This window comes from Nocardia thraciensis, from assembly GCF_054782435.1.
The window spans coordinates 229,094-341,732 of the sequence record NZ_BAAGSM010000010.1 but is presented as its reverse complement, the minus strand read 5'-3'; the positions used below and the strand labels follow the sequence as shown (position 1 = coordinate 341,732).

The 112,639-nt window shown below is 67.4% G+C and carries 106 protein-coding genes, 3 tRNA genes and 2 pseudogenes (2 of these 111 cut by a window edge); 53 read left to right on the top strand and 58 right to left on the bottom strand.

The annotated features are described in order from the left end of the window. Positions 1 to 975 carry the 5' portion of an ABC transporter ATP-binding protein gene (locus ACYVLQ_RS04715; RefSeq protein WP_460696116.1) on the bottom strand. It extends 864 nt beyond the left edge of the window, so only the first 975 of its 1,839 coding nucleotides appear in the window; its start codon is at positions 973 to 975; its stop codon lies off the left edge, out of view. Between the two features lie 149 nt (positions 976 to 1,124). Between ACYVLQ_RS04715 and ACYVLQ_RS04710 the strand changes: the two genes are divergently transcribed. Continuing rightward, on the top strand, positions 1,125 to 1,421 hold the full coding sequence (locus ACYVLQ_RS04710; protein WP_460696115.1) for a hypothetical protein: 297 nt from the start codon (positions 1,125 to 1,127) through the stop codon (positions 1,419 to 1,421). Here ACYVLQ_RS04710 and ACYVLQ_RS04705 read toward each other — a convergent pair. Beyond that, entirely contained in the window at positions 1,418 to 2,242 is an 825-nt protein-coding gene (locus ACYVLQ_RS04705) for a hypothetical protein (protein WP_460696114.1), read from the bottom strand. The genes ACYVLQ_RS04710 and ACYVLQ_RS04705 overlap by 4 nt on opposite strands. 63 nt (positions 2,243 to 2,305) lie before the next feature. Continuing rightward, the gene (locus ACYVLQ_RS04700) at positions 2,306 to 4,000 is read right to left on the bottom strand and encodes a serine/threonine-protein kinase (protein ID WP_460696113.1); all 1,695 of its coding nucleotides are present in this window, start codon (positions 3,998 to 4,000) and stop codon (positions 2,306 to 2,308) included. Positions 4,001 to 4,228: 228 nt separating this feature from the next. Between ACYVLQ_RS04700 and ACYVLQ_RS04695 the strand changes: the two genes are divergently transcribed. Continuing rightward, positions 4,229 to 5,299: a glycosyltransferase gene (locus ACYVLQ_RS04695; RefSeq protein ID WP_460696112.1), complete on the top strand. Its 1,071-nt coding sequence runs from the start codon at positions 4,229 to 4,231 to the stop codon at positions 5,297 to 5,299. A 297-nt stretch (positions 5,300 to 5,596) separates the two neighbouring features. Here the strand turns inward: ACYVLQ_RS04695 and ACYVLQ_RS04690 are convergent. From ACYVLQ_RS04690 to ACYVLQ_RS04660, 7 genes are all read right to left on the bottom strand, one after another. After that, positions 5,597 to 5,670 (bottom strand) — tRNA-Leu (locus ACYVLQ_RS04690). Positions 5,671 to 5,725: 55 nt separating this feature from the next. Beyond that, positions 5,726 to 7,192: a peptide MFS transporter gene (locus ACYVLQ_RS04685; protein WP_460696111.1), complete on the bottom strand. Its 1,467-nt coding sequence runs from the start codon at positions 7,190 to 7,192 to the stop codon at positions 5,726 to 5,728. A 443-nt stretch (positions 7,193 to 7,635) separates the two neighbouring features. Next, complete coding sequence (locus ACYVLQ_RS04680; protein WP_460696110.1) at positions 7,636 to 8,583, bottom strand: Ppx/GppA phosphatase family protein; 948 nt, start codon at positions 8,581 to 8,583, stop codon at positions 7,636 to 7,638. Continuing rightward, complete coding sequence (locus ACYVLQ_RS04675; RefSeq protein ID WP_460696109.1) at positions 8,576 to 9,121, bottom strand: DUF501 domain-containing protein; 546 nt, start codon at positions 9,119 to 9,121, stop codon at positions 8,576 to 8,578. The genes ACYVLQ_RS04680 and ACYVLQ_RS04675 overlap by 8 nt, the downstream gene beginning before the upstream one ends. Further along, a complete protein-coding gene (locus ACYVLQ_RS04670) occupies positions 9,118 to 9,771 on the bottom strand; it encodes an FtsB family cell division protein (protein WP_460696108.1) in 654 nt (217 codons plus the stop codon). Before ACYVLQ_RS04670 ends, ACYVLQ_RS04675 begins: the two co-directional genes overlap by 4 nt. Before the next feature lie 78 nt (positions 9,772 to 9,849). After that, positions 9,850 to 11,139: a phosphopyruvate hydratase gene (gene eno / locus ACYVLQ_RS04665; RefSeq protein ID WP_460696107.1), complete on the bottom strand. Its 1,290-nt coding sequence runs from the start codon at positions 11,137 to 11,139 to the stop codon at positions 9,850 to 9,852. Between the two features lie 134 nt (positions 11,140 to 11,273). Continuing rightward, entirely contained in the window at positions 11,274 to 12,029 is a 756-nt protein-coding gene (locus ACYVLQ_RS04660; protein ID WP_460696106.1) for a lytic transglycosylase domain-containing protein, read from the bottom strand. 93 nt (positions 12,030 to 12,122) lie between these two features. Here ACYVLQ_RS04660 and ACYVLQ_RS04655 point away from each other — a divergent pair, with 93 nt between their 5' ends. Beyond that, positions 12,123 to 13,112, top strand: coding sequence for an AurF N-oxygenase family protein (locus ACYVLQ_RS04655; RefSeq protein WP_460696105.1), 990 nt, complete (start codon positions 12,123 to 12,125; stop codon positions 13,110 to 13,112). Between the two features lie 4 nt (positions 13,113 to 13,116). Here the strand turns inward: ACYVLQ_RS04655 and ACYVLQ_RS04650 are convergent, their stop codons facing one another. The 3 genes from ACYVLQ_RS04650 to ACYVLQ_RS04640 all read right to left on the bottom strand — a co-directional run bounded on the left by ACYVLQ_RS04650 (position 13,117) and on the right by ACYVLQ_RS04640 (position 14,667). Beyond that, positions 13,117 to 13,845: a TetR/AcrR family transcriptional regulator gene (locus ACYVLQ_RS04650; protein ID WP_460696104.1), complete on the bottom strand. Its 729-nt coding sequence runs from the start codon at positions 13,843 to 13,845 to the stop codon at positions 13,117 to 13,119. Between the two features lie 304 nt (positions 13,846 to 14,149). Then, on the bottom strand, positions 14,150 to 14,491 hold the full coding sequence (locus ACYVLQ_RS04645) for a hypothetical protein (RefSeq protein WP_460696103.1): 342 nt from the start codon (positions 14,489 to 14,491) through the stop codon (positions 14,150 to 14,152). Continuing rightward, on the bottom strand, positions 14,488 to 14,667 hold the full coding sequence (locus ACYVLQ_RS04640; protein ID WP_460696102.1) for a hypothetical protein: 180 nt from the start codon (positions 14,665 to 14,667) through the stop codon (positions 14,488 to 14,490). The genes ACYVLQ_RS04645 and ACYVLQ_RS04640 overlap by 4 nt, the downstream gene beginning before the upstream one ends. Positions 14,668 to 14,936: 269 nt before the next feature. Here ACYVLQ_RS04640 and ACYVLQ_RS04635 point away from each other — a divergent pair, with 269 nt between their 5' ends. The 3 genes from ACYVLQ_RS04635 to ACYVLQ_RS04625 all read left to right on the top strand — a co-directional run bounded on the left by ACYVLQ_RS04635 (position 14,937) and on the right by ACYVLQ_RS04625 (position 16,388). After that, the gene (locus ACYVLQ_RS04635) at positions 14,937 to 15,836 is read left to right on the top strand and encodes a helix-turn-helix domain-containing protein (protein WP_460696101.1); all 900 of its coding nucleotides are present in this window, start codon (positions 14,937 to 14,939) and stop codon (positions 15,834 to 15,836) included. Continuing rightward, complete coding sequence (locus ACYVLQ_RS04630; RefSeq protein WP_460696100.1) at positions 15,833 to 16,045, top strand: DUF397 domain-containing protein; 213 nt, start codon at positions 15,833 to 15,835, stop codon at positions 16,043 to 16,045. The genes ACYVLQ_RS04635 and ACYVLQ_RS04630 overlap by 4 nt, the downstream gene beginning before the upstream one ends. A 130-nt stretch (positions 16,046 to 16,175) precedes the next feature. Further along, positions 16,176 to 16,388 carry a DUF397 domain-containing protein gene (locus ACYVLQ_RS04625; RefSeq protein WP_460696099.1) on the top strand — a complete coding sequence of 71 codons (213 nt, stop codon included), beginning with the start codon at positions 16,176 to 16,178 and terminating at the stop codon, positions 16,386 to 16,388. Positions 16,389 to 17,429: 1,041 nt separating this feature from the next. On the opposite strand, the gene ACYVLQ_RS04620 is transcribed toward ACYVLQ_RS04625, so the two are convergent. From ACYVLQ_RS04620 to ACYVLQ_RS04605, 4 genes are all read right to left on the bottom strand, one after another. After that, positions 17,430 to 19,142, bottom strand: coding sequence for an ABC transporter ATP-binding protein (locus tag ACYVLQ_RS04620; protein ID WP_460696098.1), 1,713 nt, complete (start codon positions 19,140 to 19,142; stop codon positions 17,430 to 17,432). Continuing rightward, entirely contained in the window at positions 19,139 to 19,933 is a 795-nt protein-coding gene (locus tag ACYVLQ_RS04615) for an ABC transporter permease (RefSeq protein ID WP_460696097.1), read from the bottom strand. Before ACYVLQ_RS04615 ends, ACYVLQ_RS04620 begins: the two co-directional genes overlap by 4 nt. Before the next feature lie 82 nt (positions 19,934 to 20,015). After that, a complete protein-coding gene (locus ACYVLQ_RS04610) occupies positions 20,016 to 21,002 on the bottom strand; it encodes an ABC transporter permease (RefSeq protein WP_460696096.1) in 987 nt (328 codons plus the stop codon). Next, positions 20,999 to 22,501: an ABC transporter substrate-binding protein gene (locus ACYVLQ_RS04605; protein ID WP_460696095.1), complete on the bottom strand. Its 1,503-nt coding sequence runs from the start codon at positions 22,499 to 22,501 to the stop codon at positions 20,999 to 21,001. Before ACYVLQ_RS04605 ends, ACYVLQ_RS04610 begins: the two co-directional genes overlap by 4 nt. Positions 22,502 to 22,782: 281 nt before the next feature. On the opposite strand from ACYVLQ_RS04605, the gene ACYVLQ_RS04600 reads away from it, so the two are divergent. The 6 genes from ACYVLQ_RS04600 (at position 22,783) to ACYVLQ_RS04575 (ending at position 30,032) form a co-directional block, all read left to right on the top strand. Next, entirely contained in the window at positions 22,783 to 23,892 is a 1,110-nt protein-coding gene (locus tag ACYVLQ_RS04600; protein ID WP_460696094.1) for a TauD/TfdA family dioxygenase, read from the top strand. Between the two features lie 55 nt (positions 23,893 to 23,947). Next, on the top strand, positions 23,948 to 24,910 hold the full coding sequence (locus ACYVLQ_RS04595) for an ornithine cyclodeaminase family protein (protein ID WP_460696189.1): 963 nt from the start codon (positions 23,948 to 23,950) through the stop codon (positions 24,908 to 24,910). Beyond that, positions 24,901 to 26,364, top strand: a complete 1,464-nt coding sequence (locus ACYVLQ_RS04590) for a type III PLP-dependent enzyme domain-containing protein (protein WP_460696093.1) — start codon at positions 24,901 to 24,903, stop codon at positions 26,362 to 26,364. Before ACYVLQ_RS04595 ends, ACYVLQ_RS04590 begins: the two co-directional genes overlap by 10 nt. A gap of 52 nt (positions 26,365 to 26,416) precedes the next feature. Beyond that, entirely contained in the window at positions 26,417 to 27,445 is a 1,029-nt protein-coding gene (locus ACYVLQ_RS04585) for a PLP-dependent cysteine synthase family protein (protein ID WP_460696092.1), read from the top strand. Positions 27,446 to 27,551: 106 nt separating this feature from the next. Continuing rightward, the gene (locus ACYVLQ_RS04580) at positions 27,552 to 28,955 is read left to right on the top strand and encodes an MATE family efflux transporter (RefSeq protein ID WP_460696091.1); all 1,404 of its coding nucleotides are present in this window, start codon (positions 27,552 to 27,554) and stop codon (positions 28,953 to 28,955) included. Positions 28,956 to 29,078: 123 nt separating this feature from the next. Then, positions 29,079 to 30,032, top strand: a complete 954-nt coding sequence (locus tag ACYVLQ_RS04575; protein ID WP_460696090.1) for a phosphodiesterase — start codon at positions 29,079 to 29,081, stop codon at positions 30,030 to 30,032. A gap of 274 nt (positions 30,033 to 30,306) precedes the next feature. Here ACYVLQ_RS04575 and ACYVLQ_RS04570 read toward each other — a convergent pair whose 3' ends face one another. Beyond that, positions 30,307 to 31,740 (bottom strand): stealth family protein, encoded by a 1,434-nt coding sequence (locus ACYVLQ_RS04570; RefSeq protein WP_460696188.1) that lies wholly within the window; start codon positions 31,738 to 31,740, stop codon positions 30,307 to 30,309. 709 nt (positions 31,741 to 32,449) lie between these two features. Here ACYVLQ_RS04570 and ACYVLQ_RS04565 point away from each other — a divergent pair. The 3 genes from ACYVLQ_RS04565 (at position 32,450) to ACYVLQ_RS04555 (ending at position 33,815) form a co-directional block, all read left to right on the top strand. Continuing rightward, positions 32,450 to 32,905 (top strand): flavodoxin domain-containing protein, encoded by a 456-nt coding sequence (locus ACYVLQ_RS04565; RefSeq protein WP_460696089.1) that lies wholly within the window; start codon positions 32,450 to 32,452, stop codon positions 32,903 to 32,905. A gap of 132 nt (positions 32,906 to 33,037) precedes the next feature. Continuing rightward, complete coding sequence (locus ACYVLQ_RS04560) at positions 33,038 to 33,514, top strand: pyridoxamine 5'-phosphate oxidase family protein (protein ID WP_460696088.1); 477 nt, start codon at positions 33,038 to 33,040, stop codon at positions 33,512 to 33,514. Positions 33,515 to 33,518: 4 nt separating this feature from the next. Continuing rightward, a complete protein-coding gene (locus tag ACYVLQ_RS04555; RefSeq protein ID WP_460696087.1) occupies positions 33,519 to 33,815 on the top strand; it encodes an MTH1187 family thiamine-binding protein in 297 nt (98 codons plus the stop codon). Positions 33,816 to 34,079: 264 nt separating this feature from the next. Here the strand turns inward: ACYVLQ_RS04555 and ACYVLQ_RS04550 are convergent, their stop codons facing one another. Next, on the bottom strand, positions 34,080 to 34,574 hold the full coding sequence (locus tag ACYVLQ_RS04550; RefSeq protein ID WP_460696086.1) for an SgcJ/EcaC family oxidoreductase: 495 nt from the start codon (positions 34,572 to 34,574) through the stop codon (positions 34,080 to 34,082). Between the two features lie 61 nt (positions 34,575 to 34,635). On the opposite strand from ACYVLQ_RS04550, the gene ACYVLQ_RS04545 reads away from it, so the two are divergent. Further along, entirely contained in the window at positions 34,636 to 35,274 is a 639-nt protein-coding gene (locus ACYVLQ_RS04545; protein ID WP_460696085.1) for a TetR/AcrR family transcriptional regulator, read from the top strand. A gap of 47 nt (positions 35,275 to 35,321) precedes the next feature. On the opposite strand, the gene ACYVLQ_RS04540 is transcribed toward ACYVLQ_RS04545, so the two are convergent. From ACYVLQ_RS04540 to ACYVLQ_RS04515, 6 genes are all read right to left on the bottom strand, one after another. Then, the gene (locus tag ACYVLQ_RS04540; protein WP_460696084.1) at positions 35,322 to 36,035 is read right to left on the bottom strand and encodes a nucleoside triphosphate pyrophosphohydrolase; all 714 of its coding nucleotides are present in this window, start codon (positions 36,033 to 36,035) and stop codon (positions 35,322 to 35,324) included. Then, the gene (gene mfd, locus ACYVLQ_RS04535) at positions 36,032 to 39,649 is read right to left on the bottom strand and encodes a transcription-repair coupling factor (RefSeq protein WP_460696083.1); all 3,618 of its coding nucleotides are present in this window, start codon (positions 39,647 to 39,649) and stop codon (positions 36,032 to 36,034) included. The genes ACYVLQ_RS04540 and mfd overlap by 4 nt, the downstream gene beginning before the upstream one ends. A 116-nt stretch (positions 39,650 to 39,765) precedes the next feature. Further along, complete coding sequence (locus tag ACYVLQ_RS04530) at positions 39,766 to 40,029, bottom strand: Txe/YoeB family addiction module toxin (protein ID WP_460696082.1); 264 nt, start codon at positions 40,027 to 40,029, stop codon at positions 39,766 to 39,768. Beyond that, positions 40,026 to 40,298, bottom strand: a complete 273-nt coding sequence (locus ACYVLQ_RS04525; RefSeq protein WP_460696081.1) for a type II toxin-antitoxin system Phd/YefM family antitoxin — start codon at positions 40,296 to 40,298, stop codon at positions 40,026 to 40,028. Before ACYVLQ_RS04525 ends, ACYVLQ_RS04530 begins: the two co-directional genes overlap by 4 nt. Positions 40,299 to 40,376: 78 nt before the next feature. Next, positions 40,377 to 41,024 (bottom strand): TetR family transcriptional regulator, encoded by a 648-nt coding sequence (locus ACYVLQ_RS04520; protein WP_460696080.1) that lies wholly within the window; start codon positions 41,022 to 41,024, stop codon positions 40,377 to 40,379. A gap of 228 nt (positions 41,025 to 41,252) precedes the next feature. Continuing rightward, positions 41,253 to 41,867, bottom strand: a complete 615-nt coding sequence (locus ACYVLQ_RS04515) for a TetR/AcrR family transcriptional regulator (RefSeq protein WP_460696079.1) — start codon at positions 41,865 to 41,867, stop codon at positions 41,253 to 41,255. Between the two features lie 234 nt (positions 41,868 to 42,101). Between ACYVLQ_RS04515 and ACYVLQ_RS04510 the strand changes: the two genes are divergently transcribed. From ACYVLQ_RS04510 to ACYVLQ_RS04490, 5 genes are all read left to right on the top strand, one after another. Continuing rightward, a tRNA-Gln gene (locus ACYVLQ_RS04510) sits at positions 42,102 to 42,172 on the top strand. Between the two features lie 125 nt (positions 42,173 to 42,297). Next, positions 42,298 to 43,788 carry a bifunctional UDP-N-acetylglucosamine diphosphorylase/glucosamine-1-phosphate N-acetyltransferase GlmU gene (gene glmU, locus ACYVLQ_RS04505; RefSeq protein WP_460696078.1) on the top strand — a complete coding sequence of 497 codons (1,491 nt, stop codon included), beginning with the start codon at positions 42,298 to 42,300 and terminating at the stop codon, positions 43,786 to 43,788. Continuing rightward, positions 43,785 to 44,765, top strand: coding sequence for a ribose-phosphate diphosphokinase (locus ACYVLQ_RS04500; RefSeq protein WP_460696077.1), 981 nt, complete (start codon positions 43,785 to 43,787; stop codon positions 44,763 to 44,765). The genes glmU and ACYVLQ_RS04500 overlap by 4 nt, the downstream gene beginning before the upstream one ends. Before the next feature lie 546 nt (positions 44,766 to 45,311). Then, positions 45,312 to 45,629 carry a hypothetical protein gene (locus tag ACYVLQ_RS04495; protein WP_460696076.1) on the top strand — a complete coding sequence of 106 codons (318 nt, stop codon included), beginning with the start codon at positions 45,312 to 45,314 and terminating at the stop codon, positions 45,627 to 45,629. Positions 45,630 to 45,731: 102 nt separating this feature from the next. Next, positions 45,732 to 46,376, top strand: coding sequence for a DUF2461 domain-containing protein (locus ACYVLQ_RS04490; RefSeq protein ID WP_460696075.1), 645 nt, complete (start codon positions 45,732 to 45,734; stop codon positions 46,374 to 46,376). 4 nt (positions 46,377 to 46,380) lie between these two features. Here ACYVLQ_RS04490 and egtD read toward each other — a convergent pair whose 3' ends face one another. The 4 genes from egtD to egtA form a co-directional block, all read right to left on the bottom strand. Further along, positions 46,381 to 47,352 carry an L-histidine N(alpha)-methyltransferase gene (gene egtD / locus ACYVLQ_RS04485; protein ID WP_460696074.1) on the bottom strand — a complete coding sequence of 324 codons (972 nt, stop codon included), beginning with the start codon at positions 47,350 to 47,352 and terminating at the stop codon, positions 46,381 to 46,383. Next, positions 47,349 to 48,377: a class II glutamine amidotransferase domain-containing protein gene (locus ACYVLQ_RS04480; protein WP_460696073.1), complete on the bottom strand. Its 1,029-nt coding sequence runs from the start codon at positions 48,375 to 48,377 to the stop codon at positions 47,349 to 47,351. The genes egtD and ACYVLQ_RS04480 overlap by 4 nt, the downstream gene beginning before the upstream one ends. Further along, a complete protein-coding gene (gene egtB / locus ACYVLQ_RS04475) occupies positions 48,377 to 49,717 on the bottom strand; it encodes an ergothioneine biosynthesis protein EgtB (RefSeq protein ID WP_460696072.1) in 1,341 nt (446 codons plus the stop codon). Before egtB ends, ACYVLQ_RS04480 begins: the two co-directional genes overlap by 1 nt. Before the next feature lie 139 nt (positions 49,718 to 49,856). Continuing rightward, entirely contained in the window at positions 49,857 to 51,134 is a 1,278-nt protein-coding gene (egtA, locus tag ACYVLQ_RS04470; protein ID WP_460696187.1) for an ergothioneine biosynthesis glutamate--cysteine ligase EgtA, read from the bottom strand. Between the two features lie 149 nt (positions 51,135 to 51,283). On the opposite strand from egtA, the gene ACYVLQ_RS04465 reads away from it, so the two are divergent. Then, the gene (locus ACYVLQ_RS04465) at positions 51,284 to 52,483 is read left to right on the top strand and encodes an aminotransferase class V-fold PLP-dependent enzyme (protein ID WP_460696071.1); all 1,200 of its coding nucleotides are present in this window, start codon (positions 51,284 to 51,286) and stop codon (positions 52,481 to 52,483) included. Positions 52,484 to 52,492: 9 nt separating this feature from the next. Here ACYVLQ_RS04465 and pth read toward each other — a convergent pair whose 3' ends face one another. Further along, entirely contained in the window at positions 52,493 to 53,074 is a 582-nt protein-coding gene (gene pth, locus ACYVLQ_RS04460; protein ID WP_460696070.1) for an aminoacyl-tRNA hydrolase, read from the bottom strand. A gap of 21 nt (positions 53,075 to 53,095) precedes the next feature. Then, the gene (locus ACYVLQ_RS04455; RefSeq protein ID WP_460696069.1) at positions 53,096 to 53,704 is read right to left on the bottom strand and encodes a 50S ribosomal protein L25/general stress protein Ctc; all 609 of its coding nucleotides are present in this window, start codon (positions 53,702 to 53,704) and stop codon (positions 53,096 to 53,098) included. A 317-nt stretch (positions 53,705 to 54,021) separates the two neighbouring features. Between ACYVLQ_RS04455 and ACYVLQ_RS04450 the strand changes: the two genes are divergently transcribed. Beyond that, on the top strand, positions 54,022 to 55,638 hold the full coding sequence (locus tag ACYVLQ_RS04450; protein ID WP_460696068.1) for a peptide chain release factor 3: 1,617 nt from the start codon (positions 54,022 to 54,024) through the stop codon (positions 55,636 to 55,638). Positions 55,639 to 55,782: 144 nt separating this feature from the next. Here ACYVLQ_RS04450 and ACYVLQ_RS04445 read toward each other — a convergent pair whose 3' ends face one another. Together ACYVLQ_RS04445 and ACYVLQ_RS04440 are read right to left on the bottom strand one after the other, a co-directional pair. Then, entirely contained in the window at positions 55,783 to 56,307 is a 525-nt protein-coding gene (locus tag ACYVLQ_RS04445; protein ID WP_460696067.1) for a nuclear transport factor 2 family protein, read from the bottom strand. A 73-nt stretch (positions 56,308 to 56,380) separates the two neighbouring features. Further along, positions 56,381 to 57,256, bottom strand: a complete 876-nt coding sequence (locus ACYVLQ_RS04440; RefSeq protein ID WP_460696066.1) for an Abi-alpha family protein — start codon at positions 57,254 to 57,256, stop codon at positions 56,381 to 56,383. A 259-nt stretch (positions 57,257 to 57,515) separates the two neighbouring features. On the opposite strand from ACYVLQ_RS04440, the gene ACYVLQ_RS04435 reads away from it, so the two are divergent. Together ACYVLQ_RS04435 and ACYVLQ_RS04430 are read left to right on the top strand one after the other, a co-directional pair. Then, complete coding sequence (locus ACYVLQ_RS04435) at positions 57,516 to 58,838, top strand: hypothetical protein (protein WP_460696065.1); 1,323 nt, start codon at positions 57,516 to 57,518, stop codon at positions 58,836 to 58,838. Continuing rightward, on the top strand, positions 58,835 to 59,671 hold the full coding sequence (locus ACYVLQ_RS04430; RefSeq protein ID WP_460696064.1) for an Abi-alpha family protein: 837 nt from the start codon (positions 58,835 to 58,837) through the stop codon (positions 59,669 to 59,671). The genes ACYVLQ_RS04435 and ACYVLQ_RS04430 overlap by 4 nt, the downstream gene beginning before the upstream one ends. A gap of 1 nt (position 59,672) precedes the next feature. On the opposite strand, the gene ACYVLQ_RS04425 is transcribed toward ACYVLQ_RS04430, so the two are convergent. Both ACYVLQ_RS04425 and ACYVLQ_RS04420 read right to left on the bottom strand, forming a co-directional pair. Continuing rightward, complete coding sequence (locus tag ACYVLQ_RS04425; protein WP_460696063.1) at positions 59,673 to 61,658, bottom strand: ABC-F family ATP-binding cassette domain-containing protein; 1,986 nt, start codon at positions 61,656 to 61,658, stop codon at positions 59,673 to 59,675. Between the two features lie 92 nt (positions 61,659 to 61,750). Next, complete coding sequence (locus tag ACYVLQ_RS04420) at positions 61,751 to 62,683, bottom strand: 4-(cytidine 5'-diphospho)-2-C-methyl-D-erythritol kinase (RefSeq protein WP_460696062.1); 933 nt, start codon at positions 62,681 to 62,683, stop codon at positions 61,751 to 61,753. Between the two features lie 163 nt (positions 62,684 to 62,846). Here ACYVLQ_RS04420 and ACYVLQ_RS04415 point away from each other — a divergent pair, with 163 nt between their 5' ends. The 4 genes from ACYVLQ_RS04415 (at position 62,847) to ACYVLQ_RS04400 (ending at position 66,903) form a co-directional block, all read left to right on the top strand. Next, complete coding sequence (locus tag ACYVLQ_RS04415; RefSeq protein WP_460696061.1) at positions 62,847 to 63,053, top strand: heavy-metal-associated domain-containing protein; 207 nt, start codon at positions 62,847 to 62,849, stop codon at positions 63,051 to 63,053. Beyond that, positions 63,053 to 63,940: a hypothetical protein gene (locus ACYVLQ_RS04410; RefSeq protein ID WP_460696060.1), complete on the top strand. Its 888-nt coding sequence runs from the start codon at positions 63,053 to 63,055 to the stop codon at positions 63,938 to 63,940. Before ACYVLQ_RS04415 ends, ACYVLQ_RS04410 begins: the two co-directional genes overlap by 1 nt. After that, positions 63,937 to 66,180, top strand: coding sequence for a heavy metal translocating P-type ATPase (locus ACYVLQ_RS04405; protein ID WP_460696059.1), 2,244 nt, complete (start codon positions 63,937 to 63,939; stop codon positions 66,178 to 66,180). Before ACYVLQ_RS04410 ends, ACYVLQ_RS04405 begins: the two co-directional genes overlap by 4 nt. A gap of 135 nt (positions 66,181 to 66,315) precedes the next feature. Then, positions 66,316 to 66,903: an LpqN/LpqT family lipoprotein gene (locus ACYVLQ_RS04400; protein WP_460696058.1), complete on the top strand. Its 588-nt coding sequence runs from the start codon at positions 66,316 to 66,318 to the stop codon at positions 66,901 to 66,903. A gap of 18 nt (positions 66,904 to 66,921) precedes the next feature. Here the strand turns inward: ACYVLQ_RS04400 and rsmA are convergent, their stop codons facing one another. Beyond that, the gene (gene rsmA, locus ACYVLQ_RS04395; protein ID WP_460696057.1) at positions 66,922 to 67,803 is read right to left on the bottom strand and encodes a 16S rRNA (adenine(1518)-N(6)/adenine(1519)-N(6))-dimethyltransferase RsmA; all 882 of its coding nucleotides are present in this window, start codon (positions 67,801 to 67,803) and stop codon (positions 66,922 to 66,924) included. 147 nt (positions 67,804 to 67,950) lie between these two features. Between rsmA and ACYVLQ_RS04390 the strand changes: the two genes are divergently transcribed. Continuing rightward, entirely contained in the window at positions 67,951 to 68,715 is a 765-nt protein-coding gene (locus ACYVLQ_RS04390) for an SDR family NAD(P)-dependent oxidoreductase (RefSeq protein WP_460696056.1), read from the top strand. 3 nt (positions 68,716 to 68,718) lie between these two features. Here ACYVLQ_RS04390 and ACYVLQ_RS04385 read toward each other — a convergent pair whose 3' ends face one another. Both ACYVLQ_RS04385 and ACYVLQ_RS04380 read right to left on the bottom strand, forming a co-directional pair. Then, on the bottom strand, positions 68,719 to 69,846 hold the full coding sequence (locus tag ACYVLQ_RS04385; protein ID WP_460696186.1) for a transglycosylase family protein: 1,128 nt from the start codon (positions 69,844 to 69,846) through the stop codon (positions 68,719 to 68,721). Between the two features lie 222 nt (positions 69,847 to 70,068). After that, positions 70,069 to 70,899 carry a TatD family hydrolase gene (locus ACYVLQ_RS04380; protein ID WP_460696055.1) on the bottom strand — a complete coding sequence of 277 codons (831 nt, stop codon included), beginning with the start codon at positions 70,897 to 70,899 and terminating at the stop codon, positions 70,069 to 70,071. Between the two features lie 109 nt (positions 70,900 to 71,008). On the opposite strand from ACYVLQ_RS04380, the pseudogene metG reads away from it, so the two are divergent. Then, positions 71,009 to 72,577: pseudogene (gene metG / locus ACYVLQ_RS04375) on the top strand (methionine--tRNA ligase); the annotation flags it as partial. A 7-nt stretch (positions 72,578 to 72,584) separates the two neighbouring features. Further along, the gene (locus tag ACYVLQ_RS04370; RefSeq protein ID WP_460696054.1) at positions 72,585 to 72,989 is read left to right on the top strand and encodes a PPOX class F420-dependent oxidoreductase; all 405 of its coding nucleotides are present in this window, start codon (positions 72,585 to 72,587) and stop codon (positions 72,987 to 72,989) included. 85 nt (positions 72,990 to 73,074) lie between these two features. Here ACYVLQ_RS04370 and rsmI read toward each other — a convergent pair whose 3' ends face one another. Then, entirely contained in the window at positions 73,075 to 73,941 is an 867-nt protein-coding gene (gene rsmI, locus ACYVLQ_RS04365; protein WP_460696053.1) for a 16S rRNA (cytidine(1402)-2'-O)-methyltransferase, read from the bottom strand. 214 nt (positions 73,942 to 74,155) lie between these two features. Here rsmI and ACYVLQ_RS04360 point away from each other — a divergent pair, with 214 nt between their 5' ends. Next, positions 74,156 to 75,739, top strand: a complete 1,584-nt coding sequence (locus ACYVLQ_RS04360) for a dolichyl-phosphate-mannose--protein mannosyltransferase (RefSeq protein WP_460696052.1) — start codon at positions 74,156 to 74,158, stop codon at positions 75,737 to 75,739. Positions 75,740 to 75,751: 12 nt separating this feature from the next. Here the strand turns inward: ACYVLQ_RS04360 and ACYVLQ_RS04355 are convergent, their stop codons facing one another. Next, positions 75,752 to 76,111 (bottom strand): GntR family transcriptional regulator, encoded by a 360-nt coding sequence (locus ACYVLQ_RS04355; RefSeq protein WP_280266529.1) that lies wholly within the window; start codon positions 76,109 to 76,111, stop codon positions 75,752 to 75,754. A 6-nt stretch (positions 76,112 to 76,117) separates the two neighbouring features. Further along, positions 76,118 to 77,347 (bottom strand): arginine deiminase, encoded by a 1,230-nt coding sequence (locus ACYVLQ_RS04350; protein WP_460696051.1) that lies wholly within the window; start codon positions 77,345 to 77,347, stop codon positions 76,118 to 76,120. Between the two features lie 140 nt (positions 77,348 to 77,487). Here ACYVLQ_RS04350 and soxR point away from each other — a divergent pair, with 140 nt between their 5' ends. Next, positions 77,488 to 78,021, top strand: coding sequence for a redox-sensitive transcriptional activator SoxR (gene soxR / locus ACYVLQ_RS04345; protein WP_460696050.1), 534 nt, complete (start codon positions 77,488 to 77,490; stop codon positions 78,019 to 78,021). A gap of 6 nt (positions 78,022 to 78,027) precedes the next feature. Here the strand turns inward: soxR and ACYVLQ_RS04340 are convergent, their stop codons facing one another. The 6 genes from ACYVLQ_RS04340 to ACYVLQ_RS04315 all read right to left on the bottom strand — a co-directional run bounded on the left by ACYVLQ_RS04340 (position 78,028) and on the right by ACYVLQ_RS04315 (position 84,658). Further along, positions 78,028 to 78,879: an SDR family oxidoreductase gene (locus tag ACYVLQ_RS04340; RefSeq protein WP_460696049.1), complete on the bottom strand. Its 852-nt coding sequence runs from the start codon at positions 78,877 to 78,879 to the stop codon at positions 78,028 to 78,030. Between the two features lie 123 nt (positions 78,880 to 79,002). Next, positions 79,003 to 80,127, bottom strand: a complete 1,125-nt coding sequence (locus ACYVLQ_RS04335) for a glycosyltransferase (RefSeq protein WP_460696048.1) — start codon at positions 80,125 to 80,127, stop codon at positions 79,003 to 79,005. A 68-nt stretch (positions 80,128 to 80,195) separates the two neighbouring features. Then, entirely contained in the window at positions 80,196 to 81,173 is a 978-nt protein-coding gene (locus ACYVLQ_RS04330; RefSeq protein ID WP_460696047.1) for a GAF domain-containing protein, read from the bottom strand. Positions 81,174 to 81,231: 58 nt separating this feature from the next. After that, positions 81,232 to 83,073: a putative bifunctional diguanylate cyclase/phosphodiesterase gene (locus ACYVLQ_RS04325; protein ID WP_460696046.1), complete on the bottom strand. Its 1,842-nt coding sequence runs from the start codon at positions 83,071 to 83,073 to the stop codon at positions 81,232 to 81,234. Positions 83,074 to 83,780: 707 nt separating this feature from the next. Beyond that, complete coding sequence (locus ACYVLQ_RS04320) at positions 83,781 to 84,215, bottom strand: effector binding domain-containing protein (RefSeq protein ID WP_460696045.1); 435 nt, start codon at positions 84,213 to 84,215, stop codon at positions 83,781 to 83,783. Next, entirely contained in the window at positions 84,212 to 84,658 is a 447-nt protein-coding gene (locus ACYVLQ_RS04315; protein ID WP_460696044.1) for a GyrI-like domain-containing protein, read from the bottom strand. The genes ACYVLQ_RS04320 and ACYVLQ_RS04315 overlap by 4 nt, the downstream gene beginning before the upstream one ends. 290 nt (positions 84,659 to 84,948) lie before the next feature. On the opposite strand from ACYVLQ_RS04315, the gene ACYVLQ_RS04310 reads away from it, so the two are divergent. Beyond that, positions 84,949 to 85,656: a uracil-DNA glycosylase gene (locus tag ACYVLQ_RS04310; RefSeq protein WP_460696043.1), complete on the top strand. Its 708-nt coding sequence runs from the start codon at positions 84,949 to 84,951 to the stop codon at positions 85,654 to 85,656. Positions 85,657 to 85,856: 200 nt separating this feature from the next. Here the strand turns inward: ACYVLQ_RS04310 and ACYVLQ_RS04305 are convergent, their stop codons facing one another. Beyond that, positions 85,857 to 86,774, bottom strand: coding sequence for an MSCRAMM family protein (locus ACYVLQ_RS04305; protein WP_460696185.1), 918 nt, complete (start codon positions 86,772 to 86,774; stop codon positions 85,857 to 85,859). Between the two features lie 189 nt (positions 86,775 to 86,963). Beyond that, positions 86,964 to 88,355, bottom strand: a pseudogene (locus ACYVLQ_RS04300) (MFS transporter); the annotation flags it as partial. A gap of 271 nt (positions 88,356 to 88,626) precedes the next feature. Here ACYVLQ_RS04300 and ACYVLQ_RS04295 point away from each other — a divergent pair. Then, the gene (locus tag ACYVLQ_RS04295; RefSeq protein WP_460696042.1) at positions 88,627 to 89,106 is read left to right on the top strand and encodes a nucleoside deaminase; all 480 of its coding nucleotides are present in this window, start codon (positions 88,627 to 88,629) and stop codon (positions 89,104 to 89,106) included. A 184-nt stretch (positions 89,107 to 89,290) separates the two neighbouring features. Beyond that, a tRNA-Ala gene (locus ACYVLQ_RS04290) sits at positions 89,291 to 89,363 on the top strand. 652 nt (positions 89,364 to 90,015) lie between these two features. Here ACYVLQ_RS04290 and ACYVLQ_RS04285 read toward each other — a convergent pair. Next, positions 90,016 to 90,228 (bottom strand): hypothetical protein, encoded by a 213-nt coding sequence (locus ACYVLQ_RS04285; RefSeq protein WP_460696041.1) that lies wholly within the window; start codon positions 90,226 to 90,228, stop codon positions 90,016 to 90,018. Between the two features lie 313 nt (positions 90,229 to 90,541). Between ACYVLQ_RS04285 and ACYVLQ_RS04280 the strand changes: the two genes are divergently transcribed. Both ACYVLQ_RS04280 and ACYVLQ_RS04275 read left to right on the top strand, forming a co-directional pair. Next, positions 90,542 to 91,009: an NUDIX hydrolase gene (locus ACYVLQ_RS04280; protein ID WP_460696040.1), complete on the top strand. Its 468-nt coding sequence runs from the start codon at positions 90,542 to 90,544 to the stop codon at positions 91,007 to 91,009. Between the two features lie 3 nt (positions 91,010 to 91,012). Next, positions 91,013 to 91,939, top strand: coding sequence for a carbohydrate kinase family protein (locus tag ACYVLQ_RS04275; RefSeq protein ID WP_460696039.1), 927 nt, complete (start codon positions 91,013 to 91,015; stop codon positions 91,937 to 91,939). Here ACYVLQ_RS04275 and ACYVLQ_RS04270 read toward each other — a convergent pair. The 3 genes from ACYVLQ_RS04270 to ACYVLQ_RS04260 are packed head-to-tail and all read right to left on the bottom strand — an operon-like array spanning position 91,936 to position 94,418. Continuing rightward, positions 91,936 to 92,580, bottom strand: a complete 645-nt coding sequence (locus tag ACYVLQ_RS04270) for a hypothetical protein (RefSeq protein ID WP_460696184.1) — start codon at positions 92,578 to 92,580, stop codon at positions 91,936 to 91,938. The genes ACYVLQ_RS04275 and ACYVLQ_RS04270 overlap by 4 nt on opposite strands. An 18-nt stretch (positions 92,581 to 92,598) precedes the next feature. Further along, positions 92,599 to 93,717: a radical SAM protein gene (locus ACYVLQ_RS04265; RefSeq protein ID WP_460696038.1), complete on the bottom strand. Its 1,119-nt coding sequence runs from the start codon at positions 93,715 to 93,717 to the stop codon at positions 92,599 to 92,601. Positions 93,718 to 93,734: 17 nt separating this feature from the next. Further along, complete coding sequence (locus tag ACYVLQ_RS04260; protein WP_460696037.1) at positions 93,735 to 94,418, bottom strand: adenylate kinase family protein; 684 nt, start codon at positions 94,416 to 94,418, stop codon at positions 93,735 to 93,737. 185 nt (positions 94,419 to 94,603) lie between these two features. On the opposite strand from ACYVLQ_RS04260, the gene ACYVLQ_RS04255 reads away from it, so the two are divergent. The 5 genes from ACYVLQ_RS04255 to ACYVLQ_RS04235 all read left to right on the top strand — a co-directional run bounded on the left by ACYVLQ_RS04255 (position 94,604) and on the right by ACYVLQ_RS04235 (position 100,779). Beyond that, a complete protein-coding gene (locus ACYVLQ_RS04255) occupies positions 94,604 to 96,040 on the top strand; it encodes a helix-turn-helix domain-containing protein (RefSeq protein WP_460696036.1) in 1,437 nt (478 codons plus the stop codon). Further along, positions 96,037 to 96,936, top strand: a complete 900-nt coding sequence (locus ACYVLQ_RS04250; protein ID WP_460696035.1) for a phosphotransferase — start codon at positions 96,037 to 96,039, stop codon at positions 96,934 to 96,936. Before ACYVLQ_RS04255 ends, ACYVLQ_RS04250 begins: the two co-directional genes overlap by 4 nt. A 74-nt stretch (positions 96,937 to 97,010) precedes the next feature. Then, entirely contained in the window at positions 97,011 to 97,628 is a 618-nt protein-coding gene (locus ACYVLQ_RS04245) for a hypothetical protein (RefSeq protein WP_460696034.1), read from the top strand. A gap of 204 nt (positions 97,629 to 97,832) precedes the next feature. Beyond that, the gene (locus ACYVLQ_RS04240; RefSeq protein WP_460696033.1) at positions 97,833 to 98,291 is read left to right on the top strand and encodes a hypothetical protein; all 459 of its coding nucleotides are present in this window, start codon (positions 97,833 to 97,835) and stop codon (positions 98,289 to 98,291) included. A 151-nt stretch (positions 98,292 to 98,442) separates the two neighbouring features. After that, positions 98,443 to 100,779 (top strand): hypothetical protein, encoded by a 2,337-nt coding sequence (locus tag ACYVLQ_RS04235; RefSeq protein WP_460696032.1) that lies wholly within the window; start codon positions 98,443 to 98,445, stop codon positions 100,777 to 100,779. Positions 100,780 to 101,747: 968 nt separating this feature from the next. Here ACYVLQ_RS04235 and ACYVLQ_RS04230 read toward each other — a convergent pair. After that, entirely contained in the window at positions 101,748 to 102,050 is a 303-nt protein-coding gene (locus ACYVLQ_RS04230) for a hypothetical protein (protein WP_460696031.1), read from the bottom strand. 334 nt (positions 102,051 to 102,384) lie between these two features. Here ACYVLQ_RS04230 and arr point away from each other — a divergent pair, with 334 nt between their 5' ends. Beyond that, positions 102,385 to 102,789 (top strand): NAD(+)--rifampin ADP-ribosyltransferase, encoded by a 405-nt coding sequence (gene arr, locus ACYVLQ_RS04225; protein ID WP_460696183.1) that lies wholly within the window; start codon positions 102,385 to 102,387, stop codon positions 102,787 to 102,789. A gap of 248 nt (positions 102,790 to 103,037) precedes the next feature. On the opposite strand, the gene ACYVLQ_RS04220 is transcribed toward arr, so the two are convergent. Further along, a complete protein-coding gene (locus ACYVLQ_RS04220) occupies positions 103,038 to 103,250 on the bottom strand; it encodes a YdcF family protein (protein WP_460696182.1) in 213 nt (70 codons plus the stop codon). 253 nt (positions 103,251 to 103,503) lie between these two features. Between ACYVLQ_RS04220 and ACYVLQ_RS04215 the strand changes: the two genes are divergently transcribed. After that, positions 103,504 to 103,665 (top strand): hypothetical protein, encoded by a 162-nt coding sequence (locus ACYVLQ_RS04215; protein ID WP_460696030.1) that lies wholly within the window; start codon positions 103,504 to 103,506, stop codon positions 103,663 to 103,665. Between the two features lie 4 nt (positions 103,666 to 103,669). Continuing rightward, the gene (locus ACYVLQ_RS04210) at positions 103,670 to 104,230 is read left to right on the top strand and encodes a dihydrofolate reductase family protein (RefSeq protein WP_460696029.1); all 561 of its coding nucleotides are present in this window, start codon (positions 103,670 to 103,672) and stop codon (positions 104,228 to 104,230) included. Positions 104,231 to 104,322: 92 nt separating this feature from the next. On the opposite strand, the gene ACYVLQ_RS04205 is transcribed toward ACYVLQ_RS04210, so the two are convergent. Beyond that, a complete protein-coding gene (locus ACYVLQ_RS04205) occupies positions 104,323 to 104,724 on the bottom strand; it encodes a nitroreductase family deazaflavin-dependent oxidoreductase (RefSeq protein WP_460696028.1) in 402 nt (133 codons plus the stop codon). Positions 104,725 to 105,273: 549 nt separating this feature from the next. On the opposite strand from ACYVLQ_RS04205, the gene ACYVLQ_RS04200 reads away from it, so the two are divergent. From ACYVLQ_RS04200 to ACYVLQ_RS04175, 6 genes are all read left to right on the top strand, one after another. Beyond that, positions 105,274 to 105,690 (top strand): CBS domain-containing protein, encoded by a 417-nt coding sequence (locus ACYVLQ_RS04200; RefSeq protein ID WP_460696027.1) that lies wholly within the window; start codon positions 105,274 to 105,276, stop codon positions 105,688 to 105,690. Positions 105,691 to 105,730: 40 nt separating this feature from the next. Continuing rightward, entirely contained in the window at positions 105,731 to 106,570 is an 840-nt protein-coding gene (locus ACYVLQ_RS04195; RefSeq protein ID WP_460696026.1) for a glucose 1-dehydrogenase, read from the top strand. Between the two features lie 654 nt (positions 106,571 to 107,224). Further along, positions 107,225 to 108,019 carry an RNA polymerase sigma factor gene (locus ACYVLQ_RS04190; protein WP_460696025.1) on the top strand — a complete coding sequence of 265 codons (795 nt, stop codon included), beginning with the start codon at positions 107,225 to 107,227 and terminating at the stop codon, positions 108,017 to 108,019. After that, positions 108,016 to 109,143 (top strand): DUF5753 domain-containing protein, encoded by a 1,128-nt coding sequence (locus tag ACYVLQ_RS04185; RefSeq protein WP_460696024.1) that lies wholly within the window; start codon positions 108,016 to 108,018, stop codon positions 109,141 to 109,143. Before ACYVLQ_RS04190 ends, ACYVLQ_RS04185 begins: the two co-directional genes overlap by 4 nt. A gap of 107 nt (positions 109,144 to 109,250) precedes the next feature. Beyond that, positions 109,251 to 109,913, top strand: a complete 663-nt coding sequence (locus tag ACYVLQ_RS04180) for a hypothetical protein (protein WP_460696023.1) — start codon at positions 109,251 to 109,253, stop codon at positions 109,911 to 109,913. 252 nt (positions 109,914 to 110,165) lie between these two features. Then, positions 110,166 to 111,083, top strand: coding sequence for a D-alanyl-D-alanine carboxypeptidase family protein (locus tag ACYVLQ_RS04175; RefSeq protein WP_460696022.1), 918 nt, complete (start codon positions 110,166 to 110,168; stop codon positions 111,081 to 111,083). A 25-nt stretch (positions 111,084 to 111,108) separates the two neighbouring features. Here the strand turns inward: ACYVLQ_RS04175 and ACYVLQ_RS04170 are convergent, their stop codons facing one another. Beyond that, positions 111,109 to 112,245: an erythromycin esterase family protein gene (locus ACYVLQ_RS04170; protein WP_460696021.1), complete on the bottom strand. Its 1,137-nt coding sequence runs from the start codon at positions 112,243 to 112,245 to the stop codon at positions 111,109 to 111,111. A 79-nt stretch (positions 112,246 to 112,324) separates the two neighbouring features. After that, positions 112,325 to 112,639, bottom strand: the final stretch of a protein-coding gene (locus ACYVLQ_RS04165; protein WP_460696020.1) for an RNA polymerase sigma factor. Its footprint extends 909 nt past the window's final position; 315 of the gene's 1,224 nt are visible here — the last part of the coding sequence; its start codon lies off the right edge, out of view — the gene reads right to left on this strand; it ends in the stop codon at positions 112,325 to 112,327.

Genomic DNA, 112,639 nt, shown 5'->3' with positions numbered 1-112,639 from the left:
CAGGTCGTCGAAGCCGTGGCCGAGCGCGGCGACCGGGGCCGTCAGCCCCAGCCCCAGCAGCAGGAAGGGCAGCAGGTCCGCCGGGGCCAGCGAGCCGTTCGTGATCAGCGCCGTCCCGCCGATCAGCACGACCACCAGCACGAACGGCGGCGACAGCATCAGCTGCATGGCCGCCGCGATCGGGGAGAGACCGACCGCCCAGCGGAGAAAGGAATCGGCGAAATCATCTGTGGCCGTGCGGAATTTCCCGTGCACGCGCTCGCCGCCACCGAACGCCTTGACCACCGCGATCCCCTGGACGAACTCGATGGCCGCATCGGCGATCCGGCCCATCCCGTCGTCGAAGTCCACCTGCTCGCGCTGTCGCTTCGGGGTCATCATCAGGGGCACCAGCGCGATCGCCAGCACCACCGGAACCATCGTGATCAGCGTCAGCCGCCAGTCCACGGTGCACAGGTACACCAGCGCGACCAGCGGCACCACGAACGCGGACACCAGTTCGCCGGGCGCGTGCGCGATGAGCGGATGCACGGCGCCGACGTCCTGCCCGACCACCTTCGCCAGCTCGCCGGTGCGTCGCCGCGAGAACCAGCCGATCGGCACCCGCCCCAGCCGCGCCGCCAGCTGACGGCGGAACGAGAGTTCCACCCGGCCGTCGAGCAGGTGCCCGATCCCCGAGGACGCGCCGGTGCACACCAGCCGCACGAACAGGCCGACGGCGCCGACGGTCACGACGAACCACACGTGACCGTGATCGATCGGGTCGGGCGACAACAGCGCCCGGCCCAGTTCCACGACCGCCAGCAGCGGCGCCAGACCCGCGACGGCGCCGATGATCTGCAGGATGACGACGGCGGCGAAACCCCGGGCGAACGGGCGCACGAGCCCCGCCACGCTCGGCCCCGACGCGAATTCGGCATCCGGCCGAGGCGGTGCGGACCGCTCCCCTACCTCGGCAACGTCGATGGTGGTCATCGCTCTCCCGTCATTTTCGTACGCGTACGAACAGCGTACCTCACTCCCTCGCGCCCGGACCGGTCCGGTGCGGCCACCGTTAACTTGGCCAGGCCGGGCGGCGCCGAGCACCGGAAACCGGCACACAGTCGTTCGAACAGGAGAAGACGATGTCCCACCGAAACATCCACGCGCGCAACGCACTCGCCGCCGCCGCGTTCGTCGCCACCGCCTTGTCGATGTCGTATCAGGCCGCACAGGCGCAACCGGTCCGAATCGGCCAAGGCGCCCAGATCCCTAGCGTCGCAACGTCGTACGACCCGTGCGGGGCGAACCAGTACGGCTGCTACTCCCCCTACGGGGCGTGCGACAACTACCAGCCGGGGTGCGCGGGCCCGTACGACAACGGGTACAAGCCCTACGACTACGACCAGAACAAGGATCAGTACGGCAGGCAGTACCGCTAGTCGAGCAGCAGCAGGTCGCGCGGCACGAGGGTGGTCGACTGGGTCAGCTCGTGGAGCAGGTTGTGATTGAGCATATTGCCGATGGGCTCGCCGACCTGTTCCCGAGTCAGTCCCTCGACGGGCTCTCGGCCGCAGCCGCGCGCATATCGCTTGTCCGACAGGCGCGCTCGGACCCGGCCCACCAGATCCGCGACATGCCGCTCGGTCCAGCCCGCCTCCGGTTGCAGCGCGGCGAGCAGGGCCGCGGTCTCCTTCCAGGTCCACGGCTGCGGCCAGCGCTCCTGATACAGATACCGCTGTCCGAGGGCGACCAGCGCGAGCTTCTCCTCCGGTTCCAGCGGCCACGGCCTGGGCGCATCGGTCACATGCTCGTGCCGGGGAGCGGGGAGGGCTCCGTCGACGCCGGTCACGTAGACCTCCAGCAGATGCTCCCGATTGTGGGATCCGCGAATGAACATCGGGGTGTAGCCGGTGCTCAGCGGGAACGGCTCCTCCCCCTCGAATACCATCCGCGCCTCGGGCAGCCGGATCGGCACGCTGCCGGTGTTGCTGAGCTGCCAGCAGCGCTCCCGGAATGCCAGGCTGCCGTGCACCCGGCTGATCCGCAGGTCGTCCTGGCCGACTCCGACGTCGACCTGCTCGATGTTGCGGCCGAATTCGATGACGTTGCCCTCGTCCGGCGTCCCGCACACGCCGCCCGCCGTCGACAACACCGAGATCGTGCCCGGTTCGGCGTCGCCGACCCCCCTGGCCAGCCCGTGTTGCGATACGGACAGCGCATACACGCCGCGACGTCCCGGCGCACCCGCTCTCTGCTGCACGACATCCTCCTTACGGTTCGGATCCGAGCCTCACACGCCGTGCGCCGGACCGGTCCGCGCGCGTCATCGGGTCAGGTTGGCCGCGACGGTCGCCGCCACATCGGTCACGGTCTCGCAGTGCCGCGCCGGCGGCCGCGCTCCCGAGAACTTGACCACAACGACCTCGGCCCGGTCGCCGCCGGAGGTCGCCCGGAAGCTCCGATACTGGATCTGCACGATGCAGTCGTCGTTCTCCTCCTCGCGGCGGAAACTGGGCAGACCGGCGAGGGTCAGCGGCTGGCCCGCCGCGGCGGTCTTCGGCGAATCGCGGTCGTAACGGACCGTGATGTGGCCGTTGATGGTGCTGTCCCAACGGCAGGACCACTTGCCGAACCCGGCGGACGGGTGCGTCGCGTCGACGCCCGCCACCTTGCCGAGGGTCGCCGCGTCGACCAGGGCACAGGCCTCGTGCCGGGCCAGCGATTCCGGCGGGAACGGACTGGGTCGGCGCGGAATCGGGCCGTGCCACAGCACATTTCGCGCGTATTCGACGGCGGCGTCGGCCAGCGCGCAGGGATCGGGCCCAGCGGACCCGTCGGGCCGCCGCTCGCCGGTGATCTCGACGTTTCCACCGCCCGAAAGCATCAACGTCCGAACGCATCTGGTGCCGCTGGCCGGTTCGGAGACGATGGTGACATTACCGGCGGGGGTGAGCGTGACGTGCGAGGTCTGCGCGGGCGCCTGCGTGGTGAGCGTCAGGCGGACCCGTCCGATATCCGGGTGGAAGTCGTCCCCCCACGCCCGCACCCGCAGATCACAGGTATCGAAGTTGCCTCCGTCGGTGGTCAGGTCGATCCGCCCGAACCGGGCCAGGGACCCCGGATCGACCAGTGCGCACGGGTCCGCCGACTGCGGGTCACCGAACAGGTCGGTCGCCGCGGTGACCGGCATCGCCACACCGGCCGCGACGATCAGGGCCACCGCGGCCAGTTCCGCGGCGCCGAGGGCGACGCGGCGCAGCACCGTGCGGTCCCACCCGCGCGGGGGCTGGTCGAGGGCTTCGAAGCGGGCCGCGGCCGCCGCGGCCGCCGGGCGGTGGTTCGGGCCCGTCAGCGTCAACTGGGTGAGCAGCGCGTCGAGCGGTCCGGGTCGCCGCCGCCGGGCCGTCACGGCGAGCAGCGAGGCGCCGAGCGCGTACACGTCCGACTTGGGGCTCGCGGGCCCGCCCCGCTCGACCTCGGGCGCCAGGTACTGCCACTTCCCGCGCGCCGCATCGGCTTTCGGTGTTTCGCCCGTCCCGGCGCTGCGCAGGTCCAGGGAACTTCCGAAGTCGGTCAGCAGGGCGTCGCCGTCGGCGGTGACGATGATGTTCTCCGGCGACACATCGCAGTGCAGGATGCCGCGCTCGTGGCAGTGCGCCAGCGCGCCCGCGATCTGCTCGCCGACCGAGGCGGCCTGCGGCGAGTCGAGTTTCCGCTCCCGGCGCGCGATCTCGGCCAGCGAGCGACCGTGGACATACTCCATGACCAGCCAGCAGACGCCCTCGTGCTCGAAGATGTTGTGCACGCCAACGATATTCGGATGTCGCAGGGCCGCCGCGTTGCGCGCCGCCGTGCGCAGCCGCGCCGCGCCCTCGGCATCGTCGGCACGCGGGCATTTGAGCACCACGTCCCGGTCCAGATCCTCGTCGGTTGCCCGCCAGACGATGCCCTCGCCGCCGCGAGTGAACAAGCCCCGCAGCACGTATCGGTCCGCGATCCTGTCGCCGACGCCAGTCATCCGCCCGTCCTCGTAGTCCGACCCCGAACCCGGCGAGGGCAGTTTAGCCGCTCATCGAGCCTCACGGACCGGTACGACTACAGGCGGGTTATCGGCCGGGTCCCGACGCGATCGCGAAGTACCCCTGCCCCGGCCACCGCTGCTGGCGATAGTCGTATCAGGCCGAGGCCGACGGCGAGTACCGTCCCGGAGGCGAAACAGCGCACCACGGAAAGCAAAAGTGATCGGATGAGATTCCACGTAGCCGCCCTCCCCCACACTCAGACCACCAAGTACTACTCGCCCTGCCCCTTCACGCAGAAGTTGCGCTTGTTCTGCGACATGATGTCGAGCCTCGGCCACGAGGTGTACCTGTACGCCGGGGAGGAGAACGAGGCCGCCTGCACGGAGTTGATCACCGTCGTCAGCAAGGACGATCAGCGCGAGTGGTTCGGCGAGCAACTCCTCGAGGACGGCTTCCCCTTCTCCTGGGACGCGGAGGACCGGCACTGGCTGATTACCAACGCGCGCATCATCACCGAGATCTCCAAGCGCAAGCGGCCGCGCGACTTCATCTGTGTCATCGGCGGCTCCTGCCAGCAGCCGATCGCTGCCGCCTTTCCCGAACTGCAGACCGTCGAATTCGGCATCGGATACAGCGGCGTGTTCGCCAAGTACCGGGTGTTCGAGAGCTATGCCTGGATGCACGCGGTGTACGGGGCGAGTACGACCATTCCGGGGATCATGTCCGAGCGAGGCCAATTCTACGATGCGGTGATCCCCGCCTACTTCGACGTCGGAGACTTCCCGTTCTCCGCCGAGAAGGACGATTACTTCCTGTTCATCGGGCGGTTGATCGAGGCCAAGGGGGTGCAGATCGCGATCGATACTTGCCGACGCCGGAATGCCAAGTTGGTCGTGGCGGGCGCGGGCACGCCGCCGAGCGGTGTCGAGTACGTCGGCGTGGTGGACGTGCGGCGGCGTGGGGAGCTGATGAGCCGGGCCCGCGCGGTGTTCGTGCCGTCGCTGTATCTGGAACCGTTCGGCGCCGTTCATGTCGAGGCCATGCTGTGCGGCACACCGGTAATCACCACGGATTGGGGCGCGTTCAGCGAGACGGTGCAGCAGGGCGTGCAGGGTTTCCGGTGCCGCACGCTGCGTGAGTTCTGCGACGCGGCCGAGGCGGTCGGAAAGCTCGACTACCAAGGTATTCGGGACTACGCGGTGGCCCGGTTCTCCACCGAGGTGGTCGCGAAGCAATACGACTACTACTTCCAGAGATTGCAAACCCTGTGGGGCGATGGCTTTTACACGCTGTAGTCGCCGTGGGCGCCGACGGTCCGGGAGCCCGGGATCGGCGTTGCCCGGTGATCGCTGGCTCGGCGTCGGGGCGTCGCGAGAGAGGGTGGAGTAGGGGGTGCGGCTAGTACACGCCACTGTCGTGATTGTGCCAACTGTGCGCCGCGGGGATGTGGGGGCGACGAGGAGGACGGTTCCGCAGGGGGCGGACGGTGGATGAGCCCAGGGGCGGCGGGGGTGCCGGAATCGGGTTGCGACGCGGGGGCGGGGGTGTGGTCGGACCACCCCGAAAACAGTGCGATACCTGCGATTCGACAGTGCCCCCGGTCGGGATCGAACCGACACTGGACGGATTTTAAGTCCGCTGCCTCTGCCAGTTGGGCTACGGGGGCGTCCGGTCAGCCTACCGAATTTGTACGGGCGTCTCGGAATTCTCCGGAGATTTGCTCAGTGGACGCCCTCCATATGTCGGCTGACCCAAGGGGCGAGGAATCGGACGACCACACCGACCGCGATGGTGATCAAACCGAGGGTGCCGAAGTAGGTGACCTCATGGCCGGGGTCGTAGTACTTCGACAGCACGCCGGACATCGAGGTGCCGATCGCGATGGCGAAGAAGTTCAGCGCCATCATCTGCGCGCGAAACGCTTCCGGCGCGAGCTGAGTCGTCACCGCCAGGCCGATCGGCGACAGCAGCAGTTCGGAGGCCGCGAACAGGCTCATGACGAAGAACACCAGCAGCACCGGCACCTGCTTGCCGTCGATCCCGGCCAGCGGCACGAACAGCAGGAAGGCCGCGCCCATGCCGATGACGCCGTAGGAGAACTTGCGCGGGGTGCTGGGCGCGCGGGTGCCCAGCCGCGCCCAGAGCAGCGCGAACAGCGGCGACAGGATGATGATCCACACGGGATCGATCGAACTGACCCAGCTCGGCGGCGCGTCCCACCCGAAGATCGACCAGTTCATCCGCTCGTCGGAGTACACCGTGAGCACCGTGAAGATCTGCTGGAACAGCGAGAAGAACACGGCGGTGGCGATGTACAGCGGAATGTAGGCGCGGACCCGGGTGCGTTCGGTCGGGTTCACCTTCGGACTGGTCAGCATGATCACGAAGTAGGCGAGCGAGACCACGGCGACCACACCGGTGATCACCCAGGGCAGGTTGTCCAGCGTGATCAGCCCCGTCACCATCGCCAGCACGGCCACCGCGAGCACCGCCGCGACGAAACCTACCGTCTTGCCGATCTCACTGGGCGGCAACGGGTTCGGCACCACCCGCCCGTGCTCGCCGAGATGGCGCCGGAACACGGCGTACTGCGTCAGACCCAGCGCCATGCCGATCGCGGCGGCCCCGAATCCGTAATGGAAGCCCAGGTGGTCCTTCAGCAGCCCGGTGATCATCGGGCCGATGAAACCGCCGAGATTGATGCCGAGGTAGAACAGCGTGAAGCCGGTGTCCAGCCGCGGGTCGTCCTTCTCGTAGAGAGTGCCCAGCAGCGAGGAGGCGTTGGCCTTGAGCGCGCCGCTGCCGAGCGCGACCAGCACCAGGCCGACGCCGACCCCGCTCAGGCCCGGCAGCAGTGCCAGCGCGATATGCCCCACCACCACGACGACGCCACCGTAGAACACGGTGCGCTCCATGCCCAGGAGCCGGTCGGCAACCCAGCCGCCGAGCACGGTCGCCAGGTAGACGAAGCCGCCGTAGGCACCGACGATGCCCGTAGCCGTGGACGTCTTCATCCCGAGGCCGCCGTCGGTCACCGAGTAGTACAGGTAGTAGCCGAGGATGGCGACCATGCCGTAGTAGGAGAAACGCTCCCACAGCTCGACCCCGAACAGGTTCGCCAAACCCATCGGCTGCCCGAACAGGGTCCGCTCGGCCGGTCGGCCGGACCGCTGCACTACTCCCGTCATGCGTACGACCTTTCCATGTCACGCAATTTTCCAGCAACCAGGGTGGCGGTCGCATCGTTTCGGTGCACCGGGTCTGGTCCACCGCCGCAGGGCAGAGTAACTGGACGCTTGTCTCCTTGAGGTGGATTCCCATCAGAATGTTCAGACAATGCGCAGATTGCACGCAATCTGCACAATTCGTCCCCCGGTAACTTGGCACGATGTAGGTCCTCGCCGTCGCGGCGTCGTCTCCACGTTGAGATCGTCGGACCGCATGCCCACCGGAGCGGTGTAGGGCGCTCGCACGAATACGGATACCGCCCCGGGGAGTCCGCGGACAAGCGGGTGTTCCCAAGGCCGGAGCGTTCGCTGCCGTTCGCGCCGCCGAGCCCATCAAGCGAACCGGCACCCGACGTGGTTTCACCACGCCCGCAACGCAATTCGAACCGCCGCTGCCGGGATCGTCAGGCGATGGACATGGCGATGCCGTCGAGGATGTCGTGCTCGCTGACGATCAGCTCGCCGATGCCCGCGCGCCGCGCCAGCTCGTCGGCTAACACCTCGGTGATCACCGCGCCGCCGCCGATCACATCCACCCGGCCCGGGTGCATCGGCCCGAGCGCGGCGCGTTCGTCATGGTCCATCTCGACCAGCCGATGACACACGGCCCGAACCTCTGCCAGGCTCAGCCGGGTGAGATGCACACGCTCCGAATCGTATTCGGGCAAATCGAGCGCAACCGCCGCGATCGTGGTCATGGTGCCCGCCACGCCGACCCAGGTGTGCGCCCGCTCGGCCGGGACCACGCCGAATGCCTGCGCCAGCCGCTGGGCGGCGAAAAACCGTGCGGAGACGACCTCTTCGGGCGTGGGCGGATTGCCGTGCAGGCACCGCTCGGTGATCCGGACGCAGCCGATGTCGGCGGAGTAGGCCGCCTCGACACCGTGGCTGTTGCCGAGCACCACCTCCGTGGAACCGCCGCCCAGATCGACGACGACGAACGGCCCTTCGGCACTGGACAATTCGCCGACCGCGCCGGAGAACGACAGCCGGGCCTCCTCGTCGCCGGTGATCACCTCGGCCTGGGCGCCCGGCGCCACGCGGCCCAATTCCGCTGCGGCCGCGGCGAAGAAGTCGTCGCGATTGCGGGCGTCACGGGTGGCGGAGGTGGCGACCATGCGCACCCGGGTCACTCCCGCGTCCAGCATCCGGTCCACGTAGTCGTGCAGCGCGGCCCGGGTGCGTTCGATCGCCTCCGGGTTCAGTTCGCCGGTGGCGTCCACGCCCTGGCCCAGGCGCACGATCCGCATCTCCCGGTGCACATCGGACAGTTGTTTGTCCGCACCGACATCCGCGATCAGCAGCCGGATCGAATTCGTACCGCAATCGACGGCGGCCACCCGGTCACTCATCGCTGTCCTTCCCCACCGGATCACGGTGGTACTGCTCGTATTTCGGCCAGTCCGCCGGAACAGCGGTGCCGCGCAGACCGTTATCGGCGGCCAGGGCCACCGCCTCGTCGCCGAGCTGATTCACGCCGGGCCCCTTCGCCAGCGCGTGTGCCATCAGCACGTGCAAGCATTTCACTCGTTCCGGCATGCCGCCACCGCTGAAATCGGTGTCCAGCGACTCGATTTCGTTCCGCTCGGCCAGATAGCTCTCGTGCGCGGCCCGGTACCCTGCGGCGAGTTCGGCGTCGGTGCGCAGCCGCTCGGACATCCCCCGCATCAGCCCGGCGGCCTCCTGCCTGCTCGCCTCCGCGGTGAGCCGCGGATCGGTCAGGTAGTACAGCGTCGGGAACGGCGTGCCGTCGGGCAGCCGCGGCGCGGTCTTCACCACCGCCGGTTGGCCGTCCGGGGTGCGGTAGGCGATGGCGAGCACGCCGCGCGGCGGACGACCCAACTGCCGGGCGACGATCTCCAGATCGGCGTCAGAGGCTGGCTCGGTCACCGGGGCGCTCCTTCGGGGTGCTGGGGCGGCGGGGCCGCACCATCGGGATTCGGCACGGCCGGATCGGACTCCGGCGCGGCCGCCGCCGGCTGCGGATTGGACATGCTGCGGAACAGCTCGGTGTACCAGGGGTCCGGGCGGCGCTCGCGGGTCGGCTGCGCGGGCACGGCGGGCTGCTCGATACCGGGCACCTGCACGATGTAGGCGGTCTCGCCGGGCATGACCAGCCGCAGCCGATCGCGCGCCTCGGACCTGATGTAGGCGGGGTCCTGCTGCTGCGCCCGGCGATCGCGCAGCCGGGCCAGATCGCTCTCCAGCTCCGTGCGCTCCTGCGCGAGCTGCGCGGATTCGCTGCGCTGGCTGAAATACGTCCGCATCGGCACGGCCAGGGTCAGCGCCAGCGCGCACAGCACGGCGGCCAGGATCACCGCGCGGCCGGTGGACAGGCCCAGGATCTTGCGTTCGTGCTTATCGCGCGCGGCCGCACGGGATTCCGTCTTGCTCACGCGACGCTGCGCCGCGCGCTTACCCGCGGCCGTGCGCGCCGTGGCTGCCGAACCCGCGGCCGGTTTCCGCGTGCGCGACCCGGCGGCCCGCGACGAGCGGCGGTCCCCGCGTCCTGCCGGACCGGCCCCGCGTCGCTCTGTCATCTCACACCTCGAAAGTCGGCTGAATTCGTGGCGGCGCCCGCGGAACGCGGGCGCCGCAACACGCCAGCTCCGACGGTACTATCCCGCGAACTCAAAGCGGGGGAACGCGACGTCCCCGGCGTAGCGAGCCGAATCACCCAGCGCGTCCTCGATGCGCAGCAGCTGGTTGTACTTGGCGACGCGCTCGCTGCGGGCCGGGGCGCCCGTCTTGATCTGGCCGCTGCCGACGGCCACCGCCAGGTCGGCGATGGTGGTGTCCTCGGTCTCGCCGGACCGGTGGCTCATCATCGACTTGTAGCCGTTGCGGTGCGCCAGCTCCACCGCGTCCAGCGTCTCGGTGAGCGTGCCGATCTGGTTGACCTTGACCAGCAGCGCGTTCGCGGCGCCCTTCTCGATGCCGTCCTCGAGGCGCTCCGGATTGGTGACGAATAGGTCGTCGCCGACCAGCTGCACCTTGTCGCCGATCTGGTCGGTGAGCGCGACCCAGCCGTCCCAGTCGTCCTCGGCCAGCGGGTCCTCGATCGAGACCAGCGGGTAGGCGGCCAGCAGCTCGCCGTAGAACTCGGTCATCTCCTCGGCCGAGCGGACGCTGCCCTCGAACTTGTAACCGCTACCGGCGGTGTAGAACTCGGTGGCCGCGACGTCCAGCGCCAGCGCCACATCGGTGCCGACCTTGTAGCCCGCCTTCTGGATGGAGGCGACGATCAGGTCCAAGGCCTCGCGGGTGCCGCCCGGCAGATCGGGGGCGAAGCCGCCCTCGTCGCCCAGGCCGGTGTTGAGGCCCTTGCTCTTCAGTTCGCCCTTCAGCGCGTGGTAGACCTCCGCACCCCAGCGCAGCGCCTCCCGGAAGGTGGGCGCGCCGATCGGGGCGATCATGAACTCCTGCACGTCGACGCTGGTATCCGCGTGCGCGCCGCCGTTGAGGATGTTCATCATCGGCACCGGCAGCACGTGCGCGTTCGGGCCGCCGAGGTAGCGGAACAGTTCCAGGCCCGACGATTCGGCGGCCGCGCGGGCCACCGCCAGCGACACGCCCAGCAGCGCGTTCGCGCCCAGGCGGGACTTGTCGGGGGTGCCGTCCAGATCCAGCAGGACCTGGTCGACGGTGCGCTGCTCGACCGCGTCCAGGCCGATCACGGCCGGTGCGATCTCGTCGAGGACACCCTCCACGGCCTTGCGCACGCCCTTGCCGCCGTAGCGCTCACCGCCGTCGCGCAGCTCCACGGCCTCGTGCTCGCCGGTGGAGGCGCCCGACGGCACGGCAGCCCTGGTCAGGGTGCCGTCGTCGAGAGCGATCTCGACCTCGACGGTGGGGTTGCCGCGCGAATCCAGGATCTCGCGCGCTCCGACCTGTTCGATGATGGCCACGAAAACGACACTCCTTCGGCTGCTGACTCGGTCCCGCCCACCGCCGTCCATGAGCAGGTCGCACGGCGAACCCGTGCTTACGCGAGCCTAACGTAGGGAGGGCTTCCGCATTCCGGCCACTTGCGCGCGTGTACTCAGACCCTGCGGCCGACGCTGTAGGCGGCGGCGTGGTTGCGGACCTTGTGCATGTACGCGGTGGAGTGGTTGTAGATGAACAGCGCCTGCTGCCAGCCCTCGGCGGAGGTCAGATTTCCGCCGCTGGCACACAGGTAGCGGGCGGCGGTGAGGGCCGCGTCGTCGATATTGTCCGGATCCGCCGTGCCGTCGCCGTTCGCGTCCGCGCCCCAGCGCTGCCAGGTCTCGGGGAGGAACTGGAATGGGCCCATCGCGCGCACGTAGACCGGCTCGGCGGGGTTCGAGGTCGCGGCCTCGTCGACGATCCGCTGTATGCCCGGGGATCCGTCCAGCGGTACGCCGCGGATCGGCGGGCTCACCTGGCCGTCCGCATCGACGCGCGACCCGCCGTGACTGCCGTGCTTGCTCTCGACCCGCGCGATTCCGGCGAGGGTGGTCCAGGCGACGCCGCAGTCCGGGCGCGAGCGCGCCATGATGGCCGCGGCGTACCCGTACGCCTCCAGCGCCACCACCGGAATGCCGAGGGCGTCGGACTGCTCCTCGGCCCAGCCGCGCAACTGCACGGCGGTGCGGCCGGGCGCGTCGAGATCGATCGCGGGGACGGGCGTGCCCGCGCCCGGCGGGATGCCCTCGGGTATCGGCGGCAGGTCCTCCCCCACACCGCATCCGGACAGCACGACGGCCGCCGCCACGACCGCCAGCACACCGGCGCGAATCTTGGATACGGCGCTAGCACCGGTTTTTCTCGGACGCACCCCTCCATCATCCAGATCCGCGCAAGAACACAGTTGTGTGAGACTCGGAGTCCCACGTATTCTCGATAGTGAGCCCGAGTTCAGGAGGCACCGATGACGTTGTCCGACACCATGCACACCGACCCGTTCCGTCCCGAGTACCGCGAGGCGCTGGCGACCCTGTCCGAGGGCTCGGTACACCGGCATTTCGACCCGTATCTCGATATCGATTGGGACAGTCCGGAACTCGCGATCGACCCGGACGATCCGCGGTGGGTGCTCGACCCGGAGATCGATCCGCTCGGGGCCACCCGGTGGTATCGGGAGTTGCCGCTGGAGCAGCAGATCGAGATCGGCAAGTGGCGAATCGCCAACGTCGTCAAGGTCGGAGCGGCGTTCGAGAGCATCCTGATCCGCGGGATGATGCAGTACATCATGAAGCTGCCGAACGGCTCCCCGGAGTTCCGGTACTGCCTGCACGAGATGACCGAAGAGTGCAACCACATCCAGATGTTCCAGGAGCTGGTGAACCGGATCGGCGTGGACGTGCCGGGGATGCGGCCCGCGTTCAAGCTGCTGTCGCCGCTGATCGGGGTGGCGGGCGGCTATTTCCACGTCATCCTGTTCATCGGCATCCTCGGCGGCGAGGAGCCCATCGACCGCTATCAGAAGGCGGTCATCCGCGCCGAGGCCAATATGCCGCCGATGGTGTTGCGCACCATGCAGATTCACGTCGCCGAGGAGGCGCGGCACATCTCCTTCGCGCACGAGTACCTGACCGCCCACCTGGAGAAGATGGGCGTGCCCGGAAAGGCGGTGTGCGCGCTGGCCTTCCCACTGGCGATGCGGTGGCTGGCCGGGGAGATCATGGCCCCGCCGCGCTCGTTCGGCCGCCGGTTCGACATTCCGCGCGAGGTCGTCAAGGAGGCGTTCTGGCGGGCCCCCGCCTCCCGGCGCATCCTCTCGAGCTACTTCGACGACGTACGCAAACTAGCCGACGACCTCGGCCTACTCCCCGCGCCGGCCCGAATGCTATGGCGCGCACTGAATATCGACGGCCCCACCTCCCGCTACCGCAGCGAGCCTGTACGCCGAGCAGCCTGACAAACTATCTGTCCTGAGCGGCCGCCAAGGCCTCGATCAACTGCAGCAGCGGCTGATCCCGGTCCAACACGAGACCGTGAGCGCGGGACACCCCGTCCAGAATGCTCCACGCGTAGCCCGCGACCTCGGAGATCAGCTCGACTCGGCTCAGCGCCGAATCCGGCTCGTGCGCCCACCGTGTCACGGTCGCCTCGGTCATGGAGACGATGGCGAAGGTCATGGTGTCCACGACCGGCGGATCGGCGACGCCGACGACACCGGCCAGCCCGGACACCAGCCCCTTCGCGCGGGCGGTGATGCTGATCATCAAGCCGCTCAGCGCATCCCGGTCCTCGGGCCCGTCCGCGGCGGGACCGGTGCGGAGGAACTCGTGCTGGCGCGGGTGGTCGCCGATCCAGTCCACGACCACCGCGACGGCGCGGGCCAGAATCTCCCCGATCGACCCGTCGCCGATATTCAGCGCGGCGTCCAGCGCATCGGTGAACCGCTCGGCGATCGTGGTCCGGACCCGGCGTTCCAGCTCTTCCAAGCCGGAAAACTGCCGGTACAGAACGGATTTCGCCAATCCGGCCCGCACCGCGATGTGCTGCGCCGAGAGGCCCGAACCCGGCGGGTTCTCCTCCAGCAGCTCGATCGCCGCCTCGACCAGGCGCATCCGCCGGGCGTCGTTGTGCGGCCGCCAGCGCGCCTGCCGACCACCGGTCGGCGCCGATGAGGTAGCTGCTCCCGACACCCGTCGAGTGTAAACGGCCGACCGCGCACCCCCGTCATTCATAATGGCCCGGCCTCGACCCCATTGCCCCGCGACCAATACGGCACCACGTGCGGATTGTGTACCGCCGTCACGAACCTCGCCGCCGACTCCGCATCGCCGAGGCTGTGGTACGGCCCCCATACTCCATTCGGGCACGGGCCGTCATGACTACCGCAGGCGCCACCTGTGGTCACGATGGCCCATCGCGCGAAAAGCCTTGGATTACTCGAGGCTACCGGACCGTTATTCATCCGAACCGACCTCCACGGATATTTTCCGGACATCACGACACCACCCTTCGCCGCCTTCGCTTATACGTACTTTCCGGATCAACCGTGATGACAGTCGCCAACTCGTGCAATTCCCGGGGAATTTCGGAGCCGTCGAGATGATGCAGGTTGGGAACGAAGACGGTCTCGATCCCCAGATGTTCGACCACATTGATCAGCCGCCGCATCGGCCGGTCGGTCCGGCTGCCGAACGCAATCGTCTTCACCAGGTTGTATCCCAGACGTTTCGCATGCGAACGTAGTCGTTCCTCGTCGGCCGCCTGCCGCGGTCCGGACACGTCCTTGTCCAGGTAGCTGATCGCCGCCGGACCTCGGAATACCTCCGCCCAGCTCACGACTCCTCCTCGGGATCCCACGCCCGCAAGCCGGTCAGCGTTCTCGACAGAAGCTCCCCCGTGATCTCGTCTACTTTCGGGAGCCGCAGTCCGGCAACCAGCGGAATGGACGAACCAAAAAGAATCATCCAACTGGCCGGGTCGCGTTGCGGCAGCGCGCCATGTGCATTGTTCATCGATTGACCCCCTGGTCTCCGATGCCGGGTGTAAGGTGTAGCCAACTCGCAGCGCCGAACCGGAGAGAACGTCGACCGCAGCCGGGTACACAACGGGGATCGAAGCACAGGCTGAGCGCTTCTGGATGATTCGATAAGTAATCCACGGGGATCTTCGCATTCTCCCAGCGAATGATCCAGGAGACGTCCGCTCTGTGATCCACAGCCTTCGGTACCCGTGATCCACCACCAGCACTCTGCGTGATCCACGACCGACGGAGGAACCACACATGAGCGAGACCAAGGGCGGCCCGGCGAATACGAAGCTGGCGATCGGTATACCGCGACGGCAATTGGGCCGCTACCTGCGTGATATGCGGCAGGCCTACGGCCTGTCGATCCGCAACGCGGCCAAGGCGATCGGCGTCGGCGACGGCACCCTGCAGCGCCTGGAAACCGGCGGGGCATCGGTGGTCCACGACGACCATCTCGCGGCCCTGTGTGAACTGTACGAACAGCGCGACATGCTGTCCGCGCTGAAAGCCCTTGCGGCACAGGGGCAGGTGCCCAACTGGTGGCACCAGTACGGCGACATCATCCCGGACAACTTCAACCTGTACATGAGTCTCGAAGCGGCAGCCGAAGAACTGCGGATCTACCGCCCGGACATAATCCCCGGCTTGTTCCAGACACCCGATTACGCCAAAGCGCTCGATGCGCGCTACTTCCCGGATGACACCATCCCCGAACTCGAACGGCGCGTTCGGGTCCGACGTGAACGACAGCACCTCATCATGCGGAAGAGGTCTCCCCTGTCGGTCGATCTGGTGATGGACGAAGGAGTTCTATACCGTGTCGTCGGCAGCCCGGAAGTCATGTCGAAGCAGCTCCGGCATCTTGCCGATATGCCCGCGAACGTGCGGGTTCGGATTCTGCCCAACTCAGCGGGCTTCCCGCTGGGCATCGCGACCGGCCCTTTCATTCTCCTGGACTTCGGAGTGGACAGTAGGGGCTACCCGCATGAGCCGCCCGTGGTCTACGTCGAGAGCTATACGGGAGACCTGTACCTTGAGCGAACCAAGAGCGTCCGCGATTATCGTAGAGCGTTCGACGCGATCCAACGGGTAGCGTTGGACATAGCAGATAGCAAACACCTGCTGAGGCGGGTAGCTAAGGAGTATGCGCAGTGAGCATCGATCTAACCGGCGCAAAGTGGTTCAAGAGCAGCCGAAGCGCGGGCGGCAAGGAGTGTGTGGAGGTCGCCCACCTCGACGCGGGCATGGTCGGCGTTCGCGACTCCAAGAACCCAACCGGCCCGGCCCTGGTCTTCACTCCTGGCGAGTGGGACGCCTTCACCACAGGCGTACGTGACGGCGAATTCACCAGGCCCGAAGCCTGACGACCAGCCGCCATCGCAAGCGCTGGGTGGCATTCTCGAAATCGCAAGGCGTTCAACGCGATCCACCATGTAACGTTGGAGCGCCCGACAACAAGCACCTGCTACGGCACAGAGCCGAGGAGTATGCGCAATGAACGTAGACATGACCGGCGCGAAATGGTTCAAGTCCAGCCGAAGCGCGGGCGGTAGTGATTGTGTGGAGGTTGCCCACCTCGACGCGGGCATGGTCGGCGTCCGCGACTCCAAAAACCCGACCGGCCCGGCCCTGGTCTTCACGCCGGGTGAATGGGATGCCTTCACCGCAGACGTCCGTGACGGCGAGTTCACCAACCCCGGAGCCTGACCACCCGTCCCTGTGGTCGCGGACGGGCGGCACACCTGATATCCACTGCAAGCCCAGCCTGGCCTGGCACAGCAACGTTGGCCGAGACCAACTTTGCTAGCTACCATCGTGGCAACGACCTACCTGATCCCCAGGGGAGTCACCGCGCGGCAGCGCGGATCTCGATCAGGAGGTCCTTGTCATGACACCACCGTTTTCCGATCTGTGGCGGGCACAAGGCGCGTCCGAGGCCCGTGTGCTCTGGGACATGGTCGACGGGCCGATGCCTCGTGGCCTCCTTGGTGTGAGCGATCCCGATGTCCACCACATCGAAGGCCAGTGGACGATGTTCGTTGGTGGTTTCGCGACGTCTTTTCGCAATCGTCTCTACCGTGCGACGCTCACCCCCGGCGCCGAACTGGCGAGCGGGACATGGAACATCGACGCCGACAGCCGGGGTCGGGTCGCGGGGAGCGTATCTACTACGCCGGTCGCGCGAACTCGAAGCATTACGGTCCGGGCAGCCGCTACGCGATCGGTGTGCTGGAGCGGCGGGGCAGCGAATGGGTGCGACGAGACGCTCCCGTCATCGTCGGCGACGTGCGCAGGCGGAGCGTCCTCGAACCTTCGGTGGTGTACGCCGATGGCTGCTTCCGGATGTGGTACCTGGCGACTCCCCGCGAGATCGGCCCCGGCGAACGGCCTGACTACGAGTTGCGTTACACGCAGAGCGAGGACGGCAGGGATTTTTCGACAACGCGGTCGCTCGGGGCTCCAACCTGCATGGCACCCCTGACTTCCCGGAACAGGGGCTGTGGTGGATGACCGCACGGTCCCCCTGCTCGGGCCGGTCCGGCTGGTCCGCACCCAGACGGTCTGCTCGACACGGCCGCGCCTGGCACACCGGAGTGGTTCGGCCGCGGAACCTATGTGCCCACGCTTGCTTTCGAGGACCCGACGTCCGCGCAAGCGACCTCCGGTACCGGCACCCTTCTTCCTGGCCACCGGCACCATCGAGGTCGACCTCGCCTGACATCAGCCTTTCGTGACGTTGCTATCCCGTCAGCCGAGAAGCGCAAGGGTCGCATCGTGTGTGGGGGCCGCCAGGATGCCAGGAACCGGGCCTGCCTCCACGATGCGTCCGGACTCGAGGACACTCATGTGGGTGCAGTAGCGCGCCACCACGTCCATATCGTGGGTGATCACCAGCAGGGCCAGATGGCGGTCGCGGCGGAGCCGGTCGAGCAGGGTCATGATCGCCGTGGCGGTGTCGTGGTCGAGCGCCGAGGTGATCTCGTCACAGACCAGCGCCGCCGGATCGAGGGTCAGGGCGCGCGCCAGCGCCACCCGCTGCCGCTGCCCCCCGGACAGCTCGTGCGGATAGCGTCGCGCCAGTTCGGGTTTCAACTCGACAGTGCGCAGCAGATCCGCGATCGACTCCGCCATAGCGGATCCCGGCACCCGGCGATGCCGCCGCAGCGGCCGGGACAGGGTCTGCGCCACCGTGCGGCGCGGATTCAGGCTGCCCGCACTGTCCTGCGGCACCAGGGCGATCCGCCCGTCGACGTGCACCGACCCCGCCACCGGACGCCGCAACCCGACCGCGGCCCGCGCGAGCGTGGATTTACCCGCTCCCGAGGGCCCGGCCACCGCCAGTGCCTCCCCCGGCGCCAATCTCAGGTCGATACTCGCGAGCACCCGCCGGCGGCCGATGGACACATCGGCGCCCGACATCGAAAGCACCTGTCCGACACCGCCGTTGCCACCGGCCCCTGCGTGCACCATGTCGTCTGCGTGCACCCCGTTCGAACCGGGCCGATCACTCACGGTCCCCGGCGACGCCCTGTCCGGCTCCTGATCGGATACGGCCGCAGCGCTTTCCCCGCCTCGCGGCCGACGGGATGCACCGGCACCCGCCGTGGCCGCGCGCGACACCACCTCGGATTCCGACGAGGCGCTGCCCGCCACGGTGAGATCCGCATCGGAACCACGCGTGCGCTCCGAGTCCCCGTTCGAGCTTGCGGCCGTCCTACCACCGGATCCGTCTGTCGCGGAATGTCGAGTGCGGTCCGCAGCGCCGTTGGCCCGCACCCCGCGCGGATGGTGGCCTACCGACCGTGATTCGACCCCGGGCAACAGCTCTCCGCCGACCATGACCTGATGCTCGGTGAGTTCGTGCAGGACGGCGGTGTTGTGGCCGGAGATCACGACCGTGGTGCCGTGGTCGTCGGAGAGGCGGCGCAGCAGCCGCACCACCGCCGTGCGCAACCGGCCGTGCAGGCCCGCCAGCGGCTCGTCCAGCACCAGCACCGGGGTGCGGCGGGCGAGCGCGCGGGCCAGGGCGATGCGTCGCTGCTCGCCGCCGGACAGTTCGGCGGCGCGGCGCCGCAGGTACGACTCCGGCAATTCGACCGCGGACAGCGCCTCCAACGACCGTGTGTGGTCGGCCAATTCGCCGAGCAGCGACCGCACGCGCATGGTCGGGTTCAGGGTCACGCCGGGGTCCTGGCCCACGAAGGCGATCTGCTCCCGCCGGAATCGCCGCAGCGCGGTGGGGTCCAGGGCCAGCACGTCCCGGCCGCCCACCTGCACCGTGCCCGCCGCCGTGGTCCCCGCCGGGACCTGGCCGAGCAGCGCCTTCATCAACGTCGATTTGCCGCAGCCGGACGGCCCGCGCAGCGCCGTGATGCCGCCCTCCGGCACCTTCAGCGAGATCGGCTCGAGTAGCGTCGCGCCATCCGGCACCGTCACCGAAAGGTCTTCCACCACAATCATGTCCGGCTCACCTCCCGTCGGCCCAGCGCGGCCGCCAACAGGTTCGCGCTGACCGCCACGACGCCGATGGCGAGGCTCGGCGCCACCACCGCCCACGGATTCAGCAGGATCCCGGAAGCGTTCTCCCGCACCATGACCGCCCAGTTCGACTGCCCGAGATCGGCGGGTAACCCGAGGAACGCCGCGGTCGACACGATGTACACACCCTCCACGAAGCGCAGTCCGAGCTGGGTGAAGACCAGCTCGCGCATATTGGGCAGCATCTCCCGCGTGATCAGAAAGGCCGGGGATTCCCCGCTGAGCCGAGCCGCCTCGACGTAACCGGTGGCCGCGACACCCGTGGCCGCCGCCGCGAAAACCCGTGCGGAGTACGGGGTTCCGAAGGCGATCGCCACCAGCATCACGCCGAAGGCGCCCGACTGCGGCCACGACACCACCACCAGCAACAGCGCCAGCACGGCCGGGAGCAGAATCGCCAGATCGGCCCCGCGCTCGATAACCACACCGAGCCGCGGCCACAGCGCGGCCACCGACCCCAGCACCGCCGCCAGCCCGGTCACAACCACCGCGATCACCGCCGCGAGCAGAATCAACCCCCACCCACCGTGCAGCAGCTGACTGAAGACGTCCCGCCCAAGCCGATCCCCGCCCAGCGGCGCCCCCGAATGCGGTCCGGCGAACGGGATTCCGACGGTGGCATCCACCTCCCGCGGCGCCACCCACGGCCCCACCACAGCCATGACCACCACGACAAGCGCGGGCAATGCCCGAACCATGAGTCCTCTGGTCATCGCCCCACTCCCGCCCCGGGAAACCGCCACATTCGACTTCCTGGCCGCGCCTTCGGCTTCCCGGCACGCTCGAGTGGTGCGTTCATCGCCGCCCCCGCATGGCCCAGGCGCGCAGGCCGTCCGCGGCCAGCAGCACGCACAGGATGATGGCCGCCGCTACGGCCGCCGTGGCCGCGGCCAGGGCCGTGTCGCGGTCGGCGACGGAACCGGCCAGCAAGGCCCCCAGCCCGGGGTAGTTGAACAGGCTCTCGACCACCAGCGCGCCGCCGAGCAGCATTCCGACCGTGGTCGCGTAGGAGGCGGCGATGGCGGGCAGCGCCACCGGGAAGACGTGGCGGAGCATCAGCTGTCGCGGGGAAATGCCTTCCAGCTCAGCGTTTTCCACGTGCGGGGCGCGGGCGGCGTCGGCCAGCGCACCGCGTATGACACGAGTGTTCCAGCCGGTCTGCGGCACCGCGAGCGCGAGCACGGGCAGCACCAGCATGTCCGCGGTGGCCGGAAATCCGGACCTGCCCGCCACCGTCACCGCGGGCAGCCATCCCGCGACGAACGAGAACACCATGATCAGCACCGCCGCGACCACGAACTCCGGCAGGGCGACCACCATCGCGGTCGCGGGCTGCAGCACCCGCGCCACCCAGCCGGACGGCCGTGCCGCCCACCACATCCCGAAGCCCAGCGAGGCGATCACGGTGAGCACGAACGCGAGACCGCCCAGCAGCAGTGTCTGCGGCGCCGAGGAGGCGAGCAGATCGGCGATCGACCGGCCGTGCACCGTGGTGCCGAAGTCGCCGGTCATCACACCGCTCAGCCACGACCAGAACCGTTGCGGCAGTGGGCGGTCCAGACCCAGTTCGTGTCGCTTGGCGGACACCGTCTCCGGGGTCGCGCCGCGGTCCAGCGCCGCCCGCGAGGCGTCGCCGGGCAGCAGCGCGATCGCGGCGAACACCAGCATGAGCAACGCGAACAGCAGCGCGAGGCGGCGCAGCACCAGTCCGGCGGCGGCCACCCACACACCGCCGCGCCGACCGGCATCGGCGACGATCACGCGTTCGCTGACGGTACTCACGTCAGCCAGACCCGCTCCAGCTGGACCCGCCCGAATCCGCCCAGCGTCGGCAGATCGCGCACCCGGCTGGACGCGATATCGATGCCGTCGGCCATGCCCCACACCAGGTATCCGCCCCGCTCGTGCTGGATCTGCTGCACCGTCCGGCTCGCCCGGGCATCGGCGGCCGGATCCGCCGAGCCCAGCGCCGTGGCGGTGGCGGCGTCGAATTCCCGGTCGGCGAAGGCGGTTTCGTTGCGGTTGCTGCCCGAGACCATCAGCTTCGAGGCGTAGAACAGCACCGAATCGTTGGTCCCCCAGTTCACGGTGTACAGCGGCGCGTGCAGCCAGGTGCGGTCGTAGAAGGTGCCCGACTCCTGCACCACGACCTCGAGATTCACCCCGATATCGCGCAGCTGGGTGGCGAACAGCTTGGCCGACTCCGTCTCGCCGGGCGCCTCCTCCTTGGTGAACAGCTGATACGTGGCACCGGTGTCGAATCGGGCCTCCGCCAGCAGCGCCCGCGCCCGGTCCAGATCCCGGCGGCGCTGCGGAATATCCTTGGCGTACTGCGGATCTCCGGTGCCGAGGATATCGTTCGCGACGGTGCCGAATCCCGAGAACGCCTGGGCGACAAGGGCGTCGCGGTCGGCCGCCAAGCGCAATGCCGTACGCACCCGCGGATCGGCGAACGGCCCGTCGGCGGTGCGCATGGCGATCGCGACCGCAGTGTCGTTGGGGCGGCGGATCATCTGGAGATCGCCGCGCCCGGCGGCCGTGCGCCCCGCGATGGCCCCGACATTGGACGCCAGATCGATCTGCCCGCCCAGCACCGCGTTCGACATCGCGTCGACGCTGTCGAACATGGTGACCTCGATGGCCTCCAGCCGCGGGCGCGGCCCGTGCCAGGCGTCGTTGCGCACCAGCCGCGCATTGCCCTGCCGGTAGGACTCCAGCCGGAACGGCCCGCTGCCGACGGCCGCGGCGAAGTCGGTGGCGCCCTGCTTGACCGTGAAGGTCATGAGCCGGACCAGCAGGGGGATCTGGGTATTCGGCGTGGCCGCGGTCACCACCACCCGCCCCGGCCCCTCGGCGGTGATGTCCTCCGGCCGCGCGACCGGCATCTTCGACTCCCCGCCGATCTCGCGCAGCCGCCGCAGCGACCAGACCACATCGTCGGCGGTGACCGGGCTGCCGTCGTGGAATTTCGCTCCCTCGGCGAGGGTGAACACCCATCGCCGCTGGTCCGGATCCGCCGCCCAGTCCGAGGCCAGCCGCGGGCGCACGGTCGGATCGGCGCCGGGCACCGTGAGCGGGTCGTAGATCAGCGATGTGATCAGGAAATCGCTCTCGTTGCTCAGGTTGGCGTGCGGATCTCGTTGCAGTGCTGATACTTTGCCCAGGGCGCCGACACGCAGGGTGCCGGTGTCGCCGGAATCGCGGCCGCAGGCACCCAGTGCCAGGGCCGCGCCCAGTCCGAGTCCGGCGCCCAGAATCCGCCGTCGTGTCATGATCGTCATCGCGGGGCCTCGTCCCTCATCCGAGTCTGCTATGAGCAGCCAAGGCTAACCTAATGATTCTGCGGCAGCGACCGGGCATTCGTCCATGTCCGACCCCGGACCGCCGACGCGCCGACGCGACTCGCGGCGGGTTACCCTGCTGACTGGTCTCGGCGATACCGATTCGCTATTCTTGTAGACGCACTTTAGGTAAGCCTTGCTTAAGTTCCTGCGAGGGACTAATTTCGCAGACCGAGTCTTCACCACCTGCTTCACCACCGTTGCGAAGAAGGGAATGCCTGGTGAAAAACGTTCTCTGCGAACGTAAGACACACCAACCCACCAAATCGGACGCGATCGAGCGCCGAGAGCTGCCCGCGGCCGCCGCACAGGCCGTTCGTGATACGGCGCGCGAGATAGCCGCCACAATCGACACCATGCCGGGATTGTCCGCGCGGGCCGCGGTCACCCTCACCGATCCGGCGCTGATCGAGCTGGTCGAGACCCACGCCGCTCGCTTACCCGAATCGGTGCGCACCGTGCTGCGCCCGCCGGAGTCCGCCGCCGGGGCCGCGGTCGTCGGAAGTCTGCCGCTGCGCGACGACGAACTGGGCCCGACCCCGCGCGATTGGCGGCAGGCCGCCGCCTGGAGCGGCGATCCGGACCGCAGGCACGCCTCGCTCCAGCTGGATATCACCATGCTGCTGCTGGCCCGCGGCGCCGGTGAGCCGTTCGGCTGGCAGGGGCAGCAGGACGGGCGGCTGGTCAACAACATCGTCCCCTCCCCAGGGCACGAGCACGAGCAGTCGGGGGCGTCGAGCGCCACCCTGCTCACCCCGCACACCGAGGACGCCTTCCACCCCCGTCGCGCGCACCTGCTCATGCTGGGCTGCCTGCGCAACCCCGACCGGGTGGGCACCACGGTGTCGTCGATCCGCGAGGTTCGAATGGACGAGAACCAGCGCCGTCGGCTGAGCGAGCCGAAGCTGCCGATCCTGCCGGATGTCTCCTACGGCACCGACTTTCACCAGTATCCGGCGGCCCCGGTGGCCACGATCGGCGACGACGAGGGGCGCCCGACGCTGCGCTACGACCCCGCCTACACCCCGCTCGACGACGCCGACGCCGAATTCCGCAGCGCCTACGCCCATCTCGGTGCGGAGCTGGAGCGGGTGTGCCGCACCCCCGTGCTGGCGCCGGGCGAGTTACTGCTGGTGGACAACGACGTGGTGGTGCACGGGCGGGTACCGTTCACCCCGCGGTACGACGGGACCGACCGCTGGCTCAAGCGGGTCAACATCCGCCTGCCCCGCCGCCGGGCGACCGAGGCGGGCGAGAGTGGCTACGGGCAGGCGACGGTCACCCCGTTCGGCACGAAATACGCTGAGACACCAGAAGTATCCCCAGGATGAACCCACCGCCGATGAACCGAGGAAGCCAGTGACTACCCGACCGATACCGCTGCGCGTGCTCAGCCGCAGCGATCTCGCCGACGTTCCGATCACTCCGGTCGACGTGGTGCGCGCCGTCGAGGAGGCATATCTGGCGCTGGCTTCCGGTGATTCGGACAATCCGCGCAAACTCAGCGTCGCCCATCCAGACGGTTGGTCGGTGGCCTACGCCATGCTCGGCCGCGACGGCCGCCGCCGGGTGGTGGCGATGAAGACGTCCTACAAGTTCGATCCCAGCCACGACCGCAGCACCAAGCGCTACTACACCACGATCACGCTGTACGACGACGCCACCGGCCTGCCCATCGCGATGATGGACTGCGCCCGGGTCGGCGCGCTGCGCACCCCGGCCGTCTCCGCGCTGCTGGTGCGCGAGACCGTCCGCGCCGACGCGCGCAGCGTGCTGCTGATCGGCACCGGCACGCAGGGCCGGAATGCGCTGCCGCACTTGCTCGCCGCCAATCCGCAGCTGAACCGGCTGATGCTGTACGGCACCCACCCAGACGGGCTGAAGGCGGTGCACGAGCAGCTGGCCGCCCATCACCCGCATACCGAGCTGGAGACGGTGTCGGATCCGTACGCGGCCGCGCGCGCGGCCGACGTGGTGCTGGCCACCGCGGGCCCCGGAACCAAGGTCGCCATCGAATCCGACGATCTGGCGCCGGGCGCCGTGGCGGTGCTGGTCGGCTACGGCCTGGCCCCGTCGGCGCTGACCGACGCCGACCGGGTGGTCGCGACCAACGCCGAGCAGATGTCGCTCACCGGCACCGACATGGCCGGTCCGGACGGCAGGCTACGCCCGGTCGACGCCGAGCTGCCGCAGATCCTCGGCCGCCGCACCGCCGGTCGCACGCGAGACGACCAGCGCATCTTCGTCTACAACAGCGGCCTGGTCCTCACCGACATCGCGGTCGCCCACGCCCTCGCCGAACGCGCCATCGCCGGCGGGAGGGGCACGGAGGTGCCCATATGGGACTGAACATTGGTGCGGCACAGTCGAATACGACCGAGCGGCGTGTAGCGGCGGACGAGACCGAGGAGTCGGAGGACGCACACCACCCGCGAGGCGACGCCGCCGCACCGCCGCACCGCACCCCGCAGCCGGACGCGACCGAACTCGGCGCTTTCATCGCCGCCGCGCTTCCGGCACACCGCGACGAATGGGAACAGCGGCTACTCGCGCACCCGGACCTGTTGGCGGACATCGCGTTCGCCGTCGGCGGGCCGTTTCACGTCATGTACCCGGCGCGGGTCGGGCGCAATGTCGACGCGTTCCGGAAGGTATTCGAGAGCGCCGGGGTCGAGGGCTCGATCTACTACGGCAAGAAGGCCAACAAGGCCGCGTGCGTGGTGCGCGCCTGCGCGGAGCACGAGGCCGGGGTGGACGTCGCGAGCGCTGGCGAGTTGAGTTCGGCGCTGGCACACGGGGTTCGGGGCGGGGATCTGATGGTGACCGGCCCCGCGAAGTCCGACGACCTGCTGTGGCTGGCGGCACGGCACGGCGCGCTGATCGCCATCGACGAGCACACCGAACTGGACCGCCTTGTCGCCCTCAGCATTCCGGTGCGAGTGCTGCTGCGGGTGCTCCCCGAGGGTTCCTCCAGCCGCTTCGGCATGACCCGCGACGAACTCGATATCGCCCTAGCCCGCACCGATCTCGACCCGGTGCGCATCGAGGGCTTCAGCTTCCATCTCTCCGGCTACGATCCGATCCCCCGGGCGGAGCTGGCGGCGGACCTGATCGCCCGCTGCCGCGAGGCACGCACCCTGGGCCATCCGGCGGCCACCATCTCGATCGGCGGCGGCTTCGCGGTCGACTACGTGCCCGAGCGGCACTGGGCCGATTTCACCGGAACCGCGGACCCGCGGTGGTTCCACTCCGGCAGGAACTTCGACTCCTATTACCCGTACCACAGCCCGGTCGCCGGTCCGGCCGCGCTGGCCGCCGTGCTCGACCACCGCGACCTGGCGAAACACCTGCGCGACAACGGGGTCCGCCTCGCCATCGAACCCGGCCGCGCCCTGCTGGACCGCGCCGGATCCACCGTCTTTCGCGTGCGGGGCGCGAAAACCCGCACCGCACAAGGACACCCGTATCAGCTGCTCACCGTCGACGGCAGCAGCCTGAGCCTGTCCGAGCAGTGGTTCGACAGCGAGTACCTGCCCGATCCGGTGCTGTGCCCCACCCGCCCCGGCGCCGTCACCCCCGCGAGCGTCGGCGCGGCCACCTGCCTCGAATCCGACATGCTCAGCTGGCGGCGCATCCCGCTGCCACGGCCCGCCGCACCCGGCGACCTGATCGTCTATCCGAACACCGCCGGTTACCAGATGGATTCCAACGAATCGGCATTCCACGAGTTGCCGATCCCGCCGAAGGTGGTGCTGCACGAGGCGCCCGGCGGCCGGTTGCGCTGGACGCTCGACGCCGGATAGCCGAACCACACCACACCCGCACACACGTTTTATCCCAGTCCGAGGAGACCTCATGGCGCTCGTCTCGCGCGTGACCGACCTGATCGGCAACACCCCGCTGTTCGAGCTCGCGACCACCGACACCGGCACCCGGCTGCTGCTCAAGCTCGAACAGTTCAACCCGACCGGCGCCGCCAAGATCCGCATGGCCCGCGAAATGGTGCTCGATGCGGAGCGTCGCGGTTTGCTGAGCGATGGCGGGCATATCATCGAGTCGACATCCGGCAACACCGGACTGGGACTGGCGGTAGTGGCGGCCGAACGCGGGTACCGCTTCACTGCGGTCGTCGACCACCACGCCTGCAAGGACAAGCTGCGCGCGATGCAAGCCATGGGAGCCGAACTCGTATACGTCGCCGACGACGGCGACGACAGTCTGGCCACCTCGGCGCGGGAGGACCTGGCCGAGGCGATGGCCGCTGCCCGGCCCGGCGCCTACTTCACCGAGCAGCACAACAACGACGCGAACGCGCTCGGCTACTACGCCGTCGCCGAGGAACTGCTGTCCGACCTGGGCCGCGTCGATATCCTGCTGTCGGCGGTGGGCACCGGCGGCTCGCTGTTCGGCACCGCCCGGCGGCTGCGTGAACTGGGCTGCCGCCCGCAGGTGATCGGCGTGGAACCGGTCGGCTCGATCGCCTTCGGCGGACCGGGCGGGCCGTACTGGCAGTCCGGTACCGGCACGCCGCCCGGGGCCACCGTCGGTACCGCCGTGGACTATTCGCTGCTCGACGAGGGCGTCAAGGTGTCGGATGTGGAAGCGTTCGCCGCGACCCGCGCGGTGGCGAAGAAGGTGGGGTTGCTGATCGGCGGCTCGGCGGGCGGCTCGGTGCACGCCGCACTGACCCGCCTCGAGGAGTTCCCGGCGGGCTCCACGGTCGTAACGATCGTGTGCGACGGCGGCGAAAAGTATCTGGACACCGTCTTCGACGACGACTGGATGAACGATCGCGATCTGCTGGACGAATCCGCCGAGACCACAGTGCTCGACCTGCTCGACCGCTACTCGCCCGCACACCGAGACCTGGTGGGCGTGCGGTGACATCGACGGGCGGATCGGAAATCGGATTCACGATTTTCGTGAACGACGTTTACATAAGTAAGGTACACCTAACTAACCTGATGATCATCCACCGCGAGGGGGTGCAATGACCGACCGACGAGCGCCGTCCGACTGGCGCAGCCTGACCACGCTGGCCACCCCCATCGCACTGACGCAGCTGGCGCAGGTCGCGGTGTCGACCACGAATATCGCGCTGATGGGTTCGCTCGGCATCACCCAGGTCGCCGCGGGCGGCCTCGCGATCACGCTGTTCAACCAGATTCGCACCATGTGCGTCGGGCTGATCACCGCCACCGGCAACCAGGTCGCCGCCGTGGCCGGTCGTGCCGAGAAGCGCAAGCAGAACGCCGACGGCGAGATCCGCGAGGTGGTGCGTTCCAGCTTCCTGATCGCGACCGCCGCGGGCCTGGTCGGCGGGCTGGTCCTCATCGTCCTGGGCTGGGCGCTGCAGTGGCTCGGGCAGGATGTCGCGGTGCTCGACGCCGCGCGACCGATGATGGTGGCGCTGGCGCCCGGCCTGCTGCCGTGCCTGTGGTTCCAGGTGATCCGCCAGTACACCGTCGGCATGCAGCAGCCGCAGGCCATGCTGTTGGTGACGCTCGGTTCGGTGGGCTTGAATCTCGTTCTGGCCCTGGCCTTCATGCACGGCTGGGCGGGCCTCCCGGCGATGGGACTGACCGGCATCGGCATCGCCACCTCGCTGGTCTTCCTGATCACCTTCGGGGTGTTCTGGGCGATGGTCCGCCGCGATGCCCGGCTCGGGGCGACGCTGCCGGTCCGGATATGGCCCGTGCAGTGGCGCACCATCACCGCGGAACTGCGGCTCGGCACCCCGATCGCGCTCACCTACGGTTCCGAGGCCGGGATGTTCTCCGTGCTCGCGCTGGTGATGGGCGCCATCGGCCCGGCCGCCCTGGCCGCGCACAATATCGTCTATCAGCTGGTCTACATCGTGTTCCAGATCGCGATCGGGCTCTCGCACGGGGTGTCCATCCTGGTCAGCAAGACCGTGGCGCGCGATGAGCACCATCGGGCGCACGGGCTGGCCTGGCTGGCGCTGAAGCAGGCCGCGGTGGTCGCGGCCCTGGTCGGCGTGCTGTACGTGGCGGCACCGGACGCGGTGCTGCGGCCGTTCCTCACCAGCCGCGACGGCGATACCGTCGAGATCGCGCACACCCTGCTGCTGATCGCGATCGTGCTGCAGTTCTTCGACGCGGCGCAGAACATCGGCAACGGGCTGCTGCGCGGGCTCGAGGACACCCGCGCGGGCTTCCGGCTGTCGCTCGTCGGCTACTGGGCTGTGGGATTGCCCACAGCCCTGCTGCTGGCCTACCCCGTCGGGCTGGGCGCCGCGGGCGTGTGGTGGGGGCTGACAGCGGGTCTGGCCGCTACCGCGGTGCTGATGCTGCGGCGCTACTTCTCCCTGCTGGACGTGCGCGAGCGGGCCGAGCCGCGGGTGCTGGCCGGTAGCTTCGGTACCTCCAGCTGACACGAAACCCTCACCTCCGCGTAAGCATGTCGTCATCGCGCGTGGGCACTGTGAGAGAAGCGGCTTCGCTATCCTCGACCGGGAATTCGAAGCCGAGGCAGCGCTACCGCCGGGAGGAAACCGGTGCCCATCAGCAGAGTCGCGGAGTACCCGCGTCCGGACCACGTTCTCTTTCACTTCAGCGACACCCACCTGATCGCCGGTGACGGCGGGCTCTACGGGTCGGTCGATGCCGAACACCGCCTGCGGCAGCTGCTGGCTCGGGCCGAGGCGAGCGGCATCACGCCGACCGCGATCGTGTTCACCGGCGACCTGACCGATCACGGCGAGCCGCTGGCCTACGGCAAGCTGCGCAGGCTGGTCGAGCCGTTCGCCGACCGGCTGGGTGCGCCGGTCGTCTGGGTCACCGGCAACCACGACGATCGGGCCGTGCTGCGCGAGCACCTGCTCGACGAGGACGGCTCGGCCGAACCGTTCGACCGGGTGCACATGTTCGACGGGCTGCGGATCGTGGTGCTCGACACGACCGTGCCCGGGCACCACTACGGCGAGCTGAGCGAGGCGCAATTGGCTTGGCTGCGTTCGGTATTGGCGGAGCCCGCGCCGTTCGGGACGATCCTGACCATGCACCATCCGCCGGTGCCGTGCATTCAGGATCTGGCGGTGACGGTGGAGCTGCGCGATCAGCGCCGCCTTGCCGACGTGCTCGACGGCACCGACGTGCGCAGCATCCTGGCCGGTCACCTACACTATTCGACCACCGCGACCTTCGCCGGAATCCCGGTGTCGGTGGCCACCTCGGCCTGCTACAGCCAGGATCTGGCCGTCGCCGAGGGCGGTCAGCGCGGGCGCGACGGCGCGCAGAGCTTCAACTACGTACACGTCTACCCCGACACGGTGGTGCACTCGGTGGTCCCGATCGACCACGGCCCAACCGTCGGCCAGCCCGCGACCCCGGACGAGGCCGCCGACCGATTGGCCAAGGCGGGCATAGTAATCCCGCCCGCCTCCCGAATCCCCCAGGTCATGCAGCGCCAAGCCGCAGCCCCGGAGTCCGACGACGAATCGGTCCGCTGAGGCCTGCCCGGCATCATCCACCACGCCCGCACTCCCGGCGCACACCACCCCGCACACCCGGCGCACACACCACCCCGCACAAGCGGCGCGCACAACCCCGCACACCCGACGCACACCACCCCGTATTCCCGACGCACACCACCCCGTATTCCCGACGCACACCACCCCGTATTCCCGACGCACACCACCCCGTATTCCCGGCGTGCTTTTGGCCGGGATCCCGTGCGGGATTCCGGCCAAAAGCATGCCGGAATGACGAGGGTCCGCGACGGACCTATGCCGCACCGGGTTCCAGGGCGGCCAAAGGGTCTTCGTCGGCGACCCGTTCCCACGGCGCGGGATCCGGGAAGTATCCCTGGAGGAATTCCGAGACCCTGCGCACGCGCTCGGCCTCCCCGATTTCGGGGAAGCTGCCGTCGTTGAGGCAGAAGAAGTCCACTCGGCGGTGCCGGGCCAGACCGTCCAGCAGAGCGAGACCGGTGTGGCTGGTGGTGTCGACGTAGCGGACCCGCGCCGTCTCCTGCGGCACCGCGCGGCCCGTGAGCAGCGCGTAGTAGTGATAGAGCGAGTTCGTGACCGAGATGTCGGTCGCCGCCCGGAACCGGCTACGCCGGGTGCGCGCGAAGTCGGCGCCGAATTCGCGCTCCATCTCCAGTAATACGCTGCGCCGCAACGGAACCGGGGTGTGCTCCAGGTGCCTGGTGATGACGTGCCCGAACCGCCCCGCCAGCAACTGCCGGTTCACCCGCGCGGCGTTCTCGAATCCGCTGCGCCGCTCGGTGTTCGCGCCCGGCCCGATGCGCGTATCCGCCTCGATGAACCGGCTGATCCCCGCCGGCGTGAAGAACATCGACGGCCGCACCGGGCGCGCGAAGAACATGTCGTCGTTGGAGTACAGGAAGTGCTCCGACAGGCCCTCGATGTACTGCAGCTGGCATTCCACCGCATGGGAATTGAAGACCGGCAGCCCGCTGGCATCCGGGAAGTGATCCACCGCGCGCACGATCGTCACCTTCGGATCGTCGGCGAGCCAATCGGGCACGCGCGAATCGGTGGCGATGAAGATGCGCCGGATCCACGGCGCGTTCTTGTGCACCGAGCGCAGCGCGTATTTCAGCTCGTCGATCTGACGGATGCGGGCGTCGGCGTCGTCACCCTCGCCGACGATCACCTGCGCCATCATTCCCGCACGGCGAGCACGGAATTCGGGATCGGAGCCGTCGACCCAGGAGTACACGATGTCGATATCGAAGTCGACGTCGCCGGGGTGCGGCGCGAACATGCCCGCCAGCGTCGGCCAGCCGGTGTCGAACAGCAGCACCCGCGCCGGTTCGATATCCGCGAGATCGAAGACGTTGCGGGTCAGGGCGTTCGGTCGCGGGCATTCGACGGTGTCGCCGTGGTACTCCCACAGCTCGAGGTCGATGTGGTGTGCCGGATCCAGGTCGCGGCCGAGCCGGAATACGTTGTGCCGCACCTCGTTGCAGCCGAAACCGGCCACCACCGCGGCACCCAGCACCCGGCGCAGCGCACCGCGGTGAGCGGCGTCGACCGCCAGCACCAGGCGATGATCGGAGTCACGCACCAGCAGGAACGGCACCTCCGCGCCCAGCAACTCGGCACGCAGGTACCGCAGATCGTCGACCACCGCCGTCGACACCGCCATATTCGCGACCGCGCCGCCCCCGGCCCGCCCGGTCGTACCCATCGCATCGAATTCCGCCATCACCATCTCCTGCCTTTACTCCGATCCGCGATCCCCCGAGCGGAACCGCGGGCACCATCGACCCATGAACAAAACGCACACCATCGCGCTCCACAGCCACGTGTATCGCCTGCGCAGGCGAGTGCGGGTGCCTCGGCACGCCCATGCACTCGTCTCCACAGGACCAGCCGTCGCGCCCTGCGACGCACATCTGATCTCTCCGAAAAGCCGCGCCCCGCGAACCCGCGCAGTCGCCCGCGCGTAGGCATTACCGCCCTCCGCCCGCGGCGGAGGGCTCACTGAACCGCTGAGCGCGTTACAAGAAGCCGCGCGAGGCGAGACTGTTCGGGAATGCCGCCCACAGTCGGTATCGGAATCCCATGTGCTCTCACCTCACTCGTGTCCGGACGCGCTGCGGCGTCGCATGAATGTTGCTGCGTTCGTCTGCACCGGGAATCGGTGAGCGACTCGCTTCACCGGGCGATCATCGGCCGGTTACGTGCGTGGCCCCGAGAGTTCGGGAACTGTTACGAATGATGAGGCCGTCTGGCCCGTTCGTCAAATGCCGAGGTGCAGGTCCCGCGTAATTTTTCCCATCCGTAACCGGGTCGGCGCCGAACCGCCGGGAAAGTACGGCCCGAGGTACGCCGCCAGGGCACAAGTTAGGATAGGCTCACCAATTGTTTCGGTGGAGACGATCTGAGGAGACAGCGTGCGGGTGGTGATTCTGTTCGGGACCGAGATGGGGACCGCGGAGCGGACGGCCGAGGCCGTCGCGGACGTGCTGGCGGCGAGTCACGATGTGGCGATCCACGACATGTCCGACTTCGATGCCGACGATCTGGACATCCGCAACTTCCACGTCGTCGTCTGCTCCACCTACGGCTCGGGCGACCTGCCCACCGGCGCCGAACCGTTCTTCGCCCAGCTCGACGACCGCCTGCCCGACCTCACCGGCCTGCGGTTCGCGGTCTTCGGCCTCGGCGACACCGTCTACGACGACACCTTCAACCGCGGCGGGGAGATCTGCGCGGAGAAGCTCACCGGCCTCGGCGCCACCCAGGTCGGCGAGCACGCCCGGTACGACGCCTCCACCGCTGTCCGGCCTCAGGATCAGGCGGTCGAATGGGCGCGCACATTGCCGATCGGCGCCCTGACCAGCGCCTGAGCCAGGCGTGGCGAGGCTAACCTTCGTCACTGTGTGTCGAATACACCCCAGCGGGCAAGCGGCGCAACGGTTTACACTGCAAGCAACGCGTGGTCCAGCCCGCCGCGCGAGCCGACCGTGAGGTGACACAACATGGTAGCCGGAGCCCGGGAACGTCAAGAGCCCTCGACGGAGCATCCCGAACTGGACGCTCTGCCCGAATGGCCACTCGACACGATCGCGGTGCTGGTGACGAGCGACCCGCTACCGCACGCCATTCCGGTGTCGTGGCCGGTGCGCGCCGGAGACCGCCGAATCCTGCTGAGCCTCAAGTCCGATCGTGGATCGCTGGCCCGGCTGCGCAAGCGGCCCGATGTCGCGCTGCTGATCCTCGGCGGCGGCAATGTGGCGCTGTGCGCCCGCGGGATCGCGCGCGTGGTGGCCGATCCGATGCCCGAGGCCGAGGATTACGTGGCGGTAGCCATCGATGTCGAGGTGATCGACGACCATCGCCAGTCCGCGTTCGAGGTCGCCGCCGGTATTCAACGCCAGGTGCTCGACGAGTCCGAACTGAAGTACCTCGAATCGCGTGTCGCGACGCTGCGCGCGATGGCCGAGAACCGGAATTAATCCCATGATTGCTGCTTTCTCGGTCGCCCCGCTCGGCACCGGTGAGGATGTCGGACGCGCCGTCGCCGAGGCCGTGCGCGTGGTGCGCGCGAGCGGCCTGCCCAACGAGACCACCGCCATGTTCACCTCGATCGAGGGCGAGTGGGACGAGGTGATGGCCGTGATCAAGCAGGCCACCGACGCCGTCATGGCGATATCCCCGCGCTGCAGCCTGGTGATCAAGGCCGACATCCGGCCGGGAGTGACCGACGGTCTCACCTCGAAGGTCGAGAGCGTAGAGCGCTATCTAGCCCAGGAGTGAGCTGGTATTCCCTCGAGAAGCAGTACGCCGATCTCCAACGCGGCCCCAACGATCCGCTCCCGCGACAATCGAGCAGGCCGCCCCTTCGTGCCACCCTCACTCACAATCAAGCAGTCTGTCACTCCACAACTGCCGCTCCACAGACCCGTCCGACGCACGCCGCATTCTGCTCGCGATCACCGCGCTCGGCGACGACCCGTACGCGCCGGACCTGGATGTAAAGAAACTCCCGGCGATGAGGGGCTGTACGGCCATCCGACCCGGCTACGCCGGTGGCGGGCCGATGCGGCCGTTGTGGAAGGCGGTGAACAGCCATTGGCCGTTCTGCTTGATCGCGGTGCGGGTTTGGATGGACAGGTCCTGCGGGCGGCAGTCGGTGGCGCCGGGGCGGAGTACGCATACGCCGCTCGAGATCACGATCGCCAGGTCGGATGACAGGAACCTGACGCGGCGGTCCTGGGCGGGCTGTATGCGGGTGCCCGCCATGAAGGTGTCGAATCCTTGCTGCATGCTCTCGGCGATCGCCTGACGGCCGTGGATGTGCTCACCGGTGACGGCGACGAAATCGGCGTCCTCGGTGAACGTGGCGGCGAAACCGGGCCCGTCGGCGCGCTCCCAGGCCTGCCATTGCCGCTGTTCGAGATCCGCGAGCGCCGCCTCGTCCGCCGAGCCCGCATCACCCGGGGCGCCTGCCGAACATGCCGCCACGGTCAGGGCCAATGCCGTCAGCGCGACAGCGATCTGCACGGTCTTCCGCATCACACGCTCCTAAAACTAGAGTTAGACTCTAGAGTTTATATCTAGAGGTAAGCTCTAGTCCATGGCGAGAAAGCAGAGCGCACGAGCGCGGCAGACCCGCCGCCGCATCCTCGACGCGGCGGCGGAGCTGTTCGTCCGCGACGGTTACGGCGCCACCACCCTGCAGGACATCGCCGACCGCGCCGGAGTGTCGGTCCAGTCCGTCTACTTCGTCTTCGGCAACAAGCGCGCGCTGCTCAAGGAGCTGGTACGAGCGACCGTGGCCGGTGACGACGAGAGCACGGCCGTGCGCGAGCAGGAATGGTTCGACAACGCCCTGACCGCCGCGACGGCCCGCGACCTACTGCGGACCGCGGTACGCGGCGGGCGGCTCATCCTCGACCGCGTCGCACCCATCGCCAAGGTGGTGGACACCGCGATCGCGGCCGACGCCGAGGTGAAGGAGGAACTGAATCAGGACGACAACAGCAGGTACGCGAATATCCACACGGTGGCCGAGGCCATGGCCCGCAAGCCGGGATTCGCCGCCGGACTCTCCGCCGCGGACGCCGCCGATGTGCTGTACTGCCTGCTCAGCCCCGAGCTCTACCTCTTGTTCGTCCGGGACCGCGGCTGGTCACCGGAGCGGTGGGAGACATGGACCTACCAGACCTTGTGCGCCCGACTGTGCGATCCGCCCGCACCGGACGAAAGCGGCTGAGCGCCTTGCTGATCCGCACCACCCGGGCGCCCGGAAGGGCCGATCGCTCAGCTCGGCCAATGGGTGTGCCAGTCTTCCTCGGTGAGTGCCGTGCGTTCGCCGCGAGCCGCTTCGGCCGCGTCTTCAGCCGCGCGAAGCCGCCCGGCGAACGCCACAGTCGCTTTGCGTAGACGCTCTTCGGCGCTGTCGTCGCCGCCGAGGTGCACTACGCGCAGGTCGTCGGGGATCAGGTCCTCGGGCAGGCCCGCCTTCAGGCTGCGAGTGCGGATCTTCTCGGCTAGGGCCAGGGCCGGTTGGGCCATGGCGATGCCGTCCAGGCAGGAGCGGCGGGCCTTCTCGCTGGCTTTCCGTTCCTCCCAGGCACTTTCCTGAGCGGCGATCTTCTCCTCGATGCTCGCACCGGGGTCGATCCCGCCGTCGAGCAGGTGGGGGCTGCGGTGCGTCAGCTTGGCCACCAGCGCGGCGGCCACGTCGTCGACGGTGAATTCGCCTGCGGCCTCGGCGATCCGGGAGTGGAACAGCACCTGCAGCAGCAGGTCGCCCAGTTCCTCCCGGATGGTGTCCACATCGCCGTGCTGGATGGCGTCGAGCAGCTCGTAGGTCTCCTCCAGCAGGTACGGCCGCAGCGAATCGTGGGTCTGGGTGACCTCCCAGCCGCCGAAACTCCACAGCCGGTCCATCACCTCGACCGCCTCGGCGAGGCCGTGCGCCAGTCGCGCCGAATCCGCCGCGGCGGGATCGGCGCCGTTACCCGCACTCATCGCGTTGCCATCACCTCGGTGGCGACGCGCAGATCCACCGTGCCCTGGGGCTTTCCGTCCAGCGCCAACAGCAGATCGGCGACGAACTGCAGCACCTGCACGTCCCGGACCCGGGCCGCGCCGACGCTGTCCTCCACGCGCGGCAGCGGCAGCTGCACGATCGAGGTGGTGGGCCGGTAGGTGGCGTTGGGGTACAAACGCTCGAGCCGCAACTGTTTCGAATCGGGCAGCTGGATCGGCGAGAGCTTCAGCGTGGTACCGCTGACGCCCACCTCGGTGATCCCGTACTCGCGGCACAGCAGCCGCAGCTTGGCCACCGACACGAGGCGCCCGACCTCCACCGGCAGCGGCCCGTAGCGGTCGACCAACTCCTCGACCACCCCGGCCAGGCCCGAATCGTCCTGTGCCGCGGCGAGTTTGCGATACGCCTCCAGCCGCAGCCGGTCGCTGGCGATGTAGTCCGGCGGGATGTGCGCGTCCACCGGCAGGTCGATGCGCACCTCCTTGATCTCCTCGTCGGTGCTGATCGGACGACCGTCGGCGGCGGCGCGGTACGCCTCCACGGCCTCGCCGACCAGCCGGACATAGAGATCGAAACCGACCCCGGCCACATGTCCGGACTGTTCGGCGCCGAGCACGTTGCCCGCGCCGCGAATCTCGAGGTCCTTCATCGCCACCGCCATACCCGCGCCCAGGTCGGAGTTCTGGGAGATGGTCGCCAGGCGGTCGTAGGCGGTCTCGGTGAGCGGCTTCTCCGGCGGATACAGGAAGTAGGAGTATCCGCGCTCGCGGCTGCGCCCCACGCGGCCGCGCAACTGGTGCAGCTGCGAGAGGCCCAGCGCGTCGGCGCGTTCCACGATCAGCGTATTGGCGTTGGAGATGTCGAGCCCGGTCTCGATGATCGTGGTGCACACCAGCACGTCGTATTCGCGCTCCCAGAAGCCCTGCACCGTCTTCTCCAACCGGTCCTCGTTCATCTGGCCGTGCGCCACCACCACCCGCGCCTCGGGCACCAGCTCGCGAATGTGCTTGGCGGCCTTGTCGATCGATGACACCCGATTGTGCACGTAGAACACCTGGCCGTCGCGCAGCAGCTCGCGCCGGATCGCGGCGGCGACCTGCTTGTCGTTGTAGGCGCCGACGTAGGTGAGCACGGGATGGCGCTCCTCGGGCGGGGTGAGGATGGTCGACATCTCGCGGATGCCCGCGAGGCTCATCTCCAGGGTGCGCGGAATCGGGGTGGCCGACATGGTCAGCACGTCGACGTGGGTGCGCAGCGCCTTGATGTGCTCCTTGTGCTCGACGCCGAACCGCTGCTCCTCGTCGATGACGACCAGGCCGAGTTCCTTCCACCGGATCCCGGTCTGCAGCAGGCGATGCGTGCCGACGACGATGTCGACCTCGCCGGAGGCCATGCCCTCCAGCACCTGTCGCGATTCGCCCGGATCGGTGAAACGCGACAGCCCCTTCACCGTCACGGGGAACCCCCCGACCCGCTCTTGAAAGGTCTGCAGATGCTGCTGCGCCAGCAGCGTCGTCGGCACCAGGACCGCGACCTGCTTGCCGTCCTGCACGGCCTTGAACGCCGCCCGCACCGCGATCTCGGTCTTGCCGTAGCCGACGTCACCGCAGATGACGCGGTCCATCGGGACCGCCTTCTCCATATCGGACTTCACCTCGGCGATGGCGGTCAGCTGGTCGACGGTCTCGGTGAAGGCGAACGCGTCCTCCATCTCCTGCTGCCACGGCGTGTCGGGGCCGAAGGCGTGGCCGGGGGCCGCCTGCCGGGCGGCGTACAGCTGCACCAGCTCGGTGGCGATCTCCCGAACCGCCTTGCGGGCCTTGCGTTTCGTATTCGCCCAGTCGGAACCGCCCAGCTTGGACAGGCCGGGCATCTCGCCGCCCACGTACCGCGACAGCTGATCCAGCGAATCCATCGGCACGTACAGCCGGTCCCCCGGTTGTCCGCGTTTACCGGGCGCGTACTCGATTACCAGGTACTCGCGGCGCGCCCCGCCGACGGTGCGCTCGATCATCTCCACGAACCGGCCGATGCCGTGCTGGTCGTGCACCACCAGATCGCCCGCGGACAGCGCCAGCGGGTCCACCTGGTTGCGGCGGCGCGCGGGCAGTTTCTTGCCCTCGGCGGGTGCGGTGACCCGGTTGCCGGTGAGGTCGGATTCGGCGACGACGACGAGCTGGGCGTCGTCGAACACGATGCCGTCGTGCAGCGATCCGCACAGCACCCCGACCAGCCCGGGAACCGGCTCGGCGCCCGGATCCAGCGACGCCGCGGGCACCTCGGCGTCGGCGAGGCGCTCCTGGATGCGTTGCGCCGTGCCGTGTCCGGCGACCACGATCACGGCGCGACCGCCGGTGGACACGTGGGCGCGCAGCGAGGCGAAGACCGTCGCCACCAGTTCCTCGGAGCCCCGGGCGGCGGGCGCGGCGAGCACCGGCAGCACCACCTCGGCGGGATCGTCGGCGGCCAGTGGGCTCAGTGTCCACCACGGCAGGTCGCGGGCGTCCGCGCTCGCGTGGATCACGTCCAGCCCGCGGTAGGACGAGGCCGCCAGGTCCAGACCGTGCGCCCCCAGCGGCGCCGCGCCGCCGAACGAGGCCGCGGTCCACGACGCCTCCAGGAACTCCTGCCCGGTGCGGACCAGGTCGGCGGCGCGGGTGCGGACCTTCTCCGGATCACACAGCAGCACATGGGTTCGCGGCGGCAGCACCTCGGTGAGCAGTTGCAGGCCCTGCGGCCGCAGCACCGGCAGCAGCGCCTCCATACCCTCGACCGGAATACCCTGGGAGAGCTTCTCCAGCATCTCGACCAGTGCCGCATCGGCCGGGTTCTCCGCGGCCACCTCGGCGGCCCGCAACCGCAGGTCGTCGGTCAGCAGCAGCTCCCGGCACGGTTGCGCCACAACGACATCCACCTCGACCTCGGGCAGCGACCGCTGGTCGGCCACCGAGAACGGGCGCAGCTCGGTGACCTCGTCGCCCCAGAACTCCACGCGCACCGGGTGGTCGGCGGTCGGCGGGAAGAGGTCGAGAATGCCGCCGCGCACGGCGAATTCGCCGCGCTTGCCCACCATGTCCACCCGCTCGTAGGCGAATTCGACCAGGCGGGTGGTCAAATCGTCGAAGTCGTACTCGGTGCCGACGCGCAGCGCGATCGGCTCGATATCGCCGAGCCCGGCCGCCATCGGCTGCATCAGCGAACGCACCGTGGTCACCACCACCCGTAGCGGCTCGGTCTGCACCGGGTCCTCGGGGTGCGCCAGGCGCCGCAGCACCTGCAGCCGCCGGCCCACCGTATCGGCGCTCGGCGACAGCCGCTCGTGCGGCAGCGTCTCCCAGGACGGGAACAGGGCCACGCCCGCGCCGAGCATCTCGCTCAGCTCGACCGTCAGATCGTCGGCCTCGCGCCCCGTCGCGGTCACCACCACCAGCGGAGCCTGCCCGGCGATGGTCGCGGCCACGAACGGCCGCACCGCCGACGGCGCCACCAACTGCACGGGCGAGCGCCCGATCAGGTTCTCTACCTGCGACAGCGCGGCATCGGCACCGGCCACCGCGGCCAGTCCCGCAAGAGGTGGACGATGGGTGGGCATGAGGCAGACTCCTGGCGCGAGCGGGCAATTGAGGACGGCCAATCGAGTCTAATCACCACCTCCGACATGCCTCGTCGTCCGGTGCGTTGCGCCCCCGCAGCGGCGGTCTCCGGCAGTCAGCGCCCGTAGTGGGATCTCATCTTCAGAACTCGAACTTCCGAATCATCGACCCCATAGACCAGCCGATGTTCGTCATCGATACGCCGTGACCAGTAGGCCTTCAACTGCCCCTTCAACGGCTCAGGCTTACCGATACCGGCGAAAGGATCGCGCTCGATCTCTGCGATGAGACGTCCGATCCGCTTGGCAAGCTTCACGTCGGCGCCGAGCCAGTGCAGCATGTCCTCCCAAGCACCGGGACTGAAGTGCACAGACCTCACTCATCACCCACCATGGCCTGCAGCTCCTCCATTGTTTTGACGACACCGGGCGCACCAGACTTATCCCATGCGATGGCCTCGAGAAGGCGCTTGGCGTCAGCTGGCGAGCGCAGCAAGTAAATGGTCTCCTGCCAGGAGTCATAGTCGTCAGCCGACATGAGCACGGCATCACCCCCCTTGGAGTTGATGCGCACCGGCACGTGGTCGTCGTTTACCTGCTGGATCAGCGGAAACAACCTGGTACGAGCTTCACTCGCGCTGATAGCCATCGAAAGACCTCCTCGTTCTGGTACCAAAAAATCGTACCACAGTCGTACGAACTTTCGGTACCACTCAAAGGGACGGCCTCAGGGTACGTAACGGCGTAATCGCCTGGCCGCGAACTCGCGGAAGTACGCCACCTTCTCGTCCGGGACGATCGATGGCAGCAGGAAGTACCAGACCCGCTCCATGCGGGTGGCCATCTGATCGATGGAGTCGGTGCCGACGGCGGTGATGTGCACGCCGGAGGACATCTCCTGCAGTAGCAGGCCGATGGTGTCGGGCTCCAGGTCCGGTTTCAGGTCGCCCTGGGCGATGGCCCGCTCGGCCAGCAACCGGTGCGTCTCGCCCCAGGTCTTGGCGATGTTCTCGCCGCTGGCCCCGCGGTAGTCGCCGATCTGGTGGGTGAGCTTGAGCATGGCGCCCACCATCGGATCGTTCATGGAGAGGTCGGCGACCACGTATGTGATGCCGATGCTGGCCTCGAGCGCGGGCACCCGGGGATCGAAGAATCCCTGGCAGGCGCTCACCAGCCGCTCGTTGCCCTGATCCACCACGGCGCGCGCCAGCTCCTCCTTGGAGCCGAAGTGAAAGTACAAGGCGCCCTTGGTCACATTGGACTGTGCGATGATCTCGCTCAGGCTCGCGTTCGCGTAACCCAGCCGCAGGAAGACATCGGCCGCGCCCGCAAGGACGGAATCGCGAGTGATCTCCGCACGCGCTTGCCTAGCCATCAGATCCGCCTGTCATCAAACCAGCCATCCTGAAGTAGACCGACATCCCGAAGTAGACCGACAACTCAGCTCGAACAGCACTCGAAGGATGGGTGAACCGTACCACCCGACAGGCCCGAGTCAGTGGAATCGAGCATTCGGACCAGCCTCCTTCGCAAATTTTGGGTTAACCGTCCAGTTCTTCCCTCCGAGTCGGCGCGTCGCGCGCCCGAGTCCGCGTCGCGCCCGCTAGGTCGCTGTCCCGCTGGGCCATTCGGAGGTCAGTTGCGGTTTGGCTTCCAGGTGGGTCAGACCGTTCCAACACAGGTTCACCAGGTGCGCGGCGACCACCTCTTTGGAGGGCTGCCGCTCGTCCAGCCACCAGGTCGCGGCCGTAGCCACCATCCCGACCAGCGCCTGCGCGTAGAGCGTGGCGAGGCTGATGTCGAAGCCGCGACGCTCGAAATCGCCGCCGAGAATATGGGCCACCTGATTGACCGCCTCGTTCAGCAGGCTCGAGTAGGTGCCCACCGCCGCCGACACGGGTTGGTCGCGCATCAGGATGCGGAAGCCGTCCGTGCGCTCCTCCATGTAGGTCAGCAACGCCAGTGCCACCTGTTCCAGGCGGACTCGGGAGCGATTCTGCGTGAGCGAGGAAGTGATCATGTCCAGCAGCGTCGACATCTCCCGGTCGACGACCACGGCGTACAGGCCCTCCTTGCCCCCGAAGTGTTCGTACACAACGGGTTTGGAGACCTGGGCGCGCTGCGCGATCTCCTCGATGGAGGTGGCGTCGTAGCCGCGCTCGGCGAACAGCGCGCGGCCGATCTCGATCAGCTGCTGGCGGCGCTGGGTTCCGGTCATGCGGGGGCGCGGTGCCCGACTCGCCTCACTCGAAGTCATGCAGCGCCGCCTCCCTGCGAATCCCGTCCCGATCGACCGATAACTCTTCCAGACGCCTCGGCCGCCGCAACTCCGGGTGGCGGTTCCCGGCCATCGAGCGGCGTGGAGCGGTTCGACGTAACGGCCTCGGCATGCGAGGATCATTCCCGCGTGCCGTGGCGCAGCGACGGATCCGAGGGTCCGCCGGTGCGATAATCCGCCGTAGTGTAATGGCAGCACCACTGATTTTGGTTCAGTTAGTCCAGGTTCGAGTCCTGGCGGCGGAGCTCGGGGGCACGGTGATCGAGACAGGCCGACCCGGCGACTATGGTCGGTCGGCAGCGTCCGAAAGGACCAGTGTCCGACAGGACCGAGGACAGCCCACACGAGGACAGGCAGCCGAGGGAGATCCATGCCACAGCAGACCGCCGTCGTCGTTCTCGCCGCCGGTGCCGGAACTCGAATGCGGTCGAAGACACCCAAGGTGCTGCATTCGCTGGCCGGACGCAGCATGCTCGCACACGCGTTGCATGCGGCGAACGAGATCGACCCCGCCTATCTGATCACCGTGATCGGGCATGATCGCGAGCAGGTGGGCGCGGCGATGAATTCCGTTGCGGCGGAACTCGGTCGCGAGATCACACCGGCGGTGCAGGAGCGGCAGCTGGGCACCGGGCACGCGGTGCAGTGCGCGCTGGCGGCGCTGCCGGCGGGGTTCGCCGGGGATCTGCTGGTCACCTCCGCCGACGTTCCGCTGCTGGACGGCGACACGCTGTCCGCCCTGCTCGCCGAGCACCGCAGCTACCCGGAACCCTCCGCGGTGACCGTGCTGACCTTCGAGCCCGACGACCCGAACGGCTACGGCCGCATCGTCCGCGACGCCGACGGCCGCATGCTCGAGATCGTCGAACACGCCGACGCGACGCCCGAGCAGGCGGCCCTCACCGAGGTCAATTCCGGCGTCTACGTTTTCGACGCGGCCGTGCTGCGCACCATGATCGGCCGCCTCACCACGGCCAACGCCCAGCACGAGCTGTACCTGACCGATGTGCTGAAGCTGGCGCGCCAGGCCGGGAACCCGGTGCACGGCGCGCGGCTGGTCGACTCCGCCAAGGTGACCGGGGTCAACGACCGGGTGCAGATGGCCGATGCCGCGCGAATCTTCAACCGCTACATCCTGGAACGGCATATGCGGGCCGGGGTCACCGTCATCGATCCGGCCACCACCTGGGTGGACGCCGGGGTGCGGATCGGCCGCGACGCCACGCTGCGCCCGGGTGTACAGCTGCTCGGGAATACGGTCATCGGTGAGGATGCCGAGATCGGGCCCGATTCCACGCTCACCGATGTGGTGGTCGGCGACGGGGCGAAGGTGGTGCGCACGCACGGCGAGGGTGCGACCATCGGCTCCGGCGCATCCATCGGCCCCTTCGCCTATCTGCGCCCGGGCACCATCGTCGGGACCTCGGGCAAGCTCGGAGCCTTCGTCGAGTCCAAGAACGCGACCATCGGTGCGCACTCCAAGGTGCCGCATCTGACCTACGTCGGCGACGCCACCATCGGCGAGTACAGCAACATCGGTGCGTCCAGCGTGTTCGTGAACTACGACGGGGTGAACAAGCACCATACGGTGATCGGATCGCACGTGCGCACGGGCAGCGACAATATGTTCGTCGCACCTGTGACGGTCGGTGACGGAGCCTATACCGGAGCAGGTACTGTGCTGCGTAGAAACGTCCCACCGGGCGCACTCGCGGTGTCGGGCGGGGCACAGCGCAATATCGAGGGCTGGGTGCAGCGGAACCGACCCGGGACCGCTGCGGCGCAGGCGGCGGCGGACGTAAACGCGGCCAATGACACGTCGAGTCAAGCAATCGAGCAAAAGGATGGCAACAGAGAGTGACCGCGTTCTCGACCGATAACCACAAAAACCTGATGCTGTTCTCGGGGCGCGCCCACCCCGAGTTGTCCGAGCAGGTTGCGAAGGAACTCGACGTTCCCATCACCCCGCAAACCGCCCGCGATTTTGCCAACGGAGAGACGTTCGTCCGGTTCGAGGAGTCGGTGCGCGGCTCGGACGCCTTTGTGCTGCAAAGCTTCCCGGCCCCGCTGAACGAATGGTTGATGGAGCATCTCATCATGCTCGACGCGCTCAAGCGCGGCTCCGCCAAGCGCATCACCTCGGTGCTGCCGTTCTATCCCTATGCCCGGCAGGACAAGAAGCACCGCGGCCGCGAACCCATCTCCGCCCGCCTGGTCGCCGACCTGCTCAAGACCGCGGGCTCGGACCGGATCATCACCGTCGATCTGCACACCGATCAGATCCAGGGCTTCTTCGACGGCCCGGTCGATCACATGCACGCGTTGGTGCAGTTGTCGGAGTACGTGCGCCAGCACTACACGCTCGACAACATCACCGTCGTCTCCCCGGACGCGGGCCGCGTGAAGGTCGCCGAGAAGTGGGCCGATTCGCTGGGCGGCGCACCCGTGGCGTTCATCCACAAGACCCGAGACCCGCTGGTGCCCAACCAGGTCAAGTCGCATCGGCCGGTCGGTGACGTGGATGGCCGTACCTGCATCCTGATCGACGACATGATCGACACCGGCGGCACCATCGCCGAGGCCGTGCGCGTACTGCGCGAGGCCGGTGCCGGTGACGTGGTCATCGCCGCCACCCACGGCGTGCTGTCCAACCCGGCCGCCGAGCGTCTGTCGGCCTGCGGCGCCCGGGAAGTGATCGTCACCAACACCCTGCCGATCACCGAGGACAAGAAGTTCCCCTCGCTGACGGTCCTGACGATCGCCCCGCTCCTGGCCCGCACCATCCGCGAGGTCTTCGAAAACGGATCCGTAACCGGCCTGTTCAACGGCTCCGCCTAGATTCCGGCCAAAAACACGCCGGAATGACGGGTCACCCCGCCATTCCGGCGCGCCGACCATCCAACCTCCATTTCCGGCGCCTGCCCCTCACTTCCCGGCGCGCTGCCCCCTCACTTCCCGGCGTACTGCCCCCTCGCTTCCCGGCGTGCTGCCCACCCACTCCCGGCACGCTGCCCAACTCGCTGCCCACCCACTCCCGGCTCGTTGCCCACCCACTCCCGGCACGCTGCCCACTCACTTCCCGGCTCGTTGCCCACTCACTCCCCGGCGTGCAGCTCTCTCACTCCCCGGCGCGCTGCTCTCTCACTTCCCGGCGCGCTGTCCCCTCACTCCCCGGCCCGCTGTCCCCTCACTCCCCGGCTCTTTGCCCCTCACTTCCCGGCGTGCAGCTCTCTCGTTTCCCGGCGTGCTGCCCACTTCATTTCCCGGCGTGCTTTGGCCGGGATCTCCTTCGTTCTCGCGCCTCGTACGTAATCGGCGGTAGCGTTGTAGGTAGTTCACGGCGGTTTGCTAGCGGTGAGCTGGCCTGCGAGAGAGGTGGGCGTCATGGCCGACGGACCCGACGACAACCGGTTGATGGACGAGGTGTTCGAGATGGGCGATGAGGAGCGCGAGGACCTGGACTACGACATGGGCGAGGACGAGCAGGCCGACGAGGTCCGCGAGTACGAGCGCTACATCACCGACCCGCCCGACGACCTGGTCATCCGCTACCACGAGAACGAGGACACCGGCCGCCTGGGCATCGCCAGCGAGCTCGACCAGGAGTGGACGCGTCGCCGCCACCGTGACGAGGAGCGCACGGAGGACGAGCGCCCGGCCGAGGTGGCCGCCATCGAGGTCCGCAACGAGCCCAAGGACTGAGTCCCGGCAAAAAGCACGCCGGGACATGGAAGGTATGCGCGCCGCGATGAAAGGAACGCGGGCGGGAACACGGAGGTATGCGCGTCGGGTTAGGTTTGACCCATGTGCACGTTCGCGGGGTTTCCGGTTGCGGGGCTGGACTTCTACGAGGATCTCGAGGCCGATAATTCGAAGGCGTTCTGGAACGCCAACAAGCATGTCTACGAGCAGGCCGTGAAGGAGCCGATGGCCGCGCTGGTGGCCGAACTGGAGGCCGACTTCGGCCCGGCCAAGATCTTCCGCCCCTACCGAGACGTGCGATTCTCCAAGGACAAGACGCCGTACAAGAACCATCAGGGCGCGGTCGTCCACACCGCGCAGGGTGCGGGATGGTACGTCCAGATCGGCGCGCCGGGGCTGTTCGTCGCCGGTGGGCTCTACGGCGGTTCCCCGGCACAGCTTGCGCGCCTGCGCAGCACCATCGACGACGAGGTGCGCGGGGTGGAGCTCGAGAAGATCCTCGCCAGGGTGACGAAGGCCGGGTACACCCTCGGCGGTGAGAAGCTCACAACCCGCCCCAAGGGCTACCCCGCCGACCACCCGCGCATCGACCTGCTCCGGCACAAGACGCTGGTGGTCAGCAAGGAGTTCGGCGCCCCTGATTGGCTGGAGACCCCGCGCGCGGCCAAGGAAATCCGCAAGTCCTGGGAAACCATGCGCCCGATCGTCGAGTGGCTGGGCGCGGTGGTGGGAGAACTCAGCCGCTGACGATTCAGCGGCGGGCCGCCAGGACCAGCGCGAAGCGGTCGTCCGCGTCCGTCCACACCTGCTCGGTGTCGAATCCGGCGGCATTCAATTCCGCTGTGAGCCCGTCGATCCGGAACTTGGCGGAGATCTCGGTGCGCATCTGCTCGCCCGCGTCGAAGCGCACCGGGAGATCGAGGTCGGCCACCGTGGCGGTCATCGCGCGGGTGGCCTCGAGCCGCATCTCGATCCACTCGTTCTCCGCGTCCCACAGGGCCACGTGCCGGAAGCCGTCCGGATCGAAATCGGCGCGCAGCCGAGAGTTCAACACATGCAGCACATTCCGGTTGAACTCGGCGGTCACCCCGGAAGCGTCGTCGTAGGCCGGAACCAGCACCTCGGGCGAGGTCACCAGGCCCGCGCCGAGCAGCACCTGCTCTCCCGGTTCGAGCACCTCCTGGACGCCGGACAGGAATTCGGCGCGCTCGGCGGGGACCAGATTGCCGAGGGTGCCGCCCAGGAAGGCGATCATGCGACGGCCGCCGCGGGGCAGGTTATGCAGGGTGTCGGTGAAGTCGCTGACCACGCCGTGCACGGCCAGCGCGGGGAACTCCACGCCGACCTGTTCGGCCGCGCCACGCAGCGCCGACACCGAGACGTCCTGCGGAACATAGGTTTTCAGCGGGCCGGCGCTGCTCAACGCGTCGAGCAGCAGTCTGGTCTTGGCGGCCGAGCCCGCCCCCAGCTCGACCAGCACCTCGGCCTGGGCGATGCGGGCGATCTCGCCGACCACCCGCTCCAGCAGGGCGCGCTCGGTCCGGGTCGGGTAGTACTCGGGCAGCTGCGTGATGGCCTCGAACAGCTCGCTGCCCCGGGCATCATAGAACCACTTGGGCGGCAACCACTTCGGCGTCGAGGACAGGCCGAGCCGGGCGTCCGACCGCAGCGCCGCGGTGAGGTCGTCGTCGGTCAGGTGGATCTCCAACGTCGGTCCGGTCATGAACGCGCCCTTTCGGATTCATCGGATTGCAGAGACTCGACGCCGAGATGACCGGGTCGCACGGTCACCAGCTGCCGGTCCGCGACGGCCTGCCACCGCGGATCGTCGTCGTAGGGTTCGGAGGCCACCACCGCCGCCTCGTCGGTGACCAGCACCGACAGCGAATGGTAGGCGGTGGTGGCCCAGAGGGTTTCGCCGTCGCCGAGCAGGAAGTTCAGTCGAGACTGCGGCGACCGGGCGAGCACAACGCCTGCCAGCCGACGCAAGGTGAGCGCGGGATCCGCCTGCCGCACATGCGCTTCCGGCGTACTCGAGACAGCAGGAGCAGCGGACGCCGCTTCGGTGAGAACGGCCTGCCCCGCGACACCGGCATGGCCCGGCCGCGGGTCGTCCGGCGAGGCCGGTTCCAGCAGGCCGCGCAGGATCACCCACAGCGCAGCCGAATCGGTGAGCGACTCCGCCTCCACCGGTGGGGGCGAGTCGAATTCGGCGGCGACGGAGGTCAGCACCCGCCGCCAGTCCGGGACGACGCCGTTGTGGCTGAATGCCCAGCGGCCGTGGGTGAACGGGGCACAGGCGGTGCGTTCCACGGGCATGCCGACGGTCGCCGATCGCACCGCGCCCAGCACGGCCGTGGACCGCAGTTGCGGCAGCACCTCCTCGACGGCCGGATCGGTCCAGATCGGCGCCGGATTGCGATATCGGGAGGCCACGAGTGCGACCGGCGCGACACCACCGAGTCGCTCACCGGCCGGGACCTCAGCCGAGGCCGCCCCATGCACGCCGTTCGAGTGCGGTCCGCCCTCAGCCAGGTCCGAGCCGTGCACACCCCGGCCGCCTGGTCCGGGGGCGCCAGCGGCACCCGCCGGGACCCACCACGCGACGCCGAATCCATCGGCGTTGATGGTTCCGCCCCCGCGCATCTCCCGCGGCGCCCAGGATTGAGCGCGCAGGGAATGCGTTCCGCGGGTGAGGATGTCGCCGACGGGGACGGGCGGGCCGAGGTAGCCGAGATGGCGGCACATCAGCGCTCGTCCGGGCGGAGGTCGCGGGCCAGGCGGAAGCCGGAGAAGATCTGGCGGCGGATCGGATGGTCCCAATTGCGGAAGGTGCCGCGGCACGCGACCGGATCCGTGCCGAAGGAGCCGCCGCGCAGCATCTTGTAGTCGCCGCCGAAGAACACCTCGGAGTATTCGCGGTACGGGAACGCCTCGAACCCCGGGTAGGCCTCGAAACCCGACGCGGTCCACTCCCAGACGTCACCGATCAGCTGATGCACCCCCGCGGACGACGCACCCGCCGGATACGCGCCGATATCGGCCGGTTCCAGGTGTCGCTGGCCGAGATTCGCCGTGGCCTCGGTGGGATCGGCGTCGCCCCAGGGGTAGCGACGGGTCCGCCCGGACTCCGGATCGAACCGCGCCGCCTTCTCCCATTCGGCCTCGGTGGGCAGGCGCTTACCGGCCCACGCGGCGAAGGCCTCGGCCTCGAACCAGCACACGTGCACCACGGGCTGCTGCGGCCGGACCGGTTCCATCGTCCCGAAAACCCTTCGCCACCAACGGTTCCCGCCATCGCGCTCCCAGAATTGCGGCGCGCGGAGATCCGCCTCGCGCCGATGCGCCCACCCGCGCTCGGACCACAGTTCGGGCCGCTCGTAGCCGCCGTCGGAGATGAACTCCTGATACTGCGCGTTCGTCACCGGGGCGACATCGATCGCGAAGCCGGGCACGTGCACCGGGTGCGCGGGGCGCTCGTTGTCCAGCGCCCACGGATCGGTCGACGTCCCCATCGTGAACTCGCCCGCGGGAATCACGACCTCGCCGGATACGGCGGCCTGGGACGTCGGTGGCGGGCCGGCGGACAGCACCGCCGCACCCGTGCGCAGTTGGTGGGTGGCCAGCATGGTCTCGTCGTGCTGCTGCTCGTGCTGCGCGATCATGCCGAAGGCGAAGCCACCGTCGACCAGGCGGGCGCCGCGCAATGCGCTGTGCGACAGTACATCCCACACCTTCAACCGCACGGACCCGACGTACCCGCGCGCCGCGTCGGGGTTCAGCAGCGCAAGCGCGGGCCGGTCCGCCCGGGGATGCTGGAACGCGTCGTAGAGATGATCGATATCGGCGCGCACGGGTTCCCGGCCGCCGACATCGCGCACCAGCCACAGCTCCTCCTGGTTGCCGATATGGGCCAGATCCCATACCAGCGGGCTCATCAGTCGCGAATGCTGCGCCACCAACTCCGCCTCGTCGATGCAGTCGGTCAGCGCGGCCGTGCGCGCCCGCGCCCGCACGAGCACCTCCGCGATCTGTTCGCGCAGCCGCTCGGTCTCGGCGTGATCGGTGCCGGTGAGTTGAACAGTCATGAGAGAGCTTCGCTTTCGTCGAGCCGTACTGATGTGCAAGCGTCGAGCGGAACGGATCGGTGGGCCGCGGGCGGGATGCGGGTGCCGCCGCGACGCGCGGGACGACGTTCGACGGTGCGCGGCCTGTTGTACCGCCGCATCAACCGTCCACCTCCGGCCCTGCGTACGCGGCCGGTTCGCCGGTGGGCATGCACCCGCTGCGACATCGGCGCACAGCGGCGTGCAGTTCCTCCGCGGCTTCGGATGTCGCGGCGTGCTCGGCGGCGAGCGCGAGCAGATCGACCGCCGCCGAACGGATCTGCGGATCGGCCAGGCCACAGCGCGCCGCCTCCAGCCACTGCCCCGCGACCGGCGCCGCCACCCGGGCGGCCTCGGCGACCACGGCCGGTGTCGACATCAGCGCGTCGAGGGCGTGGATCGGCACGCTCCAGCTCTCGCCCGGCTGCGCGTCGAGATAGCGCACCTCGAGGTGCCCCGAGGCCCGGACCGGCGGGAACATCGTGCTGAGGTGGTAGTCGAGATCGGCCTGTTCGGGGCGGCGCCCGACCTCCTCGTCCAGCGCGCCGCACAACCAGTCGGCGAAGGTGGCGCCGGGCGGCGCGGCCCAGTCGCCCTCGCCGTCGGTCTGCCGCACGCACAGCAGCGGCACGTCCAAGGCCCAGCGCGCGTATTCGGTCACCGGATCGGACCAGTGTTGCACCGACGGGCGGGTGCGGGCGTGATCGAGTCGCAGCCAGGCCCGCATGCGCTGCGAGGCCCACGTGCCGGTCGGCGCGCCGTGCAGATCCGGCGAACAGGCGAAGGCCGCCAGCAGGGCAGGGCCGATGGCGTAGAGCGCGGTCCACCGGGCCGCCACCTCGGCTCGATTCGCGCCCGCGTCCACGCTCACCTGCGTCGCGGCGGTATTGCACATCATGAGTCGGCCGAACGGCCCGATGCCGTCGAAACAGCGCTCCATGGCCTGGTAGCGCGGCAGTTGCAGCACTCGCGACGGACCGCGGGCGGCATCGGCGGCGGCCGAGACGGTGTGAATGGAATGGGTGTGGAGCAGTTTCTCCAAGCGGCGCGCATCCTCGCGCAGGTGCTCACACAATTCGGAAGCGGCCCCGAACGGGGCGCTGGAAAGTTCGATCTGACCACCGGGTTCGACGGTGACCCGGCTGCCCCCCGGCAGCGGCAGAGCCGGAGAATCGGGGGCGACGGACTGCGGCGCGTACGGTCCGAGAGCATCCGCGAGCACCGACAGCTCGGGACGCGCGCCCGGCGCCGAAGACCCACCCTGCGCGGTGAGCCACTCCAGTTCGGCGCCGATCAGCGCCGGTGGGCCCTGTTTGAAGCAGACGCCACCGACGTAGGCCTCGGCCACCGCCCGGGAGGAGAAGCCGGCGCCCGCGCCGATCGGGGCCCGTACCGCCATGACTGCCATACCAACCGCCTTCCGCCGACCCGAACCAGAATAATGGGGGCTACCGACAAGTAGTCTGAAAAATCTGTGACGGTCTCTCGACCACCGTCCCCTACCAGGGCAAACATCTAACCTTCGGATCGTCTTCTATCGTCGGTGAGGTGCTGGATCAGACTCGCCTCCGCGCCGACATCGCCGCCTACGACGATGCCACCCGGCCGTCGCCGGTATTCCTCGACAGTGCCGGATCGTCGCTGCCGCCCCGGATCGTGGTCGACACGGTCGTCGAGCACCTGCGGCGCGAGGCCGAAATCGGCGGCTATCGGGCGGCCAATGAACGGCTGGACGATCTGCACGCCGTCAAGTCCGCGATCGGCTCCCTGATCAACGCCGACCCGACGGGGATCGCCCTGAGCGACAGCGCGACTCGGTCCTGGGCGGACTTCTTCTACTCGATTCCGCTGTCGGCCGGGGACCGAATCCTGGTGTCGGGGGCGGATTACGCCAGCAATGCCATCGCCGCACTGCAGCGCGCCCGCGCCACCGGGGCGGTGGTGGAGGCCATCCCCAGCGACGCGACCGGGCAGATCGATCTCGACGCTCTCGCCGGACTGGTCGACGAGCGGGTGAAACTGGTGTCGCTGCTGCACGCGCCGACCAACGGCGGCCTGGTCAATCCGGTCGCCGAGGCCACCCGGATCGCGCACGGCGCGGGCGCGCTGGTGCTGCTGGACGCCTGCCAGTCGGTGGGACAGATTCCGATCGACGTCGCCGCGCTCGACGTCGACGCGCTGTCGGCGACCGGCCGCAAATGGCTGCGCGGGCCGCGCGGCACCGGATTCCTCTATGTGCGACCGGAATTGGCCGCGACCATGGAGCCCGCGCGTCTGGATCTGCACAGCGCCCAGTGGACCGCGCCGCGCGAGTACCGCCTGATGCCCGACGCCACGCGCTTCGAGTTCTGGGAGCACGACGTCGCCGCTCGCCTCGGCCTCGGCGCCGCCGTGCGGTATCTACTCGACCTCGGCCCCGTGAACGTCTACGCCGGGGTCGCGGCCAATGCCGGACACCTGCGCAAGACGTTGCCGCAGGTCCCCGGGGTGACCGTGCGCGATCTCGGCGCCCTGCACAGCGGCATCGTGTCGTTCACCGTGGACAACGTGCCGCCGACCGAGGTCCGGGACCGCCTGCGCGACCAGGACATCACCGTCACGGTCAGTCACCGCGGCTCCACCCTGCTCGACATGACCTCGCGCGGTCTCGACGCTGTGGTCCGCGCCTCCCCGCACTGCTTCGTCACCACCGACGAGCTGGACCGCTTCGTCGACGCCGTCGCCGCCCTGCGCTCCGGCCGCGAATAACATTCCCGCTCAGTGCAATTGGTTCTGCGCGGGCTCCAGTCCGACGCGCAGTAGGAGTTCGACCGCGTCGGCGGCCTGTTCGACGCAGACCGGGAGTTCCTTGCGCTCCACCGAGGAGAACGGCTTCAGCACGAAGTCGGCCGGGTCCTGGCGGCCGGGCGGGCGGCCGATGCCGAATCGCACCCGCAGGTAGTCCTTGGTGGTCAGCGAGCTGGAGACGGAACGCAATCCGTTGTGGCCGCCCTCGCCGCCGCCTCGCTTGAGGCGGATCGTGCCGAACGGCAGATCGAGCTCGTCGTGGATGGCGATCACCTCGGTGGGCGGCACCGAGAAGAACCGCGCCAGCGCCGCGACCGGGCGGCCGGAGACGTTCATGTACGAGCGCGGCTTGGCGATCAGCACCTTGCGCCCGTCCAGCCGGGCCTCCAGCAGGTCGGCGCCCGACTTCTTGTGCACGGTGAACCGGCCGCCGATGCGCTCGGCGAGCACATCGGCGACCATGAACCCGACATTGTGCCGGGTGCGCTCGTACTCGGAACCGGGATTACCCAGCCCGACCACGAGCGCGGGACCGGCATTCGGCTCGGTCATCGAAACCGTTGCGCGAGGCTCTTATTCGGCGCTCTCGCCCTCGGCGGACCCTTCTTCGCCCTCACCCTCACCCTCGGCCTCGGCGGCCGGTGCGGTGATGATGTTGACGATCAGGGTCTCCGGATCGGCGGACAGCGTGACGCCCTTCGGCAGCTCGATCTGCCCGGCGGTGATCTGGGTGCCCGCCTCGACGCCCTCGATGGAGACCTCGAGCTCCTCGGGGATGTTCAGCGCGTCGGCCTCGATGGCGATGGTGGTGGCGTCCTGGGTGACCAGGGTGCCCGCGGCGGCGTCGCCGGACAGCACGACGTGCACGTCCGCGACGACCTTCTCGCCCTTCTTGATGGTCAGCAGGTCGGCGTGCTCGATGTAGCGGCGGATCGGGTGCACCACAACGGACTTGGTCAGCGCGAGCTGCTTCTTGCCGTCGATCTCCAGGTTCAGCACCGCGTTGGCGCCGTGCTGACGCAGAATGGCGGCGAAGTCCTGGGCGTTGACCGAGAGGTGCTGCGGGGCCGCGCCGTGGCCGTACAGCACGGCGGGCACGTTTCCGGCCCGGCGGGTGCGGCGCGCGGCGCCCTTGCCGAACTCCGTGCGGACGGTGGCTTCGAGAAGGCTGGCGTCGGACATGACTGATGAACTCCTACGGCTCTCCGGGCGGTCTACGTGCTGCCAGGGGCTGATCCTGGCTGAGGTCTGCTCGTCGGGCGAAGACCGAACGAGGACGGCCGGAAGCCGGGCCACGTCGATCACGGTGTGCACAAGGACTCACCCTCGCCGAGACAACCCGAAAAGATTAGCACGCAGGCGACATGCCCCCGCACCGGGCCTCCCTCTGGCACCCCCGGCGCGCCGGAATTTCGAATCAGGGAGAGCATGTCCGAGGCCGAAAGCCCGGTCAAGTACCCTGGAGCGGTTGCCTATCCCGCGAAGAGGAGCCCACCCCCGTGAATTCTCCGACTACCGGCGCGGCAGCGCCAGGTTTGGCCGAAGAGGTGGCGCGGCGGCGCACGTTCGCGGTGATCTCCCATCCCGACGCGGGTAAATCCACGCTCACCGAGGCGTTGGCGCTGCATGCCAAGAAGATCGCCGAGGCGGGCGCCATCCACGGCAAGGCCGGTCGCCGCTCGACGGTCTCGGACTGGATGGAGATGGAGAAGGCGCGCGGCATCTCGGTGAGTTCGACCGCGCTGCAGTTCGAATACGACAACTGCGTGATCAACCTCGTCGACACTCCGGGCCACTCGGACTTCTCCGAGGACACCTACCGGGTGCTGACCGCCGTGGACGCCGCGGTCATGCTCATCGACGCCGCCAAGGGGCTCGAGCCGCAGACGCTGAAGCTGTTCCAGGTGTGCCGCCACCGCGGCATCCCGGTCATCACCGTCATCAACAAGTGGGACCGCCCGGGCCGCGCGCCGCTGGAACTGCTCGACGAGATCAACGAGCGGATCGGCCTCATCCCCACCCCGCTGTTCCTGCCCGTCGGCATCGCGGGCGACTTCCGCGGCCTGCTGCGCCGCGGCCCCGAGGGCGCGGCCACCGAATACGTGCACTTCACCCGCACCGCGGGCGGTGCGACCATCGCGCCGGAGGAGTCGTACGCGCCCGAGCAGGCCGCCGCGCGCGAGGGCGACGTGTGGGCCACCGCCGCCGAGGAGAGCGAACTGCTCTCGGCCACCGGCCAGGACCACGACCAGGAGATGTTCCTGGCCGGACAGACCTCGCCGGTCATCTACGCCTCGGCCATGCTGAACTTCGGCGTGCGCCAGCTGCTGGACACCCTGGTCGCGCTGGCGCCCGCACCCGGCCCGCGCAACGATGTCGACGGCGCTCCGCGCGAACCGGGCGACCCGTTCAGCGCGGTCGTGTTCAAGGTGCAGGCGGGCATGGACACTGCCCACCGCGACCGGCTGGCCTTCATGCGGATCGTGTCCGGGGAGTTCGAGCGCGGCATGGTCGTCACCCACGCGCAGACCGGGCGGCCCTTCGCCACCAAGTACGCGCTGACGGTGTTCGGCCGCGAGCGCGCCACCGTCGACACCGCCCATCCGGGCGATGTGGTCGGCCTGGTGAACGCCACCGCGCTCGCGCCGGGCCACACGCTGTTCGTGGACAAGAAGGTGCAGTTCCCGCCGATCCCGTCGTTCGCGCCCGAGCATTTCGCCGCGCTGCGCGCCCGCAGCGCGGGCAAGTACAAGCAGTTCCGCAAGGCGATCGATCAGCTGGATTCGGAGGGGGTGGTGCAGGTGCTGCGCAACGACACCCGCGGCGACGCCTCCCCCGTGCTGGCCGCGGTCGGACCGATGCAGTTCGAGGTGGTCACCGCTCGAATGCAGGCGGAGTTCAACGTCGAGACCCAGCTCGACTTCCTGCCGTACCAGCTGGCCCGCCGCACCGACGCCGCCTCGGCGCCGGAACTGGATCGCCAGCGCGGTGTCGAGGTCTTCACCCGCACCGACGGCGCGATCCTGGCCCTGTTCAGCGACAAATGGCGATTCCAGTACATCCAGAAGGAGATGTCGGAATTGACACTGGAGCCTCTGGTCGCGGCGACCGACTGAGATTCCGGCCAAAAGCACGCCGGAATGACAGACGGCGGGAGCCACGCCGGAATGAGGAGGCGGGAGCCACGCCGGAATGAGGAGGCGGGGGCGACGCCGGGATGGCGGAGGGCGGGAGCGACGCCGGGATGGGAAAGTGGTTGCTCAGCCCATGGTTTCTGCGGTGTCCGGGGGTGGGCCTTCGGAATCCGGGGCCATTCCCGGCTCGCGGGCGATGAGTCCCCAGCGACTCGAGGTCAACCGCAGGCTGGGGAGGTCCGAGAGGGACAGCACCACCTCGTAGGTGCGTTCGTAGCCGGTGTGGGCGATGCGCCAGCGGCCGTCGGCGCACTTCACGTACTGGTCGCTGTAGAACGCGGCCCCGCGCAGCAGCATGTTGTGGGCGGGGATGAGGACCGTATCCGCCAGGTACCACGTGCCGGTCGCGCTGTCGCCGTCCACGTCGATCTCGGGATGGTCACAGCGGTGCTCGGTGATCACGTGTGGGCCGAGCGTGTTGCGCATGAACGCCAGGAACGCGTCGCGCGATTCGAACTGCAGGTACTCGCTGTAGGTCGCCGTCGCCTCGGGAATCAGGGTGTCTGCGAAGTCGTCCCAGGACTTGGTGTCGAGTGCCCGCAGATAGCGGAACTTCAGCCGGCTGATCGCGGAGACGGCATCGGTATCCATACCTCCACAATCCCATCCGTTGTGCCGGAACTGTACGGATCGGGAAATTTGTATCGGATTGCTATCGGAAGCGTTACGACCCGTTGATACTGAAGCAGGTCTTGCAGAAGTCCTCGCCGAACTCGGTCAGGCGCAGGCTCTTTCGCACGATCTTGGGTACCCGACCGGCCTGTTTCAGCGCCGACTCCACCACCGGCTGCACCTCGAGCACCATGTAGCGGCTCAGCACCACCGGATCGTCGGAGGTCACCAGCAGTCCGAGCCGGTTGAGGTTGATCAGGTACAGCCGGGCACGGTCGGGGTAGCGCACGCCCGACTGCTCCGGCACCGAGGTCAGGTCGCCCGACACCAGCTCCGAGCCGATGCCCAGCGGCCGATTGGTGCGCACGTCCACCGACGGCTGCGGGCCGTTGAGCGCCATGAACCGCAGGATGCGGGCCTCGTCGGGGGCGATCTGATCGAGAATCCGGTCGTAGGCCGGGTGCACGTCCTCGGTGAAATAGACGTCGGCCGACCGCGCCAGCAGCGCCTCGCCGCGGCGGCGCAGATCGTCGAGGCTGGAGGAGCGGACGTACCCGCCGGGAATGGCCTGGGGGGCGTGGCCGTTGTTGGTCGGCACGTAGCTGACGATCTCGCGGACCGAGCCCTCGGTGACGCCCAGGATATTGCGGGCCACCGACTGCAAGGCCGCACCGGCCCGCTCGGCGATATCCGCCGAGGACTCGCCGTTGATGGCGGCCTGGGTGATCTCCTTGGTGACCTCGTAGGTGGTGCCGACCGCCCACTGCCCGCCACGCACGGCGGTGCCCGCCGCCAGCCCGGCCGCGCGGAAGACGCCCCGGATCAGGCGGGCCTCGTTGCTGATCTGCCGCTGCTCCACATCCGAGCTGCGTTCCACGGCGCGGGAACCGGGTCGGACCACATCCTGTCCGGTCCTGTCGTCTGCCACGTGCTTCTCCGAATACGCCTAGGTGAGCGGGAATCCGTTCACATTATTGCCGCCGCTGTGGTGGTGGTCATTCTTCAGGTACCCGATGTCCGATGCGACATTCCGGGCGGCCGATGTGACCGAAGTCTCCCACCTCCGGCCGCTGTGGACCAGATCCCCCTCGAATTGGACCCATTTCCTGAATCCACAGTAAGGTCCCCCCCAGCCGACAGGTACGTTGAGGCGGCGGTCACCGGTTTGGGGTCGGCAGGAGGGTGTCGTGCTTGACAGTGTTTTTCATATCCACCCGACCTTATTGCTCGAACTGATCACGATCCCCCTGTTCACCGGCGTCATCGGCTATATCACCAACTGGACCGGCGTACTGATGCTGTTCAAGCCGATTCACTTCCACGGTTTTCGGGTGCCGGGCCTGCGCTGGCTGTTTCCCTATCTGCCCAAGCGAATTCAGGTGCTGCCGCTGCTGCAGTACGACGGCCGCGCAGGCTGGCAGGGCATCGTGCCCTCGCGCGCGGACAAGATGGCGTCGATCGCCGTCGACAAGGGGCTGTCCAAACTGGGCAGCGTCGCCGACTTCTATCGGGAGCTGGAACCCGACGCGCTCGCCGAACATCTCACCGCCCTCGCCGAGGAGCAGATCCGCGACATCGTCGAGGACATCGCGATCCGCGAGCATCCGCAGCTCTGGTACAACCTGCCCACCCAGATCCGGGAGATGGTGCACGAGCGGGTGCGCCAGCAGCTGCCGGATGTGCTGCGTGAGCTGACCGAAGAACTCGGCAACAACATCGAGCAGCTGATCGACGTCAAGTCGATGGTGATCCGCTATTTCCAGTCGCGACCGCAGCTGCTGAACATGGTGTTCCAGGTACTGGGCGCGAAGGAGCTGCGGTTCATGCAGAACTTCGGCTTCTACTTCGGCGCGCCGATGGGCGCGGTGCTGGTCGGCATCCTGCATCTGACGCACTGGCCGACGATGGTGGTGCTGCCGGTGGGCGGGGTGATCATCGGCTGGGTGGTGAACTGGATCGGCATCAATCTGATCTTCGCTCCGGCCTATCCGAAGTGGTGGTGCCCGTGGCGGCAGGGTCTGCTGATCAAGCGGCAGCCGGAGATCACCGAGGGGTACGCGGACCTGGTGGCGAGCCAGGTCATGACCGTCGCCAATGTCGGGGACGAGTTGCTCAACGGGCCGCGATCGGATCGCACCATGCAGATCCTCGAGGACACGCTGCGCCCGGCGACCGATCGGGCACTGGGTCCGGCGCGCGGGGCGTTGAAGTTCATGATCGGCAGCCGCGATTACGAGACGCTGCGGACCCGCTTCACCGACGAGGCCAAGAGCCTGGCGCCGGTCGCGTTCGCCGATCCGGCGTTCAACGCGCAGCAGAGCAAGAATGTCAGCCAGTACATCGCCAAACAGATGGCGGCGCTGCCGCCGCCGGATTTCGTGGACATGTTGCGCTCCGCCATCAAACAGGACGAGTGGCTTTTGTTCCTGCACGGCGGTGTGCTCGGCCTGTTCGCCGGTTACGCTCATATCCTGATCTTCGGAACGGCGATTGCGACGCAATGGATATGAGGGAACCGGACTCCGGCGACGATGCCGAGTACTCCACCGAACTGCTGCCACGTCCGGCCGCCGAGCTGGCCGTCACCTCCGAGACCGATACCGCGCGAAGGCATACCACGGTGCGCACCGCGACCGGCGTGATGCGGGTGGCGCTGTCGGCGGTTACCGAGGCGACGGCGTGGGGTGTGGGCACGGCGCTCGGCGTCGCCGACACGGTCGTGCGGGGCAGCATGGCCGGGCGGCCGCCCCATCACGTGCTGTCGGAAGCCGGTGAGCAGGTACGGGATTCGGTGCGCCGCGCCCTCGGCATTCCCCCGCCCGGCGGCGGCCCGGTCGCCGAATCCGCCCCGAGCCTGCGGGAGCGCGGCGCCGAGCTGCTGCGGATGTCGGCGAGTGTGCACGAGAGCGACGGCGATCATCCGGCCTTCGCGCGCATACTCTCCGACCTCGCCCCCGACGAGGCGCGCATCCTGCGGTTCCTGTATCTGGACGGTGCGCAACCGGCGCTGGACATCCGCACCGGGCGCCCGCTGAGCCCGGGGGCACAGCGGATCGAGCCGGGGCTCAACATGATCGGCGAGGATGCCGCGGTGCGCTTCCCCGACCGGGTCGACTCCTATCTCACCAACCTGCGCAGGCTGGGTCTGGTCGAGTCGATCCGTGACCCGCTCGACAACCCGGCCCGCTATCAACTGCTCGAATCCCAGCCCGAGGTGCGCCGACTCCTCAAGCGATCGAGCTTCGGCACCAAGATCATCCATCGCAGCATCGCCCTGACCAGGTTCGGGACGGATTTCGTCCGCACCTGCCTACCGGTGCCGCATCTGGACCGGGCGCTGTGATCTAGCCGACCTCGTCGGCCAGCTCCATCCAGCGCTCCTCTGTCGACTCCTTCTCCGCCTGGACCTGTTTCAGCTCGGCGCCGAGAGCGACCAGCCTGTCGGGGTCGGTGGCGGCCTCGGCGAGGGCCGCGTGCAGCTTGGTCTCGCGCTCGGTCAGCTTCTCCAACGCCCGTTCGAGGCGGCCGAATTCCTTGCGGGCGGCCCGGTAGGCGGCCGAATCCGTCGCGGGGGCAGCCTGATTCGCCGATCCGTTCGTGGCGGGCCGCTGGGCGGCGGTGCTCAGCGCGGCGCGCTTGCGCAGGTATTCCTCGATGCCGCCGGGCAGGTTGGTGAGCTTGCCATCGCCGAACAGCGCCCAGGTGGAGTCGCAGATGCGCTCGATCAGGTAGCGGTCGTGGCTGATCACCACGAGGGTGCCGGGCCAGCCGTCGAGCAGGTCCTCGAGCTGCTGCAGGGTGTCGATGTCGAGGTCGTTGGTGGGCTCATCGAGCAGCAGCACGTTCGGCTCGCCCATCAGGATGCGGGTCAGCTGCAGGCGGCGGCGTTCGCCGCCGGAGAGGTCTCGGACCGGCGTGCGCTGCTTGGCGGGCGTGAAACCGAGCCGCTCGGCCAGCTGACCGGCGGATATCTCCTTGTCGCCCAGCATGGTTCGCTCGGCGACATCGGAAACCGCCTCCAGCACGCGCATATTCGTGGGCAGGTCGTCGAGTTCCTGGCGCAGCCAGCCGATCCGCACGGTCTGTCCCTGAATCCGCTTGCCCGAGGCCGGATCCACCTCGCCCGCCAGCGCCCGCAACAGAGTGGTCTTACCGGACCCGTTCACCCCGACCAGGCCGACCCGCTCCCCGGGCGCCAACCGCCACGTGAGATCACGCACCAACTCGCGAGCCCCGCCACGCTCCCCACCAGTCCCGCCACCAGGCACACCACCAGTCCCGCCGCCACGCACACCACCAGTCCCGCCACCAGGCACACCACCAGTCCCGGCGCCACGCTCCCCATCAATTCCCCCGGCATGCTCTTCGCCGGGGGTCGTCAGCGTGACGTCCTCCAGCTCGATCACCACGCGGCCCAACCGCTTTCGCGCGAACGATGCCAATTGCACGGTATCGCGCGGCGCGGGCACGTCGGCGATCAGCGCCTCGGCGGCCTCCACCCGGTAGCGCGGTTTCGAGGTGCGCGCCTGCGGACCGCGGCGCAGCCAGGCCAGCTCCTTGCGAGCCAGATTGCGGCGGCGGGCTTCGCTGGCATCGGCCTGGCGCGCGCGTTCGGCGCGGGCGAAGATCCAGTCGTTGTAGCCGCCCTCGTAGCTCTCCACCTTGCCGCCCACGACCTCCCAGGTGCGGGTGGCGACGGTGTCGAGGAACCAGCGGTCGTGGGTCACGACCACCAGCGCGCTGCGGCGCGACAGCAGGTGTTCGGCCAGCCACTGCACGCCCTCGACGTCCAGGTGGTTGGTGGGCTCGTCGAGTACCAGCACGTCCAGCTCACGGACCAGGGCCGCGGCCAGCGCCACCCGCCGGCGCTCGCCGCCGGACAGGTTCGCGACCGGTGCGTCCATGCCCAGATCGGCGATGCCGATGCCCTCGAGCACGGTGCGGATGCGCGGGTTGGCGGCCCACTCGTGCTCCGCGACGCCGTCGGGCCCGCCCGTCGCCCGACCATCCCCCATCGAATCGCTACCCGATGCCCAATTCGTCTGATCGTCGGCCAGCCCGGCCAGCACCACCTCGCCGACCCTGGCGCCGTCGGGAAGCACGCCGCGCTGCGTCACCACCGCCATCCGCAGGTCGCCGCGGCGGCTCACGCGACCGGCGTCGGGCTGCTCGATCCCGGTCAGCACCTCGAGCAGCGTGGTCTTGCCGCCGCCGTTGAGGCCCACCACCCCGATCCGCTCGCCCTCCTGCACGCCGAGGGAGACGTCGTCCAGCAGCGGCGTGACGCCGAAGCTCTTGTGGACTTGTTCGAGATTGATCAGGTTGGCCATGAATCCTTCTGTGTGCTGCGCCGGTGATTACCGAAGGCAAGCGTACCGATCGGGCCCGATGTGATCGGGCCGGACCGCAACCCGACAGACGGTCAGGCGTGGGGCGGGGTATCGCCGATGACGCGGGCGCCGGGGACCGGCCCCGCGGCGGTGCGCACGCTACGGCTGACGCCCGCGCCGGACAGCTCGGCGGCGACCGCGACCGCGGACTCCTCGCCCTCGCACAGGAACGCGCAGGTGGGCCCGGAGCCCGAGACGATTCCGGCGAGTGCGCCCGCGGTCACCCCGGCGCGCAGGGTGCGGCGCAGCTCCGGCTTCAGCGACAGCGCCGCCGCCTGCAGGTCGTTGCCCAGCAGCGGGGCCAGCAGCTTGGGGTCGCCCGAGGCCAGCGCCTGCAGCAACTGCTGCGGTTCACCCAGGCGCGGCGGGTCGCCCTGCTCGCGCAGGCGGTCCAGCTCCCGGTACACCCCCGGGGTGGACAGGCCGCCCTTCGCCAGCGCCAGCACCCAGTGAAAGCTGTTGCGGGACAACACCGGCAACAGCTTCTCGCCGCGGCCGCGCCCCAGGGCGGTGCCGCCGAACAGCGAGAACGGCACATCGCTGCCGAGTTCGGCGGCGATGGCCGCCAGCTCGTCGCGCGACAAACGCAGATCCCACAATTCGTTCAGCCCGACCAGCGCCGCCGCCGCGTCCGCGCTGCCGCCCGCCATCCCGCCCGCCACCGGAATCCCCTTGCGGATCGAGATCTCGACCAGCGGCGCCCGCCCGGCCAGGTGCGCCAGCCGCACCGCGGCCTTGGACACCAGGTTCGTCCGGTCGGTCGGTACCTCCGCGGCGCCCTCGCCACTGACCCGTACCGTCAGCGAGGCCGCCGGCGCGAGCTCGACGTCGTCGCTCAGCGACAGGGCCTGGAATACCGTGGTCAGCTCGTGGTACCCGTCTTCACGCAGATCACCCACCCCGAGGTGCAGATTCACCTTCGAGGGCGCCCGCACGACCACGGGACTGGGCACAACTGAAAGCACGAGCTCCAAGCGTAATGCGCTGGGGTGACAACTGTCGTCACAGAGACGACCGACACGATCCGGTGGCCCGGATCACTTGCATGAGGTACCCATGGGGGGTATGTTCTCCGTTGTTGGGGGCGATACCCCCACACCGTATAAGATGACATCGAAGGAGTCGATCATGGCGACCAGCACCTACACCGTCACCGGCATGACCTGCGGCCACTGCGTCGGATCGGTGCAGAAGGAGATCGGCAAGATCGACGGAGTCACCAGCGTCGACGTGGACCTCGCGAGCGGGCGGGTGCAGGTGGAGTCCACCGCGCCGGTCGCGGACGCCGACGTCGTCGCCGCCGTCGACGAGGCGGGATATCAGGTGGCGAGCTGATGAACGACAGGCTGAGGTTCGCCGCCTTCGGCGGCGGCCTAGTCGTGCTGTTCGGGGCCGCGCTCGGCATCGGAGCCCTGGTGGGCGATCCGGCCGGGCGCGCCCCCGGGCAGGGCGACACGCACTCCGCCCCGACCGCCGAAACCGGGCTGGACTCGGCCCGCGACGGCTACGCCCTCTCCGAGATCTCGGCTCCGGCCGAGCCGAATCAGCCCGGCGCCCTGCGGTTCCGGATCACGCGGCCGGACGGCACGGCGGTCACCGCCTTCAACCCGCAGCACGACAAGGACCTGCACCTGATCGTGGTGCGGTCCGATGCGAGCCGATACCGGCACGTGCATCCGGTCATGGCGGCCGACGGCACCTGGTCCATCGATTGGACGTGGGTCGAGCCCGGGACCTACCGGGTCTTCGCCGACTTCGTCCCCGCCGGAGGACCGGACCTCACCCTGAGCCGCACGGTGCAGGTGCCGGGCCCGGCGGTCGACAAGCCGCTGCCACCCGTGTCACGCACCGCGGAGGTGGACGGCTACCGGGTCACCCGCACCGGCGACCTGACCACCGCGGGCGGCGAGCTGAGATTCACCGTGACCCGCGACGGCAATCCGGTCACCGATCTGCGGCCCTACCTGGGCGCCTACGGGCACCTCGTGGCGCTGCGCACGAGCGACCTCGCCTACCTGCACGTCCACCCGCAGGGCGAGGTCGGCAAGACCCCTGCCGGACCCGACGTGGCATTCCACGCCCAAGCGCCCACCGCGGGCACGTACCGTCTATATCTGGACTTCCAGCACGGCGGTGCGGTGCACACCGCGGAATTCACCGAAGCGACACCCACATCCGCCCCCGCCTCGGGCGCCGGACATCACGAAGGAGGGCACTCATGAGCATCCCTGCCACCGCGCAGTCGATCGAGCTGGATATCGGCGGCATGACGTGCGCCTCCTGCGCGGCGCGAATCGAGAAGAAGCTCAACAGGATCGATGGCGTCAGCGCCACCGTCAACTACGCCACCGAGAAGGCGAAGGTCACCTTCCCGGAGTCGGTCACGTCGGCACAGCTGATCGACACGGTGGTCGATACCGGCTACAGCGCGCAGGTGCACGAGACCGCGCCGGCGGCCGCCGATAACGCTGCCCCGGAACAGGATTCGGCACCCGACCCGATCGCGCGGCTGCGGCACCGGCTGCTGGTCAGCCTGGCCCTGGCGATCCCGGTGGTCGCCATGGGCATGGTTCCGGCGCTGCAATTCGACAACTGGCAGTGGCTCTCGCTGACCCTCACGGCGCCCATCGTGGTGTGGGGTGGGGCGAGCTTCCACCGCGCCGCATGGGTCAACGCCAAGCACGGCGCCGCGACCATGGACACCCTGATCTCGCTGGGCAGCCTGTCGGCCTTCGCCTGGTCGGTGTACGCGCTGTTCCTCGGCGACGCCGGAATGCCCGGTATGAAACATGCCTTCAGCCTTGCGATTTCGCGAACCGACTCCGCGTCCGCGCTGTATTTCGAGGTCACGGCGGTGGTGATCGTCGCCATCCTGGCCGGGCGGTACTTCGAGACGCGCTCCAAGGACAAGGCCGGTTCGGCGCTGCGGGCGCTGCTCGAGCTCGGCGCCAAGGATGTGGCGGTGCTGCGCGACGGCGTCGAAACCCGTATTCCGGTAGGCGAATTGCGGGTCGGCACGGAATTCCTGGTGCGACCCGGCGAGAAGGTCGCCACCGACGGTGTTGTGGTGAGCGGCAATTCGGCGCTCGATATGAGCATGCTGACCGGCGAGCCCGTACCCGTGGAGGTGGGGCCCGGTGATCAGGTCGTCGGCGCCACTGTGAACGCGGGCGGGATGCTGACCGTGCGCGCCACCCGCGTCGGCTCCGACACCCAGTTGGCGCAGATGGCCGAACTGGTGGAGGACGCGCAGAGCGGCAAGGCGCCGGTGCAGCGGCTCGCCGATCAGGTGTCGGGGATCTTCGTCCCGATCGTCATCGCGATCTCCGTCGCGGCACTGGGCTTCTGGCTCGGGAGCGGCGCCGCGGTGTCGACCGCGTTCGGCGCGGCGGTGGCGGTGCTGATCATCGCCTGCCCGTGCGCCCTGGGCCTGGCCACGCCGACCGCACTGCTGGTGGGCACCGGCCGCGGGGCCCAGCTGGGCATCCTGATCAAGGGCCCGCAGGTGCTGGAGTCGACCCGGTGCATCGATACCGTCGTGCTGGACAAGACCGGCACGGTGACCACCGGGAAAATGTCTCTGGCCGAGGTGATTCCGGCGCCGGGCGTCGACGCCGACGAGCTGCTGGGCGTCGCCGCGGCGGTGGAGCACGGCTCGGAGCATCCCGTCGCCAAGGCGGTGGTGGGCGGCGCCAAGGAGCACGGGCTCTCGATCGATCCGGTCGAGCAGTTCGTCAGCCACGGCGGTAAGGGTGTGCAGGGCATGGTCGCCGAGCGCGCGGTCGTGATCGGACGCACCGAACTGCTCGAGGACTGGTCGGTCGCGCTGCCCGAACCGCTGGCCGCGGCCAAGGCGGGGGCCGAGCAGGCCGGGCACACCGCAATCCTGGTGGCCTGGGACGGCATCGCCCGCGGCGTGCTGGTGATCGCGGACGCGATCAAACCCACCAGCGCCGAGGCGATCTCGGACCTGCGGGCACTGGGCCTCACCCCGGTCCTGCTGACCGGCGACAACGCGGCGGCCGCCCGCACCGTCGCCGACCAGGTCGGCATCGACGAGGTGATCGCGCAGGTGCTGCCCAGCGACAAGCTGGACGTGGTCAAGCGGCTCCAGGACGAGGGCAAGGTGGTCGCCATGGTCGGCGACGGCGTCAACGACGCGGCCGCGCTGGCCCAGGCCGACCTCGGCCTGGCGATGGGCACCGGCACCGACGTGGCGATCGAGGCCAGCGACATCACCCTGGTGCGCGGCGATCTGCGCACCGTCGCCGCGGCCATCCGCCTGTCGCGGGCTACCCTGCGCACCATCAAGGGGAACCTGTTCTGGGCGTTCGGTTACAACGTGGCGGCCATTCCGCTGGCCGCCGCCGGGTTGCTGAATCCGATGCTCGCCGGGGCCGCCATGGCACTGTCCAGCGTCTTCGTGGTCAGCAACAGCCTGCGCCTGCGCTCGTTCCGCTGAGGGCACCGAATCGGACCGTCCGGCCGCTCCGGCCGGGCGGTCCGTCGGTATCCGCCGACAGGGCGACGCCGCGGTGCGCACCGCATGGCAGACTCACCTGCGATCGCCGTTCGCCAACGCGCCGAGAGGACTCTCGTGACATCCCCTACCGGACCCGACGAGCCACCCACCGTCGCTGAATACCTCGCCGCCGCGGGCGTGGAGCCCACGCCGATAACGCCGGATACCGCTTGGGCGCCGGTGGTCTCGGTCGCGGTTCCGGACGGGTGGCGGCAGATGCCGCCGGAGAACTTCGCGGGGACCTACGGCGTATGGGCCCAGGAGCCGGTGGACGGTTGGGCCGACAACGTGGTGGTGCTGATGGTGCGGCTGTCCGAGCCGTTGGATCCGGCCGCCCTGCTGGCATGCGGATTCGCCGATGCGCGCCGACTGCCGCAGTGGCGGGAGCTGGACACCCACACCGGGAAGTTCGACGGCCACCCCTCGGCCGCCATCACCGGGACCTATTCCGTCACCCCGCTGACCCTGTGGGCCTACAACCGCTACGCCATCGTCGACAGCGGCAGCGACCAGTACCTGATCCAACTGACGATCACCACCCGCGCCGACCACGACGGTTCGGACGCGGCCGCGATCGTCGCCGGGTTGTCCATCACCGCCCGGTCCCAGGCGACCCCACCGGCGGTCTCCCTGCCCGGCAACGGCACCACCAGCCCACCCTGACCGACCGCGGCGTGCGGGTTATGGCTGCCGGGCGAGGCGGACGAAGGCCGCGGTGTCGAGGGTTTCGCCGCGGGCCGCGGGGTCGATTCCGGCGGCGGTCAGGCGCTGCTCGGCCGCGGCCGGGGAGCCTGCCCAGGTGGCGAGGGCGGCTCGTAAGGTCTTGCGGCGCTGGGCGAACGCGGCGTCGATGACCTGGAAGACCTGGCGGCGGAAGCCGGCGGTCTGGGGCCACGGGGATTCGGGGTAGCGGTCGATCCGGACCAATCCGCTCTCCACCTGGGGTACCGGCCAGAATACTTGGCGCCCAACGGATCCCGCGCGACACACCGTTCCGAAGAAGCCGGCCTTCACGCTCGGCACGCCGTAGACGCGAGAGCCGGGGGCGGCCGACAGCCGATCCGCCACCTCGGCCTGCACCATCACCAGAGCCGTTGCGATGCTGGGCAATTCGGCTAGCAGGTGCAGGAGTACGGGGACGGCGACGTTGTAGGGCAGGTTCGCCACCAGGGCTGTCGGCGCGACCGGCAACTCGCCCGGGGTGACCCGCAGCGCGTCGGCCCGCACCACCGCGAGCCGCGCGGAAAGCCCCGGCGCGCGATCGGCGACCGTGCCCGGAAGCCGGTGCGCGAGAACCGGATCGATCTCCACCGCGACCACGCGGTCCACCACGTCCAGCAGCGCGAGCGTCAACGAGCCGAGCCCCGGCCCGACCTCGAGCACCGCGTCCTCACGACCGACCCCGGCCGCCCCGACGATCCGCCGCACCGTATTCGCGTCGTGCACGAAGTTCTGCCCGAGCTGTTTGGTCGGCCGCACCCCGAACCGCTCCGCCAGCACCCGCACCTCGGCGGGACCGAGCAGCTCGGCCTGACCACGGGCGACGAAAGCGGGTTCGGACACGCCGCACAACCTACCAAGCGATCGAAATGACGATCATGCGCGTGGTGGGTGGACGGGGCGTGGAAGACACCGTCGTGTCGTACGCCGCATTTGACGAAAAATAGTACTCGTTCTAGTTTTCTCATCACAGGTCGAAAGGACACACGCATGCAGCGCAGATACGACGGACGACGGGTGCTGGTCACCGGGGCCGGATCCGGTATCGGCCGGGGCATCGCCCTGCGCCTGCTGGGCGAGGGCGCCACGCTGGTGGCCGCCGATATCGCCGAGGAGGGCCTGAAGGAGACCGTCGAGGCGGCCGCCGACCACCGCGACCGGCTGCAGACCGTGCGTGTCGACGTGTCGAACCCGGATTCGGTCCGCGCGGCGGTCGCCGACGGCGTCGAATTCCTGGGCGGTCTCGACGTGCTCGTGAACGCGGCGGGCATCATGCGGACCGCGCACACCCACGAGATGCCGTTCGAATCCTGGAATCAGGTCATCGGGGTGAACCTGACCGGCACCTTCCTGATGGTCCAGGCCGCCTTACCGTCCCTGCTACAGGGCGAGCACCCGGTTATCGTGAACTTCTCCTCCACCTCGGCATTCGGTGCGCACCCGTACATGGCCGCCTATTCGGCATCCAAGGGCGGTGTCAACGCCATGACGCACGCGATCGCGCTGGAATACGCCAAGCAGGGACTGCGCGCGGTCAATATCGTCCCCGGCGGCATCACCACCGGCATCACCTCCAACCTGGAGGTCCCCGAGGACACCGACTGGAGCCTGATGGCCCGCCTCACCGGCTGGCTGAACAACGGCGCCCTCGGCCACCCCGAGGACGTGGCCGGCGCGGTCGCCATGGTCGCCTGCCAGGAGGGCCGCTACATCACGGGAAGCGAAATCCGCGTAGACGGCGGCGCTTTGATGTAGCCGTTAACTGATGCCGAGGCGGCTCGTGCAGGCCGGCCAGGCGCCCCAACCCTGGCGGGCACGGGTCACCTCGGCGATCGCGATCTGTTCTTCGCGGGTGGCGAGGTCGGCGCGCGGCGCGTACTTCGTACCGCCCTGGCGCGCCCAGGTGCTTTCGTCGAACTGGATGCCGCCGTAGTAGCCGTTGCCGGTGTTGACCGCCCAGTTGCCGCCGGATTCGCACTTGGCCAGCGCATCCCAGACCGCACCGTCGCGCACCGGCGGCACCTCGGTGCCCGGCTTGGCGCCCTTGCGCACCGTCTTCGGCTGCGCGGGGACGATGACGGAATTCTTGATCGGGTCCTTGCTCGCCTCGGCGCCGTTGACGATCGACACCGCGAACGTGACGTCCTGCACCCCGGGCTTGCCCGGATTCTCGACGACGGTGCGGCTCATATTCATCGACGGGTCCTCGATGACGTTCTCCTCCGGATCCAGCGCGACCCGCTCGACCCGGTTCTCCACCCGCTTGCGGGTGACGGTGATCTTCATGCCCTCGACGAGCTTGGTGTCGGCGGTGGGCACCACCTCGTCCTGGTCGATCAGCGGAACCCCCTGCTGCTGCAGCAGTTCGCCCACCGTCGGCGCGGCCAACCGCACATAGCCCGGCGCGCCGCCGTTGTCGGCGAGCAGCACCGTGCGCGGACTGGTCACCGCCAGCGCGGCGCCGTCGATCGGCAGCGGGGTCGGGCGCGCGGGCGAGACGAACACGTCGGAGGGGATGTTCAACTGTGCGAGCGCCTCGGCGACGGTGCTCCCGGTCGTCCACACCTGTTGCGACCGACCGTCGAAGGTGAGCGCGATCTGCCGGGCCCGGTTCAGGGTGACGATGCCGCCGTCGAGGACGTCGTCATCGGCCGACGGCGAGACCGCGTCCCGATTGCCGACGCTGAATCCGGCGGCCTTGAGCACGCCGCGCACATCGCCGGACATGGTGGTGAAGCTGGACTTCTGGCCGTCGATCACGACGGTGACCGTCTTCTTGTTCACGATCGCCAGGGCCGCGCCCACGATCAGCGTGACCAGCATCGCCGCGATCGCCGCGTACAGCATCGGCGACCGCGACGTGTTGATCCGCTGCAGGGCGGGGATCCCAAAGTCCGGCATTGTCACAATAAGATAACGAAGGGGTCAGGGCGTGACAACCGCATGCCGTGGAACAGGGGATTTCCACATCACAGTGCAGTATCGACACCGCAGGTAGATAACGACCCGGGTCATGATAGTGAAGTGCGCCACAGCTCGCACCTCGATCGAATGCCTCGCCGATGCTCGCGGTTAGCTGGTGCGGCAACGGATTTCGCTCGTCGCGGGTTACAGCCATCCATAGACGCGGGCGGCGTTGGCGGTCGTGATCTTCGCGAGTTCGACCGGGTCCTGAGCGCGCAGCTCGGCCAGGGCGCGGACGGTATAGGGCAGGCAATACGGCTCGTTGGGGGCGCCGCGGAACGGGTGCGGGGTCAGGAACGGCGCATCGGTCTCGACCAGAATCTGCTGGTCGGGCACCATTTTCGCGGCCTCGCGCAGCTCGTGCGCATTCTTGAAGCTCACCGTGCCGGAGAAGCTGAGCACATACCCCTCCGCGACGCAGGCCACGGCCATATTCGCGTCGGAGGAGAAGCAGTGGAAGATCACGGTGTCGGGGGCGCCCTCGTCCAGCAGCACCGCCAGCACGTCGTGATCGGCCTCGCGGTTGTGGATCATCAGCGGTTTGCCGAGACGTTTCGCGAGCTCGATATGCCAGCGGAAGCCCTCGACCTGGTCCTCGATATCCGCGCAGCCGTCGAGCTTGCCGGGCCAGTAGTAGTCCAGGCCGGTCTCGCCGACGGCGACCACGCGCGGGTCCCCCGCCAGCTTCTCGATCTCGGTGCGCGCCGCGTCGTCCAGGGCGTTCGCCCGGGTCGGATGCAGCGCGACGGCGGCGTATACCCGTGGGTCCCAGTGCGCGGCCCGGACCGCGAACCGCGCGGCGGCCAGATCGTCGGCCACCGTCACCACTCGCCCGACCCCGACCGCGGCGGCCCGGTCCACCAGGGCCGTAACCGATTCCGCGTCGGTGGCGCCACAGGCGTCCATATGGGTGTGCGCGTCCACCAGCGGGGACAGCGGCTCGGGCGGTTCGGGTGCGGGTCGCTTGCTAGGCATGGTCACCGGGGATTTCGGTATGAGCGGCCAGGGCCCGGCGGCGCGTAACCACGCAGAGCCCAGAGCTCGTGCCGACGGTTGATACAGAGCGAGCGGTTATAGGCACGCCGATTACAGTAGACACACCATGAGCGAACAGGGACGCCCCGCCTTCTACATCACCACGGCCATCGCCTACCCGAACGGCGCGCCGCACATCGGCCATGCCTACGAGTACATCTCGACCGACTCCCTCGCGCGCTTCAAGCGCCTCGACGGTTACGACGTGTTCTTCATGACCGGCACCGACGAGCACGGGCAGAAGGTGCAGCAGGCCGCGCGCGCCGAGGGCATCCCCGTAGAGGAGTACGCGTCGCGCAACTCCGACGTGTTCGAGCAGCTCGACAAGGCCCTCGACATCTCCTACGACCGGTTCATCCGGACCACCGACGAGGACCACGTCGCCTCCAGCATCGCGATCTGGGAGCGGATGCGGGCCAACGGCGATATCTACCTCGACACGTACTCGGGGTGGTACTCGGTGCGCGACGAGGCGTTCTATACCGAGGAGGAGACCACCGTCGGCGCCGACGGCGTCCGGGTCGCCACCGAGACGAACACGCCGGTCGAGTGGACCGAGGAGTCGAACTACTTCTTCCGGCTGTCGAAGTACCAGGATCGGTTGCTGCAGTGGTACGAGCAGCATCCCGAGTTCATCCTGCCCGCTACGCGCCGCAACGAGATCGTGAGCTACGTGAAAGCCGGGCTGCGGGACCTGTCCATCTCGCGCACCACCTTCGACTGGGGCGTGCCCGTGCCCGGCCACCCCGACCATGTGATGTACGTGTGGGTGGACGCCCTCACCAACTACATCACCGGCGTCGGCTTCCCGAATACGGAATCGGCCGCGTTCCAGCAGTTCTGGCCCGCCGACGTGCACATCATCGGCAAGGACATCACCCGCTTCCACACCGTGTACTGGCCCGCGTTCCTGCTGTCGGCCGGGATCGAATTGCCGAAACGCGTGTTCGTGCACGGGTTTCTGTACAACAAGGGCGAGAAGATGTCGAAGTCGGTCGGCAATGTGGTCGACCCGATGGCGCTGGTGGAGACCTACGGCCTGGACGCGGTGCGGTTCTTCCTGCTGCGCGAGATCTCCTACGGGCAGGACGGTTCCTACAGCCACGAGGCGATCGTGGGCCGGATCAACACCGACCTCGCCAACGAGTACGGCAACCTGGTGCAGCGCAGCCTGAAGATGGTTGCCCGCGACTTCGGTTCCGCCGTACCGACTCCCGGCGAGTTCACCGCCGAGGACCGTGCGCTGCTCGACCGCGCGAACGGGCTGCTGGAGCGGTGCCGCGCCGAATTCGACCAGCAGCAGATGCATGTGGCGCTGGAGGCGATCTGGCTGACCCTGGGCGATACGAACAAGTACTTCTCCGCGCAGCAGCCCTGGGCACTGGCCAAAGCCGGTGACGCCGCCCGCGAGGGCACGGTGCTGTATGTGACGCTGGAGGTGCTGCGCATCGTCTCGATCCTGGTGCAGCCGGTGATCCCCGGCTCCGCGGGCCGCATCCTCGACCAGCTCGCTCAAACCGGCCGCACCTTCGCCGACATTCCCACCCCGATCGAGGCGGGCCTCCCCCTCCCCGCCCCCGAACCGGTCTTCCCGAAGTACGTGGAACCCAAGGCCTGACGGACCCATGGCTTTCAGAAAGGATCCGCGACGGGATCAATTCTTCGCGCTGCGTACCTTCCGCGCGGATGGTTCGGCGGTGTCGACGCCGGTCTGGCTCGCCGAATCGGACGGGCGGTGGTACGGCTACACGCCCCGGCGTTCGTGGAAGGTCCGCCGTATCCAGCGCAACCCTCGCGTCGAGATCGCTCCTGCCACCTTCGACGGCGTACCTCATGGTCACTGGCGGTCCGGCACGGGACGCGTGCTGCCGGATTCCGAACTTCGTGTCGCGAAACGGGCCCTCACCGCGAAGTACGGAAACAAGTTCCGCGTCTTCGTGATCACCACCCTGCTCGGCAGTCCCCGCAAGCACGGCGGCCGTGCGGTAGGGCTGGAGATCTCCCTCGATCCGCCCCCGGTCGAGACCTGAACCGTCGCTCAGGCCGCGATCACCCACCGGTACCGGCCGAATCGTTCGAAGGATTGCTGCCCTTGCGCTGCAGGGGATTTCGGGGTCAGGAGTTGGTGCGGGCGATGAGGACGGCGTCGTAGAGTTCGCGGCGGGAGGCGCCCACGGCCGAGGCCACCTGGGCGCAGGCGTCCTTGAGGCGGACGCCGTCGGCGACCAGGGCCTCCACCTCGTCGACGAGATCAGCGGGGTCGGCCGAAACCGGTTGGGCGCCTTCGAGAACGACGGTGACCTCGCCGCGGGCGCCGTCGACGGCCCAGGCGGCCAGGTCGGCGAGGGGCCCGCGCACGACCTCCTCGTAGGTCTTGGTCAGTTCGCGGCATACGGCCGCGCGGCGGGAGGGACCCAGCACCTCGACAGCGTCGGAGAGGCAGTCGGCCAAGCGGTGCGGAGCCTCGAAGAAGACGACGGCGCGCGGTTCGGTGCGCAGGCTTCGCAGCCATTGCTTGCGCTGACCCGACTTGCGGGGCGCGAACCCGTCGAAGCAGAACCGCTCCATCGGCAGCCCGGACAGCGCCAGCGCGGTCGTCACAGCCGACGGCCCCGGCAGGCAGGTCACCGGCAGGCCCCGCTCCACGCACGCGGCCACCATGCGATAGCCGGGATCGCTCACCGACGGCATCCCGGCATCGGTCACCAGCAGCACCACCCGCCCGGCCTCGATCTCCTCCAGCAGCTGCGGAATCCGCGCCGTTTCGACGTGGTCGTAGAAGCTCACGACCCGCCCCGAGATCTCCACCTCGAGCGCCTTCGCCAGCGCGCGCGTGCGCCGAGTGTCCTCGGCCGCAACCACATCCGCCGTCCCCAGCATCTCCCGCAACCGCCGCGAGGCGTCCCCGACGTCCCCCAGGGGAGTCGCCGCCAGCACCAAGCGCCCGGCCCGCTCACCCACGACCACAGCTTGCTCGCCCATCACACTCCTGTCCACCGTCCGTGACCGCTGCCACCACACAACACGACCGGCGTTCACCGGGGTCGAGCGGGTGCTGCGCCAGACCGCCGCGAGCTCGGTCCTCGCGGTGCCTGATCATAGGAAAGCGGCTGCAGCATCGACCGTGACGTGGGGATCGGGTCCGCGGCCTCACCGCCGCGTGGCACCGAAGGGCCCACCACATACGATCGACCGCGTGACCCAGCTGACCGACGTACGACCGGCGATCGGCGCGGGCCCGGCCTTGTCGAGTCCGGCGCCGCTGCGCCCCACCCCCGACTTCGGCCCCACCGACTGGGCACGGGGATGGCTGGTCACACTGGTTCTCACCGCGATCGGCGCGATCACCCGGTTCCTGAACCTGAATTATCCGACCGACGCCGGAACCCCGGTCTTCGACGAGAAGCACTACGCGCCCCAGGCCTGGCAGATGGTCACCGGCGGCGGAGTCGAGGACAATCCGGCCTACGGGCTGGTCGTGCACCCGCCGGTCGGCAAGCAGATGATCGCGCTGGGTGAGCTGCTGTTCGGCTACACCAGCTGGGGCTGGCGGTTCACGGCGGCGCTGTTCGGCTCCCTGTTGATCCTGCTGGTCATCCGGATCACCCGTCGGCTGACCCGCTCCACCATGCTCGGCGCCCTGGCCGGAATCCTGCTGATCGCCGACGGGGTGACCTTCGTGTCCTCGCGCATCGGCATGCTCGACATCTTCCAGGCGCTGTTCGTGACCGCCGCTTTCGGCTGCCTGATCGTCGACCGGGACGTGGTACGGGAGCGGCTCGCCCGCGCCGACGCCGCGGGCCGCATCGCGCTGAGCCGCTACGGTCCGCGACCAGGCGTGCGCTGGTGGCGCTTCGGCGCGGGACTGCTGCTCGGCCTGTCCTGCGGAACCAAGTGGTCCGGGCTGTATTTCATCGCCGCATTCGGGCTGATGTCGGTCTGTTTCGACGTCGCCGCGCGCCGCGCCTACGGTGTGCCGCGCCCCTGGGTGGGCACCGCGGTGCGCGATATCGGCCCCGCGCTCTACGCCCTCCTCGCCCTCCCCCTGCTGGTCTACCTGGCCACCTACTGGGGCTGGTTCGCCAGCGAGGACGGCTACGACCGCTACTCGGTCGGCAATGCGATCGGCGCGGGCGGCACCTGGTCCTGGCTGCCCGACGCGCTGCGTTCGCTCTGGCACTACCAGGGCGAGTCGCTGAAATTCCATGCGAGCCTGACCAATTCGGCAGGCAACCACCACCCGTGGGAATCCAAGCCGTGGTCGTGGCCGATGGGCCTGCGGCCGATGCTGTACTACTACGCCGACAGCGGCGTCACCGGCTGCGGCCAGTCGGTGTGCGTGAAGGCGGTCATGCTGATCGGCACGCCCGCGCTGTGGTGGGTGTCGCTGCCGGTGCTGGGCTGGGGGATCTGGCGCACCGCGACCCGCCGCGACTGGCGCTACGCCGCCGTCCTGGTCGGCTACGGCGCCGCCCTGCTGCCGTGGTTCGTGACCCTGGACCGGCAGATGTATTTCTTCTACGCGGTGCCGATGGCGCCGTTCCTGGTCATGGCCGTGGCGCTGGTGCTGGGCGATATCCTCGGCCCCGCGCCGTTCACCCGCGGCACCGGTCAGCGGTTTCTGCTGTGGAGCGAGCGGCAACGGCTGAACCTGCTGCTGGTGTGCCTGTACGTCGGCCTGGTGGTCGCCAATTTCATCTGGCTGTGGCCGATCATGACCGCGCTGCCGATCACCGTCGGCAACTGGCACAACCACCTCTGGCTCCCCAGCTGGAAGTAGTACGCCTCTCGATTATTCGCTCAGCGCGGCGCGGACGTAGTGGATCGCCGATTCGTCGTCGAGTCCCAGTCGACGGATGACCGCGACGTATTCGGTGGCCGCCCGCCCGGCCAGGTCCCGCGTCGGATCGCCGGAGGAGGCGATGAACGAGCCGAGCCGCCCGCGGGTTTCGAGCACGCCGTCCTGTTCCAGTTCGCGGTAGGCGCGCGCGACGGTATTGGGCGCCAGCCCTAGGTGCGCCGCGAGCGCCCGCACGGTGGGGATCTTGGTCCCGGCCGTCAGCTCACCGGAACGCACGCGAGCGATGATGCCCTGCCGCAGCTGCTCGTACGGGGGGACCGTGGAATGGTGGTCGACCGGGATATCCAGCATCGGGCCTCACACTTCGTCCCGCGACAGCGGGCAGGACAGGCAGCGCGGACCGCCCCGGCCGGACCCGAGTTCCGATCCGGGGATGGTCAGCACCTCGATACCCGCGTCCGCCAGCCGCGCGTTGGTGTTCTCGTTGCGCTCGTAGGCGACGACCACCCCCGGGGCCAGCGCCAGGGTGTTGTTCCCGTCGTCCCACTGCTCCCGTTCGGCGGTGACGCCGTCCAGGCCGGTATCGATGACGCGCAGCTTGTCGATGCCCATCGCGTCGGCCGCCGCCGGGAGGAACGGCTCCGGCCCGCGCATGTGCACCGTGCCGTCGTCGCGCTTGCCGATGGTGAAGGCGCACAGCGAATCCTGCACCGCCGGGTACATCACGACCGCGTCCGTGTCGACCATCGTGCACACGGTGTCCAGGTGCATGGTCGCGCGGTTCTGCGCTATCGGCACCACCAGCACGGTGTGCGCGAGATTGTCCTCGAACAGGCTGCGCGCCAACGCTTCCGCACCGGCGGGTGTGGTGCGCTCGCCGACCCCGATCGCCGCCACGCCGGGCGCCAGCAGCAGCACATCGCCGCCCTCCATCGGCGCGGTATGCGATTCGTAGGCCCGCCGCACCCCGAGAAACCGCGGGTGGAAGGCGTAGATGAGGTCGGTGAGCGAGGTTTCGCGCGCCCGCGCGGGCAGTGCCAGCGAGGTGATCGCCACCTTGGGCCCCACCCAGAACGAGGAGTCGCGGGTGAACAGCAGGTTCGGCAGCGGGTCGATGACGAAATCGGTGCCGTGGTGCATGCGCCGCACCAGCGAGGTGCCGGGATCGAACGGCAGCTCGTCGAAGGTCATGCCCGCCATCAGGATCGCGGCGAGTTCCTCGGCGCGGGAGATGCCGAACAGATAGGACTTCAGCTCCTCGGCGAGCGCGTAGCCGATGCGGCGCGCGTCCACCGCAGCGGTGATGCCCATGCTGCGACCCGGACCGCTCCGGACCAGCGTCTCGGTCAGGAGATCTCGCAGCAGCAGCACCTCGACGCCGCGGCGGGTCAACACCTCGGCGAAGGTGTCGTGCTCCTGCTGCGCCCGCTCCACCCAGGGGATGGCGTCGAACAGCAGCTGATCGTTGTTGCGCGGGGTGAGGCGGCGCAACTCGTCGCCGGGCCGGTGCAGTAGCACCGTGCGTAGCGTGCCGACCTCACTTGTCACGGAAAACGGTCGCGCCGTCGGCACAGCCTCTGTTTCCATAACCCGACCGTAGTCATCCGCCGCCGCATTGGCACGGAATTCGCTGGCCGTGCCTGGGAGGGCGGGGGAATGATGGAGCGCGGGCACGCGTTGTCTCGGAAAGTCCCCGACCATCGACTTACCTAAAGTATTGTTTAGGTATGCAGCACACGACCTGGAACACGAAGGAACTCACCCCGGGACAACTGTCCGAGCGCAGCGGGGTCGCCGTGTCGGCGCTGCACTTCTACGAGCGCGAGGGTCTGATCAGCAGTCGTCGCACCAGCGGCAACCAGCGCCGATATTCGCGGGAGACGCTACGACGGGTGGCGTTCATCCGGATCTCGCAGCGCGTCGGCATACCGCTCAGCGAGATCCGCAAGGCCCTGGGCACCCTCCCCGAGGGCCGCACCCCCAACCGCAAGGACTGGGAGCGTCTGTCCACCATCTGGCAGGTGGATCTCGATCAGCGCATCGAACAGCTGACCCGCCTGCGCGACAGTCTCACCGGCTGCATCGGCTGCGGCTGCCTATCCCTGGCGAGCTGCCGCATCGTCAACTTCCACGACAAACTCGGCGACGAGGGCCCCGGCGCCCGCGTCTTGGACGTCAACCTCAACTGCGAGGCGAGTCCGGACGCCCCGGGCTGCGAAAAACCCACGGAGCCAGCGGAAGTCGGCGCGGCGGAATGCTGAGCGCCCTCAGTTCCGCAGAAAACTGTCGAACAGGTCATTGGCCCGCCGCATCACGATCTCGTAGGGCAGTGCGAACTTGCGCGCCCACCAGTACCCGAAGCGGACGTCGAAGGAGGTATAGACCATGAAGCGCCCCTTCTCGATACCGCGCAGGATCTGACCCGCCACCTGCTCGGGCGGGGCGGCGTGCCGCTGGAATCGCTTGACGTAGCGCTGGACTCGCGGATCCTCCCGGTCCACCCCGGCGATCTCGACGGTCTGCACCAGGTGGGTGTCGACCGCGCCGGGGACCACCAGGTGCACGGTGATCCCGTGCCGCGCCAGGTCGAACCGCAGCACCTCCGACAGGCCCCGCAGCCCGAACTTGCTGGCGCTGTAGGCCGCGTGCCACGGGAACGCCAGTAGCCCGGCGGCCGAGGACACGTTCACCAGGGCGCCGCCGCGTCCGGACCGCACCATCGGCGGCAGGAAGCTCTCGATCACGTGGATCGGGCCCATGAGATTGACGTCCACCATGGACCGCCAGTGCCGGTGCTCGAGGTTCTCCACCGTGCCCCAGGCCGACACCCCGGCGACGTTCATCACCACGTCGAGGCTGCCGTGTGCCGCGTGCACCTCCTCGGCGAACGCGGTGACCGCGTCGTAATCGCTGATGTCGAGGGCCCGCGACATCAGCACCTTCCCGCCCTCGCCGCCGATGAGTTCCACGGTCTCGGCCAGCCCGTCGGCGTCGAGATCGGTCAGCACCAGTTCGGCGCCGGACCGGGCGGCGGCCAGCGCGGTCGCCCGCCCGATGCCACTGGCCGCGCCGGTGACGAGGGTCTTCTTGCCGCTCACGGACTTCAAGCGATCGCGCACGCCGTTCCTCGAATGCTCTGGGGGCGGCGCCGTGCCGACCTCTGTTCCCCTGGACCCGGCGCCTGATGTTTTCAGTGCTGCCGAGAGCATACGGGCTGGGGCGGGTCGGGGGTCGGTTAGCGCTCACGACCCCCCGAGTACCTCGAGCATCCCCGCTACCGCGGCGGGCCAGGTGAACTGCTCCGCTCGGGTGCGGGCGGCGCGGCGGCGGTGGGTCGGGGGGAGGGCGAGGACGTCGGTGACGGCGTGGGCGAAGGCGGAGGGGTGGTCGGCGGCGACGGCGCCGCATTCGGCGGTGACGATGTCGGCAAGGGCCGAGGAGCGGCTGGCCACCACGGGTGTGCCCGCGGCCAGCGCCTCGAGCGCCGCCAGGCCGAAGGTCTCGTGCGGGCCGGGGGCCAGGGAGACGTCGGCGCTGGCCAGCAGCGTCGCCAGCCGGTCGCGGTCGTCGATGAATCCGGTGAAGTGCACGGCCGGGCGGCCGTCGGGCAGCGGCGCCAGGCTTCGCGCCCGGCGCCGCAGCGAGTCGCGGCGCGGTCCGTCACCGGCCACCACCAGCCGTGCGTCGACACCGTCGCGGCGCAGGGCGTCGACGGCCTCGATGCTGCGGTCGACCCGCTTCTCCACCGACAGCCGCCCGCAGTGCACCAACAGGTGTCGCGCGCCGAACCGCTGCCGCAGCGCGCGATCGCGGCGGCGGGGGGTGAATGTCTCCAGGTCCACGCCCAGCGGCACCAGCGCCACATTCGGCGCGGCGATCCGCGCGAACTCCGCCCGCGCGAATTCCGTTGTGCAGACCACGATGTCGTAGTCGGCGGCGGTGCGCCGGTTGGCCGCGTCGGCCGCCCGCCGCGCCAGCGGGCCGGGCAGCACCTGCCCGATCAGCCGGTCCAGCCGCTCGTGCGAGATCATCACCCCGGCGATGTCGCGGCGGCGGGCCCAGCGCCCGAATCCTCTCAGCGTCAACCGATCCGACACCTCGAGCACATCCGGCCGCAGCGCGACCAGCACGTCGGCCACCCGCCGGGGGTCGGCGGCACGGTATCCGCCGGTCCACGGAATCGCCAAGGCGGGCACGGCGATTCGCTGCACGCCCGAATCCAGGGTGTCCTCGGCCCAATGCGATCCCGGCACGACGAGCACCACCTCGTGCCCGGCCGCCGCATACCCCGCGCCGAGGTGATGCAGGGCGGTGCGCAGCCCGCCGGAGCGCGGGCCGTAGAAGTTCGCCAGCTGGACGATGCGCACATCGCCGATATTCCCCAGACACCGCGCCCGGACGGCCAACGGGGCGTGAACGGTGGTCGAAGGGTCGGCTAATCGGCCGACGCGGGAGCGACGCGAATCAGGCCGTGCGAGGTCCTGTCGTCCAGTCGCGACAGCTCCGCCCGCACCGCGATCCAGTCGGCGCCGGGGAACCGCACCCGGTAGACCAGTTCGCGCAGCCGCTCCCCCGACAGCACCTCCCGGCACGCCGCCCGGTAGCCCGCCACGTCGTCGGGATGCAGCTCCGGCCGCTCGGTCAGCCAGCGCCGCAGCGGGGGCGGCGGCTCGTTGGTCCATTCGTAGACGAGCCCCATCACGAGCTCCACGAACCCGACGCCCACATCCGCCACTCGCGCGACCGCGCGGGTCATCGCCAGATCCGCGAAGGGTTGCGAACTGGCCTCGGCGACCTCGTAGACCATGGCCCGCGTCACATGCTTGTCGCCGCGGTGCACGCGCACCACCATGCGAATGACCCGCACCCGCCCGTCGTCGCCGCGAAAGTCCGCCTCCCCCTGCCAGTAACCCGTGGGATCGGTCCCCGCGACGATCGCCATGTACTCCATCCGACCGTCGAAGCGCACCATCGCGCCGAACACCTCCGGCGGCGTCCGCACCGCTCGCACGTCCTGCGGCGCCCTGCCGAAGACCAGCTCCTCCAACCCCGGACCGTGGTGCGCCAGTTCGGTTTCCGACATCCAGTCCCAGGCGGCCACGGCCGGTCGCGGCGGTGGCCGGTCACCCGACGCCCCGACCCACACCTGCGCGCCGTGCACGGAACCGAACGCGCACCGCACCGCGACGGCGATGCCGCACAGCCCGGCGGTGGCGATCCGGACCTCCCGATCCGAACCCTCGCGGACGCGGTCGACCAGCGCGGTCACCAGTTCGGCCGCCCTCGGACCGAACTCCCGCCGCGCCCGGGCCACGCTCGTCCACTCCCGGGCCCGGCCGCCGTCGGCGACGACCGTCGGCGCGGAAGGCTCCGAGGCCAGCGTCTCCACCAGGAGCCAGTCGTTGCCGGTCATGGCGGAAAGCATCGCAGAGCGTCCGCGGGCCTGGTGCACAGCCCCGGCGGGGACGAACTCAGGCCCGGTTGGCGCCCCGCGAGACCCTGGGCAGCTCGAGGTCGAGCGGAATTCGGCCCAGCGCCAGATGGGTCTCGACCTCCTCGCCCGGCATCGGCCGGGCGATCAGGAAGCCCTGCGCCCGGTAGCAGCCCAGGCCGACCAGCGTGCGGGCCGCCACGGCGGTCTCCACCCCCTCGCCGACGACCCCGAGCCCGAACGAACCAGCAAGGCCGACAATGGATTTCACGATGGCAAGGTCGTCGGTGCTGACCCCGAGCCGCTGCACGAACCCGCGATCGATCTTGACCGCGTCCACCGGCAGCGCCTTCAGATGCGACAGCGAGCTGTACCCCGTCCCGAAATCGTCGATGGCGATCTGCACGCCCATCCGCTTGAGCCCGCGCAGCGTGACCTGGGTCCGCGCGAGATCCTGCACCACGACGTGCTCGGTGATCTCCAGGCACACCGAGCTGCCGTCGATCCCGAAGCGACGCAGCTCGTCCTCCACGCGCTCCACGAAGTCGAGGCTGACCAGCTGCACCGGCGACACGTTGATCCGGATCACCACATTCGAGGCCAGCCCGCGCCGGCGCCACTCGGCGAACTGCGCGCAGGCCGACCGGATCACCCAGCGGCCCAGCTCACCGGCCAGGTTCGTCGCCTCGGCCACCCCGACGAACGCGCCGGGCGGCAGCAGCCCGCGCGTCGGATGCTGCCAGCGCACCAGCGCCTCCAGCGCGACGATCCGGCCCGTGCGCAGATCGACCTCCGGCTGATAGTGCAGCAGCAGCGAACCGTCGGACACCGCACCGCGCAGGTTCAGCTCGACATCGTCCTGCAATTCGAATTGCGCGCGCATGGCGTCGGTGAAGACGGCAACCCCGTCACCACCGCCGGATTTCGCCGACAACAGTGCGTGATCGGCTCTCCGCAACACATCGGCGACCGTCGTCTCACCCGGAATCCCCAATGCCACACCGACACTCGCACCGCGGCTGACGGATTCCCCGCCGACCGACACTCGCCTGATGATCAATTGATGAATCCGGGTGGCTTCCAATTCCGCGGCCACCGCATCCATCGGCTTGGCGGGCACGATCACGAACTCGTCACCGCCGAGGCGGGCGATCATATCGTTCGGGTCGAGATGCTCCTGCAGCCGAATGGAAAGGGTCCGAATGAAATTGTCCCCCGCGGTATGACCGAGAAAATCGTTGAGCGCCTTCAAACGATCCAGATCGAGGAAGAACGCGGCCACCGGCCCGGGACTCCCCGGACGCAGCCGCTCCTCCATGTGCTCGAGCAGCGCCCGCCGATTCGCCAGTCCGGTGAGATCGTCGTGCAGGGCGATGTAGCGCAGGCGTTCCTCGGCGACCACGCGGGCCTGCAATTGCCCCAGCAGCGCCGCGATCGCCTTGAGCACGTTGATCTCCCGGGTGCTCCACTCCCGGTCGCTCAGCTTCATGAAGCCGAGCAGGCCGGTCGGCTCGCCGCGAGACATCAGCGGCACGGTCGCCGAGGTGACCCCCGAGATGCCCGACGATTTCCGGATCGTCTCCTGGTAGTCGGCGAATTCCGGTGTGGGGCGGACGATCATCGGCTCGGTCGCGTACTCCATCGCGCGGAAGACGGAGTCGGCCTGATCGAAGTAGACGACCGCGAGCGGATCCGGATCGGGAATGGACGGGCGCCGCGGCCATTCGGCCACCAGCACGGTAGCGCGCCGCTCCCGATCGGTATGGCGGACGAAACTGAAGTCGACGTCGAAGTACTCGACCAGCTTGGCCAGCACGCGTTCGGTCGCCGCCACCATCGTCGTGGCGTCGACACCCATCAACTCCGCGGCAACCTGCGTCACCAGTGAGTCGAGTGTTCGCCGAGGCACCTTGTCTCCGATCGTGCTATCCGCGGGCGTCCGCACCATGGGCCAGCAGCCATCCGTCGCCGACGGTCGCACCCGGCACGTGACTCGGACGAAGTACCGACGCCTTACTCCGACGTCCAGGCACCCCCAGCAGGTCGATGAATCCGCCCTGAAGTGACGCTAGTGTATAGCCGGATTCCGGTGAAATCGCGGCGAGTTCGCTGGGGTGCCGCAAGTAGTCGATCTCAATTTCCATACCGGCGCAGCGTCCTCGTTCTCCGCGCGTCGGACGCATTCGGCTCGGCACGCAACAGTGGGTCTCGCAACTTCGCAGCATTTGCCTCGTAGGTCCGAGTATCCCACCGAATCGGCAAATGCCGAAGACCCTCGCGCGCGTTCGCATCCCCGGCTGTCGTCGGGCGGACCGCGCTCGCTTGGACAGTCATACAGTTCCTACTCCGTTTGCTGCGCGGTGTCGCGCGACCATCCGACCCTCTCCCGCACCGGACGGACCGTGTCCGGTACCCGGGGTGTGGCCGCCTAGGCAGTATCCGTCATCCGACCAGAATTGACCAGACGTCCGGCAAATCTTCCGAAACCTGAGCGGAAGGTTCGAAATCTGCCCAGGTCAGAGGGAGGCGGTTGCCAACGGAGTAGAAACTAAAGACCGGTTGGTACCAGAGAAGCTATCGGATAGCTACCTAAACGAGGATGGAGATGAGCAGTTCCACCTCGGCGGATCCGCGCCAGATCTCGATCTCCTCGCGGTAGGCCCGGGTGATCTCGGCCGAGGCCGTCGCGTCGTCGACCTGCGCCCAGACGTCCTCCACCGGGTCGTGGTAGTCGCCGTTGGGCTCGAAGCGGGCATACACGCCCTTGGGAACCCGGATCAGCACATCGCCGACCGGCACCGCGTCCACGGCCGGATAGTCGTAGCTGACCAGCACGTTGTAGTTGCCGGACGGATCGGGCACGTACACCGTGTACAGCGGGTGGTCGGCGCCGTCGCGGTCGCGCAGCCGATCGCGCAGGAACTCGATCAGCTCGCTGTTGCTCACCTTGAAACTCGGGCGCACCCGCGGCACCACCAGGCCGCCGTAGACCCCCGCCTCACGCACGACGATCGAATAACTCATGCCTGCACCTCGACCGACAGGTACAGGTCGATCTTGTAGGCGTGCGGGTAGCACTCGAAATCCCCCGTGTAGGTCCGTTTGATCTGCTTGTGTTCCTCGGCGTAGGCGATCTGGGTCCACAGATCGGTCATGATCTGGGGGAAGTTGCCGACCGAGGAGAATCGCGCGTAGGGACCGCGCGGTAGCCGCGCGACGATGTGACCGCGGGTGACCTCGTCGAACGACTTGCACTCGTAGCCGACGATCTGGGTGTTGAAGGTGTTCAGCTCGGGCGAGTAGTCGGTGTAGGCCGATGCCAGCGGGCCGCCCAGGTCCTGGTGCAGGACCGTCGCCCAGGCCGCCTCCAGATCGTGGTCACGCAGCTCTCCGAGCGGGCGTTTGGGGCTCCGCACCGGGAGCCCGGCGACCCACGTCTCGTCCCGCTCGACGATCTCAAACTGCATGGAAGAAACTCTCTCGAGGTGATCGCGTGGGCTGCGCGCGACGCGGTGGGTGCCGCGCGGGCCGTCCGGCCAGGAACGCCATGCTATCAACCCGCCCCGTGAGAGATCGGCGACACGACTCGGCCGCCCGGCAGGCCCCGGCCCGGCACCGTGTCGCGGCGCTCCGGTCGTGGTCGGGCGGGGTTAGCGGGGCGAGTCGCGAGCGCCTTGGGCCTCCGTGAACTCGGCTTTCCGGGGTTCCGGCTCGCCCGGCTGGTGGGCGCGCGGGCGGACGTGATTGGCTGCGAACGATGTACCGGAATCTGGCCGAGATGGATGCGGCGCTCGCCGACTGTCGCGCCTGCCCGCGCCTGGTGGCCTGGCGCGAGCGGGTGGCGCGCGAGAAACGCGCGTCCTACCGCGACGAGGAGTACTGGGGCCGTCCCGTGACGGGGTACGGACCGGCCGACGCCCGGCTGCTGGTCGTCGGGCTGGCGCCCGCGGCGCACGGCGGGAACCGGACCGGGCGGATGTTCACCGGGGACCGCAGCGGTGATGTGCTCTACGCCGCCATGTACGAGGTCGGCCTGGCCAACCAGCCCACCGCCACCCATCGCGGCGATGGATTCGAGCTGCTCGGGGCGCGGGTCACCGCCCCCGTCCACTGCGCGCCGCCGGACAACAAGCCCACCCCGGACGAGCGCGATCGGTGCCGCCACTGGCTGATCACCGAGCTGGGATTGCTCGCGCCCACCGTGCGCTCGATCGTGGCGCTCGGCGGGTGGGGCTGGCAGGCGCTCCTGCCCGCGCTGACCGAGGCGGGGTGGGAGGTGCCGCGCCCGCGCCCGAAATTCGGCCACGGCGTGCGGTATCCGATCGCCCCGGCCCGGGCCGACCGCGGCCCGCTGAACCTGTTCGGCTGCTACCACCCCAGCCAGCAGAACACCTTCACCGGCCGACTCACCCCGGCCATGCTCGAAGCAGTACTGTCCCAGGCGAAGTCGGCCACCCAGGCATAGCACCACACCGGCATCCACCATCAATCGCCAAGCTGCAGCGCCACACCGACACCCACCACCAAACGCCGAACTGCAGCGCCACACCGACACCCACCACCAACGCCGAACTGGAGCGCCACACCGGCATCCACCACCAAACGTCGAGCTGCAGCGCCACGCCGGCGCCACTGTCATTCCGGCGCGCTTTTGGCCGGAATCCACTACGACCGAGGCGCGAGACTCACCGACGGCACGGCGTGGCTCAGCTCCATATCGACGGACCCGACGTCTCCGCCGCGGACGCTCACCCGCGTGGTCACCGGCGCGTAGCCGCTGGCGACCACCGTGTAGTCGCCCTCCTCGAGGTTGCCGAAGCTGTAGGCGCCGTCGGCTCCCGTGGTCAGGGTGTCGACCACGTTGCCCAGCGAATCCGCCAGCGTCACATGGGCATTCACCACCGGGCTGCCGTCGGCCACCCGCACCACGCCGCGCAGCCGCACACCCGGCCGCAATGCCACCTCGATCCTGGTGGTGTCGCTTCCCGAGACCCGCACGGGAACGGCCGTGGGATGAAATCCGAGCGCGCTGACCGCGACCGTGAACTCGCCCTCGGGCAGTTCATCGACGCCGAACCGGCCGTCGAGACCGGTTGCCGCGCAAGCCAATACCTCGCCGCGCAGATCGAGCACCGACACCTGCGCATTCGGGACGGGGGTCCGGTCACCGGCCCGCGTCACCGTGCCCGCCAGCCCGGCCATCGCGGACAGGGTGACATCGCAGGACACGGGGCGGTCCGCGAGTGACACCGCCGACGCGTCGGGGCGGCGGCCCTCCGCCGAGGCGATGAGCACATAGGACCCGGGTGCCGGTACGGCCAGTTCGTAGTATCCGTCGAACCTGGACAGCGCCCTGCCCAGCTGCTGCCCGGAGGGTGAGATCAGGGTCAGCGTCGCGCCCGTCACCGCGAGACCACGCGTGTCGTGCACGCGTCCGAACAGCACGGGACCGCTCGCAGTGTGCCCGCGTCCGGCTGTGGATCCGCCCGCCGCTGCCTGGTCTACGCCCGCGCCGTCCCGTTCCGCCCTGCTGTCGCGCGGCGCGGAGCCGTCCGCCGCGCCCGCGCCGCCGAGCGCAGACATGTCGTCGCGCACCGCGGCGCCTTCCGATGCGGCTCGCCCCGCGGCCGTGCCGTTGCGCGAGACAGGGATTGGGGTCTCGTCCCGCGCTGCGGTATGTGCCGCCACGGCGCTGTGCCCGGCCGACGTTTCCATCGCGAGCACGGCGCGGTCGATCGTGGCATCTGCTGCCGAATGCCAAGGGCCGTCGCCGGCCGGCTGCGATTCCTCGCGAACGCTCGCCGCCGCGTGGCGCGCGGTGGCCCGCCGTCCGGGAATGAACATGGCGACCACCGCGCCGAGGGCGGCCACGCCGCAGCCGATCAGCAGGCCGACCCGGAAACCGTTCTCGGTGGGGATGGAATGACCGCCGAGCGTCGTGCTCAGCTGCGCCAGCACCGCGCCGATCACCGCCGCGGCCGTCGACGTTCCGATCGAGCGCATCAGCGTGTTGAAGCTGTTGGCCGCCGCCGTCTCCGACTGCGGCACCGCCCCCATCACCAGGGCGGGCATGGCGCCGTAGGCGAATCCGACACCGACGTTGATGATGAGCGTGACCACCAGCAGTCCCCAGGTGGTGCCCATCAGCCCGATCGACGAGCCGTAACCGGCGGCGATGACGACGCATCCGACGATCAGGGTGACCTTGGGCCCGCTCAGCGCCGACAGCTTCGCCCCGACCGGGGAGACCACCATCATCATCAGGCCGGCGGGCGCCATCCACAGCCCCATCGCCATCATCGACTGGCCCAGGCCGTACCCGGTGGACTCCGGCAACTGCAATAGTTGCGGAACGATCAGCGACTGCGCGTACATGGCCATTCCGACCACGATCGAGGCGGCGTTGGTCAGCAGCACCTGCGGCCGCGCCGTCACCCGCAGGTCGACCAGCGGATCGCGCAACCGCAGCTCGCACCAGCCCCACAGCAGCAGCACGACAACGGCGGCGACGAACAGGCCGATGGTGAGGCCGCTGGTCCAGCCCCAGGTCGCGCCCTTGGACACCGCCAGCAGCAGACAGACCAGTCCGGCGCCGAGACCGAGCGCGCCGAGCACGTCGAAACGTCCCCCGGCGCCGCCGGGCGGGGTCGCGGGGATGACGGCGAAGATCAGCAGGCCCACCAGCGCGGCGAGTACGGCGACACCCCAGAACAGCGCCCGCCAGCTGCTGTACTCGATGACCGCCGCGGCCAGTGGCAGACCGAGCGCGCCGCCGATGCCCAGCGACGAGCTGATCAGCGCTATACCCGACCCGAGCCGCTCCGGCGGCAGCAGATCACGCAGCGCCGCGATGCCGACGGGAATCAGGCCCACGCACATGCCCTGCAGCACGCGACCGATCACCATCGGCCACAGCGACGTCGCCACGGCGCAGATCACCGAGCCGGCGACCAGCGGCACGATCGAAGCCAGCAGCACCTTGCGCTTGCCAAGGAGATCGCCGAGCCGACCCGCCACCGGGGTGGTCACGGCCCCCGCCAGCAGGCTCGCGGTCACCACCCAGGTGGCGTTGGACGCGCTGGTGTGCAGCAACTGCGGCATCTGCCCGAGCAGTGGCACCACCAGGGTCTGCGTCAACGACGCGACGATCCCGGCGAACGCCATCACCGCCAGGATCCCGGCCGGGCGCTCGGTTTCGGTCTTCTGCACGCCGGTCTCTCCCTCATTGCCGCTTCGTGTGCTTTATGCACACTACATGCAGTGTGCATTATGCACATTTCGGCGGCGGCGGGAGTGATACACCTCATCGCTGCCGTTGGCCCCAATCGGCGCGCCGCAGGCCGGTCTTTTCGGGTAGTGGGCGGACCTCTGGCGCTCGACCAGGCCGCGACCGCTCGCAGGGGCCCGCGCACCGAGTGCTCGTAGGATTGCGCTCATGATCGACGCCGACGACCGCGCCTACCTCGCACGCTGTGTCGAACTGGCGGAGCAGACGCTCGGGCGCGGCAACGAACCGTTCGGCTCGATTCTGGTCGACGACGGCGCGGTCGTCGCCGAGGCGGTCAACCAGGTCGGCGGCGGCGACCACACTCGGCACCCCGAATTCGAACTGGCCCGATGGGCGGCCGCCAACCTCCCCGGGGATCGACGCGCCGCAGCGACCGTCTACACCTCCGGCGAGCACTGCCCGATGTGCTCGGCCGCGCACGCCTGGGCGGGACTCGGCCGCATCGTCTACGCCAGCTCGACCGCCCAGCTGACCGCCTGGCGCGCCGACCTCGGCCTGCCTCCCGGCCCGGTCCGCCCGCTACCGATCACCGACATCGCACCCGGCCTACCCGTGGACGGGCCGGACGACGAACTGGCCGAGCGTGTGCACGAACTCCACCGACGGCATGCGCGGTCGAACCGCTGACGAGACACCCTCCGGCCATGCGAGACCTCCGCACACTCCCGATTTCTCGATACACCACCGTATCGAACCCACCCCACCTCAACCACCCCCTTCCACCCCACCGCACCACCCCCAACCAGCCGATTCGGAACCACAGCCACCCACCTGCTAAAGTTCTCCAGCGTGGTTCGGCAACGGATCACACGGGGCTATGGCGCAGTTGGTAGCGCGTCTCGTTCGCATCGAGAAGGTCAGGGGTTCGATTCCCCTTAGCTCCACAAGAGCGGTCTTACTCTAACCAGTGACCTTAGGGAACTGGGGAGAGTAAGACCGTATTTGTTTGTCCGGCCTGCTCACCTGATTCTTGATCGAACCCCTGCTGGGCTGACACTAGCTCCCACCCTTGGGCGACCGCGTGGATGTCCGCAAACGGCTGCTGAAGTTCATCGGCCCGGACGCCGTCGGCGTCCAGATACATCCGCTCGTAGACGCTTGGTTCAAGAGGCGTCGGACGCTGTCGACGCTTGTTTCGTAGAGCTGACGAGGATTGGGGATCAGATCCAGCGCCTGCTTCAGCACCTCGACGCCGACCGCCATTCTGCCGTCGTTGCTGAGAGCTGTTCCTCGACGCTACTGCGGTCGGTTTGGATCTTCCGAAGCCGTGCCTTGATCTTGGCGTGCGGTGAACTGGAAATTGATCGGTATCAGCGCTGGCGATACCGTCGTCCCAGTCTGGCTCGTCGCTGTCCAACGAATCGCCCCGCATGACGAAAAGTACTCCGCCTCATAGCGTTTGATAATGTCCCGCGCCTGGTTACGGCTCGCGGAATGCCGCCCATGGACAGCCGCGGCCTTCCACCAGATACCGAGCCGGAAACCTATTGTGCCAGCGAGGATGAGGCTCGAGAGCCACAGCCCGGCGACCACGATCTAGTCCCAGAGCCGAGCGCAGGGGAGCGGCGGAAGGTCGTCCCTCACGTCATCGTCGACAGTGATGACAAACTCCGGGGACCATTGCATCAGCTCGTCCGCCACGTTCTGCGCCTGTTCTGCCGATGCCTGGTAGTCCAGCTGCAGGGCGCCGGATTCGATGCGGATGTGGCGCGGTGGCTTCGGCAGTCGCGGACCCGCTTTGGCGTTCACTTGCCCTCGATACGCCTGGTGGCCTGAGCGACGACAGTGAAGATGCCCGTGATCAAACCGACGAAGCCACCGGCGACACAAGCCAGGCCGAGCAGGACCGGGTTCCGCATATCAATCACTCCTGTTTTCAATGTTGGCCGAATTTCCAAATTGCCTGGTAAACAGGGTGATTCCGGAGCCGGAACCGATCCATGCCCCGACCCGTTGGTCGGTATACGTCCGGCGCATATTAGGCAAATGACCGGGGATCTAGGCTCAGTGAGTTCAGGATTCGCCGCACCAAATCATGTCAACATCACGAGAGGAGACGTCTATGAGCAGTACGGAAACAGAAAAGATCCAAGGGGTAAAGCCGCAGCGGCACAAGGTAACTGGTGATGTTCACCTTGTTCTGCGTCGAGGCAATGAGGTGCTGTACGGCCAGCGGCAGAACACCGGCTACGAGGATGGTGCCTGGCATCATCCGTCGGGTCATCTGGAAGCCGACGAGTCGGTAATTGCCGCCCTGATCCGCGAGGCCGACGAAGAGATCGGCGTGACGATCACGCCGGAAGACGTGCAGTTCAGCCACATAATGCACAATTCATCGTCCGGCGGTCGGATGGCGTTCTTCTTCACCGTAACCAAGTGGGATGGTGAACCGGACAACCGCGAACCTGAAAAGTGCAGCGGCCTGGAGTGGTTCGCTGTCGACGCCTTGCCTGATCACATGATCGACTATTGCCGCGTGGCTATGCAGCACATCGCTGACGGCTCACCTTTCTCGGTATACGGCTGGTAGAAGATGGTGCTCCAGCCCGGCCCAGTGGTGTGCTTCAGCTACCTGGCGCTGGCGGAGTTGTGGACGGTTCCACGGTTTCCGCAGGCAAACCACGGAGCCGAGATTCGAAGTTTTGATTGGTCGGTTGCAGCCGATGGACCGATGACAGCGGCGGTGCTCGCCGCCTTTGGAGCACCGCCGTTCTTAATTGCCAACGACATTGGTGACGACGAGCAAGGCCAGTTTGTTCGAGAGTGGCTGGACGATCGGCAAGTCGCTGGCACCAGCCGTGCCAAATCGACGGTCGTCACACCTCGGGTCGTCGTAGCTGCCGACGATGACCACACGCGGACATGGTTCGCTCATCTGCCCGGTGCGGCCGAAAGCCTGGCACGCGCCGACCTCTCGCCGATCGCCGAGGCGTCGTTCATCTACCTCGATTGCTACGAGCTGCTCAAGCCGGCGGCCATCAGGGTAGTGAGAGCTGCCGGCTCTGCCGGAGTGCCGACGCTGCTCAATCTCGGAGGTTCCGAATTGTTTACTGAGGTGATCGCTGCGGTCGATGGCCACCCGTACCTCTTGATACAAACCAACATCAACGACGCCGATCACCTGGAGGCACCGGCGCTCGCCAGGCGGCTACTGGCCGATACGTCGGCGGCCTGGGTCATCGTGACAGCCGGAAGATTTGGGGCGGTAGCGCTCAGCCGGTCGGAGTCCGTCGTAGCACCAGCCTTTCCCGTGGAAGTACGGCATACCCACTGTGCCGGAGCTGCATTCTCCGGTGGCGTGTTGTTCGGCTTGTGGGCTGGCTGGTCAATGGAGCGAAGTATGTCGATCGGATCGGCGAGTGGGGCGCTTCGGTGCGCACGACACCAGAGCGCCCCACTGCCGACTCTTGCTGAGCTGCTGGCGTTCATCGCCAGTCGCCAACGGTCGGCCGGCAGCTAGAACAGTCCCCACTCCTTCAGTTCCGTGCTGATCCGTTCCAGATGACTCGGCGTCATTCGCTTGCGTTCCGCCTCATCGGCGGATTCCTGCTTCGCTCCGTACTGCCACCAGGACTTGCCGGTCATGCGGTCCATCACCAAGAAGCGGTCTTTGACGGCTGGGCCTCGGATGACCAGCGACACCGTGTGTGGCTCCGCCACCACGGCGTGCACCATGCTGTGGTGCAGGGCATAGCTGGTACCGACGGGTTCCTCCCGTGCTTGCAGCACTTCGAGTCTCGTCGGGTCGACCTGTTCGTCCATCTCGGCGTTGCCAAACAGGTAGTGACGATACTGGCCGCGCAAAATCCGGCTGGCGTAGGACCAGCGGTGATTGTGTGGCCGGTCGAAGTAGCCGGGCATGAAAATGTGTAGGCGGATGCGGATGTCGTAGTTGTCATCGCGGTGCAGCACGATCTTGTCGAGAATGTCGTAGTGCTCGGCCATGGCGAGCAGCTCCGGCCGGTTGGGTAGGTCGTCCAGTCGTGTGCGCAGGATCTGGGGTTCGGCGGCGAGTTCGTTCAAGGCTTCACGGCAGTTGAGTTCGACGTCGTCGATGTCGCTCCAGTCGACCCAGCACAGGTTCTCCACGATGCGGTTCATGTCGTCCACTTCGGTTGCTCACTTCTCGGGCTTGGCGCTGGATTTCCACAACCGGCAGACCGGCACGATGTCGTCGTAGGCCTCGCAGGAGGCCTTGCCCATTACCAGCTCCTCGGCCGGGCAGCCGCCCATGCAGGCGCTGGCTTTGCAGCCGCCGCAAGAACTTTCAGCAAGGGCGCTGGTGAATAGATCGAACTCGTTGGTGCCGTGGTTGAGCTGCACCTGTCCGTCGACCATCTGAGCGAAGTGCAGGTCGGTGTCGAACAGGTACGAGCAGACGTAGCAGCGGCCATCGGGGAAGATCGAGATCCGATCCAGTGTCCGGCCGATACATCCCTGGTAGCCCTCGGCGGCATAGCGCTGCATCTGGTCGCGGCGGGCGTAGGTCGGCTGGTACCAGATGCGCGTTTTGTAATGGGGCGCAATGTCCTTCAGCTGATCGCAGAAGCTGACCCATTCCGGCGGAGTGATGGCCAAGTCTGCGTTGCCGTGGCCGGTGCCGATGGTGGAGAAGACGTGGAACTTCACCAGGCTGACGCCGAGTACATCGGCGATGTCGAGCAGTTGCAGGACATCTGGCTCGTTGCCCCGATTTACCGTGCAGATGATGCGGGTATCGAAACCACGCTCGCAGAGTTCGCGAGTGGTCTCCATCGCCTGTTCGAACGTGCCGTCACCCCGTACCGCGTCGTGTGTCTCCCTGTTGCCACCGTCCAAGCTCACCTGTACGTAGGCGAAGTCATTCGGTGCCAGCTGCCGGAACCGTCGAAGCGCTGGCTTCTGAGCGTTCGTCGTGGTGATGACGTGCTCATAGCCGAGCTGCTTGCTGAGGCGAATCGCTTCGCAATAGTGCGGGTGCAGCGTCGGTTCGCCACCGAGTAGCGTGAGCTTGCTCCCGCCCAGCCGACGCCAGATGCTGAGTGTCTCGACAATCTGGGAGAGCGGCATCTTGAGCGCACGGTCGAGTCGCTCGCCCATATAGCAATGCTCGCAACGTAATTGGCAAGCCTCAGTGATGTACAGATAGACGTTGCGGAAGCGGCCGTAGGCCACGCGGTCGATGCGTTCCGGCCTCGGAACATCAGCACCGCGCGGCATTCGGGCGTGGCCGTAGCCATTGCCCTTGAGGCTGGGCATGGGAAGAGGGGTTGTGGTCATGTGGACCTACTCCGGGAAATAGGAAGCGGGGCAAGCAATTCCGCTGCCCCGTCGATGGTGTTGGTGGTATCGAGCTGAGTGACGGCCAAGTCCCAATTGGCGAAGGCTGCTCGGATGCCAGCTGCTGTCTGGTGGTAACGCAGCATCCTGGCTTTGAGTAGCCGGGGTGAATCTCCTCGCCGCGGATGCAGTAGTCCACCGCAGTGCGAGCACTGCCAGGGGTCTTGGCTGCTGGGGATGGCCGGTAGCCGAGGATCGGAGATCGGGTCGCGTTCGCAGCGATGGCACACCTTGCGGTTCTTGGCCCGCTGCTCGAGCGTCTTGACGTGTGTCACGACCTCGATTGCCTCGACGCGACAGGGAGTCGTGAGTGCCGACAGTGTGCTGAGCAGTTGGTCTACTTGGCTGGCTGAGCCAGGAAAGTTGTCGAGCAGAACGGTATGGATGTTCGGATTGGCTTGCGCCGCTTCGAAATACGAGCGAAGTGCCTCGGCAACGGTGAACTCGTCTATCCATCCCAGTCTTTCGCTGCTGGTGGCGGTGGCGGCCAACACCTCCTTCGGTACGTGCTCACGCAGCCTGAAGATCGCCCTGCCGGGCGACGAACCGAGCCGCAGTGTGAGGGTGGTTTTGCCAGCAGCCGGAGGGCCGAATATCGGGACAACGAGCGACAACGCCATGGCCTACCCCTTCCTACGGGCCTGATGTCAGGCACCCAGGGTGGGATTTCGGGATGGATGGCACCACGACCGGGGCGTATGCGCGGTATGTATGAAACGCATACGACCAGGGCACGGCCAGTGGTAGCGTCGTTTGACCAGGGCAAATGGGGGCCTAGGGCCCAAGAATTTTGCGGAGCGGCCACATGACGCGCGTACCCGACACGCAGCGCTACTGCGCTCGCTGCGGGAGCAGACTCAACCGCTACAACATCGAAACGCTCTGTAGCCCTTGCGGTTCTGACTCTCCCGACGACTTCACGCTCCCGCCGCTGGTGCCGCCCGCCTTCTGGCAGGTAGACCAGATGCTCGATGCGCTCGCCACATGGCACATGGGCCGGGTGATCTTCGCCTATCGGAACCATCCGTATCACGGGAAGCCGCTGCCGCAGGAGATCGTCGGCAACTGGCTCGGCCTGACCCAAGCGCAGCTCAGCCGGATCGAAAAAGGGCCCGCACCGGAACAGCTCTCCAAGCTGATCCGGTGGGCGCAGGTCCTCGGCATTCCCGGCGACCTGCTCTGGTTCAAGCTGCCGACGAGTTCCGCCGCTACGCTCGACGATGTGAACCGCCAAGATTTCTTACGGTCGGCTCTTGGCGTCACGGTGACAGGTGCCGCTCAGCCGCTGGTCGACCTGATGAGCACGATCCAGCCGACGCCGATTCCATCGCTGGTCGGTGCGGCTGAAATCGAGCAGATCCGCACGACTGCGAGAGAGTTCAGCTCGTGGGATCACACATACGGCGGCGGCGTGGTGCGGGAAGCCGTCGGCGCCCAGCTCCGTTATGCCGTCAACCTGCTCAACGCCCGCTGCTCAGAGACGAACCGGCCAGAGCTTCACAGTGCGGTTGGATTCCTCGGCCATACCGCGGGCTTCATGGCGTTCGACGCCTACGCCCATGCCGACGCTCGCAGCATGTTCCGATTGGCCTGGACCTGCGCCGAAGACGCAGGAGACTGGCACCTCCGGGGCAAGGTGCTCTCCTCGATGGCCCGGCAGGCGATCTGGTGCGGCAACCCTGACGACGGACTGACCTATATCGAACTGGCGATGGTGCGGTCGGATCGGCTCGCGGCCACGGAGCGCGCCATGCTTCATTCGGCGCGGGCACGTGCGCTCGCCAAGCTATTTCGCATTGAGGAAGCACTCATGGCTGTGGGTCAGGCCGACGAGGAGTTTGCTCACGCGTCACCGGCGAACGATCCGCCGTGGATGACCTATTACGACTTTGCCCAGCATTCGGGCGACACTGGTCACGCGCTGTTCGATCTCGCTGTGGCCGGACGATTCGCCTCCGAAGCTCGTGCACGGCTCCAGGCCGCGGTCGATGGTCATACCGAGGCCTTCGTTCGCTCCAGGGCGATTTCGGGTATCAAGCTGGCGTCGCTGACGATGGCGACCGGTGATCCGATAGAGGCGGCGGCGATGGGCAAAGCTGCGCTGCTCGATGCTGGGCATGTTCGGTCTCGCCGGGCAGCCGACGATCTGCGGGATCTCGCCATGCTTTCGGCGCCACACTGTCAGGCGACCGAAGTAGAGGAACTTCTTAGTCAGGTTGCCACGACCTTGGCGAGCGTATGACGGCAGAGCAGGCAAGCGACGAACTGCTGTCGGTCCTGCGTACTGCCTGCATGATGGTCGGAGTTGATTCGGCCGATGCCGAGCTGCTGAACCTGAGTGAGAACGCCCTGTTCAGGCTGCCCGGCGGCGTGGTGGTGCGGATCAGTCGGCCAGGGCAGCAAGCGGCCTCGCGCAGGGAGGTCGACGTTGCTAGGTGGCTGAAAGTCTCCGGCGTCGAGGCTGTACGGGTTATCCCTGAAGTGCAGCAACCGGTCGAGGTTGACAGCCGTTCAGCGACGTTCTGGCAAGAGTTGCCTCCGCACCAACCCGGCACACCTGCACAGGTGGCAGCAGCGCTTCGACAGTTGCACAGTCTTGACCTGCCGGCGACCTTCACGCTCGGAAAGGTGGAGCCGTTCGTCCGGCTGGAGGAGCGGATCGAGGCCGCTTCAATCCTGACCGACGCTGATAAGCAGTGGATGCGCGACCATCTTGTGGAACTTCGCCAGCGGTGGGCGAACCTTCCCGAAGGGCTGCCATGGTGCGTGATCCACGGCGATGCCTGGGTGGGCAACGTTGTCTCAACCGAAGACGGCCGGGTGATACTGCTCGATCTGGAGCGGACTTCGATTGGGCCGCCAGAGTGGGATTTGGTACATACAGCGATCAAGCACAGTTCGTTCGGTTGGATCACTAAGAAACAGTATGCAGAGTTCTGCGATGTATACGGGTATGACGTTACGAACTGGGATGGGTTCGAGTTGTTGCGGGACATACGTGAGTTCCGGATGACGACGATGGCTATACAAGTCGCCACAGCTGATCCGGCGAGCAAAGACCAAGCGTTACGCAGACTGTCGTCGATCCAAGGTGAGCTTGGCTTACGGCCATGGGCCGGGTGGCGCGCGCTATCGTGACTAGCGCTTTACTGACGCGATCACATCTCGCTCCATTGATCTTCGAGTCTGAATATTGTTCAATGAGGATGGCTATGATATTCGATGAGTTTAGGTCTTTGTCCCAGGCACAGCGTGAAGCGCTCTTGATCTCCATGGTCATTCGCAACGAGATGGAAGATTTTCATGTCGAACATCTGAGTGATGCACAGATGAAGCAGCTCAACCCAATCATCCGCCAGGCTGTCTTCGATGCACTTAATCTGATTTTTCACATTCGATATGGGGGCCAGGAACTCGATCCGATTGCTCTACGAAATATGGACTTTCAGATTCGGTACATCCCGGACTACTGGGAAATCCCCGAGCGAGTGAGTGATGGATACACCCAGTTCGAGCCCCGGACTACGCGTACCGTGCCGGAATGGGCGAAGACTCCAAGTATTAGGCCTCTGTATGATCGGTTCATACGCCTTGGGCAGTTGAAATATGAGTTTGGCGAGGACGGTGTTATGCAGATTGAGGACTACCTGTCGCGCACTATTGCATCAGGCGAGTCGGACTCGAACCTACGTTGGCGGGCGGCTCAGCGGCTCATTGACGAAGAGCTGAAGGCTGTAATCAACAAGCTGAGGGATAACAAGATTTCACAGCAGAAGTTGATTGAGGCGAGGGGGGAACTCAGCCGCAGTGACCTTCGAGAATATTTCTAGCATGATACCACACGGGAATGGTTAGGTAATTTGTCAACCTCCTCGCCGCCGGAATGGCTACAAGTTAAGCTGTCCGAACATCTCAATTTCCTGAATCGCTCATCTGAGTTGTACGATATTGGACATGAGGATGAGGCTATTCGGCTGGCTACGTCGCTACGTGTAATGTTTCATCACTATCCATCATCCAATAGCATTGCGCTAATGATGCAGCTCGGTCTTGGTGACACACGCATGGTCACTTCGTCAACAGTTGCCGACGGCTGGAGGAGTTATTTGCAGCATCGGATTGATTTGACTAGTCCCCGGCCGATCGTGATGATCCCCATGCTGGATGTCAAAATGCTACACGAAGTCACCTTGGCGGAGTGGTGGGACGGTGAGCAAATTTTTCATTACAAAGGCGAGGCATATACCCGCAAGCGGATTATATTGAGCATGGCCAACAGGGACGGCGGGACCCACGTAGGAAAACTGCATCAGTACTATAGGGTCCTCTGTGCCGGTGAGTGGGCGCTCGGAATCACCGGAGACCTGACGTACTCAGGCGACGCGCCTTTCCCCCAGGGTGTGCCTATATTTCCGGACAATGCCCATCTCGCCCTACTTCGCCAGTTTACCTTTGAAGTCTTGCACAGCTCGGAACGTTACAAATGGGCCTAAATGTTCTAAAGTAGTGAGGTAATGAGGCGAAAGAAATCACCGAGCGCAGGGAGGCGGCCGAATGGCGGGGCAAGTTAGCTACCAAAACATAACAGCAACAGTTCGACCGCCCCGTTGTGCCATCTTCATAAATCAGAACAGCAAACATTGGATGGCCGCTGCCAGCGGCGCCATTTTGCAAGCCTCAAAAGTGTGGGGCGGACGCTACTTTCTCATTGTCCCAACAGATGGTCAGAGTATTGACGAGAAGTTCTGGGAGCTTTTGGAGATATATAGTCCAGACTATCTCGCGGTCTATAGGCTCACTTTCGCCGACCTGCAGCACGCTGACCCGATCAGCTACGAGAATGCGAAGCAGCGCCACGAGAAGGAATGGAAGAAACAGGATCACCCTGCTGAGATATTTGAAAAATGGTTTGCAGACAGTGCCTCACAGTCCGCTATTGACGAACTTACCCTGACCGATGACCTGGAAGAAGAGCTTGTATATCGACTTAGCCCCTTCCATTACAAAGGCGCTATAGACCAATATGTAAGCCGCGCTTCAGGATTCGGCTACCCATTCACAAAGATCGCCAAAATTATTTCCGCTTCGTCCCGTCGCGTTGAGGTCGTATTACCGAAGTCTATCGGCGACCCCACACTGTCCCTTCTTATCTGCTCCCAGACAGGTCTCGGCGACGAGGAGTACGTCGCGGAGCTTAATGCTGAAGATTTTCCAACACGACAGCTGCCAGACGACTACAGCACCATAGACCTCCTGCGGCGAGCATTTGGCTCGTCTCCAGTCGTGGATCCGACGACGGATGGCGTACAAGAAGATTACATGGATGCCGTGCCGTTTTCGCTCAGCATGCTGCACCTTGGACAGTATTACAAGTCGGATGTGCACAGAGCAGATGAAGAGTCGGTCACTATCGTTCTCGGCGATACGGCGGATGACTTCTTCTTCTATTACTCCCTCTCGCGTTTGCATGAAAGGGTATTTTGGCTCCCCCTTGCCTGGCTTAGAAAATGCAACTCCGCTATCAAGGAGAATATTAAGCTACGCAATAAGGGGGAGCCGACAATTGAGCTCGGCGAGCAGGAAAAAGCGGCTAGGGCCCTGGTCAATATGTTCTTCGAACAGATAAAGTATGGCCACGAGGACAGGTCCATGCAGCTATGCAGCATGAGTTTGACGGATCGACAACTCTCTTCATATAAGGTGCAGATGGCTTCGTCCATTTACATCGATCCGGAGCGGTTTAAGTCGAGCTTGAACTGCATTCCAATCCAGTCGGTTTCTGTGACGTGTGTGCTTCGAGTCTTCGAGCAAGACAACTACGCCAACTATCGCGACATGATATTCGCTGACGGTAAGAGTGTCAGCTTTCTAGATACACCTCGACCTAAGAACTTTAGCGAAATCAAGTTGCCGGGGCACTATTGGCTAACATCCATCGAGATCGAGGGCTACGGACCTCCATCGCTCGCCACTCTTGGTCCTAAGATCGTAAATTTACACAACTCAACCACTGAATCACGAGTGGCGGTTGATGGAATCGTGTATCTCTGCCCGAACTCTATGATATTCAGCTCGGACCTTGATGCCATACTTCGGCGACCGAAGGTCGAGATGCCAGATGTTATGGCGCTCTTTGGGGATTATTTTCAGCCTGTGGGAGTGAAAGTTGAATACTCGGATAAGGGAAATTACTTCCTCGACACGCTCCGCCGCTTCGGAGGCCTGGAAGCGTTGGGGTCGTTCGTCCAGGATCCGACCACTCGCAAGATATTTGATAAATTCAAGTTCAGGCAGAATGCAGAAAATGGAAATGTCATCTTCTTGTCCAACGACCAACGGTCATATCTCAATCTGGGTGCCATAACGGCAAGTCTCGGGAATGAGGAGTCTGCTGCAGATCTCGTTGACACGCTCGTCGGAAAGGATGTACTACAACGCGGCTATATCTTTCAGTGCCAGCGATGCCTTCTAAGCTCGTGGTATGGCATCGACGTGTTGACAACAGAATTCGTCTGCAGTCGTTGCGGCTACCGCCAGCAGTTTACTCAAAGGCATTGGAAAATGCCAGTGCAACCTCACTGGTACTACAGGCTAGCTGAGACGGTCTATCAGTTCTATCTAAATAATTCTGACCTAGTCGCTCAGGTGCTATACAGGCTCAGCAAGGAATCTAAAAAGTCGTTCCATTTTGCTCCTGAAATCAACTTGGTCGGCTTTCCAGCGGAGGGCAAGGATAGTAAAGGACGAGAGATGGACGTTGCTTGCATTTTAGATGGCCAGATCATCTTCGGAGAATGCAAGACGGAGCCACTTAAGTCTGACGCCTTGGCGAAATTCGAGACTCTGGTCGGTATGCCGATCAAGAGCCCGGCACGCATCGTCTTTGCTTCTACCAAGAAGGTATCCGCTGACTTCAGGACACGAGCGAGCATCTTTCCCCAAGCCGAGATAGTTACGCGCGAGGCCCTGTACGAGGACTAGCCTCATACGGCTGCTGCTGCCGCCCCTTCGGCCTAATCGTCGCCCCGGCGTTACGCAGTACCTTCAAGACTGTGCCCTTGGCCAGCTGGTGATCGGCCATCAGCTGATTCGATGACGTCCCCGCCTCGTACTTGGCTACCATCAGCGCCGCTTCCTCCTCGCTGACACGTCGTCTGCCTGGCGACTTGGTACCGTCGGCAGTCGGGCGTGCTGGGCGGCGGCCCGACTCCTCGGCACGTCGTCCAACGTCAGCCAGCCGATCCCGAAGGTGGGTTTGGTTCGAGTAGCGCCCCTTAGCTCCACAAGTTGACTAGGAAAAGCGCCCTTGATCAGGGCTTTTCGTATCTCCGGCATGGAGTCCGCCTCTGCCGGATATCTCATATCAACGGGTCAGAGCGCTCCAAGGTGTGTGGCTGGTCGTCGGTGTTGATTACGTCCGTGGGCACACTGTGAATACCACGACCGCGGGACCGTGTTTGCGTTGATGTCGCGGTCTCACCTGGTCCTGAGGGATTGATGTCAGGACCGAGCCCGCCCGTGCGTAGCGCGGGTGTGGACGCCACGCTCGCGCAGGCGATTCAACACGGTGGTCGGATCACGACGAAGTGTTCCCGACTCGCGCCAGCGACCAACCGAGACCGTAGAGACGGATCGCCTCCTCGATCTGACCCGGCGACAGGCCGCATCGGCACATCGTGGCGATGCAGGATGGCGCTGACGGTACGGCGATCGACCCCGAACCGGTCGCCCAGCTCGGAGGTCGTGGCATCGGCCGCATACTCGCGCAGCCCGCTCGCCGACGACACGGATACCGACCCGCCTTGATTAATGCGTGAGCGGAGCGGCAATCAGCACTTTCGAGCTGCCAAGCAACCGATATGCGGCATTATGGTGCGTTCAACCTGCACGCAGAATCAGATAGTCAAGGACGTGCGACCCCCACCCCATCAGAGATTGGGGGCGATCGGTCAGCGTTGAGGGGTCAGCGTGATGGCGCCGATCACCACTCCACCGAAATACGCCGGGCCCTCGTACCCGCCGCGTCCGTCGCTGATCAGTACGACTCGGTGGCCGGGAAATAGGTCTACGTAACCACCGTCGGGCGTCGAATGAATCGGGTAACGCCCTATCAAGACCAGATCCCCGCCCTCGACGCGCGCGTCGCGTTGCAAGAGCACGACGCCAGACGACCACGTCGTGGACGTGTAGGCGCCGGGTTCGACGTCGGCGAACGCTTGACCGACCGCGCCGAAGAACGTGGTGACACCCACGGCCACAGCGATCGCAGCAGTCCGGACTATCGCTGGTCTGGCGCGTGGGGACATCGCCAACTCCTGTCGCCTCGGGTTGTCGACTCTACGCCTGATCTGATCACAACACAGCCGAGTGACGCCGGACCCGTTGATCTTCCGTGGACCGGGCGCTGGCCGCTTCGAATAGCCCGCAACGCGGCATGAACGCGCACACTCGGGGGTGAGGTTTCCGCTATCCGCCCAATGACCTCTACCTTCAGGATACGACACCGGCCGGGGCTTGCGGCAAGACCCGGGCGATGCGGCAGAATCGCTCGTCCTACCAGGCGAGGAAAGGATTCACGTGTCCGGAATGCTCGATGATGGACCGTTTTTTCACGGCACGATCGCGGATCTGCGCGTAGGCGAGTTCCTGACCGCGGGCCGCCCATCCAACTACCGCCCGGAGATCGTGATGAACCACATCTATTTCACGGCTCTTGTCGATGGTGCAGGCCTCGCCGCGGAGATCGCTGTAGAACTGTCAGAGGGTGACGCGATTCCACGGGTGTACGAGGTCGAGCCGACCGGGGAGTTCGAGAATGACCCGAACGTGACCGATAAGAAGTTTCCCGGCAACCCCACCCGGTCGTACCGCAGCAGCGCACCGTTGCGCATCGTTGGCGAGATCACCGACTGGACGCGACTCACACCCGAACAGTTGCAGATCTGGCGGGATCGGCTGTCGACCGTTGTACGTGGCGAGATCCTGAATTGACGAAACCACGACTACCAGCAGAAGTACTCAGATACCTCGTGGTACGTGTGGCGCGCGTCAGCAGCACGCGCGCCATTCGGCAGTACAGTGCGTTTCGTCGCCGGGCGCCAGACCAGACGGAGTCGCCAGACCCACCATGGACCGTTATCCCGCGCTCGCGGAACTTGTTCAACACGGTCATCGCGTCAACACCGAGGTGCCTGCCGACCCGGGCAAGGGACCAACCCACGCCGTAAAGATGGGCAACGTCATCGAACTGCTGAGCAGACAAGCCACGACGACGCATCGGCACATCGTGACGATGGAGAATCTCGCTGACCGGGCCGCAGATTCTCCCTGGTGGTGGTGGAGCGTTCCTCGGACCCGTCGCTCTCGACAGGGACTCCCCGGGCTACGAGATAGTCCGCCATCGCCGAGGCTTCCGACACCGCCTCATCGGAACCTTTGCTCCCACTGGCGATGACCGCAGCTAACCATTTGGTTAGTGTTTTCTCGGCCCACTAACTTCGTCGCCGGGATGTGTATCGGCTACAGCGACGGATGGCGGCGTTATCTTGGCGGAATGTGATGAAGGCTCATTTCATTCAATGCGATGTTGAGTCAGAGGAGGACGCGCGCAGGCAGGTAGCGCGCGAGCACCCCCCGCAGCGGCTTGCTGTGCGAGGCGGCGGACTGGATCGAGCGCTATCAGCAACCCCGCAGATTGGCCACTTCGTGGCCTGGTCGGGTCCGATAGGCAATTCGCTACCGCGCAAGGAGATCGAGTTCGACGTGCGACCGGGCGGCAACCAGCGATCGTCGGAGTCTCCGCGACCGATCCAGCTGGATGCCGCGCTGATCGGTACCCAGACCCCGCCATCGAGCGTCGAGGTGTAGTGACATGGCCAAGCTGATCTACGTGACCAACGTATCCCTCGATGGGTACATCGAGGACAAACACGGCTCCTTCACCCTGTACCCGCACAACGACGAGGTGTTCGCGGCCTACACCGACCTCCTACGTTCTGTGGGCACGTTCCTCTACGGGCGGCGCCTGTACGAAACGATGGCTCCCTGGGAAACCGATCCCGCCCTCGCCGCGCAGTCCACCCTGACAGCAGACTTCGCGACCGCCTGGCAAGCGGCGAACAAGGTCGTCTACTCCACCACCCTGGCCGCGGCGTCAACCGCCAAAACCCGGCTCGAACAGCGCTTCGACGCGGCTTCGGTACGCGACATGAAAGCCTCGGCTCCCAGCGACCTCACCGTGGGCGGCGCACACCTGGCTGCCCAGGCGTTCACAGCCGGGCTGGTCGATGAGTGCCAACTGTTCGTCTGGCCCTGGATCATCGGTGGAGGCAAGCCAGCGCTGCCGAGTGACACTCGCACCGAACTGGAACTCCTGGACGAGCGCCGATTCGAAAGCGGCGTTGTGTATCTCCGCTATCACATCGCGACCTGAGTCTCCGCCCCCGATCGCCGATATATCGCGCTCTCATCCCGCATAGCGGGCGGTGCGAAACTGCCACCGCGACGGGCGCCGTTGCATCCAGATCAGGCCTGTTCGACGCGGAAGATCGCAATCCGCTCGGCGGCGGCGGCGAGCCCGTCCGGTGTGGCCTCCTCGACCAAGCCGGTCTTGACGAACCACTCGTCCAGCTTCGCCCGGCCGTTCGCGACATGGTCGCGCAGCAGCGAACGACGTTCGTCCACAGGCAGTTCAACCATCCGCACCACCGAGGAGCGCCGACCACGCGCCAACGTGACCGTCGGCGTAGCGCGGACATTCGCCACCCATGCCGATTTCGGATACGCCTGAAAGACATAGCGCCCATCACCGAGGCGGACCACCGAGACCGGCACCTGCCGCAACTCTCCGGATCGTCGGCCGACGACGGTGAGGATGTGCATGTCCGAGAAGACCACACCCCACTTCTGGAGCAGGGTGATAATCATATTGACGCGATTTACATTGCGGCGCAGGCGTTGCGACTGTCGAGACACAGAATGTCCTTACGGTGGTACCGATGCGAGCTACGGTTCCTGATGATCGGCGAGATCTCTTGCGCCGCACTTGCGTAGCTCTGTCATCCGAGCGCTCGGGCGCTGAGGACGACTTTGCCTGCCCACCGGTGCCTACGTGCCGTCGCCGAACGCGGGCTCACGGTATCGGCCTGTTCTTCGACATCGCCACCGCACGCGTCCTGGAAGTCGGCGCCGCGGCCACAACGACCCGCCGACGCTCCCGCCCGGCCGCCACGATCGCCCCCATCCACCGGCCCCGGACACCCCACAGTACCGACCGGGGGTCTACCGGCGGCAGTGGCGACGCACCCATGCCGCCGACTTGCGCTATCCCGTGGACGCCTACCTGCGCCGCGACGGCCGCACCTCGCTGAGCGCCCAATGTTGACGCGCGGTGTCTAGGGCCCTCGCCGCTGGGTAGCCGTCGAATAGATACCCCAACGCGAGGTATCGCGACTCCGACACCAGGAGGGCTGTCCGATGACAACCGCGCAGGAACTGATGTCCACCGATGTGGAATGCGCACGCTCCAGCGACACCGTCGTGGCGGCGGCGCGCCGAATGGCAGAGGCGGGCGTCGGCGCGCTGCCGATCTGCGGCGAGGACGGCAAGCTGAAGGGCATGCTCACCGATCGCGACATCGTCGTGAAAGTCGTTGCGCAACAATCGGACCCGCTCGCCATTCATGCGGGTGAACTAGCGCAGGGCGTGCCCATCGTGGTCCAAATCGGCGCCGACGTCACGGACGTCATGACGGCCATGGCCGAACACCAGGTGCGCCGCATCCCGGTCCTGGACGGCGACAAACTGGTCGGAATCATCGCCCAGGCCGACCTCGCCCGCGCCCTGGAGAACGACACCGCCGGACGCGTCGTCGAGGAGATCTCCCGGGACTGACAGCCGCATATCCGGGGGGGCGACAAGGAGGTGTCCGACAATGGGTTTTCCCGAACAACAGCAGGAAGTTCCCGGTGTGCAGTCGCTGATGACACCGGAGCCGGACTGCGGTGAGCACACATATCGCGGCAGCGGCAAACTGACCGGCAAGGCCGCGGTGATCACCGGGGCCGACAGCGGTATCGGGCGCGCGGTGGCGATCGCCTTCGCCCGCGAGGGGGCCGACGTCGCGATCGCCTATCTCGACGAGCACGACGATGCCCGGCAGGTGGCGGATCTGGTCCGTGAGGCCGGACGGTCGGCGGTCACCATCGCTGGCGATGTGTCCGATCCGGCCCATTGCCGCGCTGTGATCGACACCGCGGTCGCGGAGTTCGGGAAAATCGACGTGCTGGTGAGCAACGCCGCCTATCAGATGACCCACCACACCGTGGAGGAGGTCAGTGACGAGGAATTCGATTACACCTTCCGGGTGAACGTCGGAGCGTATTACGCGCTGGTCAAGGCCGCCCTGCCGCATATGGCCCCGGGGTCGTCGATCATCGGCAGTTCTTCGGTGAATTCCGATATGCCGTCGCCGACGCTGGCGCCCTACGCCGCCACCAAGGCCGCCATCGCGAATCTGTCGGCCAGTCTCGCACAACTGCTGGGGCCCAAGGGGATTCGCGTCAACAGCGTCGCACCCGGCCCGATCTGGACGCCGTTGATCCCGTCCACGATGCCGCCAGAGAAGGTAGCCGGTTTCGGTGACGACACCCCGCTGGGCCGCGCCGGGCAACCCGCCGAACTCGCCGCCGCCTACGTCCTGCTGGCAGGCGACGACGGCAGTTATATCTCCGGGGCTCGGCTCGCCGTAACCGGTGGCAGACCGATTCTGTGAGCGTAGGCTCCCCGCAAGGATCGGCTACGCCTCGTGATCAGCGAGTCGGGACACCGCCGGTTCGCCGAGGGATTGGGCCGGGGAGGCTCCGGTGAACTCGCGATACGTGCGGGCCAGTCCGACGAGTCCCGGACTCGCTCACCGAGTTCGGCGCCGGTATGCCCGGCGAGTTCGGCCACGATAAAGAGCCGAGTCGTCCCTGACGGGCGGCCCGGCTCTGCCTGGGTAACCGCGGCTCGCGGTCCAGCTTCCGACGGCCTGGATCACGGTAGCAGCCACTCCGCCAGCTCGGTGAGGGCTGATCTTGCCGAACCGGAGGGGTTCTCTCGCAGCTTCGGCAGGATCCGAACCGCCAGATCGACGACCGTCACGACAGTTCGAAACCCTTGAAACAGCCTCCACCATCGACTGGCATCACCCCGAACATGCCGGGATGGGTCGGACTCACTTGGCATTAGCTCTCCTACCTGGTGAACAATCGCACACTGCGGTCGCTCGGTCATAGGTCGTAGTCGACACGAAACGTACGGTTCGTCTCGGCCCAGCAGGTTCTCGCGATCGCGAACGCTGCGGATGCCCTCACACCTATAACCCTGTGTGGTTGACCGTTTCCGGCACATAGGTGAGAGCCATGTGTCCGCATGGAGGGTGTGCATGGCAGAGTCCGCCGGCGGCAGCGAGTTCGCATCAGCCGAGGAGCACTCGGACGATCCAGGCACCGATCACCACATCGAGTGGCTCGAAAGGCACACTCGTGATGTCGAACTGCTGATCGACGCTCACCGTTACGGAACGGACAGTCCGCAGTACAAGCGGTTGGAGCGCCGTCTGGTGCGATACGCGACAGCCGTGCTGGCGGCGTGGGTACGCCATCGGTACATCTTCAAAGAAGTCCGGCGCCGCAAGGGAATCGAGCTCGACCCCACTCCAGAGGAACTCTCACGCCTGAACGACGATCATGATCTATGCGACGAGTTGGTGACCGAGACCGTCATCCGTGCCATCGGGCGGCTGCGCCGCCAGGTCGACGGGAATACCGGCTGGGATCCGGATGGTGGCGCCGATGTCCGTACCTACTTCATCGGCGGCTGTGTTCTCGACTTCGCCGATGTGTACCGAAAATTCCGTAGAGACATTGCCCGCGACCGCCAACGGCATTCGGCATGTATCAACGACCACGCAGCCAACTCACCGCATGGAGCCGACATCGGCGCCTACGGCTCGATCGAGGCCGCCGTGGACGCCCGTGACCTCCAGGACCGGATCAATGCCTTGTCTGAACGAGAGCAGGTTATCGTCCGGGCCAAGATCGATGGCTACTCCAATGCGGAGATCGCGGAACTGTACAACTTCCCCTCGGATGCCGCCGTCCGCGCAACGCTGCATCGCCTCCGGCGCAGGATGCCCGAGATCAACCAAGAGCCCGGCAAGGAGGACCGCGAACAATGAACAAACTCGACGACCCCACCGGACTGAACCTCCAGCGTTTCGCTGAGCTCATGGACAGTTCCACCCTCGGATCCCGTGGCGCCCGCGCCTTGCAACAGCGTGTGTCCGACGACACGGTAGACGAGGTCATCGAAGCGGCAAATCGGCGCTACGCCAGCGGAGCAGCCGAGGTGCCGGACAACGAATTCGATGAATGTGTCAGCGAGCAGAGCAGTGAAGGCACGGCTCAGCACGACTGCGATTCGGAGCTGGCTGCGGCAGATCGTGACCCGACAGCCGCGCGGATCTTGCTCGGCGCCCGCCTGCGGCGTCTACGCGAAAGCAGCGAAATCAGCTTGGAAGGAACCGCCGAGCACATCCGAGCATCGACCGCCAAGGTCTCTCGGCTCGAACGCGGCCTGATCCGATTCAAAGAGCACGACATTCGAGACCTGCTCACGCTGTATGGAGTAGCCGACCCCCGTCAGCGGCGGATGTATCTCGATATGGCCAGGTGGGCAAACAATCCCGGCTGGCGGCATCGTTATCGTGATCTGCTTCCCTCGTGGTTCGAGACCTATCTCGGCCTCGAACAAGCGGCCGCGGCGATCAAAACCTATGAGCCCCAATTTATTCCGGGCTTATTGCAGTCCCCGGGCTACGCACGCGCGATCCTTTCCGACGGCAACGAGGAAGAAATCGACCGCCGTGTCGAGGTACGTATACGCCGCCAACAGGTCCTCAGCCAGACCTGGGGGCCCAGACTGTGGGCGGTAGTCGATGAGAGCGCTCTTCGCCGACCAGTGGGCGGGTCACAGATCCTACGGGACCAGCTCGACCACCTCATTCACCTGGCTGTCGCGCGGTCGAATATTACGGTCCAAGTACTGCCATTCGCTGCCGCTGGACGATACGTATCCCCCGGGTGCCCGTTCAGCATCCTACGGTTCCGCGAACCCGAACTGCCCGACATCGTCTATACCGAGCAACTCACCAGCTCGGTCTACCTCGACAAGGAACGTGATATTGATGCTTACACTACGACCTGGAACAGGATAGCGCTCCAAGCGCTCTCTCCCGAGGCCAGCGTCGAGTTTCTCGACGTGGTCAGGGCCGAACTCGAACCCAGACGCGAAAGCGCCTGAGCCACGGGACATCACGAGACGCGCAGGGAGTAGAACGTCTGAACCGAGGCTGCGGGTGCGATCCGGCCCGCGACGCCGCTCGGGTTCGACGGCCCACGGCCCCGGTGGTGAACGACCGCACCGAATTTCGTAACTCGGTTGGCATCGCGTCCGAATTAGGCGTATTTTCGCGGCGATCTATCCAGCTTATTGTTGATGAACGCGAGGTCTTCATGTCCTTCTCGAAACGCTCGGTCTTCCGCAGTACGACCGTTGCCGTCCTGACCGCGGCCGCGGTGGCGGTCGGCGCCAGCACCGCGGGCGCCGATGCACCGGCCGCTCAGCCCGACCAGGCGATGCGGCAGCTCGCCTCCTCCACGGTCGACCAGGCCGCGCACACCGCGACCTTCACGCTCGCCTCGGGCAACTTCGCGGTCGATCCCGTCGCCCAGGTCATCGACGTGCGCGGCGCCGAGGGTGAGAGCATCGGATCCATTCCGCTCGCCGTCGACGGCGCGGCCGTGCCGGTCTCGAGCACGGTGAGCGAGGACGGACGCGAGCTGACCCTGAAGCAGGTCGCATTCACCGATACCGCCAACGCCCTTGTCAACCAGTGGGTTTGGGGTGTGCAGAACGGCGGCGCGGTCGGCGCCGTGATCGGCTGCCTGCTCGGCGCGTGGCTGTTCGTGATCCCCGGCTGCATCATCGGAGCGGCCATCGGCGGAGCGATCGGCAGCCCCAACGGCGCCGAGATCAACGCCACCTTCTTCAACCTGATCACCGGAAAGTAGCGGTCAGCAGTCCGAGTTCGCCGCCGACGCGTGTAGAAGCGTTGGCGGCGAACCGGTCTCGACCCACCGACGCCGCGCCCGCCCTCGCCGAACTGCACCGGGTGCTGGCCCCGTCCGGTCGCCTGATGTTCCATACCCTCGCCCCGACCCCTCCCGCATCCCTCGCACCACCCCCGGTGACCCGTTGCCGGATACCGGTGTGGCGGTCGCGAAATCCTCCGGATCTGCGGAATATAGCGGCACAATGTGCCGATGCGGACATTTGCCCGATTGTTGCAAACGGTCGTCATCGGCGTCCTGGTGGTGACGGGCGGCCATGCCGCCGTGGCCGCCCCCGCGCCGGTCGGCTCACACAGCCAACCGGCGCCGTGGCCGTTCTCCGAGCCGGAGGGGGTGCAGGCGACGGCGGCGGCCCTGGCGGACGGCGTCACCGGGACGGTGCGGTGGTCGCGGCAGCTGAATACACCGGTGCCGATAGCGAGCATCGCGAAGGTGATGACGGCGCTGGTCGTGATCGAGGCCGGGGACCTCGAACGGCCCGTCACGGTGCCGGAGGGAATCATCGCCTACGACAACAAGTTCGGGGCGAGCACGGCGGATCTGGTCCCGGGCGAGGTGCTCACCGCGCGGCAGCTGCTGTACGCGATGCTGCTCCCGTCCGGCTGCGACGCCGCCTATGCTCTGGCGGAGGCGTACGGTCCCGGCCAGGAGGCGTTCATCGCCAAGATGAACGACACCGCGAGCCGGTTGGGCTTGGCGGGCACGCATTTCAGCGACGCCAGCGGTTTGCCCTACCCCACCGGCCATTCCACGTTCTCCACCGCGGCGGATCTGGTGACGCTCGGGATGCGCGCGATGAGCCATCCGGTGTTCCGCGACATCGTGCAACTGCAGAGCTTCCACGTGCCCGCGGGCCCCGGCAATCGTGACCACGTCTGGGAGACGACGAACCTGCTGCTGCGGGACTACCGGGGCGCCACGGGCATCAAGACCGGATCCACCGACGCCGCGGGGATCTGCCTGCTGTTCGCGGCGGTCCGCGCGGGCGTACCCCTGATCGGCGTGGTCCTGCACAGCTCACCGGACGATCAGGACGCGGCCGCCGCCGACGCCCGGCGCCTGCTCGACTGGGGCTACGGCCCGATCCTCGGCGCGCTGCCGATCAGCTAGCGGACCTACTCCGCGACAACAGGACTCACGCCGTGTGGAGGTGCAGCACGGCGTCGGCGGCGTCGATGATGTCCTGGGTCAGCGGCGCGTAGGCCTGCCCGTGCCCGGTGTCGGTCCGGGTGCGCGCGGCGGGAATGGCGGCGGCGGCCGTCAGGCCCGCCGATGCGCCGCGCCGCTGCAGGAAGTCCTCGTAGGTGCCGATTGCGGGCGCTTCGAGTCCGAGGGCTGCGCTGCGACCGAGGCTGCCGACAACGACCAAGTATCGCCCACCCAGCAGGGAGTCGACGATGGCGCCCGCGGAGGCCCAGCGGACGTTCATTCCCGCCATCGCCATGGTGCTCGGATTGCGTTGCAGGTGAGCGATATTCGCGAAAACCAGCGTCGGCCCGCGGCGCTCCTCGATGCCCCGGATGTCCAGGAGGTTCTCGGCCATGAGCGCATCCCGGGTGCCCATGAGGCCCGATATCCGCGCGCTCTCCTCGATTCGCCGAGCGGCCTGCCCGTGGTACCGCAGCAGGCCGATACCGGCGGTGAGATGGGTGCGGGCCCGCTGCCAGTCGGCCCGGGAGGTCGCCGCGATCCGTTCGGGGGCGCGCATGTGGAGCGAGGTCAGCAGATCGTCGGCGACCACCCGCAGTCGCGCGGCCTCGGGGGCGTCGCCGATCGACATCGCCGGATTCAGGATCGCCTCGTCGCGGCTCCACTGTTCGTCGCCGCCGAGCAGGGTCTCGAGGTCGAGGTCGAGTTCCAGGTAGTCGCGGGCGAATTCGAGGTAGCGCCGCGGGCTGGGCGCGCTGGTGTTCTCGGTCGGAGCGTCGAAGCCGTGGAATACCAGCCGTTCGGCGGCCGGACGGCCCCCGTTGTACTCGCGCATCCAGGCGACCAGTTCCCGGTTGGCCGCCAGGTCTCCGAAGCCGTGCGAGAAACCCTCGCTCATGGCCGCGTCGAGGGTTCCCGCGCCGCCCTGGACGAAGTCGTCCACCGCGAGCGCCGCCACCCGGTCGGTCTCGAGGGCGATGGATCGAAAGCCTTGTCCCGCGAGCGATGCGAACAGCTCGTTGCGGATCGGCCCGAATGCCGGTTCCCGCGTCGGGTGCGCGGGCTCACCCAGCGCCAGCATCGCACACGGCGGGACAGCGAAATCTCCAATTTCTCGACTCATATGACTGAATCGTATCGTTGAAGATTCGATTGAGATTTAGACCAGCATATCTGGGGATAACCGACCGAAAACCCTCAAACTAGGCCGTGCTGTCGAGTTCGAGCAGGCGACGGGCGAGGAATCGCCGGTCCGTCGGACCCGCGGCGAGTTCGTGCGCCCGCCGGTACTCGGCCGCCGCCGCCTCGGTGCGGCCGAGACGGCGCAGCAGATCGGCTCGCGCCGCGTGCAGCAGGTGATAGCGGCCCAGGCCCTCGATACCGTCGATCAGTGCCAGCCCCTCTTCCGGAGTGGTCGACATCGCCACTGCCACAGCATGATTCAGCGCCACCACCGGCGAAGGATCGACCGTGAGCAACCGCGCGTAGAGGGCGGCGATACCCGCCCAGTCCGTCCG

Coding starts and splice junctions, on each gene's coding strand:
- ACYVLQ_RS04710 (WP_460696115.1), top strand. CDS start 1,125: ATGTCCCACCGAAACATCCACGCGCGCAACGCACTCGCCGCCGCCGCG.
- ACYVLQ_RS04700 (WP_460696113.1), bottom strand. CDS start 4,000: ATGACTGGCGTCGGCGACAGGATCGCGGACCGATACGTGCTGCGGGGC.
- ACYVLQ_RS04695 (WP_460696112.1), top strand. CDS start 4,229: ATGAGATTCCACGTAGCCGCCCTCCCCCACACTCAGACCACCAAGTAC.
- ACYVLQ_RS04685 (WP_460696111.1), bottom strand. CDS start 7,192: ATGACGGGAGTAGTGCAGCGGTCCGGCCGACCGGCCGAGCGGACCCTG.
- ACYVLQ_RS04680 (WP_460696110.1), bottom strand. CDS start 8,583: ATGAGTGACCGGGTGGCCGCCGTCGATTGCGGTACGAATTCGATCCGG.
- ACYVLQ_RS04670 (WP_460696108.1), bottom strand. CDS start 9,771: ATGACAGAGCGACGCGGGGCCGGTCCGGCAGGACGCGGGGACCGCCGC.
- ACYVLQ_RS04655 (WP_460696105.1), top strand. CDS start 12,123: ATGACGTTGTCCGACACCATGCACACCGACCCGTTCCGTCCCGAGTAC.
- ACYVLQ_RS04640 (WP_460696102.1), bottom strand. CDS start 14,667: ATGAACAATGCACATGGCGCGCTGCCGCAACGCGACCCGGCCAGTTGG.
- ACYVLQ_RS04635 (WP_460696101.1), top strand. CDS start 14,937: ATGAGCGAGACCAAGGGCGGCCCGGCGAATACGAAGCTGGCGATCGGT.
- ACYVLQ_RS04625 (WP_460696099.1), top strand. CDS start 16,176: ATGAACGTAGACATGACCGGCGCGAAATGGTTCAAGTCCAGCCGAAGC.
- ACYVLQ_RS04620 (WP_460696098.1), bottom strand. CDS start 19,142: ATGATTGTGGTGGAAGACCTTTCGGTGACGGTGCCGGATGGCGCGACG.
- ACYVLQ_RS04615 (WP_460696097.1), bottom strand. CDS start 19,933: ATGACCAGAGGACTCATGGTTCGGGCATTGCCCGCGCTTGTCGTGGTG.
- ACYVLQ_RS04605 (WP_460696095.1), bottom strand. CDS start 22,501: ATGACGATCATGACACGACGGCGGATTCTGGGCGCCGGACTCGGACTG.
- ACYVLQ_RS04590 (WP_460696093.1), top strand. CDS start 24,901: ATGGGACTGAACATTGGTGCGGCACAGTCGAATACGACCGAGCGGCGT.
- ACYVLQ_RS04585 (WP_460696092.1), top strand. CDS start 26,417: ATGGCGCTCGTCTCGCGCGTGACCGACCTGATCGGCAACACCCCGCTG.
- ACYVLQ_RS04580 (WP_460696091.1), top strand. CDS start 27,552: ATGACCGACCGACGAGCGCCGTCCGACTGGCGCAGCCTGACCACGCTG.
- ACYVLQ_RS04570 (WP_460696188.1), bottom strand. CDS start 31,740: ATGGGTACGACCGGGCGGGCCGGGGGCGGCGCGGTCGCGAATATGGCG.
- ACYVLQ_RS04560 (WP_460696088.1), top strand. CDS start 33,038: ATGGTAGCCGGAGCCCGGGAACGTCAAGAGCCCTCGACGGAGCATCCC.
- ACYVLQ_RS04555 (WP_460696087.1), top strand. CDS start 33,519: ATGATTGCTGCTTTCTCGGTCGCCCCGCTCGGCACCGGTGAGGATGTC.
- ACYVLQ_RS04550 (WP_460696086.1), bottom strand. CDS start 34,574: ATGCGGAAGACCGTGCAGATCGCTGTCGCGCTGACGGCATTGGCCCTG.
- ACYVLQ_RS04545 (WP_460696085.1), top strand. CDS start 34,636: ATGGCGAGAAAGCAGAGCGCACGAGCGCGGCAGACCCGCCGCCGCATC.
- ACYVLQ_RS04540 (WP_460696084.1), bottom strand. CDS start 36,035: ATGAGTGCGGGTAACGGCGCCGATCCCGCCGCGGCGGATTCGGCGCGA.
- mfd (WP_460696083.1), bottom strand. CDS start 39,649: ATGCCCACCCATCGTCCACCTCTTGCGGGACTGGCCGCGGTGGCCGGT.
- ACYVLQ_RS04525 (WP_460696081.1), bottom strand. CDS start 40,298: ATGGCTATCAGCGCGAGTGAAGCTCGTACCAGGTTGTTTCCGCTGATC.
- ACYVLQ_RS04520 (WP_460696080.1), bottom strand. CDS start 41,024: ATGGCTAGGCAAGCGCGTGCGGAGATCACTCGCGATTCCGTCCTTGCG.
- ACYVLQ_RS04515 (WP_460696079.1), bottom strand. CDS start 41,867: ATGACCGGAACCCAGCGCCGCCAGCAGCTGATCGAGATCGGCCGCGCG.
- glmU (WP_460696078.1), top strand. CDS start 42,298: ATGCCACAGCAGACCGCCGTCGTCGTTCTCGCCGCCGGTGCCGGAACT.
- ACYVLQ_RS04495 (WP_460696076.1), top strand. CDS start 45,312: ATGGCCGACGGACCCGACGACAACCGGTTGATGGACGAGGTGTTCGAG.
- ACYVLQ_RS04490 (WP_460696075.1), top strand. CDS start 45,732: ATGTGCACGTTCGCGGGGTTTCCGGTTGCGGGGCTGGACTTCTACGAG.
- egtD (WP_460696074.1), bottom strand. CDS start 47,352: ATGACCGGACCGACGTTGGAGATCCACCTGACCGACGACGACCTCACC.
- ACYVLQ_RS04480 (WP_460696073.1), bottom strand. CDS start 48,377: ATGTGCCGCCATCTCGGCTACCTCGGCCCGCCCGTCCCCGTCGGCGAC.
- egtB (WP_460696072.1), bottom strand. CDS start 49,717: ATGACTGTTCAACTCACCGGCACCGATCACGCCGAGACCGAGCGGCTG.
- egtA (WP_460696187.1), bottom strand. CDS start 51,134: ATGGCGGTACGGGCCCCGATCGGCGCGGGCGCCGGCTTCTCCTCCCGG.
- pth (WP_460696070.1), bottom strand. CDS start 53,074: ATGACCGAGCCGAATGCCGGTCCCGCGCTCGTGGTCGGGCTGGGTAAT.
- ACYVLQ_RS04455 (WP_460696069.1), bottom strand. CDS start 53,704: ATGTCCGACGCCAGCCTTCTCGAAGCCACCGTCCGCACGGAGTTCGGC.
- ACYVLQ_RS04445 (WP_460696067.1), bottom strand. CDS start 56,307: ATGGATACCGATGCCGTCTCCGCGATCAGCCGGCTGAAGTTCCGCTAT.
- ACYVLQ_RS04430 (WP_460696064.1), top strand. CDS start 58,835: ATGAGGGAACCGGACTCCGGCGACGATGCCGAGTACTCCACCGAACTG.
- ACYVLQ_RS04425 (WP_460696063.1), bottom strand. CDS start 61,658: ATGGCCAACCTGATCAATCTCGAACAAGTCCACAAGAGCTTCGGCGTC.
- ACYVLQ_RS04415 (WP_460696061.1), top strand. CDS start 62,847: ATGGCGACCAGCACCTACACCGTCACCGGCATGACCTGCGGCCACTGC.
- ACYVLQ_RS04410 (WP_460696060.1), top strand. CDS start 63,053: ATGAACGACAGGCTGAGGTTCGCCGCCTTCGGCGGCGGCCTAGTCGTG.
- ACYVLQ_RS04405 (WP_460696059.1), top strand. CDS start 63,937: ATGAGCATCCCTGCCACCGCGCAGTCGATCGAGCTGGATATCGGCGGC.
- ACYVLQ_RS04390 (WP_460696056.1), top strand. CDS start 67,951: ATGCAGCGCAGATACGACGGACGACGGGTGCTGGTCACCGGGGCCGGA.
- ACYVLQ_RS04380 (WP_460696055.1), bottom strand. CDS start 70,899: ATGCCTAGCAAGCGACCCGCACCCGAACCGCCCGAGCCGCTGTCCCCG.
- ACYVLQ_RS04370 (WP_460696054.1), top strand. CDS start 72,585: ATGGCTTTCAGAAAGGATCCGCGACGGGATCAATTCTTCGCGCTGCGT.
- rsmI (WP_460696053.1), bottom strand. CDS start 73,941: ATGGGCGAGCAAGCTGTGGTCGTGGGTGAGCGGGCCGGGCGCTTGGTG.
- ACYVLQ_RS04355 (WP_280266529.1), bottom strand. CDS start 76,111: ATGCTGGATATCCCGGTCGACCACCATTCCACGGTCCCCCCGTACGAG.
- ACYVLQ_RS04350 (WP_460696051.1), bottom strand. CDS start 77,347: ATGGAAACAGAGGCTGTGCCGACGGCGCGACCGTTTTCCGTGACAAGT.
- soxR (WP_460696050.1), top strand. CDS start 77,488: ATGCAGCACACGACCTGGAACACGAAGGAACTCACCCCGGGACAACTG.
- ACYVLQ_RS04330 (WP_460696047.1), bottom strand. CDS start 81,173: ATGACCGGCAACGACTGGCTCCTGGTGGAGACGCTGGCCTCGGAGCCT.
- ACYVLQ_RS04320 (WP_460696045.1), bottom strand. CDS start 84,215: ATGAGTTATTCGATCGTCGTGCGTGAGGCGGGGGTCTACGGCGGCCTG.
- ACYVLQ_RS04315 (WP_460696044.1), bottom strand. CDS start 84,658: ATGCAGTTTGAGATCGTCGAGCGGGACGAGACGTGGGTCGCCGGGCTC.
- ACYVLQ_RS04310 (WP_460696043.1), top strand. CDS start 84,949: ATGTACCGGAATCTGGCCGAGATGGATGCGGCGCTCGCCGACTGTCGC.
- ACYVLQ_RS04305 (WP_460696185.1), bottom strand. CDS start 86,774: ATGTCTGCGCTCGGCGGCGCGGGCGCGGCGGACGGCTCCGCGCCGCGC.
- ACYVLQ_RS04295 (WP_460696042.1), top strand. CDS start 88,627: ATGATCGACGCCGACGACCGCGCCTACCTCGCACGCTGTGTCGAACTG.
- ACYVLQ_RS04280 (WP_460696040.1), top strand. CDS start 90,542: ATGAGCAGTACGGAAACAGAAAAGATCCAAGGGGTAAAGCCGCAGCGG.
- ACYVLQ_RS04275 (WP_460696039.1), top strand. CDS start 91,013: ATGGTGCTCCAGCCCGGCCCAGTGGTGTGCTTCAGCTACCTGGCGCTG.
- ACYVLQ_RS04270 (WP_460696184.1), bottom strand. CDS start 92,580: ATGAACCGCATCGTGGAGAACCTGTGCTGGGTCGACTGGAGCGACATC.
- ACYVLQ_RS04265 (WP_460696038.1), bottom strand. CDS start 93,717: ATGCCCAGCCTCAAGGGCAATGGCTACGGCCACGCCCGAATGCCGCGC.
- ACYVLQ_RS04260 (WP_460696037.1), bottom strand. CDS start 94,418: ATGGCGTTGTCGCTCGTTGTCCCGATATTCGGCCCTCCGGCTGCTGGC.
- ACYVLQ_RS04255 (WP_460696036.1), top strand. CDS start 94,604: ATGACGCGCGTACCCGACACGCAGCGCTACTGCGCTCGCTGCGGGAGC.
- ACYVLQ_RS04250 (WP_460696035.1), top strand. CDS start 96,037: ATGACGGCAGAGCAGGCAAGCGACGAACTGCTGTCGGTCCTGCGTACT.
- ACYVLQ_RS04245 (WP_460696034.1), top strand. CDS start 97,011: ATGATATTCGATGAGTTTAGGTCTTTGTCCCAGGCACAGCGTGAAGCG.
- ACYVLQ_RS04240 (WP_460696033.1), top strand. CDS start 97,833: ATGATGCAGCTCGGTCTTGGTGACACACGCATGGTCACTTCGTCAACA.
- ACYVLQ_RS04235 (WP_460696032.1), top strand. CDS start 98,443: ATGGCCGCTGCCAGCGGCGCCATTTTGCAAGCCTCAAAAGTGTGGGGC.
- arr (WP_460696183.1), top strand. CDS start 102,385: ATGCTCGATGATGGACCGTTTTTTCACGGCACGATCGCGGATCTGCGC.
- ACYVLQ_RS04210 (WP_460696029.1), top strand. CDS start 103,670: ATGGCCAAGCTGATCTACGTGACCAACGTATCCCTCGATGGGTACATC.
- ACYVLQ_RS04205 (WP_460696028.1), bottom strand. CDS start 104,724: ATGATTATCACCCTGCTCCAGAAGTGGGGTGTGGTCTTCTCGGACATG.
- ACYVLQ_RS04200 (WP_460696027.1), top strand. CDS start 105,274: ATGACAACCGCGCAGGAACTGATGTCCACCGATGTGGAATGCGCACGC.
- ACYVLQ_RS04195 (WP_460696026.1), top strand. CDS start 105,731: ATGGGTTTTCCCGAACAACAGCAGGAAGTTCCCGGTGTGCAGTCGCTG.
- ACYVLQ_RS04190 (WP_460696025.1), top strand. CDS start 107,225: ATGGCAGAGTCCGCCGGCGGCAGCGAGTTCGCATCAGCCGAGGAGCAC.
- ACYVLQ_RS04185 (WP_460696024.1), top strand. CDS start 108,016: ATGAACAAACTCGACGACCCCACCGGACTGAACCTCCAGCGTTTCGCT.
- ACYVLQ_RS04175 (WP_460696022.1), top strand. CDS start 110,166: ATGCGGACATTTGCCCGATTGTTGCAAACGGTCGTCATCGGCGTCCTG.
- ACYVLQ_RS04170 (WP_460696021.1), bottom strand. CDS start 112,245: ATGAGTCGAGAAATTGGAGATTTCGCTGTCCCGCCGTGTGCGATGCTG.